This is a genomic window from Pedobacter gandavensis (genome assembly GCF_032678745.1).
In the GTDB taxonomy this organism is placed as follows: Bacteria; Bacteroidota; Bacteroidia; order Sphingobacteriales; family Sphingobacteriaceae; genus Pedobacter; species Pedobacter gandavensis_C.
This window is the reverse complement of record NZ_JAVTST010000003.1, coordinates 230685-346027: the sequence shown is the minus strand read 5'-3', so window position 1 is coordinate 346027 and position 115343 is coordinate 230685. Positions and strand designations below refer to the sequence as shown.

The following is a 115343-nucleotide window of genomic DNA, read 5'->3' as shown; positions in this document are numbered from 1 at the left end:
CGGGTAAAAAAAATGGGAAATGTGGTTGAATAAAATTCATTCGTCCTCAGATAGAGGATATACCCTTATGTTTTCGCAGCCGAATGGGATTATCGGGCAGACACAAAAATGCCTATGCCATTTTGAAATCAATCAAAAGCAATAAAGCAGAAATACCAGTAAAATGATTAATGGATTTGCGTCCGCCAGAATCAGGCAGCTTGCGAAAGGGGCGATATGTTGAAATGTTCAGTCATGATTCCTTGGTTTTAAAACTGTGAATGATAAGGAATTATAACAAAGGTATTGTTCCTGTTTCAGAAAAGAAACATTTTTTTTAAAATAAAGACAGATTGAATTATAATTCAATCTGTCTTCTGATGCTTTCTTCCAATGAAATCAGTGTTTCTGTACGTTGAATCCCTTCTACGGCCTGTATTTCCTCGTTCAATACATGTCTCAAATGATTGGTGTCTCTACAGATGATTTTAGCGAACATACTATAAGCACCTGTTGTATAATGTAATTCTACCACTTCTTTGATTTTACTCAGCTGCGCAACCGCATCTTTGTACTGTATCCCTTTTTCAAGGTAGATGCCAAGGAAGGCACAGATATCATAACCTGCCTTTTGCGGATCAATCATCAAATGAGAACCTTTTATAATCCCCATTTCCTGTAGTTTTTTCATCCTTACATGGATGGTTCCCCCAGAAACGATCAGATCTTTAGCGATTTCCGTATATGGTTTCGTCGCATCCTGCATTAACTGTTTTAAAATGTCAATATCCAGGTTATCAATTTCTAAATTTTGGCTTTCTTTTTTAAGCATGATTTTGATATTTGTTAACGATATTCAAATATAATTATTAATATGGTAATAATAAAATAAAATGATTAAAATATTTGCAACATATTAGGGTTGTTGTTACATTTGTATCAAGCAAGTAACAAAAAATAATCGTTCTTTTAACATTTGCTTATACTCTGTAGGGTGGTGAAACTGGCAGACGCACCTCCTTGTCTCGGTGGTGGAGAATATGGAAAACCCGTAAGGGCTAACTACTCCTTGAAGGTTCGACTCCTTCCCCTACAGCCATGAGTTTTTGAGTGGTAAGTTTTTCAGTTCTAATATAAGGTGCATTTGGAAATTTACGACTTAACGCTTAAAACTCAGAAGTTTGTACATTAAAATAATGTTGGGTGGTGAAATTGGCAGACACGCCTCCTTGTCTCGGTGGTGGGGAATAATGGGATAAACGTAGTTTATGGGTTGACCACAATTGATTTTGAACTATAGCTAACTACCCCTTGAAGGTTCGACTCCTTCCCCAACAGCCAGTTTTTTTATGAATAATAAGTTAGTTAAAAAAAAGTGACCTTGGATGAGGTCACTTTCTTTTTAACGTCCTTTCATGGAAAAAATATTCCCAGGTATTGCCCTCAATTTCTTTCTCTTATTGTGACCGCTATTGCGATCCTAAAAAACTCATTCTTCCTGTTTTTGCCCGATTAATGGGAATAGTTTGCCCTGTTTTTATGATTTCAATGCATCAATTACTGTGCTAGTCCAAGTTGGAGCAGCAGGAGGGAGCCTCTTGTAAAAAAAAATGCTGAATGGAGCTTGGTCGTGTTCGGGAACTGTGGCAGGTTCGGTTAGGGTTCGGAAAGGCTTGGCTTAGGGTTCGGTTAGGGTTGGTATAGGGTTTAGGTAACTGAACCCCTTCTGAACCCTAAGCCAAGCCTAACCGAAACCAGATGTCTTTTCGAACAGCGACCTGCTTTTTCCTGTTTTTCATTCCTGGCAATCCTCGTTTTCTGAACAAAAAAAAACGGCTGTTTCTTACAAAACAGCCGTCCAATAAAAAAAATAAAAATATTAAGGTTTTGCCTGATACTTCGCACTGAATTTTTTGTCCAGTTGCTTGTGCAGGTTATCCAGATTGATGTCTCTTCCCTGAATAAAAGCCTGTTCCACATGATTACTCTTCATGTCTAATGCATCTCCGGAGGAGATAAAAAACGTAGCGTCTTTGCCCATTTCTAAACTTCCGGTAGTTTTGTCGATACCCAGAACTTTTGCTGTATTTAAAGTAATCGTTTGAAGCGCTTTTTCAGGGTCTAATCCCCATGCTGCAACGGTCCCAGCCATAAAAGGTAGGTTGCGTTGTTGCCAGTAGCCATCGATACTTACCACCACATTTACACCTGCATTAGCCAATGCAGCGGCATTTTTATAGGGCATATTCACATCGTCGTCTACAGAATTTGGTAATGCATGAGGTTGTTTTACCACCACCGAAATATTGTTTTGTTTTAAGAAGTCCGTGATTAAGTAAGCTTCATCAGCACCAACAATAACTGGTGTAATCTGATATTTCTTCGCAAAATTTACTGCTGCAATGATGTCTTTCTCCTGATCTACATTGATAAATAATCGCTGACTCCCATTAAATAGATTTTTCATAGCTGCTAAACGTGCATTGCTTACTGCAGGTTTTGTGCCTTCAGCATAAGCTTTAGACTCTGCAAAAAGCTGATCCAGCTCATTGATTGAATTCTGTGCGCGTTCTTTTAACACGTCCTGTGTAGTCACCGGGCCACGGAAGCCAAAGCCGCCTCTGCCTTTAGGAACTACCGGCCAGTTGATGTGCATGGCATCATCCGTTTTAATTGCTGCATCTTCCCAATTCCATGCATCTAACTGCACTACAGAAGAACTTCCGGACACTGTTCCGCCTTGTGGCGTAACCTGTGCCATTAAAACACCATTGCTTCTTAGTGTTGCAGGAACCTTAGAATCAGTGTTGTAAGCAATGATAGAGCGGATATGTGGGTTGATGTTACCAAGCTCTGCAAAATCCAGTGAGGCCTTTACCGATTCAAATTCTGCCAGACCCAGATTGGTAACCGGCGCTATAAATCCAGGATATACATGTTTGCCATTTGCCTGAATCAGGTTTCCCTTGCTCATATCCAGGCGTACTACCGTTGCATCTCCAATACCGGTGATCTTTCCTTTATCAAAAATCAGGTATCCATTTTCAATCACCTGGCCATTGCCAAGGTGTAATTTGGCGCCTAACACATAAGTAAGCTTGCTTTGTGCCGGTGCCGGGGAAATATTCGCCTGTGCGAAAGCGGAAACCGTTGCCGCTGCGGTAAGGAATACGGTTAAGATATATTTATTCATGAGCATGTGTCCTTTCTGATTCATTTATTTCCATAGCATAGTCTTCTACGGTTTCGCAATGGTACATACGTGGGCTTTCAGCCGTTGGACGCTGTGTTTTTCCACCTTTCCCTTTACTCTCCTGCATTTTTTTTATGATTCTTGCGCGTTCAGTCTGTTGATCTTTTCTCAGTTGTTCATCACGCTCAATGTCCCAATAAGAGACACCATCCACAAAAGTTTTTTCCGCTTTTGCATAAATTGAGAGTGGGTTTGCCGACCAGATCACCACATCTGCATCTTTACCTGCTTTGAGACTGCCCACTTTATTGTCGATGTGGAGCATTTTTGCAGGATTTAAAGTCACAAATTTCAAGGCATCTTCTTCGGATACACCACCGTACAATACCGCTTTACCAGCCTCCTGGTTTAATCTGCGCGCCATTTCAGCGTCATCAGAATTGAAAGCTGTAGTAATGCCTACATTGTGCATGATTTTTCCATTATAAGGAATGGCTTCTGCAACCTCCATTTTATAGGCCCACCAATCTGAGAAAGTAGAGGCACTAATGCCACGCGCTTTCATCTTATCAGCTACTTTATAACCTTCGAGAATATGGGTAAAGGTGTTGATTTTAAAGCCAAGGCTATCGGCAACATTCATCAGCATATTGATCTCAGATTGTACATAAGAGTGACAAGTAATGAACCGTTTATTGTCCAGAATTTCTACAATGGCATCCAGTTCTAAATCTTTACGTACGTTGTTTCCTTTTATGGCCAATGCAGTTTTATACTCTTTTGCACGGGTAAACTGATCCACAAAAGATTGCTCTACACCCATCCTTGTTACCGGGAAACGGGCACCAGTACCAAAATTACTTTGCTTCACATTTTCACCAAGAGCAAATTTGATAAAGCCATCAGCACCTGCAAATTTCAATTCCTCAGGAAGCTTTCCCCAACGAAGTTTAATCAATTGCGCTTGTCCGCCTACCGGGTTTGCAGAACCATGAAGGATGTGCGAGGTGGTTACACCACCTGCCAGCTGACGGTAAATATTGACATCTTCAGAATTGATGATGTCTGCAATACGCACTTCAGCAGAGGAAGCCTGCGCACCTTCATTGATCCCACCAGTACCAGCGATATGAGAATGTTCATCGATCATTCCCGGAGTGATGTGTTTTCCGGTCGCATCAATTACTTTCGCATTGCCTGCGCTCAGGTTTTTTCCTACAGCCTTAATCTTGCCGTTTTCCAACAGTACGTCCGCATTTTGAAGGATTCCCTCTTTTTCATTCGTCCATACCGTTGCATTTTTCAACAATACACTTTCTTGTTTTAATGGATTTGTAGCACCAAAAGCAGTGAATGGATAGATCAGTGTACCTGCATTTAAAACCGGTTTCTCCAGATCTCTTTTAACCGGAGTTTTCGCTACCGTATCTTTATCATCTTTTTTATTGGTGATAAATCTTTTTCCTTGTACCCAGTTTTCCAATACAATATTGCTCTTTTTAAAGAGACTATCGGAAGTGATAATGAAATTGGCCAGTTTACCTTTTTCCAGGCTACCCACTTTGTCGGAAACACCAATCATGGCTGCAGGAATCTCTGTAATCGATAAAAGAGCTTGTTTTTGGGTTAGGCCATTGTCTATCGCTGTGCGGATATTGGTCCAGAAATCGCCTGCTTTATCCAGTCCATAGGCTGTTAAAGAGAATCTGATCCCCGCTTTCTCCAGAATTCCCGGATTTGAAGGCGCCATTTCCCAGCCTTTCATCTGAGCCAGGGTTACGTTTCTTGCGTCTGCAGGGTCTTCCACATCGTATGCTTTTACAAAGTTGATAGGAATAATCAAGCTGGCGCCCGTTGCTTTAACCGCTTCAACGCGTTGATATTCATCGCCGTTCGACTTCATGATGTACTGCTTGCCGAACTCTTTTCCGATTTTATCAGCGCGCAAAATGTTTTGCCAGCCATCAGCTTCAAAAATTTGCGGGATTTGCTGTTGCTTATTAAAGGCTTCCAAAGAAATATTGTATTCTTCTTTTTGTTTGCCATACCAGTTTGCGTCGTAATAGGTTTGGCGCAAAAGGGCAATAGCACCCATTAATGAGGTTGGGTAATCATTTTGTGAAGTTCCTTTGTTGAAAGAGTAGTTTGCGGAAGCTTCCGGTTTCAGCATAGTACTATTCTCTCTTTCGTCGCTTAAAGTGACTACAGATGAGGTTCCGCGTGAAATACCGTCTCTGTTGATCACGTTCACGCTACCGAATCCTGCTTTACGCAATTCGTCAGCTTTTTTAGTGTCAATTGCGAAAATACCATTCACTTGTGTTTCCGGGCGGATGGCTTCATTCCAGCCGTACGCGCCTTTTTTAGTAGAGGTAAAAATGGATTGGCGGGTACCTCCTGCAGTGGTTCTGCCAGATTCTGCAATGCCATAAGCAGAGAATGCATCCACCAAAGAAGGGTAAATGAATTTTCCTTTCAGGTCAATCACCACATAGCCTTTCGGTACTGCAGTGCCAGTACCCACCGATTGGATGGTTTGGCCTTTAATCAATAGGGTTCCGTTGGGAATGGTCTGGTTGGCATTTACCACGATATTTGCATTGGTAAATGCGTAATTCCCCGGTCTGATGTCGTAAGACCCGTTTACTGGGTAGGTCTGCTGCGCAAATACCAGGGTACCAGAAAATACCAACGCAAGCGAGAGTACAATTTTCTTCATAAAAAATTTAGTTTTAGTAGCTAAATCTAACCTAAATAAACGGGCGACTTAGTTTATAACTTATTTTTTACCAAGTGCTAAACACGGGGATTGTCAACAATTGTGTACAGATCGAACATAAATGTGAATAGTACTCGAATTTGCAAGGTGGCATGGGCTGTCCGATTGTTATTTAATTTATAATGATTTTAAATAAGGATTACTAATTTTCCTTTTTTTTAAACTGTTTTTTATTAACTAAGTTTGAAAGAAAAACACGATATGAATATCTATCCGATTTTGAGAAGCGCACATTCAGGATGGCGTTACCTGGTTTTAATTTTATTGGTATTGGCAGTCATTCAGGCATTGGCCGGATGGTTAGGAAAAAAACCATATACCGAAGGAAATAGAAAGTTAAATGTTTTCACATTGATCTTTGTACATGTCCAAATTTTATTTGGATTGATCCTATATTTCATCAGTCCACTGGTAGAAGCAGGGATTAGATATTGGAAAATGGAACACATCGGAATGATGATTTTAGCGGCCATTTTAGTGACTGTTGGTAATGCCAGATCGAAACGTATCGAGGATGGAACGGCCAAACACCGCACTATTGCCCTTTATTTCGGCCTTGCCTTAATTGTTATTGTTGCTGCGATCATCGCAATGGTGAAAGCTGACCCTGCAAGAACATTCTGGGGAGTGTCATAAAATTTCACAATTTAATTTGGTGTTGTAAGATTTATTTATATTTTTGTTGCACATGATTAACAATATACATACTTGGCAATGGCGCAGTAATTCTGAAAAGAGTTTCGTCGTAGCTTCGTGTACATTATAGTTTATCAACCTAAACCAAACCACACTTATAAACCCGACGTAACCACACGTCGGGTTTTTTGTTATAAAATTTTTTTTACGACGAGGATGAAATACAATTGCATACTGAAGAAAACTAAGATTTAAGATGAAGAATTATATCATTAACACCACTTACAAGAAGCGTCTTGCGGATACCACTACTCCGGTAAGTATTTACCTGAGGTTGAGGGATGTATTTCCGAATACCATTTTGTTGGAAAGTTCCGATTACCACAGTCGCGAGAACTCTGTGAGTTACGTGTGTGCCCAGCCTGTGGCAGGGATCGTATTGAAAAACGGCATCTTATCTACCTACTTTCCTGATGGGAAAAAAGTAGAAAAAGAGAACTTTGTACTCACCGAAGAAATTGATGCTTTTAAGCAGCAATTCGAGCCAGGTGTAGTCAGAGATAGCCGCTATATCTCTAATGGTTTATTCGGTTATTTCACCTGGAATGCTATTCAGCATTTTGAAGACATCTCTTTTCAGGCGACTTCCCCTGAAGGAGAGGAAATCCCATTGATGCAATATCATATCTACCGGTATATCATTGCCATCGATCACTTTAAGAATGAAGTGACCCTGTTTAAAAATACTTTTAACGGGGATGAAGACGATGATCTGGAGAAAATGGAGTACCTGGTGCAGAATAAAAACTTCCCGGAATATAGTTTCAAAACGATTGGTGATGAAAGTTCAAATCTGACCGATCAGGGCTTTATGGATATTGTCGACAAAATGAAGAAACACATTTTAAGGGGTGATGTTTTTCAAATTGTACCTTCAAGAGCATTTAAACAAGGATTTTTGGGTGATGAGTTTAACGTATACCGTTGCTTGCGCTCGATCAACCCTTCTCCATATCTTTTCTATTTCGATTACGGTAATTTCAAATTATTTGGTTCTTCGCCAGAAGCGCAAATTACCATTAAAGACAATGTAGCCAATATCTTCCCAATTGCAGGTACCTTTAAGCGCACCGGAAATGATGAAGAAGATGCAGAACTGGCCAGGAAATTAGAGCAGGATCCAAAAGAAAGTGCAGAACACGTGATGCTAGTGGATCTGGCTAGAAATGACCTGAGCAGACATTGCAGTGGGGTAGAGGTGAAGTCTTTCAAAGAAGTACAATATTATTCTCATTTGATCCACCTGGTATCGAAAGTAAGCGGCAACCTTCAAAAAGATGTTTCTTCTTTTAAAGTTGTGGCGGATACTTACCCTGCAGGAACATTGAGCGGTGCCCCAAAATACCGCGCAATGCAACTGATTGATGAGTATGAAGGCTTAGGACGTAACTTTTATGCAGGTGCAATTGGTTATATGGGCTTTAACGATACGTTTAATCATGCCATTATGATCCGTACTTTTATGAGTAAAAACAATGAATTGCATTATAGGGCAGGAGCGGGTATTGTGGCCGATTCTATTCCGGAAAATGAAATGCAGGAAGTAAATAATAAAATTGCAGCACTCCGCAGGGCTGTAGAAATGGCCACAGGTATATAACATGACAAACGATAAAGAGATGCAAAAGAAAGTATTGGTAATTGACAATTACGATTCCTTCACCTATAATTTAGTCCACCTGGTTAATGAGTTAGGTAGAGAAGTGGAAGTTTGGAGGAATGATAAGTTCGAATTGTCTGCGGTAGCACAATATGATAAAATTATCCTTTCGCCAGGCCCTGGAATTCCAGAAGAAGCCGGTTTGTTATTGGACGTAATTAAAGAATATGCAGCCACGAAGAGTATATTTGGGGTGTGTTTAGGGCAACAAGCTATTGCGCAGGCATTTGGTGGTACTTTATTGAATCTAGGCCGACCAATGCATGGCATTGCCACGCCAATACAGGTGCTGGACAAAGAAGAAGTGCTTTTCAAAAATTGTCCGGAAGTTATCAATGTGGGTCGTTACCACTCCTGGGTGGTCAACAATGAAGGTTTGCCTGACTGCTTAACCATCACTGCCACAGATAAAGACCAGGAAATTATGGCCTTAAGACATAAAGAATACGATGTGAGAGGTGTTCAGTTTCACCCGGAAAGTGTGCTGACAGATTACGGTAAGGAAATGATGAAAAATTGGTTAGAAGCTTAAAAGATGAATATTTTAGATAAAATTGTACTTCGCAAGCGCGAAGAAGTGGCGCTGGCCAAAGAATTGGTTTCTGTAAAAATGTTGGAATCGGCAATACACTTTAACCGTAAACCGTATTCATTTGAAGAGTTTCTGCTGGATGAAAAACGCTCGGGTATTATTGCGGAATTTAAACGCCGCTCTCCTTCAAAAGGCATCATTAATGACAAAGTGACTGTAGAAGAGGTGACTACTGCCTATGCTGCAGCAGGTGCTTCCGCACTTTCTGTGTTAACGGATGTAGATTTCTTTGGCGGACATACCAACGATTTATTGGCTGCAAGAGCAGCGAATAATATCCCTATCCTGAGAAAAGATTTCATGATCGATGAGTATCAGATCCTGGAAGCTAAAGCTTTGGGCGCAGATATTATTTTGCTGATTGCCGCAATTTTAACGCCTGATGAGATCGAAGATATGGCCGTATTCGCTAAAAGCCTTGGATTGAATGTGTTATTGGAAGTTCATAATCTGGATGAGTTGCAAAGAAGCGTGATTCCTGAACTGGATGCCATCGGCGTAAACAACCGTAACCTTGCTGATTTCTCTGTAAATATCCAGACTTCTTTTGAGCTGGTAGATGAGATTCCTGATGACTTTTTGAAAATCTCTGAAAGTGCCATCTCTGATCCGATTACGATCAATGAATTGAGAGCGGCAGGATTTGATGGTTTTCTGATTGGAGAAAACTTTATGAAAACTCAAAATCCAGGAGCTTCAATGGCCGACTTTGTCAGTCAGCTGATCTCGGTATAACTTTTGTATCTTTGTACTTTACATGGGAAAGCAAAAATATTTTGATACCGCGCTTAAACCAGAACGTGCTGTTCTTGTTGGCGTAATAAGACAAGGTGAAAAACCGGAAGAAACCAAAGAGTATTTGGACGAGCTGGCATTTCTGGTAGATACTGCCGGAGGTGTGGTGGCACACATTTTTACTCAGAAAATGGAGAAACCGGATCGTAGCACTTTTGTAGGTACAGGGAAATTAGAAGAAATACAGGCTTATGTGAAGTCTGAAGAAATAGATTTAGTAGTGTTTGATGATGAATTGTCACCTTCACAACTGAGAAATATTGAGCGTGAACTGCAGGTAAAAGTGCTGGATAGGAGTAACCTGATCCTGGATATTTTTGCAGGTAGGGCACAAACTGCACAGGCGAAAACGCAGGTGGAGCTGGCTCAGCTGCAATACTTATTGCCACGATTAACCCGTTTATGGACCCACTTGGAGCGCCAAAAAGGGGGTATCGGGATGAGAGGTCCTGGTGAGACTCAGATTGAAAGTGATAGAAGGATGATTCTGGAGAAGATTTCTCTTTTGAAAGAACGCCTGAAACTCATTGACAAACAAAATGAGACACAAAGAAAAAACCGTACAGAACTGATTCGTGTGGCTTTGGTGGGTTATACCAACGTTGGTAAATCAACCATCATGAACATGCTGTCGAAATCGGAAGTGTTCGCGGAAAATAAATTGTTCGCCACCTTAGATACCACCGTGCGTAAAGTGGTGATCGAAAACGTCCCTTTCCTTTTATCGGATACAGTAGGATTTATCCGTAAACTGCCTCACCATTTGATCGAATGTTTCAAATCAACATTAGATGAAGTGCGCGAAGCAAACGTTTTGATCCATGTGGTAGATATTTCTCACCCTAATTTTGAAGATCAGATCAATGTGGTCAATGAAACTTTAAAAGACCTGGGCGCAAGAGACAAGCCGACAATCGTACTATTCAATAAAATTGATGCCTATGTGAGTCCGGAAGTAGATTTGGAAAATGGAGAGAAATCAACATTGACAATTGAAGACTTTGAGCGCAGTTGGATGGCCACTAATAATGCCCCTGCGATGTTTATCTCGGCCTTGCACAAAGAGAATTTAGAAGAATTTAAGCAACTATTGTACGATAAAGTGAAGGCTTTACATACAGAGCGATATCCTTACGATAAGCTGTTATATTAATATTAAGATTGGAATAATTATGGAAAGTAAACGTCAGCAGAAATTTGCCGGAGTCCTGCAAGAGGAATTAGCTAGTATATTTCAACGTGAAGGAGCAGCATATTTACCAAATACCCTGGTTACCATTACAAAAGTCCGCGTTTCTCCGGATTTAGCGGTAGCAAAGGTTTATTTAAGCTTTTTAAATACCAACAATACCACTTTATCAGTGGCAGAAGTGAACTCTCATTCTAGCGAGATCAGGTATAAATTGGGTGCAAGGATTCGCCACCAGGCAAGAGTTGTGCCTACCTTAACCTTCTTCTTGGACGATACCAATGAGTACGTACAGCATATGGATAAGATCTTTGATAAGATTGCAAAAGAGCCTAGACAAGCAGATACAGAAGAATCAGCGGATTAATTTCGCTAAAAATAAGCTATGGAGGAAACAGCAACCGTAAAGCATCCGTTAAATCTGGAAGGGGTAGAAATTGGGAAAGTGGTAGACTTTGATCCGGCTACGGATCAATTGTATCCTTTTAATTTAACCGCAAGCAATACGGAGCTGAGTCCGGAAGTATTGGCCGATACGGCTGTTTTTAGCGACTGGATTAGCGGCCATCTGGCCAAAGCCAATGCCCGTTACGGGATTGGTGGATATGATGAACACCGGACAATCTATGCCCGGAGTCATCATTTTGATAGCGGAGAAGAGCCTCGCAGGTTACACCTGGGGGTAGATATCTGGGGTCCAGCAGGCACAGTAGTTTATAACTTTTACGATGCGATAGTCCACAGTTTTAAATTTAATGATCATTATGGGGATTATGGGGCAACTATTATCCTTAAATATGAAATCAATGGTCAGGTATTTCATGCCTTATATGGACACCTGAGCCTAAATTCTCTAGCCGGTTTAAAGCAAGGCCAAAAGATTCCTAAAGGCAGTGCCTTCGCTACTTTTGGCATCCCTGAAGAGAATGGCCACTGGCCAGCACACCTTCATTTTCAATTGATATTTAACTTGTACACCGCCAAAGGAGATTATCCCGGCGTTTGTCAGTTTTCTAAAAAAGCAGGATTTCTCCTGAATTCTCCTGATCCTTCCGCAATTTTAAAACACACATTTAAAGCCGCATTGATTTAAAATTCGTAAATTAGGATATGCGTAGGTTTCTTCTTTTATGCCTGGTATTGATGGGATTTTCTGTACAGTCGCAACCTAGATTAAAAGGTGGCCTGGAAAGTTTTGTCCTGGAAAATAAGGTGTATCCACCTTATTCCCTACAAAATTGTATTCAAGGACTGGTCAATATTGAGTTCAAACTGAATGATAAAGGAGAGGTTTTCTATTCCGCAATTCGTTCGGGTGTAGGCACTGATTTAGACCAGGAGGCATTAAGGTTGATCCGCCTGAGCAGTGGAAAATGGGAAGTTCCAAAAACACATGATACCTCAGTGGTCATTATCGCACCAATGGTTTTTGAGCTGAATGGCTATGGTTGCGAAAGGAAAAGTAAATTAGAAATCGATCAGGCAATCGCCAATTATAAATCCAATGAAGGACTTACTGCAGTGATCCTTAATTTCTATAAAAATAAAGACAAAATGCCTTTTACCCCTGATGATGAAGCCAGGTTCTCGAGACTAAAAGAAGAATTGGGCTATAATGAAAGGTATTTCCAGGAGAGAGTCGATGATGGGAAACGCAAGCTGAAACAGAAGGATCTTCAAGGAGCCTGTGAAGACTTTCTATTTGTTAAAAATATGGGTTCCAACCTGGCCAATGCACTCATCAGTCAATATTGCCACTAACAGATCTGCCCTTAAGGGGGGAATATTCCCGGTTTTTATTCGGGTATGATAATGGTAATGGCCGCTGGAAGAATTTTCGCTTCTACCAGATTTACTTTCCCCTGATACTCTCCATCTACCTGAAAATGGACTTTATGCCTCGTTTTTATCCTCAGGTCTTTTGTATGGAAAAGTTCGATCTTTTCTGGATTAAAAGGTAGCTCTGTAAACTTCACTTTCAATATTTCTAACACGGTATATTTCTTAACCAGGATCACCTCAAAAAGATCATCACTGAGGTCGCCTTTCGGGTTTATTTTTACGCCTGTGCCATAACTGGTGGCATTTGCAATGACTACCATCGCTGCCTCAGTGCAGATCTGCTGACCTTTAATTTCTATTTCTACCTCCATTTTATGGTGGCTCCAAAGCGCTTGCCAGGCCGCTTTTGCATAACCCAACATCCCGCGCTGCGGCAAATGGTCAAAACGTTTGATGATATAAGCGTTAAATCCGATATCGGCAAGGTGGATACAGAGTTCTCCATTTACTTTTATGGCATGGATTTTCCTGGGTTTTCCCTTTGATGCTACTTCCAGTGCAGCTTCCAGTTCTAATGGAATCCCGAGCTCTTTGGCCATTCCATTGGCAGAGCCGGCAGGAATCATTCCAATAGGGATATCCTGTCCTTGCAAGCATTCGGCAACGAGCTTTAAGGTGCCATCACCACCTACGGCAATTACACGATCAGCTTTCGATTGCAAGATGACATCCTTTATTTTTTCTAAACTACAGTTTTTAGGGAGTTCAAAAATCTCAATTTTCTGGCTTGCTGTTTTAAAATGGAGGCCAATGGCCTCTGAATAGTTAATTTCCTGATTTCCGGAACCGGGGTTAACGATAAAAAGTAATTTTGCGCTCGAATTGCCTGCTCCCATTGATATTGTTTAATACCACAAACAACTTCTGGCTAACTCTGTTTTAATTAACAATGAATAAATCCTGCAATGTAAAAGTATATCATGGCTATGGACATACACACGACCTGGTGATTTATGGTCATGTATTCCGTTTTAAAGCAAAAACAAAACAAATTTACAGCAATAATTTCTTTGTAAATATTGCCCATCTTTTGAAGCTTTTTATTGTGAAACCAGCTCCTTTTACCCGGGTACAGCTTAATTTTAATGGGCAGCTAGTAGAGCAAAAGACAGCTTATGATGGGTTTTTTAAGTTCGAATGGGAGGCTTTGGAAAATGTAGCTGCAGGTTGGCATGGCGTAAAAGTAAAAGCCATTGCCAAAGATGGAACTACACTAGGGGAGTCCTTAGGTAAGGTTTATGTGCCGCACATCACGCAATATGCGATCATCTCTGATGTGGATGATACCGTGATGGTTTCTCATTCAGCCACAATCGGCCGTAGGCTAAGGGAGTTGTTCATTAAAAATCCAAGAACGCGAAAAACCTTTCCTGGTATCGCTGAGTTTTACAGACAACTTGCTTTATCGCATACTACCGCCGATCAACCCAACCCGTTTTTCTATGTGTCCAGTACGGAATGGAACCTTTATGATTATCTGGTGGAAACTTTCCGGTTTAACAGATTACCGGAAGGTGCTTTTTTGCTGAATCAATTGAAACGCTGGACCAGCTTAATAAAAACCGGTAAAACAGGACATGAAGGGAAATTGATTCGTTTGAGGAGGATAATGTCGGTTTTTCCCAATCAGAAGTTTGTCTTTTTTGGGGACAATTCCCAGAAAGACCCGAGTATTTATGCAACAATAGCTGAGAAATTCCCACAAAATGTGGCCGCGGTATACATTAGGAATGTCCGTAGGGAAAAAGAAGTAGAAACGGGGCGGTTCTTGAGCAAAATGGAAGCAAAAGGGATCAGTACCTGCTTGTTTAAAGATAGTCAGGAGGCTTTTATACATGCACAGAAAATTGGTTTGATCGAAATCAACTAAGGCTCAGGGATAGGTCCAGGGCTTTTACCTCAATTTTAGCTGATGGATTTTCCGAAAGGCGTAAAGGCCAGGTTCATTAATTTGAAATGTTGTCTGCCGAAAGGAATTCCTACTATCGTAATGCAGAAGAGCAGTCCGAAAATCAGGTGCGTTAAGGCGATCCAGAAACCACCACAGCATAACCAGATGATGTTCATGATGGTAGATAAACAACCGGTATTGGAGGAGGTATCTGTGATTTTTACCCCAAATGGCGCCAATCCTACGAATGCACATTTGAAACACTGCAAGCCAAATGGAATACCTATAATGGTTAGACATAAGATTAGCCCTCCGATGATGTACTCGATAAAGATAAAAATCCCTCCAAAAATGATCCAGATGATATTGCCTAATAAATTCATGCTTTGTTTTTCATTTAAGATACGATAAGGATGGGTTCGTTACATTAAATTATTGTTTTTATTATTGTAACATGGTTTTTAGACTCGATGAAAAGGAGATTAGCTTTCCAGACCCGGCATTGGCCGATCCGGATGGATTATTAGCAGTAGGAGGAGATTTAAGTGTCAACAGACTGCTTTTAGCCTATCATCACGGGATTTTCCCATGGTTTAGTGAAGATGACCCCATTTGTTGGTATTCGCCTCATGAGCGTTGCGTAATTTACCCGGATCAGGTAAAGATTAGCAAAAGCATGGCAAAAATTTTAAAAGACGGGGTTTTCAAAATCACCTATAATGAAGCTTTCCCTGAAGTGATCCGCAATTGTGCAAAAGTTGGCCGAAAAGACCAGCCGGGAACCTGGATTACAGAAGAAATGCAGGAAGCGTATATTGCCTTAAACCATCACGAATTTGCAAAAAGTGTAGAGGTCTGGAAGGATGGGGAATTGTGTGGGGGATTATACGGACTCGAAATCGGCAATGTATTTTGCGGAGAAAGTATGTTTAGCCTGGTCAGTAATGCTTCCAAAGCTGCTTTGATCTGGTTATGCCAGACCAAAGGCTTCGAATTGATAGATTGTCAACTCCCAAATGATCATTTGATGAGCCTTGGCGCTGTCATGATCAGTCGGGAGGAATATTATAATTTGCTACAAGGATAGCTACGAACTAGTTCAGGATTTCCGCAATGTCTTCCTTGCTCAGTGATTTGAAGAAACTCTCCTCAGTAGTAATCAATGAACTTGCCAATCGCTTTTTGCGGTTTTGTAAGGCAAGGATTTTCTCCTCTACAGTATCTTTTGCGATAAACTTATAAATGAAGACCTTCTTTTCCTGTCCGATTCGGTGGGTACGGTCAATCGCCTGTTGCTCTACAGCTGGATTCCACCATGGGTCAAGGATAAACACATAATCTGCCTGGGTAAGGTTTAAACCTACACCACCAGCTTTTATGGAGATCAGGAATACTTTTAATTCTGTGTTTTCCTGAAACTCTGCCACGATTTCTCCCCTGTTTTTTGTTGCCCCATCCAGATAAGAGAAGGAGATCTCTTCTTTCTCAAAATACTGTTTGAAAATGTTCAGGTGCTTCACAAATTGAGAGAAAATCAAGACTTTATGACCGCCTTTTAATACATTATCCAGGGTATGGATTACGTTCTCAAACTTCCCGGAATCGGAGGCATAAGTGTCATCAATCATAACTGGGTGATTTGCCAGCTGCCTCAATGCAGTCAACCCTTGTAATAACTGTACTTGTTTTTTTGCATAAGTACCATCGTCCATGCTGCTCAACAGGTCGTTCCTATAAGCCGATTTTGTTTTCTCATAATAGGCGGCCTGATCCTCAGACATGTCACAATAGATAACTTGTTCTGTTTTTGCAGGAAGTTCTGAAGCCACCTGTTCTTTGGTTCTTCGAAGCACAAATGGCTTGATGATGGCCTGTAATTTTCTGGCCTTTTCTTCATCTTTACGCTTCTCAATTGCCTGTACATATTCTTCATTGAAGAAGGACTGAGTGCCTAATAAACCGGGATTTAAAAAAGTTAGTTGCGTCCATAGGTCACTCACCGAATTTTCTACAGGCGTGCCGCTCAGGATCAATTTATGTCTGGACTTAAGGGCTTTTACTGCTTTAAAGGATTTAGAAGAAGGGTTTTTAATGTTCTGACTCTCATCCAGAATGATGTAGTTGAAATAATAATCCTTCAGTAAATCGATGTCTACGCGGGTAATTCCGTAGGTGGTAATGATAATGTCGTACTTCGCAAACTGACTGATGTCTTTGTTTCTGGAGCTACCGGTATGTGCATGGATCTTTAATTTAGGGGTGAATTTCTTCGCCTCATTCAACCAGTTATAGATAAGAGAGGTTGGCATAATGATCAACGACGTGCTTTTTGTTTGTTGCTCTTCATCTTCTTCTTTGATCTTTTGCAACATTGCTAGCGTCTGAATGGTTTTACCCAAACCCATGTCATCCGCCAGGCAGCCACCAAAATTATACTCTCTTAAAAAGCTGAACCAGTTATAACCTGCTTTCTGATAGCTGCGGAGGTCCCCCTTAAAATGCACAGGCATTTTAGTATCTGCAATGTTTTCAAAATCGTTCAATCTCTGCAGCTTACGACTCAGCGTTACATTGGCAATGCCATCTTCTGCCAGCTCATTGATCAGCCCGATGTGGTGTTTCTTGAGTTTCAACTCCTTTCCACCGTCGGAAAGGCTAAACAGACTTCCATATTGACTGAACCATTTTTCAGGAATAATCGCAATAGAGCCATCTGGCAGGGTAAATTCCCTCTTTTTATGAAGGATATGTTGTTTTAACGCGATAAATGGAATGGGATGCGAGCCGAAATAAACGATCGCATTGATGTCAAACCAGTCGTTGTCTTCTTTGATTTCAAAATCAATCTTATTACTGGCGAACTGGAACTTTTTAGCGCCCTGATCTTGTTCAATCTCAAAGCCTTCGGCCTTCAATTGTTCAATATGTTCATTTACCCAATTCAATACTGCATAGCTCTGGTCTTCATCGCGTTCTGCAGGTAATTCCAGGTTATGGTGTAAAGGACTTACTTTTTTAAGTCCGAGGGCAGTTAGAAAATTGAATTTCTGCTTCTCCCATGTCGCATCTCTTTTGATGCGGGTGAAAATATAATTGTCCTCTTCTTTTTCTATATGTACCGTTACTTTTTTCTCATTTCCCATAGCAAAAGCATGCGTATCGTATTTAAAGTACAATTGCAGTTGAGAAATGCCGGCATCTACATAAATGACTTTAATAACCGCTGTTGGCTCATGTTTTTCCGTTTTGATGTCAAATCCTTCTGCATAAACATGGTATTTCTCAATTAGTGGGGCCACAAACTTTTCAAAGTATGCACCTTCTGTAGATTTGGGTATGGTGATGTAACGTTTGTTTAAAAATGGCAATAGTTTTTTCCCTTCAATGTCCTGCTCAAAGAAGTATAAGACATCATTTAATAGGAGCCATGCCGGTTGATTGCTTACCACCTGTGCTTCTTTAAACATGAAGTCGATGCGCATTCCCTGGTATTTGATGGTTGGAAAATATCGCGTTTCCATCGCATTGCGTCTAAAATGAAACAATACGGTAGCAGGTTCGGCGGCAAGTTCAATTTTTCGCTCTGCAGGCCAGCCATCACTGTCCATCAGATATAATGCCCCATCCTTTTTGATCAGCTCTAAGGCTTCTGCCAGCTTTTTTTCAATTTTAGGACGCACACCCTCTAGAAACTTATCATTGAAAAACTTGCTGAAAAACTCTACGGGGCGAATCGGCTTCTTATGGTATTTCTTGATGATGAAATCCTGCTCGGTTTCATCCAAAATTTTAATCAGCTTGAAGTCTTTTTCCTTCAGGTGCGCAGCGAATTCGGAGGCGGTATGTGAAAATATACGCTGATAGGTCAAAGAAAAGTCTCCCTGAGGGTTCAGCTGGACAATATGAGGCTCTATCAGATAACCGAAAAACTCGTGTTTACATAAAGAATAAACAATTTTACAGGGTTTAGAACTATCTACTCGTAACATTAGCTAAAGGTTAAAACAAAGGGAGGGTAAGCATTTAAAAATCTTTAAACATACAGCAAATTGAACTTCTTTCAAATAAAATAGCGGATTTACCTATTTTTTTTCTGCCCGTTCGTCGAAAAATATAGACCATTGGTCGGTGATTCTTTCTTAATGGTCTAAAACGTGAAAAGTTGCTGAAACGTTTCTGAAATGAAGGCGTCTTATCTACAAAACCTTAAGAAATCATTTAAAATCAAAATATTATGAAAACTGCAGTAAAATCACTAATCGCCCTAACGCTAACCGCAATTGTTTTATCTACCTCTGCGTTGACCAACGCATCGATGGCAGCAACAACACCAATGTCTATCAGTCCTGAACGACCTTTCAATAAAATTGAAGTGAGTGGGAATGTGAAGCTGACGCTGGTTCAGGCAAAAAGAGAGAAAGTAGAATTAAGAAATGAACTGGAAGGAAAAGAGGTTGTTTTTCAACAGAGAGGTTATACTCTAGTAATCAACTCTACCGCAAAAGAAATGTTAGAGGTAGTGGTTTATGTGAAAGACTTGCAAAGAATTGAAGCTTCAAATGGTGCAAAAGTAAACACTGCAGGGACATTTAACCTGGATGTATTACAAGTGTACCTGAACGATGACGCTAAAGCAACATTGAAAGGAAATATCAAAAGCTTGTACACTGTAACCAATGGCAGTTCCGATTTGAAATTGCGTGGAACAGCTAACGAGCATATTCTAGTAAAAAACAAGATGTCTGTATTGAATACAACGGATTTTGCAGCCTTAAAAACAGAAAGCACTTTCCTTGAAAATGGAATTGCTGCAAGCACGAAAACGACTTTGGTGAAATAGAAAGAAAGATTTGCAGTACTATAAAAAAAGCGGCGGGAACTTCCCGTCGCTTTTTTCGTATAAGGGTTTATAAGTCGAACTTAATGCCCTGTGCCAATGGTAAATTGTTGGCGTAATTGATAGTATTCGTTTGACGACGCATATATGCTTTCCAGGCGTCAGAGCCACTTTCTCTGCCACCACCGGTTTCTTTTTCTCCACCAAAAGCACCCCCAATTTCTGCACCAGAGGTGCCAATATTTACGTTTGCAATGCCACAATCAGAGCCTGAAGCCGATAAAAACTGCTCAGCTTCTCTCAGGTTTAACGTCATGATGGCGGAAGATAGTCCCTGAGGAACTCCGTTCTGTAGGGCAATTGCCTCCTCCAATGTTTTATATTTGATCAGGTAGAGGATCGGGGCAAAAGTTTCTTCCTGCACAATTTCATAATGGTTTTCCACAGCTGCAACGCATGGTTTTACATAACAACCTGAACTATAGTTTTCGCCGGTAAGGACAGCCCCTTCAACTACAAATTGCGCGCCTTCTTTTTTCCCTTTTTCGATAGCTTCGCGGTACATATCTACTGCTGCGGTGTCAATAAGCGGACCTACGTGGTTGTGTTGGTCTAATGGATCACCAATTCTCAATTGTCCGTAAGCTTTGACCAATCTGTTTTTGAAATCTTCGTAAACGTCTTCGTGAATAATAAGCCTGCGGGTAGAAGTACAACGTTGTCCGGCAGTACCTACCGCGCCAAATACCGCTCCGATGATCGACATTTCCAGGTCCGCATCTTTGGAAATAATGATGGCATTGTTGCCGCCCAGCTCCAGAATACTTCTGCCAAATCTCCCAGCTACTGCGGTAGAAACGGTACGGCCAATGCGGGTAGATCCGGTAAAAGAAACCAATGGAATGCGCTTGTCGTTGTTGATCATATCGCCTACGGCATTGCCAATAAGTAAATTACTGATTCCTTCCGGCATGTCGTTGTCTTTCAGTACTTTTGCAATGATATGCTGACAAGCGATGGCACATAAAGGTGTTTTTGATGATGGTTTCCAGACGCAAACATTGCCACATACCCAGGCTAGTGCAGTGTTCCAACTCCATACAGCCACCGGGAAATTGAAGGCCGAAATGATACCTACGGTGCCCATCGGGTGCCATTGTTCATACATTCTATGGTTTGGCCTTTCTGAATGCATGGTTAAACCATACAGCTGACGAGAAAGTCCGACGGCAAAATCACAGATGTCAATCATTTCCTGCACCTCTCCAAAGCCTTCCTGTAAGCTTTTCCCCATTTCATACGAAACCAGAGTGCCTAAATCTTCTTTTGCCGCTCTTAAGGCATCGCCAAACTGGCGGACAATGTCGCCACGTTTTGGAGCAGGTAAGTTACGCCAGAATTGAAAAGCAGTTTCTGCGGTTTTCATGACACTTTCATAATCTTCTGCACTGGCCAGCTGGATGCTGGCAATTTTTTGGCCATCTACCGGCGAAAAGCTATCAATGGTTTTTGCATTAGCGGCTCCAGACCAGTGTTGTCCGGTGCTGTAGGCTGGGTTGACTTCCTGGATGCCCAGGTTTTTTAAAACAGTACTGATGTTTTTTTTCATTCGGCTTAGAGTTTATGAACGGTGATGCGAATCATCCTTAAAGGGATATATAGCTTTTACAACCGCTTTTTTAATATTTGGTTTCTTTTCTGACCTGAATTTTACAGGTTTTCATTTAAAGTTATGTTATTTTGTAGGATAATTCAGATCATTATCTCTATTGAAAAAGCATTCAACTCATTTCCCCCGAGGCTTTTGCTAAAAATAATACGAATAGTCTTGTAGGTTTCGGGTGTGTGGATGTTGAAAATTAATTAGTTTATGCAAATATTTAATTTGTAAACTTATATTGTGTTTTAAAAAATTGGTTCTGTTCTTTAATTATTAGCGACATGGAAGAGGAGTTTTTATTTGAGTTTAGTGATGATGCGCAACGTTCCGTAGAACGTTATGAGGAGATGATACGTAATGAGGATCAGTACTTTTTTGATGCGCATGCCTTTGAAAATATTATTGATTATTACATAGAGAAAAGTGACCCTGTTAAGGCACTTCAAGTAACCGATTATGCGGTAAATCAACACCCATATGCTGCCGTTTTTCTAGTGAAACAAGCACAGTTGTTTTTTGTAACAGACCAGATCGAAAGGGCTTTTCTTGCGCTGCAAAAAGCAGAAATGCTGGAAGCTTCGGAAGCAGAAATCTATATTTTAAGAGGGAATATTTACAATAGTCTGGAACGTTATCCTGAAGCTTTGGATAATTTTCAGATTGCTTTGGCTTTTGCCGAAACTACGGATGAGATCCTATTGCAAATTGCCTATGTATACCAGAATATGTTGGATTATGAACAAGCAATTGTTTACATCAAACGTAGCCTGGAACAGGATATGGAAAACAAGGACGGTTTATATGAATTGGCATTTTGTTACGATATTCTGGATAAACAGGAAGAAAGCATTAAGTTTTATCAGGAATATATTGATAATGATCCCTATTCTTATGCGGCATGGTATAACCTCGCCAATTCCTACCATAAATTAGACCTTTTTGAAAAGGCCATAGATGCCTATGATTATGCCATTTTAATTAAGGATAATTTTGCTTCTGCCTATTATAACAAAGGAAATGCACTGGTTCAATTAGACCGTTTTGCGGAAGCTATTGAAGTGTACAAACATACTTTTGAATACGAACCGCCTAATGCAGACACGTATTGCGCCATTGGGGAATGCTATGAAAAGCTGGATTTGATGGATGAAGCCCGCTCTTATTATAAGAAATCAGTGAAAATGGACGCCAAAATGGCCGATGCCTGGTTCGGAATCGGGGTAACCCTCAATTTCGAGGAACGCTATTTTGAATCGCTTCACTTTTACCGTAAAGCCTTAGAATTGGATGGCGAAAACCCAGACTTCTGGTTCGCTATGGCGGATGCTTTTTATAAACTCGGTCAAATCGAAGAATCCATCGAAGCTTACTATAAGGTATTAGAATTTAATCCGGTGGATATTGAAGCCTGGTTGGACTTCTCTACCGTGCTTTATGAGCAGGGAAGGCTGTTGGAAGCTGCAGAAACCATTTTAGACGGGATTAAGAATAATCCCGATGCAGCAGAGTTGTACTATAGAATGGTCGCCTATCTGTTCGCCCTTGGAGAGAAAAATGAAGCCCTTGCTTATTTGGAAACTGCATTGGTAACCGACCCGGATAAACATTATATTTTGTTCGAATATTTGCCGCAATTGCAAGATAATGGCTCAATAATCGAAGTCATTAACCGTTATGTTAAATAATGTTACCGTTTTTTATTAGATATACCTGATAAAAACTGTCCATTTTTTTTTCACCTTTGTGAGCAATATGAACTACCCATTAAATAATATACCCGAAAGATCAGTAAAGCCGCGCAATAAAGGAATTACAATGGTCATGGATAAAGGACTAAGCTTAAGGCAAACTGAAGATTTCATCGAAGTTGCCGGAGTACATACTGATATCGTAAAATTAGGCTGGGCAACTTCGTTTGTGACTCCTAATCTAAAAGAAAAGCTGGCCATTTACAGAGATGCAGGAATTCCTACCTATTTTGGAGGGACATTATTCGAAGCTTTTGCAATCCGTAATCAGTTTGATGACTATTGCAGAGTGCTGGATAAATATCAGATGGAATATGCTGAAGTATCTGATGGCTCAATTACCATTGAACACGACCTTAAATGTGAATTCATTAGGAAATTATCAAAACAGGTAACTGTGATTTCTGAAGTTGGATCTAAAGATGCTGCAAAGATTTTTGCTCCATACAAATGGATTAAACTGATGAATGCAGAACTGGAAGCCGGTTCCTGGAAAGTAATTGCTGAAGCCAGAGAAGGTGGAAATGTAGGCATCTATAGAGGTTCTGGTGAAGTAAGAGAAGGATTAGTTGATGAAATCCTGACTCAGATTCCTGAAGAAACCATCATCTGGGAAGCACCACAAAAAGAACAACAAGTTTGGTTTATTAAGTTGTTAGGTGCCAATGTAAATCTTGGAAATATTGCTCCTGCGGAAACTATTCCTTTGGAAACCATTCGTTTAGGATTAAGAGGTGATACTTTTGATCATTTTCTGAACATGGATAAATTGTAATCCTACATTTATACAAATGAAGAAATTTGGCCTTATCGGGTATCCTTTATCACATTCCTTTTCGAAAAAGCACTTTACCGAGAAATTTGTACAAGAGCAAATCGCAGATTGTGAGTATGAACTCTATCCAATTGAAAATATCAGTTCTTTTCCGGAACTGATCATTGCTGATGAAGAAATTTCTGGAATTAATGTAACCATCCCCCATAAACTGGGTGTGATGGCTTACCTGGATCAACTGGATGAAGCGGCAGCAGAGATTGGAGCAGTCAATTGTGTTGACATTCGCAGGGAGAACGGTAAGGCTGTCCTTAAAGGATACAATACTGATGCCTACGGATTTGAAGCTTCTTTACTTCCTTTTCTAAAAGAACACCATACTAAAGCCTTGGTTTTTGGTGATGGTGGTGCCGCAAAAGCGGTAAAATATGTGCTGAACAAATTGGGGATTTCTTTCTTAGTAGTGACAAGAAAACCAGCAGAAGGCACGATTTTATACGAGGCTGTGGATGAGAAAATGATGGAAGAATATACATTGTTGATCAATACGACACCTTTGGGAATGTCGCCCAACGTAGACAGCTGCCCAGAAATCCCTTATGAATCAATTACGGAAAAGCACCTGGCCTACGATCTGGTTTACAATCCTGAACTGACTAAATTTTTAGAGCAGAGTGCTGCGTCTGGTGCCGCCATTAAAAATGGGTTGGAAATGTTGTACCTTCAAGCCGAACGCTCCTGGTTCATTTGGAACTCCTGATATGAAAAGATTTTTCCCGGTCGGCCTTTTTGCGCTTTTACTCGCCTTTACCGCTTGTAACCAGGAAAAGGTATATGCACCAAAACCTAGAGGTTATTTTCATATCGATTTTCCTAAAAAAGCATACCAGACTTTTAATAGTGATTGTGCCTATTCTTTTGAATATCCGGTATACGCAAAAATGATTCCTGATAGCGGAAGAGATACACAGCCTTGCTGGTATAACCTGTCCTTTCCACAATTTAACGGTCGATTACACCTCACTTATTATGATGTATCTTCCAAAAAGGAGTATGAAGGACTGGTAGAAGATGCCAGAACCTTCGCTTTTAAACATACGGTGAAGGCCAATGCTATAGATCAAAAACTGATCAATTACCCGGAAAAGAAAGTTTATGGAGTATATTATGCAATAGAAGGGAATACGGCCTCTTCGGTACAGTTCTTTTTAACTGACAGTGCAAAACATTATTTCCGTGGCGCGTTATACTTTAATGAACGCCCGCAATACGATTCTATCCAACCCGTAGTGAATTTTATAAAGAAGGATATTGATCAAATGATCAGTACTTTCAAATGGAAAAATTAACATCTATTTTAAATCATATGATTAGTATCCAGCAGTTTGCTTTTAATCCATATCGTGAAAATACTTACGTTTTATTTGATGAGACTTTAGCCTGTGTGATCATTGATCCCGGAATGTCTGACGCAAATGAACAAAATCAACTGGTTCAGTTCATTAAAGAAAATAAGCTGAAACCGGTATTATTGTTAAATACGCATTGCCATATTGACCATGTATTGGGTAATAAGTTTGTGTATGACAACTGGAGTTTGAAACCTCAATTTCATGCTGGAGAGCTACCAATCTTACAGGCCATCCCTGGATATGCACCTCAAATGGGCTTCGATTATGAACTTTCTCCGGAGCCGGAAGTGTTTTTGGGAGAAACAGGAACTGTTAAGTTTGGAAATAGTCAGCTGGAACTGATTTTTGCACCAGGGCACTCGCCAGCACATTTATGTTTTTATGCTGCTGCTGATAACTTTTTGATTGGTGGTGATGTCTTGTTTTATACAAGTATTGGCCGTACCGATCTTCCTGGTGGAAACCATGCTCAATTAATCAATAGCATAAAGAATAACTTGTTTATATTGCCAAACGATTGCAGGGTTTACCCTGGCCACGGTCAGTTTACTACCATTGGCTTCGAGAAACAACACAATCCATTTTTACAGTCGTAACCAAATAAACAGTTGAATACAGCCTTTTACATAGCCCGCAGGTACCTTTTTGCTAAAAAATCGACCAATGCGATCAACATCATCTCTGCGATATCTGTGGTAGGTGTGTTCGTGGGAAGTGCTGCATTGATTATTATTTTATCAGCTTTTAATGGCCTTGGAGAAATGGTGTTGAAAATGTTCAATACCATGACGCCCCAGTTGGTGATTGTCCCTGCTAAAGGGAAAACATTTGAGCCAAATACGGCTTATTTCAGCCAATTGAAAAAGGCAGATGGGATTTATTCCTATGTAGAGGTGTTGTCGGAAAATGCTTTGCTGAAATACAACGATAAACAAAGTGTAGGCCTGATTAAGGGAGTAAGCCCTGATTATCTCAAGAATAAAAGCCTGGATAGTACCATTATCGATGGACATTTCATGCTCGACAATGCGAGTGGCCATTATGCGGTAATTGGTTCTGCAATTCAGAATTTTCTGGTAGTCAATACCACTGATCCATTTAATCCTTTACAAGTATATTCTCCTAAAAAAGGAAAAAGAGTCAGCTCTATCAATCCCGGGGATAATTTTACAGTATTGACTATTCCCGTATCCGGGGTTTTCGAAGTTCAGCAGGATTTTGATAATGTAGCCATCGTGCCATTGGATTTTGCCCGTCAGCTTTTGGCTGAACCCAGCAAAATTTCTTCCATAGAACTACTTTTAAATCCTGGCGTAGATGCCGAAGAATTTAAGGAAGGAATAGAAAAAGAAATAGGCACGCAATTCATTGTAAAAGATCGTATTGAGCAGAATTCTGCGCTGCATAGCATCCTTGGGAGTGAAAAATGGGCGGTATATATCATCCTTACTTTTATCTTAATAATCGCTATCTTTAATATAATTGGGTCATTAACAATGTTGGTGATAGACAAATTGAAGGATATTTCCGTTCTAAGTAGTCTGGGGGCAGGAAAAAAACTGATCAAGCGGATCTTCTTGCTAGAAGGAATGATGATCACCATGACCGGCTGTATTTTAGGCTTGTTGGTAGGATTGATCTTCTGTCTTGTACAGCAGAAATTTGGCCTGATTAAGATGTCGCAAGATAATCCGATGATCTCCAATGCCTATCCGATTGGCCTGAAATGGACGGATTTTTTATTAGTATTTTTAACAGTGACGGTGTTCTCTTTTATGGCATCAGCTTTGTCGTCTAATCTGAGTGTCAAGAAAATTGACCATTTAAATCAAGATCTTTAACATCATGAATATATCTATCAAATCATTACCCTTATTACTGCTCTTATCAGTTGTTGTTCTGGCCTGTAATACCAAACCAGCGTCTGTTGAAAAGAATAATATCAGGGTGATTAAAGGCTTGTATAGCTATGGTCCGGAGATCAAATCTTTTACGGATTGTGAAGAGGGGAATGAGTATTGGGTAGCAGATAGTGCGAAAACACTGGAGTTAGCCTACAGTAATTTCAACTTCGAAAAACCATATGAACCGGTATACATTGAAGTAGAATGCCATATGATCAAATCTGACAGCTTAATCATTGCAGCAGACTTTGATTCTACGATGGTGGTGACTAAGTTATTAAAGATTACAAAGGAAATTCCTGACGGGCCTTGTAACTAAGGCCCGATCATTAGGATAACTTAAGGAATAAGATAAAGGTCTTTTTTGATAGGTTCGATCAAGCCTTTTTCCTGTGCCATCTGAAATAAAACATCAATTGCCTTACGGCCTTCTGTACCTAAATCAATGGAGTATTTGTTGACATAGAGGTCTATGTGCTTGTACATCACCTCTTCGCTCATTTCCTGAGCATACTGTTTGATGAATGCTATGCCGGATTTAGGATTCGCAAAAGCAAACTCTACAGACTTACGTAAAACTCTGTTTACTTTTTCTTTGGTTTCCTGATCCAGGTTTCTATTGATCACAATTCCTCCTAATGGGATGGCACAGCCAGTTTGCTGCTCCCAGTAATTCCCAAGATCCATCACTTTGTGTAAGCCCTTGTCCATATAGGTGAATCTGTTTTCATGGATAATCAATCCAAGATCAATCTGATCTGTTAAAAGAGAATTTTCTATCGCTGAGAAAACCATTTCCTGTTTTTGTACCAGATGGGGAAAAGCGATGCCCAACAGGAAGTTAGCGGTAGTATATTTTCCTGGGATACCTACACGAAGGTCTGCGCCAATGTGATCCGGATGATTGGCCAGGTATTCATTTTTAGCGATCAGCAAGGGTCCAACGCCAAAACCTAAAGCACTTCCTGCATCTAATAGCGCATATTGCTCATAGACATAGGCAAAAGCATGAAAGCTCAGTTTAGTGATGTCCAATTCTCCTTTCATCGCCTTTTGATTCAGGGTTTCCACATCATCAAATGACACTTTGAAATCCAATCCTTCCGTATCAATTTTATGATGAATTAGGGCGTCAAAGATAAATGTGTCATTCGGGCAAGGGGAAAATCCAAGGCTTAAGGTCATTGCAGTATAATTTTTTCGGTTTGAAATGAATCGAGATGATTAGATATCGACCTTTCAAAGGTAATTAACTCTATAAAGGGAATGGTTAGCTGTTTGTCAAAAATCCAATCGCCCATTCATTCAGCTGCTTGATCGCAAGGCCGATTTTCCAGCTTTCGCGGTTTCTGGGTTCTACATAATTGGAGATGCTTCTGATCTGCAGACAAGGGATGCCTGCCTGTTCACAGCTATAGAGTACAGCAGCTCCCTCCATGCTTTCGGTAATGGGATGTAAACGGTTTTTAACCGCTTTAATGCTTTCTGCACTGCCATGAACGGTGTTTACGGTAATGCCTTTAACCTTCCTAAGCTCAGATAGAGAAGGGTGAAGCAGGTTATTATAAGCCCGGTAACTGCTTTTTCCGAAGCCCAGGTCATCGATAGTAAGAAATTGCTCCTGATCTTCCGCGCCAAGCTCGGAAAAATCATCCGACACTACATTCAATACCGTTCCTAAGGCGATTTCTGGATTAAAAGAGCCGGCAATTCCGAGGTTGAGTACCAAATGATATCGATCAGATAACTGCTTCCCTAGTGCAAAGGCGGTAGCCGTCATTCCTACACCGGTGATCAGCACATCAAACTTTTCTGTTTTCATCAATGCGTCCCCGGATAACCGGAAGTGTTCGGTCAATAAAGAGATTTCCGCATTTGTTGCCGCTACTAAAAGAATCTTCATAAAGTCTAAGTTAGAGATTAAACCTTTCTACTTTAAGCTTTCTGCGTATATTTGTCAACAATATAACAGAGAATGATATACATAACCAGAAAAGCATCATTTAACGCTGCGCATAAATTGTCGAGACCGGATTGGTCTGAAGATAAAAACACAGAAGTTTACGGAAAATGTGCCAATCCAAATTGGCATGGACACAACTATCAGTTGTATGTGACTGTTAAAGGGGAAATAAACCCAGAAACGGGGTTTCTTGTAGATCTGAAATGGTTGAAAGACATCACCAACACTCAGGTAGTTGATAAAATCGACCACAGAAACCTGAATCTTGATGTAGATTTCATGAAAGGCAAGCTGGCTTCAACAGAAAACCTGGCGATCGCCATTTGGGAAGAACTGTTACCTTTTATTAAAGAATCTGGAGCAGAACTTCACTGCATCAAAATTTACGAAACTGAAAACAACTTTGTCGAGTACTTCGGCTAATCCATCAGATATGAACAATCACACAGATCATTTAGATGAAACTGAAGACGGTTACATCAAAATAGACCGTTATAACGAAGATAAAATTTCGGCAGTAGCGAATCATTATACAGATATTTTAGCCCAATTGGGCGAAGACCCAAGTCGTGAGGGACTAGTGAAAACGCCTGAGCGTGTAGCAAAAGCCTTACAATACCTGACTCATGGTTACGACCTGGATCCGGCTTCGATCCTTAAAGGCGCAATGTTCAAAGAAGACTATAGCCAGATGGTGGTAGTGAAAGATATTGAAGTATTTTCAATGTGTGAACACCACATGCTTCCTTTCTTTGGAAAAGCTCATGTGGCCTATATTCCGAACGGTCATATTGTTGGATTGAGTAAAATCCCAAGAATTGTTGATGCATTTGCACGTCGCCTACAAGTACAGGAGCGTTTAACAAATGAAATCAGAGACTGTATTCAGGAAACGTTAAACCCACTGGGCGTAGCAGTTGTGATTGAATGCAAGCATTTATGTATGGCAATGAGGGGAATTCAGAAGCAAAATTCTGTAACTACTACCTCTGCTTTTACAGGAGAATTTGCAAAAGATACAACAAGGGCAGAGTTTTTGAGGTTAATCACTGCCAACTTACACTAAACATAGCATACTAAGCATAAAAATGAAAGCATATATATTTCCAGGACAAGGCGCTCAGTTTTCGGGCATGGGTAAAGAATTGTACGAAAATGAAATCGCTAAAGAACTGTTTGAAAAGGCAAACGAAATTATCGGTTTCCGCATTAGCGACATCATGTTCTCCGGAACGGATGAAGAATTAAAGGAAACAAAAGTAACTCAGCCAGCTATTTTTCTTCACTCTGTGATTTTGGCAAAAACATTAGGCGCAGATTTCAAACCTGATATGGTTGCAGGACACTCTTTAGGAGAGTTCTCCGCATTGGTAGCAGCTAACGCACTTTCTTTTGAAGATGGACTAAGATTGGTGATTGCAAGAGCAAATGCGATGCAGAAAGCCTGTGAATTACAACCATCTACAATGGCAGCAATTTTAGGCCTTGCGGATGAAGTTGTAGAGAAAATCTGTGAAGAGATTGATGAGGTAGTCGTAGCAGCAAATTATAACTGCCCAGGACAAATCGTGATCTCTGGTAGCATTGAAGGAGTGGATATCGCGTGTCAGAAGTTAACTGAAGCAGGTGCTAAACGTGCTTTAAAGCTAAATGTAGGTGGTGCTTTCCACTCTCCATTAATGGAGCCAGCAAGGGTAGAACTACAGGAAGCAATTGAAAATGTAACCGTACTTTCTCCGGTATGTCCGATTTATCAAAATGTGGACCCGGTTCCAAATACTGATCCTGCAAAGATCAAAGCAAACTTAATTACGCAGTTAACTGGTGCAGTAAAATGGACGCAAACGCTTGAGCGCATGATCGCCGATGGCGCCAGTGAATTTATAGAAGTGGGTCCCGGCAATGTATTACAAGGCCTGGTTAAAAAAGTGAATAGAGCCTTCCCAACAAGCTCTGCAACTACCACAGCTAAGGTTTAACGTGAGCATCGCGGGTAAAATCAGATTTTTATTGTTGATACTTGGGGCCTGCTGTATCGGTACGGCCCTATCTTTAAAAAATACGATCAGCAAGAAAGATCTGCTTACCCATGAGGCGGCAGAACTTCAGGAAAATCTGAGTGATAAAGAGAGTATTGTTTATGATTTTCTCTCCGATCCAACAAGGCTTGAGCAGGCGAAGCAATTCGACCTCAATGAAAAGTATGCCTTAGATTTCATTAATCTCTACCCTAAGCAGGGGATCAACCTGTTGGTTTATGAAAAAACCGATTTAAAATTCTGGAGTTCCTTCAGTGCCTTTCCCTCCAGTCTGGAAGCAATAAGTGAGGGTTCATCCTTTGTTCAGTTACCAAATGGCTGGTATGAAGTGGTTCGGAAAACGACGGGAAATTATGCCCTGGTCTTCCTCATCGAAGTGATCGACCAATATAATATTCAAAACCAATACCTGCGAAACGACCTTTCGCCCTATCTCTTACCTTCTAATTCATTGTCGCTGGCCTCCTTTACGGATACAGACGTTTATGGCATCAATAATTTTGATGGTAAACTGCTGTTTGAAGTAAAGCTTAAGCCCGGATATACCAAGAGCATTTATTCGAAAATAGAGGTTTGGCTCTGGGCAATTGGCCTGTTTAGCATCTGCCTTTTCTTCAACTCCTTCTGTGTATGGATTGCGAAAAAAGGCCGACTGCTCTCTGCAACTTTACTTTTAACCTTATTTTTTGCAGTTTTAAGGATCACCGATCTGGAGTATGGCTGGTTCAATCAACAGTTTGAGCTCTTGATCTTTAGTCCAACAATTTACGCAGAGAGTTTCTTTTTGCCTTCTTTGGGGGATTTTCTACTCAATGTATTCGCCATTACATGGGTCGTTTATTTTATCTATAAACACAGGAATGAATACCGTCTGCCTACTTCGCTAAACCAGAGTAAAGTGGCTGGATGGGTGTTTTATTTGGTTTTATTGGTATTCTTTGGGTTCATGGCCCTGATCAGTGATCAGGTTTTCTTTGGGCTGATCATTAACTCAAAGATCAATTTCGATATAACTAATATTATCAATCTGGGCTGGGTAAGTTGGGTCAGTATTGTTATTTTATGTTTGGTATGGTTCAATATTTACCTGGTCATTACCATATTGTTAGAATTAAGTAAAACCTTAAATGTGACAAATAAGGAGCGTTTAATCTTGTTTTTACTTGCTTTTTCGGGCTATCTGGGGTATCGGCTTAGTACTGATTTTAGTATCTTCTTTGTGGTATATGCCTTGTTTATCCTCATCGTAGGTTGGAATGTCTTTCTTAAAGACAATAAGTTCTCTATAGGTATATTTACGGCGATATTTTTCTGTCTGGCATTCATGTCTTCGATTAAATACTTGAAATTTATCGACATCAAAGAGCGGAATAAAAGACTCACGATTGCCCAGAAATTGGAATCCACAGACGATCCGAAAATAATTAGTGCCATCGAGAGTCTGGAAGTAGGGATTTACACCGATAGCTTTGTTGCGGATTATTTTAAACAGCCTAGTTCAAGAAGATCGGATCTTTTACAAAGACACATTAACAAACAATTTCTAGGAGGATATCTCTCCAAGTTTGAGTACAATATTTACGAATACAATAGCCAGGATTCATCCTTAAATGAGCAAGGTGTTCCTTTGAGTTATTATAAGAAACTGGTTCAAGCCGGTTCTATAAAAGCCTCGGAATCGAATTTCTTTTATCGATTGAACGATACTTTCGGGTATCAGAATTATTTCGGAATCATCCCTATTTTTCAGGACAATCATATTTTGGGCACACTCGTGATTGAATTGAAATCTCAGCAATACAATTACAACAGTCAGTTGCCGGATATCCTGATCGATCGTAAAAATAAGAGTGAGGATGATTATAGTAATTATTCTTTTGCCTTTTATAGCTATGGTAAATTGGTCAACCAATCTGGCCCATATACTTACAAGCTCTCTGGTTTGGATTTTAAAGCAGAGCCTAGAAAGCCTCAGACGATCAGAGACAGCCTCGGATATACTCATGTAGTGTATATGCCCATCGCATCTAAAATGATCGTTGTGAGCAAGGAAAAGGTGTCTTATGTAGCGCGTCTGGCTACCTTGTCTTTCTTCTTTTTAGTATTTATTATTTTTTCAGTTACGCTATACGCCCTAATCTGGGTATTAAGAAATATTGATGAAAGCTGGGGAGGCTGGTTTAATATCAACAGATCTTTGATGATCAATGCAAATAAGATCCTCTATAAAACCAGAATTCAGTTTTCTATTGTACTTTCTGTGGTGGCCACATTGGTGATTGTTGGTTGGACTACCTATTTCTATATCAGAGATGAGTACCGCAGACAGCAGGAAGATTACATACAGGATAAAATAAGAAAAGTTCAGCTCTCTTATGAGAAGCGTATATTTTCTACTGGACTGCCTGCAACGAATGAAGAATCTATCCGTTTTTTCAATGAGTTTGCTGATGTGAACGGAGCTTATCTGAATCTATTTGATGCGAATGGTAACCTACTGTTTACTTCCTTGTCCAGGATTTATGATTTCGGAATCATAGGACGGAAGATGGGGGCGAAGGCTTACGTTTACCTCAATCAAATGCAACGGTCGGAATATATTAATCCGGATGAGCGTATAGGTGATTTTAGTTATTCTTCAGCTTATGCGCCGATTCGCAATTCGATGAACGAAACGGTGGCTTACATCGGACTACCTTATTATGCGAATGAAGCCGATTATCAACGAAAAATCGGACTTTATATCAATACTTTGATTAATATTTATGCACTGGTATTTGTCGCCATCGGTATCCTGGCGGTGTTTCTTGCCAATCAGATTACAAGTCCGCTGACTTTTATTCAGGAAAGCATTCGAAAAACCAAACTTGGTCAGAAAAATCAGCCGATTCAATGGTCGAGGCATGATGAGATTGGCTCCCTAATTCGGGAATACAATAAAATGATTGCCGCATTGGAAGAAAGCGCCGCTAAACTTGCACGTTCCGAAAGGGAGATTGCCTGGCGGGAGATGGCCAAGCAGGTGGCTCATGAGATTAAAAATCCGCTAACTCCATTAAAATTAGGAGTGCAATTGCTGGAAAAATCATGGAAAGAGAAGGATCCTAATTTTGAAAAGAAGTTTGAAAGGTTTAACAAATCGTTTATAGAACAAATAGATAGCTTGGCTTCGATCGCTTCGGAGTTCTCGAATTTCGCGAAAATGCCAGACACCAAATTGGAGAAATTGCGTTTACTGCCTATTATTCAACAGGCTAGAGATGTGTTTACAAATACACAAAATGTAGAAATCTATATATTTAACCATACTACTGTGGAAGTCATGATTCTTGGCGATAAGGATCAACTGTTGCGTACTTTTAACAACCTGCTCAAAAATGCTATTGAAGCTGCCAGCCCGGATGCGAGATGCGTTATTAAAGTGAATGTGATGAATGACGAAGAGAATGTGTTTGTAGAGGTAGAAGACAATGGTAAGGGGATCGACCAGGATCAGCAGGATAAGATCTTTGTACCGAACTTTACGACCAAATCATCCGGAACAGGTCTAGGGCTGGCCTTTGTAAAACAAGCAGTAGAAAACGCTGGTGGAACGGTTTCCTTTAAGTCCTTTTCAGATGTAGGAACTACATTTTACCTGAGTTTCCCACTCTCGTAATTCCATTATATTAAGTTGACTATTGGCTATCTTAAATCAATTGCTGCTTTGCCCATTGTAAAGCCATCAGCATATAGAATCACAGAATAGGTGCCCTTAATGAAGGGGTTGGGATTAATCCAATCCATTTTATAAACGGTATTGTCGTCGTTGTAAGAGATGGAAGTCGAAGAGGTGTATTGCATTTGTTCACCGTCTGCTTCAAACAGGTTCTCGCCATTGGCAATCAGATTTCCTGCTGGATCAAACACCCGTAAATATATTTTATGGTAATCTTTTAGCGCCAGAGGGTTAGGGGCTATGTTGAAACTGATGCTTAATTTTTTAGCAGAACTCGCTTTGGTAACTTCAATGTTTTTACCGCTGTTTTTAACCTTATAGGCCACAATAGACACATTTCCGGCTTTTAAAGCTGCACCGGTTTTTACTTTTGCTTTTAGTTCAGTGTTCTTCCTTTCCAGATCCTCGGCTTTTTGAGTGGCGCTATACGCAAACTCCTTTAAGCTATCTCGTTGTGTTCGTAAATATGCGTTCTCTTTTTCCAGGCGAATGATTTCATCGCTATAGTTTTTAACAAATTCACGTAGCTCTTTGACCTCTTTTTGGGCAGTATTGAGGTCACCTTGGGTCAGTTTTCCATTTTGAAGGGCCAGTTTTAATTCCGCAATTTTTGCTCTGGCGAGTTTTTGCTCTTCCTGTAACTTATCAGTTAAAGTAACATTGAGTGCGTTTACTTTATCCAGTTCCGCTTCGATCTTCTCTACTTCAAGCTTTAGTCTGTCTTTTTCTGTATTTACGGTTACAAAGCGTTGGCTTTGATGTCGGTCTTTTAAGTATAGGTAAGCATTGGTGCCTAGAAGGGCTAAAATGACCACAATCAGAAAATAGATCTTATTGCGGTCTCCTTTATTTACCATCTCATTTTGGTCTGACATTTCTTGAATTCTTCTCTAAATGTGTTTAAAACGCGAACATAATATAAAAATATAGGAAATAGTAAAAAAAACAGGCTATTTGTATGAGACTTTAAAAAAAATCGTTTACTTGCTAAGATCTCGGGTTGGTAGCGTCTACCAGAGTACACAAAGGAAACTAATTTATTCAGTACAAATTATATAAAATGTTTAAAAATACTATCTATGCGCTATTGTTTCTAATAGCGGTAACTCCATTTCTATCTCTCGCACAAAGCACATCAAAAATTGCTCCAAAAAGAGAGTTTCGGGGGGTATGGGTGGCTACCGTAGCAAATATTGACTGGCCATCTAAGCCGGGTTTAAGTATGGATCAGCAGAAGCAGGAATTAATCGGACTTTTGGAGATGCACAAGGCAAATGGGATGAATGCGATTATGTTACAGGTAAGACCTGCGGCGGATGCATTTTATGCCAAATCAAGGGAACCCTGGAGCCAATGGTTAACTGGCAAACAAGGGCTTTCTCCAGGACCTAATTATGACCCATTAGCTTTTGCGATTAAAGAAGCGCACCAACGCGGAATGGAGCTGCATGCCTGGTTCAATCCATACCGTGCGACAACTAGTCCGAGCACGATAGTGAGTGAGGATCATATGACTAAAAAGCGCCCGGAATGGTTTTTTACTTACGGTGGCAAGAAGCAATTTGATCCTGGAATCCCAGCAGTAAGGGATTATATCATTCAGGTGATTCTGGATGTGGTGAAAGGATATGATGTTGACGGAATCCATTTTGACGATTACTTTTATCCCTATAAAATAGCCGGCCAAAAGATCAATGACGAGGCTACATTTGGGAAATATCCAAATGGATTTACCAATATCAATGATTGGAGAAGGAACAATGTTGACTTACTGATTGAGCAATTGGACGATAGCATCCATTACCATAAGAAGTATGTTAAGTTTGGCGTAAGTCCTTTTGGAATCTGGAAAAATGACAATGAAGATGTACTGGGATCTGCTACCCGAGGATTGTCTAATTTTCATGAACTATTTGCCGACTCCAGAAGATGGGTAAAAGAAGGATGGGTGGATTATATCAATCCGCAGATCTATTTCAGTTTTACGCGTAAAGTGGCCCCTTTTGCTACTTTGGTGGATTGGTGGAGCAATAATACTTACGGCAGGCACCTTTATATTGGTCAGGGAGCTTATCTGGTCAATCAAAAGATGGAAGCCGCATGGAGATTACCTGCGCAGGTACCAGATCAAATCAGGTATCTACGCCAAAACAATCGCGTTCAGGGGAGTGTGTTTTTTAGCTCAAAATCGTTTTCTACGGTAGCACGTGCCGTTGGGGATTCCTTAAGAAACGACTTGTATAAGTATCCTGCATTGCCTCCTCAGATGCCATGGCTGGATGATGTAGTGCCTAATACACCACAGGAACTTAGCGCCGAAGCGAAACATGACGGGGTACACCTGAGATGGGAGAAACCTACGCTGGCCAGTGATGGAGAAACTGCATCGGGATATGTGATTTACCGTTTCAATGAAGGAGCAAAGGTGGATGTATTAGATGCCAGGAATATCCTTAGAATTAGTTTCGAGAATTACACTTCCTTTATTGATACGACTGTAGAGAAAGGGAAAAGATATACTTATCTGGTTACTGCATTAGACCGGTTAAAAAATGAGAGCGAAGCTAGTAACCCTGTCGGTATTGAAACGGTTGCATTGGTTAAACTTGATAATTAGTACGTTATCTGATAAATAAAAATGGCCTGATGTGTAAAAACATCAGGCCATTTTTGTGTCCGGGCTAACGGCTTATTTTTGTGGAAGCAGCACGAAACGCAGGTAATTGTTTTCGTTCAGGTATTTGTTTGCCGCAGCTTTTGTGCTTTCAACAGTTACTTGTTCCAATAATTTAGGCTGACGTAATACTAAATCAAGTGGCTCTCCATTTTTAATGCAGCTGGCCAGGTAACTTACCCAGAAACCATTGTTTCTAAGACTAAGTTCCATCTGACGTTGTTCTTCCGATTTAAATTTCGCTAGATCATCTGTCGATGCACCACTTTGTTTGATCTTATTTACTTCATCTAATGACGCAGCAATCAGCTTCTCAACATTTGCAGGAGCGCAGCTAAATGAAATGGTGAAATAATAGTGTGGATTAGGGTCTTTGCTCATGCTAAGGCTTACATTCGGACTATATACACCACTTTCTTTCTCTCTCAAACGTTCCAGAATTTTGATTTTTAAAGCTTCGTTTAAGGCATCTAGCTGAACGTTGTTTTCTTGTGAGAAATCGTAATCTCCATGTAAATACAACTGTACTGCTGCTTTATCCTCTAATCCTTTATAAACAGTCTTGCTAACTTTCCCTACCGGAGGTTTAACACCATTGTCAGCGAAGTTTTGTTTTTTACCTGTAGTAGGTAGACTTGCAATGTAAGTTTCAATAAAAGGCTTAATGGTATTTAAATCAAAGGCACCAACAATCACAAAAGTTTGTTCTCCAAGATCTGCAAAGCGGTCTTTGTAGAAAGCATAAGCTTTATCCAAAGAAATTTTATCTAGATCTGATAAGTTCATTGGCATTCCACGCTCGTGGTAAGAAGACAACACTGCTTGAACAGTATCTGCGAATACGCTACTAGGACTTGCATTTTTATTCCCTAGAATCACTTTATAATCGCTGATGTTTTTCTTGAAAATCTCCTCATCTTTTCTAGGTTTGGTCGCATAAGCGTATACCAATTGGAAGGCTGTTTCTAAATCTTTAGGAGAAGCGCTACCATTAAAACCTTGATAAAGGTCGCTCACATAGGCATTTGCCGAACCGGTATTCCCTGCAAGCAATTTATCCAGGTTAGAAGGATTAAATTCTCCAACACCACTTTCTGGAATTAAACTTACCATCTCTGCTGAACGGAAGTCTTGATTACTGGCTAAAGAAGTTCCTCCTTTGGAGAATGAACTGAAAACAATTTGATCATTTTTGAAGTCTGTAGGCTTCAATAACACTTTTATTCCATTGCTCAGCGTCAATTCAGTAACGCCTACGGCATCAATTTTCTTTTCTGCAACGATCTTCCCTGCTACTGGTTTTTTATCCAACAGCGGCTTGTTGATTGATTTGTCTACGTAAGGAGTAACTCCATTTCCTGCATTTTTTAACGTGGCCAATAATTGCGCTTCTGTAGGCAATGTGGCTTTGTCTTTTTCTGGTGCCTGTACCAGGATAATCTGATTATCTTTCGTGATCAGGGTTTTTGCAAGGGCATTCAGCTCAGCAAGATTGATCTCTTCCAGTGTCTTTTTGGTAAGGTCATAAGCATATTCTGTAGAAGCAATACTACTTCCTTCCAGGAAGTTGTTTAGGTATTTTTGAACAAAACTGGCCGAAGCAGTTTTATCTTTTTCTTTCAGGCGTTTCTCATTGCCGGCACTAATGTTTTTCTTGGCAATTTCTAACTCTGAAGGAAGAAATCCGAATTTGCTCATTCTTTCATTTTCTGCTAATCCTGCGGTAAGGGCTTTTTCCAGCGCAGCTCCGGAGCTGGCTACCACTACTGTTTGGAAGGCATTGATGTTAGGTACTAATCCACCTTGGAATGGCCCAAAACCTGATTGTGCAAACAAAAATGGGGCATTACCTTTTTGTGTAATCTCCTGTAAACGGGCAGTTAACATGCTATTGATCATGGAGTACATCAAACTCTTTTTAAAGTCTGCGGTAGTTTTTACTACACCACCACGTTGTTTATACATGATTTGTGCAACATTATAAGGCTGCTCAGGATCTGTGATTACTTTTACCAATGGAGCTGCATTGTCAGGCAGGTCATAAGCCAAACGTGGTCTTGGATTGGTTGGATTCGTTAGATCTGAGAAATTCTGTTTAATCAGTTGTTCTACTTCATTCACATCAAAATCACCTACTGCGATGACTGCCTGTAAGTTTGGTCTGTACCAATCTTTATAGAAATTGCGGATTTTATCGTGTGTAAAAGTTTGCAGTAAATCTACTTTACCAATTGGCAGGCGGTTTTCGTAGCGAGATCCTTTCAGGATGATTGGTAACATCTGCTTTTGCATCCTTTCTTGTGCATTTTTTCCGCGCTGGCGATCCTCTTCGACGATGACCCCACGTTCTTTATCAATTTCTTCGCCATCCATGCTGATTTTTCCTGCCCAGTTTGCCAGAATTTTAAAGCCTGACTTGAATACTGCAGCACTATCCGTAGGAATTGGCAATTGATATACTGTTTGGTTGAAACTGGTATAGGCGTTTAAGTCGGCACCAAAACGAACACCTGCTTTTTGCAGGTAATTGATCATATCATTTTTAGGGAAATCTTTGGATCCGTTAAAGGCCATGTGTTCCGTAAAATGGGCTAATCCTTGTTGGTCATCGTTCTCCATTAGGGATCCGATTCTCGTGGCCAGATATAATTCTGCCCTGTTTTTAGGCTCTGTATTTTTTCTTATATAATAGGTTAGTCCGTTTGGAAGCTTACCTATTTTAACGTTTGGATCATTTGGAATGAGTTGACCGTTCGTTTTTTTTGCTGCAGTTGAGCTACTGACTTTTGTACTATTTGTCTTTTTCTGCGCATATCCGGGGCTATATATCACCAATTGGGTGACAAGTCCTATCGCAAGAATATAAATGTTTTTCTTCATGTAGTTTGTTAATAAGTTAGACTAAATTATAGTTTTATAATGAATTTATGTTAAATGTCAGCAAAGAATTTCCAATCAGAATAAAGCGTAGATGATAGCTTATATCATTGTCCAACTGATTTAGAGCAAAAAAATGTGTTTGTAGTGCATTTGAATTGCTAGAACATAAAAAAACCGCTAAGCAATAAAGCTTAGCGGTTTCTAAATTATTTATAAAACGGACTAGAAGTGGTAACGAACAAATGCTTCCATTGCTTCGTATTCTGCTAATCCAAGGTTGTCATAAGCTTCAGCAGTTTCTCTGTTTCTGTCTTCAGCTCTAACCCAGAATTCTCTTGAGTCATCACCAGGGAAAACCGCGCGATCTTTTTGCGATTGGTGTTTGAAAATAGCGAATTTCTTTTTCTCTACTTCTTGTGGACTCAATGGCACAGCCATTTCGATCTCATAAGTATCAAACTCTAACCATGCCCCACGGTATAACCATAACCAGCAGTCTTTAACCCAGCTTTCAGTTTTTGCTAGTCTTTGTAATGCTGATAAAATGATATTGAAACATACGATGTGTGTACCATGTGGATCTTCAAAATCTCCTGCAGCAAATACTTGCTCTGGTTTGATTTTTTGTAAAAGCTCCATCGTCAATTCGATATCTCTTTCAGTAACGGGATTCTTTTTAGTTTTTCCACTTTCGTAGAAAGGAAGTGCCATGAAATGGATATGGTCATCATCTAAACCACAGAACCTTGCACCGGCAATTGCTTCTCCTTTTCTAATCAATCCTTTAACAGACTGTAGTTCTGGAGTATCTACCTGATTAGGTTGTTTGGTTTCTATAAAGCTGCGGATATCCTGATAGATATCTTTCATACCTTGTTGAGGCATTCCCATTTTTTCTGAGAAGTCGATATTAAATTCTACGAAACGTAGCGCATCATCATCCCAAACAGCAGTATTACCTGAAGTTTGGTAAGCCACATGCACATCATGTTTCTGGTCAACCAAACGAATGAAAGTACCACCCATAGAGATAACATCGTCATCAGGGTGTGGAGAGAAAATTACCACACGTTTGTTAGCTGGTTCCGCACGCTCTGGTCTTTGAGAATCATCTGCGTTTGGTTTACCACCTGGCCATCCAGTGATGGTGTGTTGTAATTTGTTGAAAATATGAATATTGATATTATATACCGGACCTTGTTCCACTGCAAGCTGAGCCATGCCGTGGTTGTTATAGTCGTCTTCAGTCAGTTTTAAAATTGGCTTACTTAGTGTATTTGACAACCAGATTACTGCTTTTCTGGTCATTACTTCATCCCAGATGCAATCTTTTACCAACCAAGGTGTATCAAAACGTGTCAATAAAGAAGCTGCATCCTGATCAAGAATAAATTCTACATGTTCAGATAATTGCAGGTAAGTAGCAGGAACTTCACTTGAAATTTCACCTTCTACTGCTTTTTTAATGATGGAAGCTTTCTTTTTATTCCAGGCCATAAGAATGATCTCACGGGCTTTGAAAATGGTACCGATACCCATGGTAATCGCTTTTGTAGGAACAAAAGATTTACCACCGAAATCACGGGCTGCATCTCTTCTGGTCAAATCATCTAGCGTTACTAAACGGGTTCCTGAGTTTGGCGCAGAACCAGGCTCATTGAAACCAATGTGACCTGTACGACCGATACCCAGAATCTGGATGTCTAAACCACCAACTTCAGTGATTTTTTTCTCGTAGGCTAGACAGAAAGCAGGAATTTCTTCCAGTTTTAATGTCCCGTCAGGAATGTTTACGTTTTCTTTTTCAATGTCAATATGATCAAATAAATGATCATTCATGAAGGATACATAGCTCTGTGCAGCATCAGGCTGCATAGGATAGTACTCGTCAAGGTTGAATGTGATTACATTTTTAAAGCTCAAACCTTCTTCCTTATGCATTCTAACTAATTCCGCGTACACCGCAATTGGTGTAGCTCCGGTAGCTAGGCCTAAGACAGCCTTGGAATTGTTCTTTTGTTTTTCTTTAATAAGGTCCCCGATGCGGTGAGCAACACTTAAAGATGCTGCTGTAGGATTTTCAAAGACAGAAACGGGCAGTTTTTCAAAACGCGTTTCTTCCAGAAGATTTAATCTTGCCATTTAATTGTTCTTAAATTTTGTACGGAGCAGTAAATATAGGGACTCTGTCGACTTAATCCAAATTTTTAACTCTGCTCTGGTTTTTGTTTTAAAATGGCAATCAAAATGAATGTTTTTTGCAAAATTGTTAGTTATTTCCGCCATTTCGGCTGATTTTTTATGAAATCCCTTGGAACAATTGATTTTAGCTTATTTTAGTGTCCAAGAAAAAAGCTTTATGAATTCAAACTGGAAACAACTCTTCGAAATACTGCATAAACCGGAGCGCCTGATTATCGGATTGATGTCCGGAACATCTTTAGATGGCTTGGATATCGCACTTTGCGCGGTAAATGGAAGTGGCCCAGCGACAAAGCTAAAAGTCTTAGAGTTTACGACGGTTCCTTATAGCATAGAATTTAAGCGGGAAGTCAAGGCGATTTTTTCCAGAAGGGATGCTGATTTGCAAATGGTGTGTTTGATGAATGAAAAAATTGCCTTGCAGCATGCTGAGCTGATTCTGGATACCTTGGAAACCTGGGGAAGAATACCCGCAGAAATTGATGTAATCGCAAGTCATGGGCAAACGATTTTCCATGCTCCATTAGCATTGCATGGCATACCGGATTATCCAAATGCTACGCTTCAAATTGGTGATGGCGACCATATTGCTGTAAAAACAGGCATTATTACCATTGCTGATTTCCGTCAGAAGCACCTCGCCGCAGGAGGGGAGGGTGCGCCATTAGCAGTTTATGGAGATTACCTGCTCTTTTCAAAACAAGGAGAAGATCGCATCATGCTCAACATCGGTGGGATTGCAAATTTTACATATTTACCCGCAGATCAGGATGCGTCAAAAGTCTTTTCTACGGATGTAGGTCCTGGAAATACGATGATGGACCAATATATTCAACAACATTACCCTGGTTTATACTTTGATGAGCATGCGGCGATAGCAAGTACGGGAACCGTAAATGAAGCCTTATTAACAGCATTATTAACAAATGAGTTTCTAAACGCAGATTTTCCGAAAACTACGGGCCCTGAACTTTTCAATTTGGGCTATTTATCCAGAGCGCAAGAGCTATCCGGCACCTTAGCGCTAAATAAAGAGGATGTCCTGGCCACTTTATGTGCCTGCTCGGCAAAAGTAATCCTGACTGCAGTGCAGAAGTGTTTTGGAGTAACAGCAACACCTCATATATATATGAGCGGGGGTGGAATGCACAATCCTTTATTAGTAAATATGTTGAAATCGGGCTTGCCAAAGGCGAAATTTAGGACTACAGCGGATTTGGGGATTAATCCTGATGCCAAAGAAGCCGTACTTTTTGCACTCCTTGCTAATGAGACGCTGGTAGGCGAAAAAACGGATTTCGGGAAAAGGGAAGGTGTTCCATCTATACGTATGGGGAAAATCTGTTTGCCAGATTAAAAGTAGAATCTGTAATACATGTGTTCCTCTCATAAATTTTCCTATTTTTGCAGCCAAACTACAATACATTATGGCAAGTTTTACACTTACTCCTGAGACCTGGACAAAGGTTAAAATTAAGTTTCTTAGAAAATACCGTGACTTAGCGAAAGAGAACCTGAGTTTTGTTCCCGGACAAGAAGACCAATTGGTAGAGCAATTGATGGGCTTAGTGAAAAGAAACCGCGAGTATGTAGAATTTACCATCAAGAAAGCCCTGGCTGATCCTGATGGCAACAGGCTATAATTCCCAATAGCCTATTGAGTTCCAAGCCTTTTTTGTAAATTTACCCTTCAACAGATGGGTAAAATGAAAAAATTCAGACTTGTAGCCGGCTTTTCACTAATCGCTTTTGCTTCCTTAACCTGGTCTTTTAAGGAAGATCTTTTTCAGGTTTCCAAAAACCTGGATATTTTCGCGTCGTTATATAAAGAGATTAACATCAATTATGTAGACGAAACCAATCCATCCGACCTGATGCGCCACAGCATTGATGCAATGCTCGATGGATTAGACCCATATACAGAATACATTCCTGAGTCTGAAGTAGAAGACTATAAACTAAAATATGTAAGCACCCAATACGGAGGCATTGGCGCAAGTACGCTTTTTATCGAAGGTAAGTTATTTGTAAATGAAGTCTCAGAAGGTTACCCTGCCGATAAGCAAGACTTGAAACCTGGAGATCAGATCGTAAAGATTAATGATGTAGCGGTAAAAGGGAAAGAGCGTGCGCAGGTGAGTCAGTTGCTACGCGGTCCACGTGGTTCTGCAGTAACCTTATTGCTGATCAGGAATGGTACGGTCTTGACTAAAAACCTCAATCGAGATGAAATCAAGCAGCCAAATGTTCCTTATTCTGGGATGACCAATGACCATATTGCCTATATCAGACTAGATAAATTTCTGGAAAATGCAGCACAGGAAGTGAAAGATGCGGCGATTAACCTGAACAAACAACAACCTAAAGGAATGATTCTGGACCTGCGTTATAATGGCGGAGGAATCTTACAGGAGGCCGTTAAAATTGTGAATCTGTTTGTGAATAAAGATATTTTAGTGGTGACACAGAAAGGCAGAAATCCACAGAAAACTATTACCTATAAAACCTTAGCTGATCCATTACTTCCTCAGATTCCATTGGTGATTTTGGTGGGGGGCTCTTCGGCTTCGGCTTCAGAGATCGTAGCTGGCGCTTTACAAGACCTGGATAGGGCTATTATCGTAGGACAGCGCAGTTATGGCAAAGGGCTCGTTCAACAAACCTTCCCATTGCCTTATAACAGTCTCGTGAAAGTAACAGTGGCCAAGTATTTCACGCCTTCGGGCAGGTGTATTCAGGCGCTGGACTATGCCCACAAAGACGTTAATGGAAAGACATCTAAGGTCGCAGATTCACTGATGAATAAGTTCAACACTCGTACGGGTAGAAATGTATATGATGGTAATGGTATTTACCCGGATATCGTTGTGGAAAGCCCTAAATTAAGCCCAATCACCATCTCTCTCCTGAATAAGAGTTTGTTTTTTGATTATGCCAATGCCTATAAAAAGGAGAATAAAACCATTGCTCCAGCGGAAAATTTTCAATTGACAGATCAGGACTATGCAGCTTTTCTTACTTCTTTGGAAGGAAAGGATTATGCCTATGTGTCCAGGACGGAGCGTTTATTAACTGATCTACGTACGGAGGCCGAAAAGGAAAATAAATTGCCAGCGGTAAAAGCGGATTTGGAGGATCTTAAAGTTAAAATGTTAGGGGCTAAGAAAACGGATCTGACCACCTTTAAGCCCGAGATCAAAAGGGTATTGGAAACGCAGATTGTGAGCAGGTATTATTATGAAAAAGGAAAGGTGATTCAGGCTTTTCAATATGATAAAGAGCTGAACGCAGCAAAAGCAGTGTTGGGTAATGCTTCAAAAATGATGGCAATATTGAAAGGGGAGGGCGAATATAAAACTATAGGCAGCCCAATCAAGACAATTGCGGCTGCTCCTATAGAAAATTAGTTTTTATTTAGTGTAGTTTAACTACCAGCCCGTCCATAGCAGGACTCAACTGTAGCTGACAAGCTAACCTGGAATTAGGAAGTAAATCTGGTAAGGTATCCAGCATGGCATATTCGTCATCGGTCATCTCATTCAGTTTTTCTTCACCTTCCAGCACGTCTACGCAACAAGTTGCGCAAAGTGCCATACCACCACAGGTGGCAAGAATGTCGTATTCACAGGCTTTCAGATATTCCATCAAGCTCAGGCCCATATCTACAGGGGCTTCTAATGTTGTTCTGCTGCCGTCCGGATTTTGGACATGCAGGGTAATGTTATTTTCTTCCATCCTTAGAATTCGGATACCCCGTTTACGGTAGTGTATTTCATGGTATATTTAACGCCTGGGTTCATGTACTGATAAGCACTATGACTCATTAATGCTGCTTCGTGGAAACCGCAAAGGATTAATTTTAATTTATTCGTGTAAGTATTGATGTCGCCAATTGCGTAGATACCTGGAATATTCGTAGAATAATCATCTGTATTAACTTCAATCGCACTTTTGTTGATGTTTAAGTTCCATTGTTCGATTGGGCCTAATTTAGGGCTCAATCCGAAAAGAGGAATTAAGTGATCTGCATTAATCGAAGTTTTCTCCAGACTGCGGTTGTGTACCAGTTCTACTGTTTCCAGTTTCCCATTTCCATGAACAGAGCTTAGGTTGCTGTTTAATACCAGGTTGATTTTTCCGCTTTCTGCTAGAGCCATCACTTTGTTTACTGAATCTGGTGCGCCACGGAAACTTTCGCTACGGTGTACCAATGTCAATTCGTCTACGATGTCTGCAAGGAAAATCGTCCAGTCTAAAGCAGAGTCACCACCACCGGCGATTACCATTTTCTGACCACGGTATTTCTCAGGATCAAGGATCATATAATTTACCCCTTTACCATTTTCAAACTGCTCTAATCCTTCTACTGCTGGTTTACGAGGCTCAAAACAGCCTAATCCACCTGCAATTACCACTACTTTAGCTTCGATAATCGTACCCATATTAGTGGTCAACACAAAATCTCCTTCTCCACGTTTCTCCAGACCTTCGATACGTTCTCCTAAAGTGAAACCAGGATGGAAAGGTTTCCCTTGCTCCATTAGGTTGTCAATCAATTCCTGAGCAAGTACTGTTGGATAGCCAGGAATGTCATAAATAGGTTTCTTAGGATATATTTCAGACAACTGACCACCTACCTGAGGTAAGTAATCGATCAAATGACAACGCATTTTAAGGAGTCCTGCTTCAAAAATTGCAAATAAACCAACGGGTCCGGCGCCAATAATGGCTATATCTGTAGAAATCATGTGTTTAAATTTTGTGCGAATTTACGAACTTTTGTTTTAATAATCGTGGTTGTTTAGATATATTCTAGATAATTGGTAGAACTTATGACAAAGTTGCGATATTATTTTTACTTATCTTTGTTCATACTGATGACAAAAAACATATATTTTGCTTCTGATTTCCATCTGGGTTCTCCCAATCATCAGGAAAGTAGAAAGCGCGAAGATCGGATTATTCGCTGGTTAAATGCAATAGAAAGCAGTTGCAGCGAGCTTTTTTTGATGGGCGATATTTTTGACTTCTGGTTTGAATATCATGAAGTTGTGCCAAAAGGCTTTGTTCGCCTGCAGGGAAAATTGGCTTCCATGACAGACGCAGGAATTAAGATTTATTTTTTCAAGGGCAACCATGATATGTGGGTGAAAGATTATTTTACCACGGAGATGGGGATTGAAGTGATTAGTGATGAGCTGATCATGGAGCGTAATGGCAAAAGTTTTTACCTGCACCATGGTGATGGATTGGGGCCTGGCGATGAAAAATATAAGTTGTTAAGAAAAGTATTTAGAAACCCCATTTGCCAATGGTTATTCTCGATAGTACCGCCGCGTATTGGACTGGGTATTGCGAATTGGTGGTCTGGAAGTAGTAGGGTAGCCAATAAAAAAGAGGAAGCATTTCATGGAGAAGCATTCGAATGGCTGGCGATTTATGCAAAAGAACAATTGGAAAAGAGACACTACGACTATTTTGTATTTGGACACCGCCATTTGCCTTTAGAGATCGATCTGAATGGTAAAAGTAAGTATGTGAACCTCGGGGAATGGATTAATTTTAATTCTTATGCGGTATTTGACGGCAAAGAATTAACACTGAACTATTTCGAAAAGTAATCAATAGGGATAGAAGAATCCGGCAAGCAATAAATTTTTAGTGTCAATTAACTGAAAAAGCCGTATTTTTGCCTTCCAAAATAAATCAATTGCCAGGCCAGGGTCCGCAGGACGGATCAAAATGGAGAAGGCAACAAGTTTTAATTTTCTGAAAAAAGAATATGTTAGAGAAATTAGAAGCAATTAAACTACGTTGGGAAGATGTAGAAGAACAGTTGAGTAATCCTGATACGATGCAGGATATGAAACGTTTTGCGGCTTTAAATAAAGAGTATAAAGATTTAGGCAAGATTGTAGATCAGTATAAAATCTATAAGAATGTAATGAGCAATATCGAAGCAAATAAGGAAATCTTATCTACGGAGAAAGATGCCGAGATGCGCGAAATGGCTAAAGAAGAGTTGGATCTGTTGTTAAAGCAACAGGAAGAGCTGGAAGAAAAAGTACGTTTGATGCTGATTCCTGTTGATCCTGAAGATGCTAAAAACGCAGTATTCGAGATTCGTGGTGGTACTGGTGGTGATGAAGCAGCTTTATTTGCTGGTGATTTATACCGTATGTACAGCCGTTTCTTTGAGCAAAAAGGCTGGAAGGTAGAAACTGTTGATGTAACTGAAGGTACTGCTGGTGGTTATAAAGAGGTAATCCTGAAAGTAAGCGGAGAAGATGTTTACGGACAATTGAAATATGAATCGGGTGTGCACCGTGTACAACGTGTACCAGATACGGAAACTCAAGGTCGTGTGCATACTTCAGCAGCTTCTGTTGCGGTATTACCGGAAGCAGAGGAGATCGATCTATACCTCAACCCTGCAGATATTGACTTACAAACTTCCCGTTCAGGTGGAGCCGGTGGTCAGAATGTGAACAAGGTAGAGACGAAAGTGCAATTGACCCACAGACCTTCAGGACTGGTAGTGGTTTGTCAGCAGGAACGTTCTCAGCTTGGAAACAGAGTGATTGCAATGGAGATGCTACGTAGTAAGTTATATGATATCGAATTGCAGAAGAAAAATGGAGACATTGCTGCGAGACGTAAGACTATGGTATCTACCGGTGACCGCTCTGCGAAGATCAGAACTTACAACTATCCTCAGGGAAGAGTAACAGATCACCGCATCGGATTGACACTTTATAACCTAAATCATGTAATGGATGGTGGTGTTCAGGAGTTGATCGACGCGTTACAGTTTGCAGAGAACGCTGAAAAGATGAAAGAAGGCTCTGTGGCTTAACCAGTTGCGATTATTTCAAAAAATAGTTTGTAAATATAAATAAAGACTCTATATTTGCAATCCCGAAAGGGAACAACGGACCGGTAGTTCAGCTGGTTAGAATGCCGCCCTGTCACGGCGGAGGTCGCGGGTTCGAGTCCCGTCCGGTCCGCAAAAGTTACTCAGATGAGAACTTTAAGTTGTTAAGTAGAGGATCTACTATAAAATCCACCCGTAAGGGAAACACGGACCGGTAGTTCAGCTGGTTAGAATGCCGCCCTGTCACGGCGGAGGTCGCGGGTTCGAGTCCCGTCCGGTCCGCAAAAAGCCACTCCAACGAGTGGCTTTTTTGATTTACAGGAATTTGGCCACCGGCCATAATCTAGATCAACTAACACCCTATCTATTCTTTTGATCTTTAGTATCCATTCGGGATGCTGCCGTACTGCACTCAAGTTTGCTCAATGGTTACAAGATGGTTGCATAATGGTTGGATGATCCCTGGTAGGTCTAATAGACCCTCCAACGATGTTTTAAGGATCCTGTAAAGGTTAACAAATCAGGAGTTCATCCCGAATGCATATCGAAGGGATCCCGAGCCTCGGGGAAATCTTTAGGTCCTTCTCTCAGAATTATATAAAAGATTCGCATAATCCTGTAATACTTATCCTAAACGTGGGAGCCATCTTTGTGGCTCACAATGAAAAAACTGTTTAGCCTGTTTCTTTGCCTTTTGTTCCTGATCGTATCCACCGGATTTACGACCAGTGCGCATATTTGCAAGGGCGTAAAACAGGAAATCCGTTTGTTTTCTAAAGAGCATCAGGATCAGGTATGTCCGGTTTGCGCTGCAAAGAACAAGCAGTTGACCAAGAAAGACAATTGCTGCAAGCATGAAAAAGACCAGGTAAAGCTGGCGGATAAAGTGCAGAAGATCGCACAGCAGGAAAGCCTTTTGAAATTCTCAGGAGAGGCTGTTTTATACCTTCACCCTGCTAATATTAACATTTGGGATGATCAATTGACAACCGTTAAAACGGATGGCTTTTACTTCTCTACCCCATTAAAGGGGCCTCCATTCTACATTTTACATTGCGTTTATCGGATATAGGATTGATTCATTTTGAAATCCGGAGTATGGCAACATCCTCCTACATCATGATGGTTTAATTTCTAAATACAGATAAACAATGAATATCAGATTCATTGCGTTAGCGCTGCTGTGTGGCTTATCGACTTTGTCGTATGCCCAGACTTTGCAGCTGCCCGACGCATTACAACGTTCTATTCAGAACTACGAAAAAATTAAAGCAAAGGAAGCTTTGGTAAGGGCTGCTCAGGAAAGCACCAATTATCAAAAAAGCCAATACTTACCCGATTTTACGCTGCTGGCACAACAGAGCTATGGAACGATCAATGCGCAGAATGGTCCTATGTATGGCTATGGTGGATTGGGATCGGCAGCTACTTCGATGCCATTGGCAGAACAAAACTGGAATGCTGCTTTTGGATCGCTTTACCTGGCCAATATCAACTGGAACCTCTTTACTTTCGGCCGGATTAAAAATCAGGTGCAACTGTCCAGAGTAGAAGAACAGCAAGCCGCCAGGGACCTTGAGCAGGAGAAATTCCAGCATCAGGTAAAAGTGGGAGCCGCTTATTTCAATTTGTTCGCCAGTCAGCGGATAAAATATGTACAGGAGAAAAACCTGGAACGCGCTCAAGTGTTCATGACTACTACGCTGAGCCGTGTGGCCAGCGGATTGATTCCGGGTGTCGATGCGTCCTTAGCTAAAGCAGAGGTCTCTAACGCGCAGTCTGCGCGGATTAAAGCCTATGATATGGAGCTGGAATACTCCAAAACGCTTGCCGTCTTGCTTGGGGAAGAATACCAAAGTTTCATTTTGGATTCTGTTTTTACCGCTAAAACACCTCAATTAACAGGAAGTCAGGGTTTTAATCTGCTGGATAGCGCAGGTAAGCCAGCAAACCAGTCTATTAACCTGATCAACCATCCTTTGTTGCTATGGCAAAAAAGTAAAGTCGCCGGGAGTGTGCAGACAGAAAAGATCCAGCGATCGCAAACCTTACCATCTTTATCTGCTTTCGGTGTGGTACAGGGGCGGGGTTCAGGCTTTGCATCCAATTATGTGCAGGACAATAGCGCTTATTCAAAATCTTATCAAAAAGGGGTAGGGATAGACCGTGGAAATTACCTTGCAGGATTTACCATGAGTTGGAATCTGACCAATCTTTACCGTTTTGGCGCTAAAGTAAAACAGCAAAAACACCTTACAAAATCCCTTCAAAACGAGTACCATCTGATCCATGAGGAGTTATCGGCACAGGCACAACTCGCCAATGCGAAACTAAAAAACGCATCAGACAACTTTGAGGAAACAAAAATCCAGGTGAAGGCGGCTTCCGATGCTTATCGGCAGAACACCACCTTATACCGGAATGGCTTAACCACGATTGTGGATTTAACCCAATCACTTTATGCCTTAAACCGTGCGGAGATTGATTTTGAGATTGCGAGGAACAACATCTGGCAAGCCTTATTATTGAAATCTGCTGCGGCAGGAGAGCTGTCTGTTTTACTAAATGCCATCCCATAACCCCGAAAACCAATGAATTTATTACGTGTAGCCTTGCGCAAGCCCATCTCCATTATGGTGATGGTATTGGGGCTTTTGTTCTTCGGGATCAAAGCCTCCAAGGATATCAAGATTGATATTCTTCCGGAAATGAACCTTCCTGTGGTGTATATCGCCCATTCTTTTAATGGCTATACCCCGCAACAGATGGAAGGTTATTTCACCAAAATGTATGTGAATATGATGCTATTTACCAATGGCATCAAGAGTATAGAGACTAAAAATACGCAGGGATTAACCCTGATGAAGCTCAATTTTTATGAGGGCATAGACATGGGGCAGGCCATTGCAGAGATCAGTGCCCTATCTAACCGCTCGCAGGTTTTCTTACCTCCTGGGGCACCACCACCCTTTATCATCCGTTTCGACGCCTCTTCACAGCCCGTTGGTCAGTTGGTGTTTCGGAGTGAAACGAAAACGAATAACCAGTTGCAGGACATTGCCAACTTTACGGCACGTCCCTTCCTGATTGCCATTCCGGGATTAACCACAGCGCCTCCTTTTGGCGGTAGTCCGAGGACCGTAGAGATCAATATTGACCCGAATAAATTGCGTAGTCACCAGTTGTCGCCGGATCAGATTGTGGAAGCAATCAGTCGCAACAACATTACAGCGCCTTCAGGAAACGTGTACATCAACGACATCAACTACCTGACCCCAACAAATAATACAATTAAAGCGGTAGAAGATTTCGGCAACATTCCTATTTTCAAAGGAAAAGCCGACAACCTATACATCCGCGACATTGCCACAGTAAAAGACGGTGCAGACATCACTACTGGTTACGCCCTGATCAATGGCAAGCGTTCCGTATACATCAATATTGCAAAATCCGGTAATGCCTCCACCTGGGATGTAGTGAGTAACCTGAAAAAGGCGATCCCTAATATTCAAAATAACCTCCCTGACGACATCAAGATTTCTTATGAATTTGATCAGTCTGTTTATGTGATCAATGCGGTTAAAAGTTTAATGGTAGAAGGTGTTTTAGGGGCTTTGCTAACCGGATTAATGGTTTTACTGTTTCTGGGGGATAAGCGGAGTGCGATTATCGTGATCCTGACCATTCCTATTTCTATCATTTCAGGTGTGTTTTTCTTAAAGCTATTCGGGCAAACGATCAACATTATGTCCTTATCCGGGCTTGCACTGGCCATTGGAATTCTGGTGGATGAGAGTACCGTTACCATAGAGAATATCCACCAGCATCTGGCAATGGGCAAGCAAAAATCACAAGCCATTTGGGATGCCTGTAAGGAAATCGCCTTTCCAAAGCTCCTGATCCTGCTGTGTATCCTTGCCGTTTTTGCGCCTGCATTTATGATGACCGGTATTCCCGGTGCATTATTTATGCCTTTAGCATTGGCAATCGGCTTCTCGATGATCGTTTCATTTTTACTGTCCCAAACCTTTGTACCCATCCTTTGTAACTGGATGATGAAACCACATTCGGCAGAAGAACTGGCTAAAGAAACCCGTTTTGATCGTTTCAGAAACCGCTTTATTGCCTTCCTGGAAAGCCTGCTTCCTAAAAAGAAACCGGTCATCATTTTTAGTTTCCTGGCCATTGCTGGATTGATTTACCTGATGTTCAGCATCACGGGAACGGATGTTTTACCGGCTGTAAATTCGAGTCAGTTTCAATTGAGGATTAAAGCGCCAGAAGGCACCAGAATTGAGAAAACAGAGCAAAAGATCAAGCAGGTGCTGCGGGAACTGGAAACGGTGATTGGCAAAGACCATATCGCTATATCTTCCGTGTTTATCGGTCAGCACCCATCTTCTTTCGCTGTAAGTCCGATTTACCTGTACAACGCTGGCCCGCATGAAGCCCTGATGCAAGTGGCACTAAAAGATTACGCTGGTAATACCAACGCCTTAAAAGATGAAATCCGTAAGCATTTGAAAAATAAAATGCCGGAGTTACAGCTTTCTTTTGAGCCGATAGAGCTGACGGAGAAAATCCTGAGTCAGGGAACGAATACACCTATTGAAGTTCGTTTCTCGGGCATGATGAAAAAGAGAAACGTGATGTATGCGAATAAACTATTGGCAAAACTGAAGGAGATCGATTACCTGAGGGACCAGCAAATTCCTCAATCGTTGAATTATCCTGCAATGGCGATTAATATCGACCGTGTCCGGGCGGCTCAATTGGGAATTGATGCACAGGATATTGCCAAATCACTGGTGGCTTCGACTGCTTCTTCCCGTTATACCAGCAAAAATATGTGGGTAGAAGGGATGATGGGAATCGCTTATGATGTGCAGGTGCAAACCCCTCAAAACGTGCTGAACAGCAAAGACGAGCTGGCCAATATCCCCTTGTCTAAAAATTCTGCACGTCCGGTGTTGGGTGATGTGGCCACGATTATGCCGACCACCACACTTGGAGAAAGTTACAATCTGGGCACGATGGCTTATACCACGGTGACTGCTAATTTGCACAATAAGGACCTTGGAAAGGCACAAAAAGATGTGAATGCGGCAATTGCTTCCTTAGGAGAGATTCCTAAAGGGCTGAACATTTCTGTAGCGGGGATGGCACCGGTACTGGATGAGACGATGGATAGTCTGGTAAATGGCTTACTGGTTGCCGTATTGGTGATCTTCCTGATGCTAACGGCAAATTTCCAATCCTTCAAAGTATCCTTTGTGGTGTTAACCACTGTTCCTTTTGTGGTGTTGGGTGCATTGGTACTCCTTAAAATTACCGGATCTACGCTGAATCTTCAATCTTACATGGGCATCATTATGTCTGTTGGGGTTTCGATTGCGAATGCGGTACTGCTGATCAGTAATGCAGAAACATTAAGGCTGCAAAACGGCGATGCATTTGCTTCGGCAATGAAGGCTGCTGCCTTAAGGATGCGCCCGATTATTATGACATCAATGGCAATGATTGCGGGTATGTTGCCTATGGCCATCGGTCATGGGGAGGGAGGAGACCAGGTTTCGCCACTAGGGCGTGCTGTGATCGGCGGATTGTTCGCTTCCACCTTCTCCGTACTAATTTTATTGCCATTGGTATTTGCCTGGGTACAGGGAAAAGCCGGTACGAATTCCCCATCATTAGATCCGGAGGATGAAAATAGCCTCCATTTTGTTAAACCAAACGCTTAAAAAAAATGAAAAGATTCACCTATATACTTGCCGGACTGACGCTTACTTTCGCGGCCTGCAATAATGAAGAAAAAGTAACCGAAAAAGCTGCGGCAATGCCGATGATGATGCAAAGTTTCGAAACAATATCCATCCAGAAAACGAACCCTAAAGTTTCTTTAAAGCTGGCTGGAGAGTTATTGGCCGATCAGGAAACGGCATTGTATGCGAAGGTAAACAGCTATGTACTGCAGCTTAAAGTAGACATTGGATCAAAGGTGACTGCCGGTCAGGTGCTGGTGGTATTGGATGCGCCGGAGATTCAGGCTCAGCTGGCTACTGCAAAGTCAAAGTTAAAGGCTCAAGAGGCCATATATATCGCTACCAAGGCCAATTATGACCGGATGTTTGATGCAGATAAAACCGAAGGGGCGATTGCCAAGGATGCTTTAGATCAGATTACCGCTAAAAAATTAGCCGATGAGGCGCAGGTAAATGCAGCGAAATCCGTATACAATGAGCTAAAAGCGATGAACAACTATCTGGTGATCCGTGCGCCTTTTAGTGGTACAGTGACGGATAGGAATGTAGATCTGGGTGCTTATGTAGGACCGATGGGCAAAGCTGCCGATTTACCATTATTGGTGATTCAGAGCAACCAGAAATTGCGCTTGTCATTATCGGTACCGGAAGCCAATACTCCTTACCTGAATATTGGGGATACCATCCGCTTTAAAGTGAAATCAATTCCTCAGAAGATGTATATGGCCAGAATTTCCAGAAAATCTGGTGCATTGGATGAAAAGTTGCGTTCGGAAAAGATAGAGGCCGATCTGATGAATGTGAATCAGGATTTAAAACCAATGATGGTGGCAGAAACCAATATTCCATTACAAGCCGGGGAAGCCAGTTTCTTTGTACCAAAAACAGCGGTTGTAGATGCCAATTTGGGGATCTACGTGATTCGTATTGAACAGGGGAAGACCAAGAACATCCCGGTTGTAAAAGGACGAATGATGCCTGATAAAGTTGAGATATTCGGTGAGTTGAATGAGGGGGATCAGCTCCTGATGAAAGCCAGCGAAGAAATCGAAGAAGGGACAACGATCAAGAAATAACAGTTGTTGATCACCTTTCAAATCTGCTTTTTAAAAGCCAACTTCGGTTGGCTTTTTTTTACGAGCGGAAAGGTCTTTGTGGTCGAGAAGACTCCTAGGTTCAGTAGGGCTTAGGATAGGATTGAGAAGGGGTTTCTTTAGGTAATGCCTATACCAACCCTAACTGAACCCTTACCGAACCCCTTCTCAACCCTATCCGAACCTGCCAGAGTTCCCGGGTACAACCAAGTGCCATCCCCGGTTTTCAGTTTTACATTTAAGGATCAAAATCCCGTGCTTTTATTCGTTTGAAATATAATATTTAGCGCTCGTTTACAGCAAGCGAAGCGGCGGCTTTTCCTGGGATTTTTGGTCCTGTTGATGAAAGATTTAAAAAAAAATGCAACAACTTGTTTTGACTGGGCTAAAACTGATTTGGCAATTTGAGTCAGTTTATGCGCTTAAAACCCTGGTTTTTACTATTGGTTTTGCCAAATAAGATCCATTATGTGCCAAAAAAAGTGTGGGAACGCAATTTTTTGCGAATTATCAGCTAGCGCAAACGTTTGTGTGAAGAAGAAATTACAATGATTCTAATCGAAAATAGGGGGGTAAGTATTATTTAAGACTTAAATAGAGTTACTATCTCATTGCTTTTAAGTAATTTGAATAGGTGTTTTTTGTTTGTAACTAATTGGTAATGAGAGTTTATTTGGTTTTTTTGTGCTTTTATTGATTTCAATATTCTGAGCAATTTATCAGCGGATGGTTGTTATTGATAATTTTATGGAAATAATCACCTGGTTGATACTTTTTTATCAATTGCTTTTTAAAACTTCAGACAGCTTTTTATTTTAAATAAAATTAAATAGTGATTACTTATTTGAAATAAAATTGTTTTTAGCCTCCTTATGTGCCATTTTGAGCGATAATCAAGGTTTAGACAAACGTTTGCGCTGTCATTTTGGAGAAAGGCACAATTTAAAAGTTATAAATTGCTGTCATTAAGTAATACATAATCCTGCACAGTTGACCTACCACCAGAATAATTTGTTCTGCAACCCCAGGATCACCAAATGAATGCGAACGAAAAAGACTTTTAATAAAATATGTTATAAAACTAATAAAGCAACCTAAACCAAACCTAACCAAACAAACTATGATTACAACTTTTACTCAACTTCAGCAGTTACCTCTTAATTGCTTGATCAGGATCTAGGAATCCATTCTTATTCAATATCAATCAGGTGATTCAATTATCAATTTTAGCAAAAGTGTTTAAGCGCAACACAAGGTTTTTAAAAGCTTAGCACGGATACTCCAATTTTTTAATTCAATCAGTCCAGCGGCCACTACGATATAGTAGTCGCAATGGGATTGTTATGTCCCAAATTCAAAAATATTTTGCTCTGCCATCACCGTAGGGCAACAAGAATTAAACCGTCCAATAATTAATTAATACGAATGAAAATGGTCCGAATTATTGCGAGTATGTCCTACACGGCATTGCTTTCTGTGCTTTGCTTGTCAAATGCAGCGGCAAAAGCAGGTAAGGCTACTCCTTTGAATTACAATGCGAATTTGAGACAAGACACGATTCCTGGTGTTAAGAAAAAGGCAATCGACACAGCCTCATGGGTAAATAACGTAGCCCGTACGCGCGGTGGAGGAGATTCATTGAATGTCCGCCTCAATGCTTTAAGTCCATATCTGTCCCTTCAACAAATGCTGAAAGGCAATGTTGCGGGTTTATATGTGAAGGAGACGAGTGGAGAACCAGGTACAGAGCAAATGATGCTGGTACGTGGATTATCGGCTCCTATCTTTAGGAATAAGGATGTTAACAATATCCAACCAATTGTTTACCTGAATGGCATTCCTCTGATTCAGAATAACAATTACATTTATGATATTCAAAAATACGATTTCAACCCAATCGGGCCTGCTACAAACCTTTTAGCGGGAATCGACATCAACACCATCCAATCTGTTGAGGTCATCAAAGACCCGGTAGAACTGGCAAAACTAGGGCCATTGGCTGCCAATGGTGCCATCTGGATCACTACTAAACAAGCAAAAAGCGGAATCAGACAAATTAGTGTAAACAGTTATTTTGGAATGGCTAAATCTGATCATGCCAGCCCGATCAATGCAGAATACGTGAACAGGTTCCGTAAGCCTTTTTACCAGAAATATGCGACAGCTTCAGATGTGATCAATTATCCTGGTTATTTAAGAGATTCTACTAATCTGGATTACTATGGTCCGGCAAAATGGGGAGATCTTTACTACAAGACTGCACCGATCCATTCTGTAGATTTAAGTATCTCTGGTGGATCTGAGCGTGCAAATTTCAGGTTCTTTGCGGGAAATACTAAAAGCGCTGGTGGTGCAGACAATACCAGTTTAGACAGGTATAACACTTCCTTCCAGATCAACATGTCGCCATACGAATGGGTAACCGTTTCCAGTATGGTGAATGCAACGCGTATGGACAGGAATAGAAACCGCGGTATCCGTGACCGTTTCGCAGAAACAAGGTACATTCCTGATTTGAGCAATCCTTTGCCACCTAGTAAAGAAATCTACCAATCGTTTTTAGACGAATATGAAAAGGTAATTGACGAAAATAGAAATTCTGGTGTTCAGGGATATTTCGCGATGAACTTTAAAGTGAGCAAGTTTAGTTTGTTGACCAAGCTAAATTTCGATTACAATGAAGGCATCAGGGATGTTTTTTACCCAACCACTTTAATGGAAAACAACAATTATGTTTCCAATTATTTTGGTTATAACCAACGTTTTGGGGTAACCAATATCCTTACATTCGATCAAAAAATTGGAACAGATCATAAGTTTGATTTTGAAATCGGACAATCTTTCCAGAGTGACCTGAACAAGTATAATTATGCGAATGCATATAATGGTCCGAACGACTTTATCAAAATCAACGTCGTAGATGGTGATCCTAACAAACCACTTTACCTGACCCCAATTAACTTTATGGTTTACCGTTATACAGACCGCGAACAACGTCGCTTGTTCTCTGTTTACGGATCCGTAAAATACAAATACAAAGACCTGTTTAGTATTTCAGGACTCATCAGAGATGATGGTTCTTCTACTTCACAGCCAGGTAGCAGGTGGTTGGTAACTCCAGCAGCAAGCGCTCAATGGAACCTTAAAAACCAGTTCTTAAAAGGAAACACGTTCATCGATCAATTGACAGCAGAAGTATCCTGGTCTAGAATCGGTAAGTTATTTAATGATGACCGCTTTGGTTCAGGTCCGCAATATCGTGTAGAAAACGGTTGGGGAGCAGAGCCAACGATTCCTGGTTATAACGGATTGGCAACTATCACCAGACCTTATGCTTCGGGATGGGTAGGTTACGACTTAAGATGGCCATATACAGATCAGTTGAATGTAGGTATGAACATCGGTTTGTTGAACAACAGACTAAATGCTTCTCTAACTTTCTATCAAAAAGACGACAAACGTATGTTGATCAATACGCCGGTTCCTACGGAAACAGGGTATGCCAGCATGTTCAGCAGTGGTCTTAGCGTAAGAAACACAGGTATTGACCTGGGCTTAAAAGGATCTATCCTTAGAAAAGCAGCGGGATTAAACTGGGAAACTGGATTAAACCTGAATGTGAACCGCAATAAATTAACTGAATTGCCAGATGGATTGAAAGAATTGGCAATTGGGAATAGAAAGCTAATTGTTGGTCAGGCAATCGATAAATTCTGGGTATATGAAAATACCGGCATCTACAATACAGATGGAGAGGTGCCAAACAATCCTGCAAATCAGGAGAAATTGAATTTTGAAGGAACAACGCTGAAAGCCGGAGATCCTAAATGGAAAGATCAGAATGGTGATTTTATCATCAATGATGAAGATAAAGTGTTGAAAGGAAATTCAATGCCGAAGCTGAGTGGTGGTTGGTACAATGAGTTCAACTATGGTAATTTCAGTTTCAACTTCAACGTGATTTTTGCCCTGGGTCAAAAAGCATTGAACGAACAGGCGGCCAATAATTTTGATTTTATCAATAAAGAATCTGGAAATGACATCGGCTCTATTAAGGAGATCAACTCATGGCAAGCCTATGGTGGTGATTTGGGTAAATACCCGATCTACAACCCATGGAGCAGCGTAGTTGCTTACCGTTTAGATCAGGACCTATTCCTTGAAAACGCGAGCTACTTAAAATTGAGATCGGTAAGCGTTGGCTATGACCTTTCAAAATTGCCATGGTTGTCTAATTCTAAAGTCGGTTTTAAAAGAGCGCTTCTTTATGTAACCGCCAACAACTTGTTCACCATTACTTCATTTAGCGGATCTGATCCGGAACTAATTGACTATACCGGTTTGTATAGCGGTTATGGAATGGCGATTCCAAAGACCTTCACATTGGGGATAAAATTTGATTTATAAGTTAAATAGATAAAGAAAAGAATATGATATCTTTTATAAATAAAAGCAGTCGGTTAACAAAGGTTGTTGCGTTTTTATTGCTGAGCAGCCTGGTATCTGTTAACCTTTCCTGTAAAAAGATGCTGGATGTAGAATCCACCAGACTGGCCACGGAAGAGGCACAGTGGAAGAACCTGCAGGATACCCGTTCCGGATTAATGGGCATTTATAACCTGATGAGAACTGCGCTAGGTAACAACAACGCACATTGGCTATGGGGAGAAATGAGAGAAGGTGATTTTACTGCTTCCAGCAAATCAGACCTTAAAGCAATTATCAGAAGTGATTTAAATGCTTCTTATCCTTTGATCCAGAACATTACCAACTGGAGAAGTTTCTATGCGGTAATTAACAGCGCAAGTCTGTTCATTGAACGTTCCGGAGAAGTGGTGGCCAAAGATCCACGTTATTCAAAACTGAACAATAAAGTAGATATCGCACAAGCCAGAGCTTTACGTGCTTTCGCTTATTTCTATATGGTAAGGATCTGGGGCGATGTACCTTTGATTACGGCTTCGCATGATGGTACTTTTGAAGGGAAACCACGTACCGACCAGGCTAAAGTATTGGGTTATGCAGAATCAGAATTGATTGCTGCGGCAAAAGACCTGCCTTACAGATATGGTGTTGATGGTGATGCTGAACTACCTGGATTGTATTACGGCTACAACTATGGCCGTTGGGCAGGAGCATTATTTACCAAAATTTCTGCTTATGCGATCATGTCGCACATTGCTGCATGGCAGTCGCACTACCTGGATGCTGCGGTATATAGCCAGTTCGTCATGGAAAACTACAAAAGCTCTAATCTAGAGTATGTAACTACTGCGCAGCTGACAGCTTCCGATGGGATTTTTAATGGACAGGATGCGAGAATTCCAGTGGGATTCACATTTTCCGATACCTATGGAGAATCAACTTCGGGCGGTCATATTGAACAGCTGGTACTTGCAGAGCCATTGATTGCCAAGCAAATTCCTGATTTGTATGTGTCTAAAGATACGATCAACAAAGCTTTTACGGAGACTAAAGACGGGCGTTTCGGTATTGATACCCTTTCTGGTTTAACCCGTACCAATTACTTCCTGAACTATAGCGGTCAGATTCCAGTGTTCAGCAAGATCAAAGTTTTAAGAGGAGGAACCACCTCAGGCTCATTTGTGATTTTCAGTTCTTCTATTGCCTTTACCCGTCTTGAGGAATTGGCATTATTAAGAGCAGAAGCACTTGCGGTATTAGGACAACGCCAACCGGCCATCGACTTACTAAATATCATAAAGAAAAACAGAGGAACGAAGTCTTTCAACGATCTGGAAGGATTAGACCTGATAAACGAAATTTTTGCGGAAAGAAGAAGAGAGTTAATGGGAGAGGGATGGAGATGGTATGACCGTATTCGTCTGGCAAAAATCAAGGGTGATGATGCGAAGTTCAATAAGCTGATTGCTGAGAAAGGAATCTACTGGCCGATTGCAAAAGATGTATTGAAAGCTAATGGACAACTGGTTCAAAATAGTTATTGGAAATAATGAAAATCAACCCATTCAATTTATCATTTAAATATATGCAGATGAGAAATAAAAGTAATTTTTTCTTCCCTATTCTGATGACTGCGGTCCTGGTTTCATGCTTATTTGCCTGCAAAAAGAGTGATTCTGAGTACTACAATTACGAGAATAAAATTCAACAGTTTGATGGTACTGCACTGGATTATTTAAACTCTCAAAAAGGGGTTTTTGATTCTTTGCTAGTCGTATTAAATCGTTTACCAGCCTTAAAAGATTCTTTGGCAAAAGAGAAACTAACCGTTTTTGCAGTGACCAATAAGAGTTTTGAAATCTCTGTTGGCAATTTAAACGACATCCGTAAACGAAACAATAAAGCGCCGATTTATCTGGCCACAATGGACATTGCTCAGCTGGATACGATGACCAGCAGGTACCTGGTTCGTGGTCAATATGAAAGCAAGAACCTGAGCAATTTTGTAGATGGTTTAATGGTGACGAGCATTGCTCACGATTATCCAATGCATGTGCTGTATAGAAAACTAGATGCTTCCGGATTTAATGGCGGAGGCCCACAGGTACTGACTTTCAGTGATCCTAAGGGTTCTATTTTCGTGAGGTACTGGCAACGTACACCTACGAATGCAGTAAATATCAAGACCAATAATGCCATTGTGAATATCGTTTCGCCAGGGCATGACTTCGGCTTTGGTGATTTCATAACAAGAATAAATAATTAAGGCTTATAATATGAACAATAAATACTCATTAGCACCCGCTATTTTATTTTTAGGACTAGCCGTGTTAGTAGTCCTGGGTTGTAAAAAGAATTTCCCCGATGTCAGGGAAGCTTTAGGGAACGACTCTCGTTTTACAAATATCACATATGAACCTATACTGGGAAGAAACACGCTTTTTACAGACAACTTTTTTGCCGGAAGCTCTTCTCAGCCTTTAAATTTTAAAATCATCAACATGCGCAAAAGAGATGGTTCTGCTGCGCCTGAACTGACCGAAAATGTGCCGGTATATGTTTGGAAACAACCTTACCTGGGTGATGAGAAATCCCTGGCAGAAATAGATGCCAAACGTGCCGTAGAATACCATCCTGCATTTGAAGTACGTGAGCATTCTGGGCAATTTTTAATGTGGGCGAGTAACTCAACCGCTATTAAAACACAACCGGATTCAGGTTATGTCTTTGATATAGAAATGTCTAATAAAGGTGGCCGTCGTTATTTCCGTGATTTTAAACTGAAACCATTAAAAGCCAGACCTTTTGAGCCTTCAAATTTAGACCCTTTAACCGGAATGGAAAGAGAGAAGTTTGTAAGACCTACTGCTGCATTTAATATGGTTGGGGATAAAACTGGTTCTTTCTTATTCAGTTCGGATATAGAAGTTTACTTCAAAAAGGACAACCTGCTATCTACTGAAAAACAGAAAAATCAGGTAACGATTAAGCTGGTAGACTCACTTTATAAGCCGATTAACCCAGATAAGTTCAGGTTAACAGATTGGAAGAATCTGATTCATGGTTTTAACATGAATAAAACGGATTCAACGGTAACTTATGATGTCGCTTATCCGATCCCATTGATTACTTACCAGACTAAATATACTTCTCCTGACGGGGGAAAATCACGTCTGTATTTTTCTTATGACCGTCTGGGTTTTGGGGGTACAAGGGAAGTCGCTGCTTTATTTCTGGATTTCAACATTTTTGAACCGGGATCCTGGAATATCATCATTCGTTTCAGTGCTGAAACGCCCAAGTTTACTAATGATTAATTAATATTTAGTTTATCTAATTTATAATATAGCTCATATGAGGCATCTCTTTATAATATTTTCATTGTTAACGCTGCTTTGCTTTAACACGGAAATATCAGCTCAGCAGAAAAAGGTCCTGATGCAAGGAACGGTGATCGATAAGCAGGATAAAGTTACCATTCCTGGGGTTACCGTCCTGTCTGGAACGCCATTGGTTCCAATTGGCATGACCGATGGTAACGGTGCATTTTCCGTAACGGTAAATGAAGGCGCTACACTTGTTTTTAAATACCTGGGATACAATACGGTAACCCATAAGTACGATGGGAAACTGAAATTCAATATCACCATGAGTATGTCTACCAACTCCTTAAAGGAAGCGGTGGTGATTGGTTACCAGAAGAAAACCAGAGAGGTTTCTACGGGATCCAGTGTGGTGATTACCGGTAAAGAAATCCAGGATGTTCCAGTAGGAAACATTATGGAGTTGATCCAGGGTAAGGTACCAGGGGTAAATATCCAGAATAACAATGGTTCGCCAGGTATGCGTGGTTCCATCAATGTTCGTGGTTTATCGAATACCAATGTAACGGGTAGCGGTAGTACAGCGTTCTTGACGCCAACTTCTCCATTATTTGTTATTGACGGGGTTCCGGTAGATGACAACTCCAATTACTCTTATGGTTTTGATCAGTCAGGACCTGGGATTAGCCCACTGTCCCTGATTCCTCAGGAAGATATCGCAAGAATCGAAATCCTGAAAGATGCACAGGCAACCTCTCTTTATGGTTCAAAAGGAGCCTATGGTGTATTCTTAATTACCACAAAAAGAGGAAACTCGAAAGTGCCGATCATCCAGTATACGTCTAATTATTTCATGAATACCCCGCCACGTCTAAGAGATGTAATCGGTGGAAGAGAGGAACGGATGTCGCGTATTAACCAGATTAAAGCAACAGATACCAGTTTTTATCATGCGCTTAATCTGATCAACATGACGGCTTTCCTTTCGGATAGTTTGAATGCTTATTACAACAACTCTACAGATTGGCAGAGTAAGTTCTACAGACGAACGTTCAACCAGACACAGAATATGAACATTTCCGGTGGGGATCAGACCTTCAATTATAAGGTAAACACTGGTTATTATAATGAAAAGGGGATTATTGAAAATACTGGTTTTACCAGGTATTCCATGAATATGAACATGCAGTATGAGCCTTCTACTAAGTTTAAGCTCTTTGCTTCCGTAAACAATTCGATGGGTAAAAATAGTAAAGGTAGTGGTAGTGGTTTACTCCAAACCGGGATTGCTAAAGGAGGAAGTGCTTCTTCTTTATTACCTGCACCCTCCCTATTCTCAGCTTCTAATAATCTGTTGAGTGCATTGACCACCAAAGATGACAACAAAACCATTAGTGTAACCACCAACGTAGAGTTACAATATGAATTCTTAACCGGTCTTCGTGCCAGTAGTACTTTTAACTATGCCTATGTAACGGCAACCACGGATACCTTTCTACCTGGATATCTGAATAATGGATTTAATGAGGTAACGGCTTATAGCGATAGAAAAAATACTGGCTATAACAGGAACTTACTTTCTTATAACAAGTCCATTAATGAACTACACAATTTCAGTGCATATGTCTTTAACGAGGTTGATATGACGAATTACCGTGCGGATTTGATGAAACAAAAAAGAACACCAAGTGATCAGGTACAGGGACCATTAGGTGCCGACTACTTCAACTCTCAGGGTGGTACTTTGAATAACATCACCGATTTCCGCTCTGTGGCTTTTGCAGGTGCCTTCTCTTATAATTACGATACTAAATACGTGTTGGACTTAACTTACCGTATTGATGGTAGCTCCACGAATGGACCGGATGCGGGTTATTCAAAAAACCCTTCCATCGGTTTAAAATGGAATTTCAACAGAGAGAAATGGTTGGCTAAAAGAGAATGGCTGGACTATGGTTCCCTTCGTTTAACTGCGGGTAAGAATATTGTACCAACAGGAACGATTTTCGACGTATTTGGAAGTTATACCGCAAATGGTTCTTACAACCAGAATCCAACCGTTGGTTTGGATCTGAAACTAGTGCCGAATACCGGATTGATTCCTACCACCACTACACAGTACAATGCAGGTTTAGACCTTGGCTTTTTAAAAGGGAAAATCGGATTGGTTTTCGATACTTACTACAAACAGGTAGATAACCTTTTGAGAGAGAAAGTACTTGCCAATCACAATGCTTTTGAAAAGGTGAAAACCAACGAAAGTAGTTTGGTGAATTACGGTTATGAGCTGGCCTTGAATTTCCGTCCATTATCTGATAATAGTAAACTGAGCTGGACATTTGGAATCAATGGTGCCATCAATAAAGATGTATTGACCGCATTGCCTGATGGTGTAAGAGAACTTGCTGAAGATGGTGGAGATACTGATCAGCAGATCTTTCGTCGTCTGGGAATGAATAGTCTTTCCAATTATTTGTTAAATAATACTGGCGTGTATGCGACTAACGGACATGTCCCGGTAGATCCACTAACAGGATTAAGGTACCGTACAGGTGGTAATGCAGCACAGCAGACTTATTTCCAGGCAGGTGATCCGATTTGGACAGACATAAATGGGGATTATATCCTGGATAATAATGATTATGTAGTGGTGGGTAACTCTCAACCAAGATTTACAGGAGGTTTTAACTCTTACCTGGCTTATAAAGGCTTCTCGTTGAACATGAACTTCTCTATGACCATAGGCAGAGATATCATGAACAATGCTTTGGCTTCGGATTTCCAACGTTATGCAGATCCTGCAAAGACTGGCCCTGGAGATTTTAACGGACTTGTTCCTCTAGATCGATATGATGTATGGGCTCATCCTGGTGATATCGCCGTTTATCCTTTCCCATTGGATTTTACAAGATATTCTAGATACAGACCTTTCCGTTTCGATCAGACCTTGTTTATGGAAGATGGTACATACCTGAAATTCAATAACGCAACTTTTGCTTACAACATCGACCGTAAAATAACGAGAAAATGGGGAATGACTTCAGTGAGGTTATATGTATCTGCAAATAATATTTATACCTGGAGTAATTACTCTGGTCCGGATCCGGAATTAGTGAATGGACTGGGTAGAGATAACTCTGGAGGTTATCCAAACCGTAGAGCGTATAACTTTGGTATTAACGTTCAATTTTAATCTTAAAGAAGGATGAATCATATGAAAAAATCTATATATATATTCCTGGTGCTTTTTGCCGGGTCATCAGTTCTTTCAGGCTGTAAAAAGTTCCTGAATGTTACTCCGGTTGATAATTTATCAGGAAACAACTACTGGCAGAATAAAAAGGATGTAGAAGCCTTTACAGGTGGGATTTATAACAAATTCCGTATTGCAACTACTAGTTCTGCCTATTTCCCTGCAGTGGGAGATATGCGCTGTAGCCCGCTGATACAGACCTCAGGAAATGGACGTAGTTATATTTCAGACCTTGCAGGAAATAACATGCGTGGCCTGATGAAAAACGGCTGGTGGACAGGTAGTTATTTTAATTTTGTGAATTTCACCAAATGGAACGTTTGGTATGAGATGATCCAGTCTGCCAATATTCTTTTTGTACAGGTGGATAAAGTTCCTGATCCAGCATTCTCTGCTGCTGATAAAGCAAAATATCGCGCAGAAGCCGTTTTCTTGCGCAACCTGGCCTATCTTTTCCTGGTTCGCCAGTTTGGTGATGTCCCTTACTATACCAATGCCTATAATGAGAAACCATTACCTAGAATGGACATGGTAGAGGTCTTGAACCGTGGTCTTGAAGATATGGGGAAATACAAAAATGACTTGCCATGGACTTATGAAGATCCTTCTATCGTAGCCATTCGTGCCATGCGTGGTGGGGCAATCGATTTGATGATGCACATGCACATGTGGGCTGCAGGTTTTGATCCGGCAAATAAGACCGCGCATTATACGGCAGTAAATGCTTTGGGCGACGAGCTGATGAATCAAAATAACAACAGCTATGAGCTATTGCCTTTAGAGCGTACCAAAGAGATCTTTAAAGGAAGAACAAGAGAAGGTCTTTTTGAAGTGCTGCAAAGTTTAAACTATGGCGAGCGTTTCGATATTACCGCTGCTTTTTCAGATATGGTATTGAGGTACCCAAATAAGCAACCGGCATCAAACAGTAAAAGCTATACCTATTATCAGAGCAAGTACCTGGATATTTTATATCCTGCAGGTAAACCTGATAAAAGAAAAGACTATTGGTTCGACGAATTTATGTATGCTACTGATGGGAAATTCCAGTTGCTGAAGTTCGTTAACATTTTTGCTCAGGAAGGGGAAGATGTGAATCCAGATGATAACATGATTGTATTCCGTTTGGCAGATGCCATCCTGTTACGTGCAGAAGCGCAGGCAGAATTAGGCTTGAATGCTGATGCCAGAACTACGGTAAATATCATCCGTCAGAGAGCAGGTGCTGATCCGATCACGGAAAGTGATGAGGACTTAAAGGATGCGATCTTCTATGAGCGAAATAGAGAATTAATGGGAGAAGGACATGCGTATTTTGACCTTGTTCGTACCAAAAGGGTACTGAGAGACAAGTATTGTTTTCACCCGATTGGGGTAGAAGACTTTAACAATGGTGCCTGGACCTGGCCTATTGACCAAAGCGCAATGAATCGCAATCCATATATGACTTTAAATGATTTCTGGAGATAACAATTCCTATCACAAACCATAATTCTGATTTTTATGTTGAAACTAATTAAAATAATAGTACCCGTACTTTTACTGGCAACCAGCTTCTTTGCAGGTTGTAAGAAAGAACCCTTTTTTAAGGATACCGGTGTTCATGATGCAAAATTCAATGGTACAGTTTTGCAATACCTGAATTCTAAACCTGTTCATTTTGACTCGCTGAGCCGCATCATCAAGATTGCCGGGATGGAAGAGATCTTTGACAAAGAAAACATCACATTTTTTGCACCTACCAGTGCAACGGTACACCAATCTGTGCATGCTTTAAACAATTATTTGGCCCGATCTGGAAGAGATACAGTGACCCGTTTGGATCAATTGAAGCCGGCTTTCTGGCGTAAAATGCTGGGCATGTATGTTTTTAAAGGAAACTATGGCCTAAAAGATTACCCTCAAATTGATACTGCTGCAATGCAGGCTTACCCGGGTCAGGGCTACAACTCTTTATCGGTAAATAATGAGCCTGGAAGAACCATGAATATTGGGGTAGTTTATAATGATGCCGGTGGTGTTAAATATGCGGGCTACAGACAATTGATGATTTCTTATATCGGTGATTATTCCAATCCAACCAAGAGTTTAATACTCAATAGAGTGGCCTCCTCAGATATTGCACCTAGTAATGGTAGAGTGCATGTATTGCAAAATCTGTATATCGGGACGGTGTACTTAATCGATATTGATGGAACACTTACACCTATAAAGATAACCCTGCCTCAATATTTTGGATTTGATGTGAGTAATTTCATCATCACTGCCTTGTCGATGGGCATCGATCCTTAATCGGATTGAACTGGAATAATTGTATAACTATATTTTAATAAAGAATTATGATTTTAATCTATATAAAGCAAGTGAAGATAAAAAGATTGATGCTGCTGTTAATGGTTATGGCCACTGTCACTTTTTCTTGTAAGAAAAAAGATGGTATCGGCGAAGATCCATATGGTGGTGGTAAAATGCCTTTAGGGGTAAGTTTTGCCGATTCGGGAGAAAGCGCAGGATCCGGTATTCCGGGTGATCAGGCGACCATTAAAGTGAGAGGCCTTTTGGCTTATCAAGGGAAATTTGAGTTTTTCATCAATGAGATCAAAACTGAAGTAACCAGCTTAACAGACAGTACACTAAATATAGTGGTTCCGCCAAACGCAAGTAGCGGAGGTACGACCATCGTTTTAGACGGACAAACATTTTTTGGTCCGAAATTTACGATCGAAGGAAAGGTGTCTTTAGATCCAACATTTAAAGCAAAAAATGGATCAAATGGTACCATTGCAGATATTCTATTGTTGCAGGATGGCAGCTATTTATTGATGGGTTCTTTTACGAATTACCAGGAGAAAGCTGCGGCAGCTCCTGTTAACGGAATTGTAAAAATCACCAAGGATGGAGAGTTTGCTGCTGGCCTTAAAGCTGGTAAAGGAACTGACGGAGTATTATATACTGCCATACCTCTACAGTCGGGTAAATTTATGGTTGGAGGAAGCATGAATTCTTTTAACGGAAGATTAGGTGCATCTGGAATTACCCGTTTGAATGGTGATGGTTCATTGGACACCATGGTAGTTGACTTGATCAACTTAACGCCATTATTTCCGAAAAATGGATTGGATACTGTGCCTGCCTTTAATGGTGGAGTATTGGGTACGGTAAACAGGATCTATGCTGTAGATAATAAAATTATCACTGTGGGGCGTTTTGTTGGCTATAGAAGTACCTTTTATGAGCGTTCTACCAGACTTAGTAAGATTGTAGATTTTACCCCGATGAATGCTTTTGCCAGAATGAAGCTGAACGGTACACTAGACTCTACTTATAACTTTGATAAAGCTAATAAAAAAGGTTACCCAGGTGTAAACGGGATGATTTACGAGTCTCATATGCAGCCAGACCATAAAATCATTGCAGTTGGTGCATTTACTAATTATAATGGCAGTCCGGCTAAAAATATTGTTCGTGTGGATACACTGGGCGCTTTCGATCCTACTTTTAGATCTGGTTCCGGTGCCGATGGCGATATCCTTTCTATGGTAGTGAATAAGGTGACTGGCAGTATCATGATTTCCGGCCTGTTTAAAAATTACAATGGCGTACCAGCAGATGGTGTGGCCATGTTGAAATCTGACGGAAGCATCGATCCAGCCTTCAAGTTTGGCGCATTGACAGGCGGTTTTGCTACTCATGCCATCCAATTGAATAGTGGGAAAATCCTCGTTTCAGGAACTTTCAAGACTTATAATGGAATCGTGAGACAAGGCTTCATGGTGTTAAACGGTGATGGTAGTCTGGCCGCGAATTATAACAATACAGGAGTTTTTGAAGGCTCGGTGTTTAAAGTGATCGAAACGACTTCTGCATTGGGAAACCCTGCTGTAATTATGGTTGGTAATATTTACAAGTTCGATAGCCAAAGAGTAGGGAATATCGTGCGTATCGAATTGAAGTAATAATTTTTCAGGATTAAGAGCAATAAGATGAACAAAATAAAAACATATACACATAAAGGATTGGTAACTGGCCTTTTGGGTTCGGCAGCCATGGTCCTGCTAATGATGTTGGGTTCCTGTAATAAAGATTTTCCAAATAAATTAAAGGAGAATATAAAGAATGATACAGCGGGTGTAAATTCTAAAACGCGTAAGGTGTTGTACATTATCGTGGATGGGCTTAGAGGGCGCGCATTGAAAGAAATTAATGCCCCGAATATCTCTCAGGTGATCAAAAAATCTATTTACGCTTATGATGGTTTAACAGATGTGGATGGTACGGGAGTAAGCAATGCCGGTGCCTGGACCAATATGTTGACCGGTGTAAAACGTGGCCAGCATGGGGTAGTTTCAGAAGATTTCGCAGGAAATAAACTGAGTCAGTTCCCATCAGTGATTACCAGACTGAAGCAAAATCTGCCAGGGCTAAGAACGGCTTCATTTGGTGCATCAGCGACATTTGGTAGCCACCTTGCTATAGATGCTACGGAGAATAAAAGTTTTGAAGGAGATGACCTGGCTGTAAAAAATGCAGTTAAAGCAGAGCTGGGTCGTGGTGATGCCGGTTTTGTACTGGCGCAATTTCATAGCGTAGAACTTGCTGGTAAAGCTTCGGGTTATGAAAGCACTACTGCCGATTACGCCAATGCAGTCCTTAAAATGGATACCTATATCGGTGAGCTGATCAATGCTTTGTCTCAAAGAAAAACGTTTGTGACGGAGAACTGGTTGGTAGTGATTGCCTCTAATAAAGGAGGGCTAATCGCTCCGGATCCTAATAGTACAGATATTACTCCATATGCTGACCCGGTTAGAAATAACTTTGTGATTTTTTACAACCCAAGATTCAATAGTTTATTTGTCCCTAAACCAGATTCTGAGAAGATTCCTTATAGTGGTTCAAGTATTCGCTATGATTTTACGGAAGCCACCAGGCCTATAGCAACGGTAAACAGTACCACTGCCTATAATTTCGGAGTTTATGGAAATTATACGATAGAGATCCTGTTGAAAAGCAATACAACCAGTGAGATCTATCCTACCTTTTTGTCTAAACGGGAAAAAGGATTTACAGGACCAGGCTGGAATATGTTTTTAGAAGGAGGCGCATGGACGCTGAATACGAATGTATCCGGACAGATGAAAGGAAGAGCAATTAATGATGGAAAATGGCATAAGCTGACCATTGTATTTGATGGTACCAATAAAAAGGTAAGAGGATATACTGATGGTAAATTTGACAATGAGCTGGACATGAACAGCAGTACACTGGACAATCCTGCAGCTTTAAGGTTAGGTTACCTGCCTACAGATGGAAATCAGAATGCCTCAGTGCTAATGACGGAGTTAAAAATCTTCAAGGCTGCTTTAACGGCTACGGAAATTTCCGCTTATGGTTGTAAACCGGACATTAAATCAGACCACCCTAAATACAGTACCCTGATTGGTTACTGGCCAATGCAGGATGGTCTTGGAAACGTCCTAAAAGAAAAAACTGGAAAAGGATTGGACTTCAGGTTAGGTGGTACCGTACCATGGGAAACATTTAGTGTGGTGAGCCCGGCATTGTGCCCTGACATCAACGCTAAATTCTATACTATGGTTCCTAACAGTGTAGACATTCCTATTGAAATCTATCATTGGATGGGTGTTTCAGTACCTACTTCGTGGGGACTAGATGGAAAATCATGGGACCCAACTTATTCAGACATTAAACCTTAATTGTGATATGAAAAACGCTAATTTTTTAAGCAAACTGCTTATGCTGCTTGTGTTGATGGGCTTCATCTCCTGCAAGAAATATGGTTATAAATTTGAAGATGGTTTTAATGCATCAGGTGAGGTAGTTCCAGGCGGATTACCACTAGATACGATGATGATGCAGATAGACCGGACCATGTATTCCAGAGCAAGGATTTTCCCTGGAATGGTGGAGCCATCTGAACCACGCGTAGTGAATGCAAAAGTGGTTTTAGACCTGAATTTTTCTGCCTCCAATGGTAAACTTTTAAGGATCAATGTGGCACCAGAGCCACAATTTAGTATCGGTTATTATGCTCCGGCAGGGGAATTGATCAAAATCATTGTTCCTGCAGGAATTAATGGTTTAAGTGTTCAGGTGGGTGGTCATACCGACAACCTTACCGGAAAGGAGCCTTTGCAGAGAGATGCAGTAATCACCAATACGAAACAATTGTTTCCTGGGGTAAATTATGTTCGTAACCTGTATGGTGGAACACTTTATATCCGTGCAGATATTGCTTTTGAGAAACCGGTAGAGTTAACCATTACCGGTGCGGTAGTGTCTCCAGACTTTGTGTTAGGGGTATCAAATGATGCACAATGGATTGCTCAGGTGAAAGCCTCGACTGTACCATGGTTGGAATTGAGGTCTTCAAGGGTGATCTTCCTGATCCCAAGAGATTTCCTGATTCGGAATTTTAACTCCTCAAAACCATTGGTTAATCCAACGGCATTGATGAAAGAATGGAATGCAAAATTTGAACTGGACTATAATGGTTGGATGGGTTTATCTGATAATAGTGCGGATCTTAGAGACCGTAGCCCACAGTCTGCATGGCGTGAGGTATTAGACATTCAGCCTTCTGTAGGTTATGGTCACAATGGGTTCCCTGTTGTAGCCACCATGGACAGCGAATGGTTCAATAGTGTGATTAGCCTGGAACAATTGCAAAGTGGTGCAAACTGGGGTACTTACCACGAGTTTGGTCACAATTGTCAGCAGCCTTCTATCTGGAGCTGGGAAGTGTTAGGAGAAACGACAAACAACCTTTTCAATTATAAAGTAGCCAATAGAAATGGGGCTAATTTCTCGATTCAGCATGGCGACGAATGGGTAGCTCCTGCTCTGGCTTATGCTGCCGGACCTACTGGTGCGAAGAAGTTTGATACAGATGCTGGTATGGATGATGCTTTTAAAAGAATGATTCCATTCTTACAGATCTTTGAAAAATATGGTTATGGTGCGATGACACATTTGTATACAGAAGCCAGACACGCAACAAGACTTGCCAATACCACTCAAGACAAAAAGGATTTTGTGTATGAACGTTTCTCTGAATTTGCAAATGTGAATTTGTTACCATTCTTTAATGCATGGGGTATTGAAGTGAGTAGCGTTTCAACCGCAAAGATTTCCAAAAAATACCCATTGTTAAGGAAAAAAATCTGGACTTATAACCCGATGACCAAACTGGGAGGTAATGAAGTGTACAACCCTTATGTAATCACAGCTACTTCTGAAGAGCTGAGTGGAGAGGGCGCAGTGAATGGAAGAGCAAATGCCATGATTGATGGGGATAACAATACTTTCTGGCATTCGCAATGGAGCGGTGCAACCGGTCAGATGCCGCATACGATTGTGCTGGATGTGGCTACTTCAACCACTGTTAAGGGACTTTATTTTATCACCAGAAATAGTGCGGATCAGCTGCCTAAGGATATAGAGGTATACGTGAGTGAGGATAAAACGAACTGGACGAAAGTAGGCTCTAAACAATTGGCAAGATTGCAAGGTCAGAAAATTGAATATCTTTTCCCAGCAGAGAAAACGGGTAGGTACTTTAAGGTTGTGATTTTAAATAACCATAGTAATTCTCCATATGCTGCATTAGCGGAGCTAAATATCATTAAGCCATAAAGAATTTAAATCATTGAAAATCATGATGAATTATAAAAATAAAACTGCAATGCTAATGACGGGTGCAGCATTGGCATTGTTTGCTACCCTATTTAATGCCTGTAAAAAGTACGACAATCCGCCCCCTGTATTCGAAGAATATGGGCGGGCTGCCGATAGCTATGGAGAAAGAAAGGTCTTGATCATTACTGTTGATGGAGCCGTAGGTGCGGAAGTGAAAAAGCTGAATCCGATAAATATTGCGGAAATGCTGAAAACAAGTAAGTATAGTTTTGATGCAGTAAGTGATGCTAAGACCAATACTGGAACAACCTGGGCTAGTTTAATTACTGGGGTAACTTCAAGCAAACACCGTGTATTGGATGAAGAGTTCAATTTAGAAGGTCTGGGTGATGAAGACCATAATGAGGTGCCTAAATATCCAACGGCACTTGCCCGTATGCTGGATGTAAGACCAGAATTTAAAACTTTAGCGGCAACTTCAAATAAGGCTTTAAACAATTACCTGATCCATGCGGATCGCCGTGTTTTAGCGAGCAATGACCAACAAGTGAAAGACTCTGTTGTGAAGGCTTTACAAACCGAAAACCAACGTGTGCTGATTGCTGATTTACGTGGTGTAGTAACTGCGGGAACTACTTTCGGTTTCTCAGCAGATGTTCCGGAATATAAGGATGCGATTGTAAAGGCTGATGTTTATATCGGTGAAATGTTGGACGCTTTGAAGAAACGTAAAGACTATGCTAAAGAAGACTGGTTAGTGATCGTTTCCTCTAGTCATGGGGGAGTAGGTAAAACTTACGGTGGAGCGTCCATTCAGGAAAGAAACATCTTCAGTATCTTTTATAACCCAAACTTTAAGCCATTCGAGATGAAGGCCAATCCTTATTATTCTGTAAGGTACTGGGGTAAAGGAAATGATGCTGTGGAAGTGGCGGCAGGAAGAGTGGTGAGGGCTACGGCAAATGATCCTACGGGCTTGTACAATCCTGGTAATGGCTCAATGACCATTATGGCTAAAATTCTGATTAATAAGAATGCAGACGGTAAATACAATTATATATATCCTCCTTTCCTGAGTAAGATTACAGCCCGTACGGGTGCTACTCCAGGATGGTCCTTTTTTAGAAATGATAATGGAGTAACCTTCTTTGTAAGTAACGGTACTACTGCAATACAGCCAAAGGCTGAAAACGTGGGAACGGATGGAAAATGGCATACCATTACGGGGACAATTGGCAAGGTTGGTGCAGACTTTAAAGTCAATATGTATGTAGATGGTGTGAAGTCTTTCGATGAAGTGAGCTTACCAGGTACTTCGCAGGTGACTTCAACTGCTCCATTAGTGATGGGATATCAGCCTGAAGTATTCTCCGGAGGTTATATCAACTTGTACATGTCAGATTTGAAGATTTGGAACAAAGTATTGTCTGAATCCGCAATTAAAGCGGCTGTGACCCAAACCGACGTACCAACTACAGACCCTGATTACCCTAATCTGGTCAGCTATTGGCCAGGAAATGATGGTGGTACCAATACGATTAAGAATAAAGTGGCCAATCGCCCGAATTTTACGATTACCGGAAAGTATTCATGGGATCTTTTAGCCGCGACTCCAGCCACAGGTTATGGTCCTGCAGATCCGAAAATGATCTTGCTTCAGAATGTTGATGTGACTACACAAATGTTCTATTGGTTAAGAGTGCCAACTAAATCAGCATGGAACCTTGACGGAACGGTATGGTTGGATGACTATGAAACGGAATTCATTAAACGTTAATTTTTTAGGCTTAGATATTTAATAAAAACAGAAAACAATGAAAAGAAAATGTCTGTACCTATTTATGGTTTTTGCTGTTGCAGCAATCTCTTGTAAGAAAAGTTCCGTAGCTCCTGTTATTGAAGTGATCCCGGTTCCGGTAGAAGTGACGGAAGATCCCACTTATATTAATGTGGCCAATTCGATTTCTGTGTCTCCGGCAATGGATGGTGCTAAATTTGAATGGAGCAATAGCTCAAAGAAAGCAGTAGATATTTTGGTAAAGTACAATCAGGATGGTCTGAGAAAAGAACATGCTGTTAAGAACAATCAAGAAGCAAGCGGGACTTTTACGCTCCCAATTTCTGAAATGACCAATTTTACGATTCTGGTGAATAATACTGCAGGGAAACTGGCAGAAACCAGGTTGATTGGTATCGTACCAATTTTGAAACCAGAGGTTAAATTGACAAAGATCGGTTGGACGGCTAGCGCTTCCAGCGAAGTCAATGACGCTGATAATGAGTTTAATGGTGCAGAGAATATTGTGGATGATGTGAACAGAATCAGTCTTTCTTCTCCGGGAGTACCTTCATTCTGGCAGTCGGATTACAATGCAGAACCGATGTATATTTATCCTCATTGGTTAATTGTGGATATGAAAACAGCGAGCAGGCTGACAAAAGTTGGCTTAAATGCCCATGTTGATCCTAATCAGGGTTTCACGAATTTCATTCTGGAAGGTAGTGTAGACGGCGTTAAGTATACCGAAATCGGTGCCGGATCACTGGCTTTTAATCCAGCAATAAAAACGGAACAGATTTATCCGGTGGTTACTACGGAAGCGATTCGTTATGTAAAGATAACTTTAAGGGTAGGATCACCATATCCATGTCTGGCTAATTTTGAAGCCTATTCAAGGAAATAATTTTATTAATCCTATTATTGTGGGGCTCTGAATACCTTCAGAGCCCCATTTTTATGTTAGATCCCCTATAGTTAAGAAAGAAACAAAAGAATATGATGCTAAATTTTAAAAGACGACTGATCCCCATTTTTTTATGTGTACTCACCAAGGTGTCTATAGCCCAGGAAGTTCCCCCGGCTGTTTATCCTAAACCTCATCAATTGCAGGTAGAGCAAGGCGCTATCCCTAGGGGAGAGGCTTTTTATGTTAAACCAGGCTCGGTAAACCCGGAATTACAAGAACTTTTAGCTACAGTGCTAAAGCTGGATGGTACTAAAAAGGCTTTGCCTTTAAAGGTTCTAAAAGGTAAATCAGCGGATCGCCGTTCCGGCGCTTATCAGTTGATCATTAATAAAGAAGGGATAAAGATCATTGCTGCGGATGACAGGGCAGTTTTTTATGCAGCACAGACCTTAATTCAATTGGTAAAAGGGAAAAGTACTTTGCCAGTTGTCAGCGTAACTGATTATCCTGATGTTCCTTTCCGCGGTACTGTAGAGGGCTTTTACGGCGATCCATGGACACAAGAGGATCGCATCGCGCAATTGCGTTTTTATGGTCAGCTGAAGTTAAATACTTATATCTATGGGCCTAAAGACGATCCGTACCATTCTTCTCCAAACTGGAGGTTACATTACCCGGAAAAAGAAGAAGCAGAAATTAAACAACTGGTGCAGGAAGCCAAAAAGAACTATGTAGATTTTGTATGGGCAATCCATCCTGGAAAAGATATTAAATGGAACCTTGAAGATAGTACGGCTGTGCTTAAGAAGTTCGAGATGATGTACGGACTTGGGGTTCGCTCTTTTGCGGTATTCTTTGACGACATCTCCGGTGTAGGTACCGATGCGGCTAAACAAGCGGGATTATTGAATTACATTCAATACGAGTTTGTGAATAAGAAAAAAGATGTGACGCCTTTAATCATGTGCCCTACGGAATACAATAAGGGTTGGTCTAACCCTAAACCGGGAACCTATCTGGATATATTGGGCGAAAAGCTAGACCCAGCAATTCACATCATGTGGACCGGAAATACGGTGGTGGCTGATATTACTAAGGAGGGTTTGGAATGGGTAAATAAACGCATCCGCCGACCAGCATTTGTATGGTGGAACTTTCCGGTAAGTGATTATGTGCGTGACCATTTATTAATGGGTCCATCTTATGGGATTGATACAGATGCTCAAAAGGAAATGTCGGGTTTTGTTTCTAATCCAATGGATAAAGCGGAGCCTTCTAAGACTGCGATTTTTGGAGTGGCATTGTATACCTGGAATATGAAAAGCTATCAGCCAGAGGAGGCATGGGTAGCTTCTCACCGTTATATTATGCCGGAAGCCGCTGAAGCTTTTCAATTGTTTAATGCGCATAATAGTGATCCGGGACCAAATGGCCACCGATATAGAAGAACGGAATCTGTGGAGATGCAACCTTATACGTTAGCTTTTCTGAAATCCTTAAATGAAGGGGCTTATTCGATTGCGGATGCGGGACGTTTGAAAGCTGAATTTCAAGGGATGATTGCTGCGGCGACGGAAATCCCTTTGAAAAGCCAGAACAAACGATTGGTAGAACAGATTAAGCCATGGTTGATACAGTTTTACCAACTTGGAAAAGCAGGTGTTGCAGTGATGGAATTGGCAGAAAACTGGAACAAAAAATCATATACCTCGGCATGGGCTCAATATCTCATCACAGAAGGTTACCTGGAAAAGATGGCGGAGCTGGATCAGAAAATGAACCTCAACCCTTATCAGCCGGGTGTGAAAACTGGTTCGTTGGTGATGACGCCTTTTGTTAAGGCGGTATTGCTCGCTATTGGTCAACAGATGGCCGCTGGAAATGGAGCTGCAGTTGCAGGAGGAACGCTGACCGGGGATAAAGATCAAACGACACTTTTTACCAATAATGCCAAGCTGAAAAGTCAGCCTTTGCAGATTGGCAATCAAAGTGTAGCAATTTCTCCAGCGCTGGAGACGATTGCTTTGCAGCCTGGTGATTACTTCGGACTTCGTCTGCATTCTAACTTGAAGGCTAATTCCTTATCGTTTAATCTGGAATCTCCAACATTAGCGAACTGGGGCAGTTTTGAAAGTTCTGCCGATGCTGTAAACTGGAAGCCGCTTGCTGTGGAAGAGAAAAAAGGAAAAGGGATGGCCAGTCAATTAGAGGGGAATCATGATGCTTATATTCGTTTCAGAAACAAGTCTGATCAAACACAACACTTTTACCTTAGATCATTTAAAATGGAGGTGAAGACAAAAAATGAAACAGATAATGGCGTTTTTGTACTAGATGGTAATCTGGCCACCTATAGCACATTTTCTATAAATGAGCCTGGATTGGTACACTTGCCTAAAGATTTTCAACAAACTGATTTAAGGTTATTGCTGCGCTTAAAGGGCGAAACAGTGACTGTTTTCTCAAAAGATAAGAAAGGAAAAGAAGTTATTTTATATGAAGGTGCTGCGGATGATATTAAAATTGAAAAGTCTGCGTTGAAGAAGATAGATACGCTGTATTTTAAAACGAATGCGATTGAACAACTACGAATATATGAAATAGCTAAGTATTAGCGGGATAAAAGGTTTCTAGTGTGCAAAGAACCTGGTGCGAAGGAATTTTATTACTTATTAAAACGATAAATATATGCAACTCTATGAATGGGCAATATTGGTTTTAGCGATTATTGATGGGATAATCGTATTGTGGATAAGTGTAATGGATAAAAAGGTATAAATGAATAAGGCCCATCGCAATTGATGGGCCTTATGTTTATTCCTGTTTTTCTAACTAAAAAGTTCTTGAAGGTCGCGGTCTGCGGTAGGAATTTTCTTCAAAAAGTCATCAAATCCAGCGCCTTCCTGAGAGCTGTACATGCCATAAGCATCCAGAATATATCCAATCTGACCGTCTTTATCTTCTAAGATATAGAGTACCGAGTTATCACCTGGATCAGAATCACCTTCAAAACGATAGGTTTTTATAATGGTTAAATCTTCCGGATTGTAAATCTTATTGAGGCCAACGCCTTGCATTTTACCATGATCTGTCATCTTTATTTCATTGTCCAGTCCTTTAAGTCTTAATTTATCCAGGATCTGGCTAAGGGTATTCATTTCTACTGGCTGTTCCATATCGATTACTGTTTGTTTGCATTAATTAACATTTTTCAGGGGAAATGGTTTTTTGTTTATGCAGTGTTCAGTGAAAAGTCTGGGGCTATAGCCTAAAGCATGGATACAAAAAAAGCGCTATCCTGATCGGATAGCGCCTTTTTTTATTTGATGATTTTTTATCGTTCTACAAAGAGAAAGCAGCTTTCACCTGATCTACGAAATCTAGTTTCTCCCAGGTAAACAATTCTACTGTTACTGTTTTTTCTTCTCCATAAGGAGTTTTGAAAGTTTTAGTAACAGTTTCATTTTTACGACCCATATGGCCATAAGCAGCAGTTTCGCTATAGATAGGGTTTCTTAGCTTCAAGCGTTGCTCGATGAAGTAAGGACGCATATCGAATAAGCCTTCTACAATAGCAGCAATCTCACCGTCAGTTTTATTTACTTTGCTAGTACCATAAGTGTTGATGTAAATTCCCATCGGTTTTGCTACACCAATGGCATAACTTACCTGTACAAGGATTTCTTCTGCAACACCTGCAGCTACCAGGTTTTTAGCGATATGACGTGTAGCATATGCCGCACTTCTATCTACTTTACTTGGATCTTTTCCAGAGAAAGCACCACCACCATGAGCACCTTTACCACCGTAAGTATCAACAATGATTTTACGGCCAGTAAGACCTGTATCACCATGTGGACCACCGATTACAAATTTACCAGTTGGGTTGATATGGTATTCAATCGCATCATTAAATAAATGTGCGTATTGAGGATATTTAGCAATGATTCTTGGAATTAAGATAGACACCAAGTCAGACTTGATTTTTGCCAGCATACTTGCTTCTTCGTCGAAATCGTCATGTTGTGTCGAAATTACGATGGCATCAATACGAACTGGTTTGTTGTTGTCATTATATTCAAGGGTTACTTGTGACTTCGCATCCGGGCGTAAATAAGTGATTTCTTTATTTTCGCGTCTTAGCTCAGCAAGTTCCTGTAATAGTTTATGAGAAAGGTCCAGCGCTAAAGGCATATAGTCTTCAGTTTCGTTGGTGGCATAACCGAACATCATACCTTGATCACCTGCACCTTGTTCTTCTTTGCTGCTTCTATCTACACCTTGGTTGATGTCTTGTGATTGTTCGTGAATTGCAGAAAGAATCCCGCAAGAGTTAGCTTCAAACATGTACTCACTTTTGGTATAACCAATTTTTTTGATGACGTCGCGCGCAATCTGCTGAACATCAAGATAAGTTTTGGATTTTACCTCACCAGCAAGGATGACCTGACCAGTAGTAACTAGGGTTTCGCATGCAACCTTTGAATCTGCGTCAAAAGCCAGGAAATTATCGATTAGTGCGTCGGAGATTTGATCTGCGATTTTATCAGGATGACCTTCGGAGACAGATTCTGATGTAAATAAATATGACATCTTAAATAATTAATTTTTTTAATAAACAATTATATAAAATGGCCTCTGATCCTGCAATACAGGCAGTAAATTGAAGTGTATGATAGGTTAGCACTTTTTTTTACGTGGTTGCAATCCCGCTATTTTTGATGATAGCATCGCAAATCAGTCCACTTTAATGATGCGAAATTACTATATATATTCAAATAGTCAAAAAATATCAATTATTTTGTACCGTATTTAAACCACTGTTTTGTCAAAATCTAATATTTTATTTATTATCAACCCGATTTCGGGGGGGAAGGACAAGCTGAAAATTCCAGCTTTGATCGATGCCCATTTGGACCGTTCGAAGTTTAACGCGAATTACAGCTTTACGGAATATGTTGGCCACGCTTCAGAAATTGCTGAGGAAGCGGCCAGCAAGAATTTCGATGTAATTGTAGCCGTTGGTGGCGATGGAACGATTAATGAGATCGGGACTAAGGTGATGCAGCAAAATAAGATCCTGGGAATTCTTCCTTTCGGATCCGGAAATGGGCTATCAAGGTTTCTGAAAATCCCAATGAAAACGGTACAAGCCATTAAGGTGATCAATGATTTCAAGGTGAGGGTGATTGATACAGGCAGGTTTAATGACAAATGCTTTTTTAATATGGCGGGTATGGGCTTCGATGCACATATCAGTTCGGTATTTGCGGGGAATAAGTCGAGGGGCTTATCAGGATACCTGAAACTCGGTCTGAAGGAAATGTTAAACTATAAACCTCAGACTTACCATATATATATAGATGGTAAGGAATATGTGCGTACTGCTTTTGTGGTGAGTGTTGCGAATTCTTCTCAATATGGTAACAATGCACACATTGCTCCAAATGCTTCGATCACGGATGGCTTACTGGATGTGTGTATCATTAAGAAATTCCCATTGATTAAGATTCCGGTACTGGCTTATCATATGTTGAACGGTTCGGCAGATCATACTTCAATGGTGGAAATCATTCAGGGAAAGGATATCCGGATTGTTCGAGCGGCAAACGATGCCATTCACATCGATGGTGAACCCTATTTCATGGGTAAGGAGCTTAACATTTCATTGGTTCCTTTATCTTTAAATATCATTACACCGGATTATGAAGCTGCGTTGCTTCCCAATTCCTAAATTAAACAGAGATGAAAGCTAAAAAGAAAATATTGAATGACTTTGGGGGGATTATGTTTTCTACAGACCCTTCCTTTGTATATGAGCAGGACAAGGAGCTGGAAGAGGCGCCATTAGCGGCGAATCAGCAAGATCTTAGGGTACTATTGGATCGGAAAAATCGTGGCGGTAAGGGTGTGACGCTGGTTACAGGCTTTATCGGAAGCACGGAAGCGCTGGAAACACTGGCTAAGATGCTGAAGTCTAAATGTGGTGTTGGTGGTGCGGCAAAAGACGGGGAGATCCTGATCCAGGGTGATTTTAGGGATAAGGTTTTGCTGCTGTTGCAAAAAGAAGGCTATAAAGTTAAAAAATCAGGAGGCTAACAAATGCCCTTGTTAATTTGTAATTAACTGATTTTTAGTGCATTTGTTGTTAGTGTATCAACAACAATAAGTAAATTTTTTCCAACAAAAGCACTGGTAATCCCTTTTTATCTGTATAACTTTGTCTCACTAACTTATTTATTTATGAGCAAAGCACTTAGGCTTAAGCAGGATTTGGGGCATTTGAATTTAAATTCAGATCAGGCCCTATATCAGCTTAATGTATCACAATTGGTTGAAGAGGCCTTAAAAAATGGAGAAGGAACACTTGCCGATACCGGAGCATTGGCAATTGACACAGGTAAATTTACCGGTCGTTCTCCAAAAGACAGATTTATTGTTTGCGATGAGTTGACAGAAGACTCAGTGTGGTGGGGAGATATTAACATTAAATTTAGCCCTGAACACTTTGATTCGCTTCTAAAAAAGGTTACTGACCACCTGAATCAGCAGAAATTCTATGTAAGGGATGCTTATGCCTGCGCTGATGAGAGTTATAAAACAACGATCAGGGTGGTGACAGAAAATGCCTATCAGAACTTATTTGCCCATAATATGTTCTTAAGATTCGGCGAAGAAGGATTGCCTGAAACTCCTGAATGGACGATTATCGCTGCACCAAGCTTTTTAGCAGATCCAGCAGTAGATGGCACCCGTCAGGGAAACTTCTCTCTTTTGAACTTTACTAAAAAAATGATTCTTATTGGTGGTTCCGGATATACGGGTGAAATCAAAAAAGGAATCTTTTCCGTTTTAAACTTCATTTTACCACAACAGAGAAATACGCTTTCTATGCATTGTTCGGCGAATGTGGGTAAAGATGGGGATACGGCAATTTTCTTTGGCTTATCAGGAACGGGTAAAACTACGCTTTCTGCTGATCCGGAAAGAGGTTTGATCGGCGACGATGAACACGGCTGGGGTAAAGAGACCATCTTTAATTTTGAAGGCGGTTGCTATGCTAAATGTGTGGACTTAACAGAAGAAAAAGAACCGCAGATTTTTAAAGCGATCAAATTTGGATCTCTTCTGGAAAACATCAACTATTTCCCGGGAACTCGTGAAGTGGATTACAGTAATGTAGAGAAAACTGAAAATACAAGGGTTGCTTATCCAATTCATTATATAGATAATGCTATTCTGCCTTCTATCGCAGGAGTGCCTAAAAACATATTCTTCCTGACTGCAGATGCATTCGGAGTATTGCCACCGATTTCTAAATTGACTCCGGGCCAGGCGATGTTCCATTTTATTTCGGGATATACGGCTAAGGTTGCAGGAACAGAAGCAGGAGTTACAGAACCTCAGGTTACTTTCTCTGCTTGTTTTGGAAAAGCTTTTTTACCATTGCATCCTACTAAATACGCGGAGTTGCTTGGCGAAAAGATGCGCAAGCACAATGTGAATGTCTGGTTGGTGAATACCGGATGGAGTGGGGGAGCTTATGGTGTCGGTAAACGAATGAAATTATCGTATACCAGAGCAATGATTACCGCGGCTTTGAAAGGAGAATTGGAAAAAGAGCGTTACAACACCGATCCTGTATTTGGTTTGGCCATTCCAGCGTCTTGTCCAGGCGTCCCATCAGAAATATTACAACCAAAAAATACCTGGGAAGACCAGAAGAAATATGATCAAAAAGCGAATGAGCTCTCACAGGAGTTTATTACCAACTTTAAGCAGTTTGAAGCTTTTGCGAGTGCTGAAATCCTTGCATCCTTCCCTAAAGTTGTGGAAAACGCCCCATAAAGCTTTTTTTTTGCTCAAAAATTTGCATATCAATTTTTTTTTAGTTTTAATTGTGAAAGATTGTCTCCGCTAGGGGACAATCTTTTTTAATATACGCCGATGCGGACAGGGGGGAGACTTAGTTCAAGGGAAGAAACTAACGATTATTTAATTTGGAATTAAAATCAAAGTTATAAATTTGTTCTTGCAACAATTGTTTGTAATGATCGTTGTGTGTATTACAGAATAATAATCTAAATTTAAAAAAAACACGAGTACTAAAAACTAAAAAACTAAAAAACAATGGCAAACGCACCAAAACCAACAACAGTTCAAAAAGAAAGCTCATCATCTGCTTCAAATTTATTTGCAACATTAGTAATTCCTATCTGTATCATTATCGGTATTTGTATTTTCAAGTTTGTCTTGGGTAGTAGAGATAACTTTATTGACGGAGCAGATCCAGATTTGCATGAGACAATGCCAAAAGTAGGTAACTATGCAGGTATGGCTTACAAAGGTGGTTTCATCGTACCAATCTTAATGGGTATGTTCTTAATGGTTATCGTTTTCTCAATTGAGCGTATGATCGTAATCGGTAAAGCAACTGGTAAAGGTAGCTTAGACGCTTTCGTTAAAAAAGTACAATCACTATTAAACTCAAACAACATCGAAGGTGCTATGGCTGAGTGTGATAGACAACAAGGTTCGGTTGCTAACGTAATCAAATCTGGTTTGAAAAAATACAGAGAAATGGAAGTTGAGCCAAACATGGATACAGATCAAAAATGTTTAGCGATCCAAAAAGATATCGAAGAAGCAACTACATTAGAGATGCCAATGTTAGAGCAAAACTTAACTGTAATAGCAACATTAGTATCAGTAGGTACATTAACAGGTCTATTAGGAACAGTAACAGGTATGATCAAGGCCTTCGGTGGTTTAGCTAACTCTGGTGCTCCGGATCAAGCGGCATTAGCAACTGGTATTTCTGAGGCTTTGATTAACACAGCTACAGGTATTGGTACTTCTACTTTCGCGATTATCATGTACAACATCTTAACTTCGAAAATCGATAAATTGACTTACGCTATTGATGAAGCCGGTTTCAGCATCATCCAAACTTACGCTTCTACGCATAAATAAAAAATAATGTATTTTTTTTACCGGCTTTTATGGAAAACCGGAAGAATAAACATCATTAGTTAAATACATAAGTAATTTTTAAAATTATGCCAAGAGCAAAGGTTCAAAGAAAGAGTACTTCGATAGATATGACCGCCATGTGCGACGTATCTTTCCTATTGCTTACTTTCTTTATTTTAACAGCAACAGCACGTCAGCCTGATCCTTTGGATGTTACTATCCCTTCATCGACATATAAACTTAAAGTTCCAGATTTGGACATGGGTATATTGTCAATTGGAAAAGGCAAAGTGTTTTATGAAATCGTAGGGAACGACATTAAAATGGCTACCCTTGATAAAATGGGCGAGAAGTACGGAATTAAATTCACTCCAGAAGAAAGAAAGCGTTTTGGTGTGGTTGGTGCTTTCGGTGTACCAGTTCAGAGTTTAAAGCAGTACATCAATATGAATGGCGATGAACGCACTAAATCGGGTATTGAAACAGGTATTCCAACGGATTCTACAAACAATCAATTGGCGGAATGGGTGATGCAGTCACGTACGGCCGTAGCAGAATTACACGCAGCGCCAATGCGTATCAGTATCAAAGGTGACGCTAAGGAAGAATATCCAGCGGTGAAGAAAGTGATCGATATTCTGCAGAAGCAAAAAATTAACAAGTTTAGTTTAATCACATCTGCCGAAGGCGATGCTCAATAGATAAATATTATGGCTGAATTAGATACCTCCGGCGGGGGGAAAAAAGGCAAAAAAGTAAGGAGTAAGAAAGCGAATACCAAAGTCGATTTAACGGCGATGGTAGATTTAGCCTTCTTGCTAATCACCTTCTTTATGTTGACCACTTCCCTGTCGAAACCAATTGCAATGGATATTGCAAAGCCTGATAAAGAAGACAAATCGGTAGAAAGGAATGAGCTACGTGCTTCTGAGACCATGACTATATTATTGGGTAAAGACAATAAAGTAGCCTGGTACATGGGAGAAGCTGGTAAATCAAAACCTAATGTTGAAAGTTTTTCTGATATCAGAAAATCAATATTAGATAATAAAAAGAAAGTAGCTGAAACTACTGGTGGCAGACAGATCATTATGGTGATTAAGCCTACATCAGGAGCGAATTACAAGAACTTCGTTGATATTATGGATGAGTTGGCGATCACTAAGATCAAAACAGCTCCTGCAATCGATGATGAGAACATTACTGATGCTGAAAAAGATTTCATGAAAAGTGCTGGAATTTTATAATAAAAGAATTAACAATATTAAATAGTAAGCTATGTTAGGTTCTAAAATAGATTTATTGAAACGGGAATGGCTTGACGTCGTCTTCGCGGGTAAAAACAAGAACTACGGGGCATATCAGCTTCGCAGTACAAGTGCCGCAAATACCACAAAAGCGTTATTAATTGCTTCTACTCTTTTCGTAGTAGCATTTATGACCCCAAAAGTGATCAACATGATCAAAGGAAGTCTTCCTGAAGACGAGATTGTGAAACAAATAGAGGTTACGGTTCAACCACCTCCACCGGTGAATCCGGATACACCTCCACCTCCACCGGTAGAGCCACCGCCACCGAAACAGGATCAGATTAAATTCCCTCCTCCGATTGTAAAACCGGATAATGAGGTAATCGATAAGGAACCTGTTCAGATCGAAGATTTGAAAAAGGCGGATCCAGGTCAGAAAACCATTGAGGGTGATCCTACTGCTGATATTGTAATTGCTGGTCCGGTTGGAGATGGCCCTAAACAAGCAGCGGTTGTAGAAGATACAAAGGTTTATGATTTCGTGAGTATCGAAACACAACCAAGTTTCCCAGGTGGTATGGATAAATTTTATGGCTATTTGAAAAAAGCGGTAAGATATCCTGCAATGGCTCAGGAAAATAACATTCAAGGTAAAGTATTCCTTTCTTTCGTAGTAGAGAAAAACGGAGACTTAACTGACATCAAAGTAGAAAGAAAACTTGGTGGTGGTACTGATGAAGAAGCAATCAGAGTATTGAAAGCTAGTCCACGTTGGACTCCTGGTATCCAGAACGGAAAACCGGTTCGTGTGAAGTTCAATATTCCAATCAGCTTTACCTTATCTCAATAGTATTATAGAATGTTAAATTTAAGAACATTTAAGCAGAAATCGCCTCAACAGCGATTTCTGTTCATTTTAGGCCTGGTGATGTTTACGTTTTACTTCGTATTGGGCCTATTATTGATCTTCTGGGCTGATATTCCCTTTGAAATCCAAAAAACTTATCGCATCTTGTTTGGGGCATTGCTAATCGTTTATGCAGCCATTAGATTTGCCCGCTTAATTAATCCAAAAGACGATTAGATTCGAATTATCCTAAGTTAAAGCAATTAAATAGCTTAGAATAATGGAATCAACTTGCAAAACATTGTTCAAATGAAACACTTAAGTCTGATATTGCTGTTGTTCGTATTCGTGGCTTGTAAGCAAAAGCCTAAGCCTGATGATTCGGTAGAACAAAGCCGTACGACTGGTAGCGTTAAGATCCTCGCTGATGCCTCTTTCGCAAGGGTGCTTGCAGATCAGATTGATGTTTTTAAGACAGATTATCCGAAGGCGGAATTTGCAGTGATTGAAGGGAATGAGAATGAAATTCTTCCTACCTTTTTGAACGATAGCGTTAGGGTGATGATTTCCTCTAGAATGCTGACACCGGAAGAGGACAAAATTTATAGAAATAGAAGTATTGTTCCTAAAACTTCCAGATTTGCCATTGATGGGATTGCGCTAATTACTAATGCAACTAATGCAGACAGTACCATTACAGTGCAGGAAGTGATTGATATTTTACAAGGAAAATCGACAACAGGTAAACAATTGGTTTTTGACAATGCCTATTCCAGCACCTTACGTTATTTTAAGGAACTAGCCGGAGTTAAAGAGTTGCCAAAAAAAGGAGTTTATACTTTAAAGGACAATAATGACGTTATAAAGTACGTTGCGAACAATAAAGGTTTTATTGGTGTGGTTGGTGTAAACTGGTTAATTTCAAACCAGAAAGACATGGCCGATCCAATATCGAAGGTGAAAATGCTGGGGGTGAGGAATTTACCAGGAAAAAAAGGGGATGACGCGTTTTATACGCCTATTCAACAGAATTTAATTAATGGGATATATCCTTTTTTAAGAAATATCTACATCATTAATGCGGAGGGCCGCGAAGGTTTAGGCACAGGTTTTGCAAACTGGTTAGTAAGTCAGCGCGGACAATTGATTGTACTTAAATCTGGATTAGGTCCGCATAAAATGATGCCGAGAGAATTTAATTTAAAGAATACAAACTAAATTTTATATTTGAACTATGAAGCTTATCTTATGAGCTTCATTACAATTAAAACAATAGTGAACCATGAAAATGACAAAGAAAGCAATAACCTTAAGTTTAGGTTTAGTAGTGATGGGTTCTGCCTCTTTTGCTCAAAGCTTAAATGATGCAAAAAAGGCTGTAGATGCCGAACAGTACCAGAAAGCGACAACCATGCTGAAAGCATTGGTAAAATCACAAGCGAATAAAGGAGAAAATTACTTTAATTTAGGTGATGTTTATCTAAGATTGGATTATGTCGATTCAGCTAGGGCAACTTTTGCTCAAGGTGTAACCGCTGATCCTAAAAACCCTTTAAACTATATTGGTTTAGGTGAAGCAGATTTATTCGATAAAAATCCTACTTCAGCAAAAACGAATTTTGATAAAGCTGTAGAGGTATCTTCTAAAAAAGATTATATCCCTCAGTTATATATCGGTAAAGCTTATATCGCTTCAGATAACAAAGACTTTACTGCTGCATTACCTTACTTGCAAAAAGCAGATGAGTTAGATGCAAATGATAAAGATCCTGAAACTTTCTTGGCTTTAGGTGATTATTATGCTGCTCAGAAAAAGAATTCTGAAGCTTTAGGTAATTACTTGAGAGCGTTGAACATGAATGCGAATCTTTTAAGAGCAACAGTTCAGATTGGTAGAATGTATACAGAATCAAGAGCATTCCCTGAAGCAGAAGAACGTTTCAAAGAAGCTATTACTGCTGATCCAAACTACGGTCCGGCTTATGGAGAACTAGCTGAATTGTATATGCAATGGGCAAATCAGGTTGCTGTTGAGCAAGTGGCTAAATCTGCTTTAGCATTAACTAACTATAAAAAGTACCTAGATTTAACGGATAATTCTTACGATTCTAAATTGCGTTATGCGCAGTTCTTGTTCTATGCGAAGGATTTCCAGGGATTAGAGCAAGTAACTTCTGAGTTGGCAACTATGAGTCCTAACAATGAGAAAGCACTTGTAGTATCAAGATTACGTGGTTATTCTGCTTATGAGAATAAAAACTACCCTAAGAGTTTAGAATACATGAATGACTTCTTTGGGAAAGTAAAAGATCCATCACGTATCATTGCTGACGATTACTTGTACCTGGGTAGATCCCAAATGCAAAATGGTAATGATAGCCTTGCTTTGGTAAATATTATAAAAGCCGTTGAGAAAGACTCTACTAAAGCAGATGCCTTAGAAGAAATTGCATTAGCACTTTTCAAAGGTAAAAAATATGAAAAAGCTGGTGATGTATATGCTATCGCTATTAAAATGAACCCTAATGGTCCAAATAGCCTAACTAACAATTACTATTTAGGTACAGCGAAGTATTATGATTACGCTTTTAAAGATAGAGACGGTAAACATCCTGATAAGAAAATCCTAACAGATGCAGATGCTGCTTTTGAAAATATCATTAAAGCTAAAAATGATTTTGTTTTAGCCTATGCTTTCAGAGCGCGTATTGCGAAATATTTAGATGATGCTAATAACCCAAAATGGTTAGGAGTTCCTTTCTATGAGCAATTGATTCAGTTGGTGACGGTAACTAAGCCAGAACTTGCTACAGCTCAGCCAAAAGAATTGGTAGAAGCTTACGTTTATGTTGGTTCTTACTATGCACAAACTGATAAAGAAAAAGCTAAAGAATATCTGAATAAAGCTTTAGCTATTGATCCTGCAAATTCAGGAGCACAAGAGCGTTTGAAGCAATTAGTAGCTCCGGCAGCTAAAACTCCAGTAAAGAAAAAGTAATATTTTCCAATAAAAGAAAAAGGCAGGGTTGTTATCCTGCCTTTTTCTTTTAATTTTGTCCCAAATTTAATACCATGGAAACCCAAAGTGTACCTGTAGATTTTTTACCTATTGTATTTCAGATTATTGTTGCTCTAGGATTTGTTGTTGTGACTTTGATTGCCACACACTTTTTAGGCCCGAAAAGAAAGACAGCTGATAAACTGGCGACTTTTGAAGCTGGTGTGAAGGTAGTAGGTAATGCACGTCAACCTTTTTCTATTAAATACTTCCTAGTGGCGATCCTGTTTGTATTGTTCGATATTGAGGTCATCTTTATGTACCCTTGGGCAGTTAACTTCAGGGAGCTTGGAATGGCTGGTATGGTCGAAATGTTTATCTTTATGGGAACCTTATTATTAGGTTTTATCTACATTTTGAAAAAGAAAGCTTTAGACTGGAATTAACCTATTTAGATTGTTTCTAAATGATCAAGGTTTAGGTCAATTCCTTTCAAAATATTGTAAATTTGTGGTTCATTCTTTGTAGGAATGAACCTTTTTTCGTTTTGTATCATGAGTAACATCAATATAGTAGACGCGCCTCCAGGCATAGAAGGATCTGGTTTTTTTGCCACCTCTTTAGACAAAGTAATTGGTTTGGCACGTTCCCATTCATTATGGCCCCTGCCATTCGCAACTTCTTGTTGCGGTATCGAATTTATGGCTACAATGGGTTCTCACTATGACTTTGGTCGTTTTGGATCTGAACGCTTAAGTTTTTCTCCTCGTCAGGCGGATTTATTAATGGTGATGGGTACCATCGCTAAGAAAATGAGTCCGGTATTAAAACAAGTATATTTACAGATGGCTGAACCTCGTTGGGTGATTGCTGTAGGTGCCTGTGCTTCCAGTGGTGGTATCTTTGACACGTATTCAGTACTTCAGGGGATCGATGAGATCATTCCTGTTGATGTGTACGTTCCAGGTTGCCCACCTAGACCAGAAGCGATCTTAGATGGCTTTGGAAAGATTCAAGAGCTGGTTAAAAACGAATCTTTGAGAAGAAGAGATTCAGATCAATACAAAGAAATGTTGGCTTCATACGGAATTTTATAATGGCAGAGGTGACAAACAATGAAATCTTAGATGCACTGAATGCAAAGTTTGGTGCTAAAATTACGGATGTAAATGAGCCTTATGGCTTACTTACTTTCGAAACCACAAAAGATGTCATCATCGATGTGTTGAGGTTCTTAAAAGAAAGCGACACTAACTTTAACTTCCTTACTGATATTACAGCAGTTCATTACCCGGAGAAAAAACATGGGATTGCAGTGGTTTACCACTTGCACAGCATGGTTAAAAAAGTAAGGGTAAGAGTAAAGGTGTTTATTGATGAACATCATCCTACAATTCCTACTGCTACCGTTCTGTGGAATGCAGCGAACTGGATGGAAAGAGAAACTTATGACTTCTTCGGAGTGAAATTTGAAGGTCATCCGGATCTAAGAAGAATATTGAACATGGACGACTTAGGTGTTCATCCGATGTTGAAACAGTATCCTTTGGAAGATCCAAACAGAGTAGATAAAAAAGACGAATACTTTGGTAGATAAGAACATGAATCACAATCAACCGGTATATACAGATAATGATCCTCAGAGTGAGTTGGTAACCCTGAATTTAGGGCCTACTCACCCGGCAACACATGGTGTTTTTCAGAATGTAATTCAATTAGACGGCGAACGTATTGTAAGTGGTATTTCTACCATTGGCTATATCCACCGCGCTTTTGAAAAAATCGCAGAACATCGCCCATTCTATCAAATCACACCGCTGACAGATAGATTGAACTATTGCTCATCGCCAATCAACAACATGGGATGGCACATGACAGTAGAGAAATTGCTGAACATTAAAATGCCTAAAAGGGTAGATTACCTTAGGGTAATTGTAATGGAGTTGTCCAGGATCGCCGATCACATCATTTGTAACACCATTATTGCTCAAGATACTGGTGCAACCACTACTTTCCTTTACCTGTTCCAGTTCAGAGAGCATATCTATGAGATCTTCGAGGAGATTTGTGGTGCGCGTTTGACAACTAACATTGGTAGAATTGGTGGTTTTGAAAGGGATTTCAATGAAATTGCCTTTGCAAAAATCAATAAATTCTTAAAAACTTTCCCAGTAGCGTTAAAAGAATTCGAAAGCTTGCTAGATCGTAACAGGATCTTTATTGATCGTACTTCAGGTGTGGCTGCAGTTACTGCAGAAATGGCTTTGGATTACGGTTGGACTGGTCCATTATTGCGTTCTGCAGGAGTAGATTATGATGTTCGTGTAAGCGAGCCTTATTCTTCTTATGAAGATTTTGATTTTCAGGTTCCTGTAGGTACCAGCGGTGATATTTATGACCGTTATTTGGTGCGTAATGCAGAAATGTGGGAAAGTGTGAGCATCATTGAGCAAGCTTTAGAGAAGCTGAAGAATGAACCTGCAGGGATTTTCCATGCGGATGTTCCAGAATTCTATTTGCCAGCCAAAGAAGAAGTTTACAACAATATGGAAGCTTTGATCTATCACTTCAAAATTGTGATGGGAGAGATTGATGCACCAAAAGCAGAAGTTTACCATGCAGTAGAAGGTGGTAACGGAGAATTGGGTTTCTATTTGATCAACGATGGTGGTAGAACACCTTACCGTCTGCACTTCAGAAGACCAAGCTTTATAAATTATCAAATGTTTGCGCCCATGAGTGTTGGTATGTTGTTATCAGATGCCATCATCAACATGAGTAGTATGAATATTATTGCAGGAGAATTAGATGCTTAAAGTAGAAGAAACACAACCTGTACAGTTCTCCTCAGCTTTAGTTGAAAAGTTTGAAGAGATCGTTAAAAGGTATCCAGAAGGAAAGCAAAAATCCGCTTTATTGCCAATTTTGCATGAAGTACAAGCAGAACTGGGCTGGTTAAGTCCAAATGCTATGGATCAAGTTGCGGAATATCTGCGCATTGAGCCGATTGAAGTATATGAAGTAGCTTCGTTCTACAGTATGTACTTTTTGAAGCCTCAGGGGAAATACGTTTTGGAAGTTTGCAGAACGGGACCTTGCTGTTTAGTGGGTGCAGAGAAACTGATGGGCCATATTGAAAAGAGCCTTGGCGTTAAAGAGAATGAGGTGACTCCTGACGGCTTATTTAGCTGGAGAGGCGTAGAGTGTTTGGCTGCTTGCGGCTATGGTCCGGTTTTACAAATTGGTCCTGAATACACTTTCTATGAGAACCTTGACGAGAAAAAGGTAGACGATTTGATACAAGACTTACGCAAGAAATAATGAGTCGTAAACTATTATTAGAACATATAAACGTACCAGGCATCCATACATTGGATGTTTATCGCCAGAAAGGCGGGTACCGTGCTGTGGAAAAGGCGCTGAAAACTCTGACTCCTGATGAAGTAGTGGAAGAGGTAAAGAAGTCTGGATTACGCGGTCGCGGGGGTGCAGGATTTCCTACGGGAATGAAATGGAGCTTTTTAGCTAAACCTGAGGGAGTAGCACGTTACTTGGTTTGTAATGCCGATGAATCGGAGCCAGGAACATTTAAAGACCGTTATCTGATGACTCACATTCCTCACGCACTAATTGAAGGTATGATTGTATCCAGCTTTGCTTTGGGTGCAAAAACTTCTTTCATCTATGTACGTGGTGAAATGATGCCTCAAATTCGTATTCTGGAAAAAGCAATCGCTGAAGCTAAGAATGCTGGATTTTTAGGTAAAAATATTTTAGGTTCAGGTTACGACCTGGAACTATACGTTCAGCCGGGTGGTGGTGCTTATATCTGCGGAGAAGAAACTGCATTGTTAGAATCATTAGAAGGAAAACGTGGTAATCCTAGGATCAAACCTCCATTTCCTGCAATTGCAGGATTGTACGGCTGTCCAACAGTAGTAAACAATGTAGAATCTATTGCTGCTGTAGTACCTATCATTAATGATGGTGGCGACGAGTATGCAAAAGTAGGTATTGGACGTAGTACAGGTACAAAACTGATCTCTGCCTCTGGAAACCTGGTAAGACCGGGTGTTTATGAGATTGAATTGGGCTTACCTGTAGAAGAATTTATCTATTCTGATGAATGGTGTGGTGGTATCGCCAATGGCAAAAGATTAAAGGCAACTGTTGCTGGTGGATCTTCTGTTCCGGTGCTTCCTGCTAACCTTTCCTTAAAACTTGCGAACGGGGAACCTCGTTTGATGAGTTATGAATCTTTATCTGAAGGAGGTTTCGCTACTGGTACTATGATGGGTTCTGGTGGTTTTATTGCTTTTGATGAGGATCAGTGTATGGTTAGAAATACCTGGAATTTCTCCCGTTTTTATCACCATGAGAGTTGCGGACAATGTTCGCCTTGTCGTGAGGGTACTGGATGGATGGAAAAAGTACTTCACCGCATAGAATATGGCCATGGTAAAATGAGCGATATTGATTTATTGGTGGATGTAGCTAAGAAAATTGAAGGAAACACAATTTGCCCTCTAGGTGATGCAGCAGCATGGCCAGTAGCAAGTGCCATCAGACATTTCAGAGATGAGTTCGAATGGCATGTGAAAAACCCTCAGTTATCCCTGGATACAAATTATGGATTGGCAAATTATGCTGAACCAATAGCTAAAGCAGTTAGTACAGAAAATTAACAATCAAACCGATGCTTGGAGAGCTTAAAATCTGGAAAAGCAAAGCGATGATAAAGAATATCTTTAACAATGAGTGATAAAGTTAAGGTAACCATAGACGGAATAACCGTAGAAGTAGCACCTGGGACGACCATCCTAAATGCTGCGCGCCAAATCGGTGGGGATATTGTTCCTCCGGCGATGTGTTATTATTCCAAATTAGAAGGTAGCGGTGGAAAATGTAGAACCTGCATCGTAAAGGTGAGTAAAGGTTCTGAAAAAGATCCGCGCCCAATGCCGAAATTAGTAGCTTCATGCCGTACCACTGTAATGGATGGAATGGAAGTGATGAATATTACTTCTCCAGAAGTGATCGAAGCAAGAAGTGGTGTAGTGGAAATGTTGTTGATCAACCACCCATTAGACTGCCCGGTGTGTGATCAGGCTGGTGAATGTGACCTTCAAAACTTAGGTTATGAGCATGGTTTGCAGAAAACAAGGTATGAGTTTGAAAGAAGAACTTTCGAGCGCATTGATATCGGTGATAAAATTCAGTTACATATGAACAGGTGTATCCTGTGTTACCGTTGCGTATTTACGGCCGACCAGATTACCAATAAACGTGTTCATGGTATCTTAAATCGTGGAGATCATTCAGAAATCTCTACTTATATCCAAACGGCTGTCGACAATGATTTCTCTGGAAACGTGATCGATGTTTGTCCGGTTGGTGCATTAACAGACAAAACTTTCCGATTCAAAAATAGAGTTTGGTTTACTAAACCGATTGATGCACATAGAGATTGCCCTACTTGTAGCGGTAAAGTAACACTATGGTATAAAGGAGCAGATGTTTTGCGTGTAACTGCAAGAAAAGATGTTTATGGTGAAGTGGAAGAGTTTATTTGCAATACTTGTCGTTTTGACAAGAAAAAGACGGCAGATTGGACGATCGAACATCCTACACACATTCCAGATACTTCGGTAATTGCCTCTAATCACTATGAGACTTTAATACCTTTACCGGTAATTCAGGAAGATGAGAGATTGAAGGAAGCAAATAGGGTTGAACTAGAAAAAACCACTAAATTCTAATGGATATATCTTTTGTAATAGAAAAATTTGTACTGGTAGCGATTATTTTCGGTATAAGTTTATTGATAGCCATGTATTCCACTTATGCAGAAAGGAAAGTGGCTGCATTTCTACAGGATAGGTTAGGACCAGATAGAGCAGGTCCATTTGGAATTCTTCAACCTTTGGCTGATGGGGTGAAAATGTTCATGAAAGAAGAGATCATTCCTACGAACGCCAGTAAATGGTTGTTTATGGTAGGTCCTGGTCTTGCCATGTTAACCGCTTGTATTGGAACGGCAGTGATTCCATGGGGAAGTCCAATCATTATTGGTGATCGTGTGATTCCTCTACAGGTAACCGAGATCAACGTCGGTGTTCTATATATTTTTGGTGTAGTTTCTTTGGGTGTATACGGGGTAATGATCGGTGGTTGGGCCTCTAACAACAAGTATTCTTTATTAAGTGCAATTCGTGCGGCATCACAAAATATCAGTTATGAGATTGCAATGGGTTTATCCATTATTGCGCTATTATTGGTGACTAACTCAATGAGTGTGGGCGAGATTGTTGCCAATCAGCACGGATGGCGCTGGAATGTATTGTATCAACCACTAGGATTTTTATTGTTCATGATCTGCTCATTTGCAGAGACGAACAGAGCACCCTTCGATTTACCGGAATGTGAGACTGAGCTGATCGGTGGTTACCATACAGAATATTCGTCTATGAAACTAGGCTTTTACCTGTTCGCAGAATACATCAATATGTTTGTCTCTGCAGCAGTAATGGCTAGTTTATACTTTGGTGGTTATAACTACCCTGGAATGGACTGGGTATTGACACAAACAGGAACAGTGATTGCTCCGCTGATTGGAACGGCTGTTTTCTTCCTTAAAATCTTTGCTTTCATCTTCTTCTTCATGTGGGTACGCTGGACGATTCCTCGTTTCCGTTATGATCAACTGATGCACTTAGGTTGGAAGGTATTAATTCCTTTAGCCATTGCGAATATCATTATCACAAGTATTGTGATTGCTATAATTGAAAAGTTTTAACTGTCCGCATTTAGCGGTATAATTAGGAGGTTTAATGGAACCATTAACCAGTAAAAAGAAAGTATTAGAGAAAAAGCCCCTTACGTTTGCAGAACGCATGTATTTGCCTGCCATCACTAAAGGCTTAGCTATTACCATCAGCCACTTCTTTAAAAAGGAAGCGACCATCAGATATCCGGAAGAGCAAAGAGAGTTTTCTACGAACTTCAGAGGAATGCATTCGTTGAAAAGGGATGAGGAAGGTAAAGAGCGTTGCACGGCCTGTGGCCTTTGTGCATTATCTTGCCCGGCTGAAGCAATCACCATGATTGCATCAGAACGTAAACCGGAGGAGAAAGACCTTTACCGTGAGGAGAAATATGCCTCAGTATATGAGATCAATATGTTACGTTGTATCTTCTGCGGATTGTGCGAAGAAGCCTGTCCGAAAGAAGCGATCTACTTAGACGGTCCAATTGTCCCTTCAGATTACCTGCGTAAAGATTTTATCTACGGCAAGGATAAACTGGTAGAGGCACCATTAGAGAAGAAATAATAAGCATAGGTAGCCCTTTGGGTTATTAATATAAACAGTTTAAATTATATAATAAATGGGTACATCGGTATTCTATTTTGTAGCAACATTAAGCGTCATCTTTTCACTGATGGTTATCTTTTCTAAGAACCCGGTGCATAGCGTGCTTTACTTAATTGTTACTTTCTTTACATTAACGGTTCATTACATTCTATTGAATGCACAGTTTCTGGCAGTCGTGAATTTTATCGTTTACATGGGGGCCATTATGGTACTCTTCCTCTTCGTGCTGATGTTGCTCAATCTCAATAAGGACAATGAGCCATTGAAATCGACCTTAGTTAAGGTAGTAGGCGTGATTGCAGGATGTTGTTTAGTCGTTACCATCATTGGTTCTTTAAAAGCAACAGCGATTTCTGATCCGGTATTATTAAAGAATCCTAATCTGGGATTGGTGAAGAATTTAGGTAAGGAATTATTTGGTCCTTATATGTTGCCTTTTGAGCTGTCTTCTATTCTATTGCTAACGGCAATGGTGGGTGCAGTATTGTTAACTAAAAAAGAAAAAGCATAGTATTGAGTTTGCATCATTTGATGTAAAGCTCATTGCTATAAAATAAGTATAAACTGAATGGAAAACATAACTCAGGGATTGCAGGGAGTACCACTTAACCACTACATCTGGTTAAGTGCGATTATTTTCACCATTGGTGTGATTGGGGTATTGACCCGTAGAAACGCCATCGTCATTTTTATGTCGGTAGAATTGATGCTGAATGCAGTAAATTTACTGCTTACCGCATTTTCGGTACATAACAATGATCCGTCAGGACAGGTATTCGTATTTTTCATTATGGTACTCGCCGCTGCTGAAGTTGCAGTTGGACTAAGTATTATTGTAATGGTGTACAGAAATACACAATCTATAGATATAAATGTGTTGAATCGCCTTAAGTGGTAATTAATAAGAATAAAGTAATAACATGATAAATTTAGTTTGGCTGGTTCCCTTAATTCCTCTTTTAGGCTTTGTTATCAATGGCCTGGGAAGAAATACGCTTTCTAAAAACCTGATCGGTTTCATCGGAAGCAGCGTGATATTCATTTCCTTTGCCATCAGTGTAGGTATCTTCTTCGAATTGGGAGCTGATGCGAATAAGTCTCACGAGATCTTCTTGTTCGACTGGATTAGTGCTGGTAAGCTGAACATTCCACTTTCCTTCCTGGTAGATCCTCTTAGCTCAATTATGCTATTGATCATAACCGGTGTAGGTTTCTTAATCCATATTTACTCTATTGGCTATATGCACGCTGATGAGGCTTTCGGTAAGTTTTTTAGTTACCTAAACCTGTTTATCTTCTTCATGTTGCTATTGGTCCTAGGATCTAACTACATCGTGATGTTTATCGGATGGGAAGGAGTAGGACTTTGTTCTTATCTGTTGATCGGATTCTGGTATACGAACAGTAGTTATGCTTCTGCAGCTAAGAAAGCTTTTATCATGAACCGTATTGGTGACCTTGGTTTCCTATTAGGTGTGTTCTTTATCTTTACCACTTTCGGTACAGTAGAGTTCTCTAAAATCTTTCCTCAGGCAGCGAATATGCTTCCTGGAAATGGCAGCATTGCATTAATTGCTTTATTGTTGTTTATCGGTGCTTGTGGTAAATCGGCTCAGTTGCCATTGTTTACCTGGTTACCGGACGCGATGGCTGGCCCAACGCCGGTTTCTGCTTTGATTCACGCAGCGACCATGGTAACTGCGGGTGTATATATGATCGCAAGATCAAATGTGCTCTTCGACCTGGCTCCAATGATTCAGCACATCATCGCTATTGTTGGTTTAGCTACAGCAGTTCTGGGTGCAATTATCGCCTTGACACAAACTGATATTAAAAAGGTACTGGCTTATTCTACGGTATCTCAATTGGGATATATGTTCCTTGGTTTAGGAGTTGGTGCTTACAACGGCGCTTTCTTCCACGTGATCACACACGCTTTCTTTAAAGCCTTACTATTCTTATGTGCAGGTTCTGTGATTCATGCTTTACACCATGAGCAGGATATGAGACATATGGGTGGCTTACGTAAAAAATTACCGGTTACTTTTATGACCATGTTAATTGGTACTATTGCAATTGCAGGTTTACCTCCATTTTCAGGGTTCTTCTCTAAGGATGAGATTCTGGCGCATGTTTATGCACATGATAAAACCATGTGGGCGATTGGTGTATTCACCGCTTTCCTTACGGCTTTCTATATGTTCAGAATGTTGTTCCTTACTTTCTCAGGAAAGTATCGTGGAACGCACCATGCCGAAGAGAAAATTCATGAATCTCCGAAGTCAATGACAATCCCTTTGATCGTATTGGCAGTTCTATCTGCTATCGGTGGAATGATTGGTGTTCCGGAAGCACTGGGTGGAAGTCATTGGTTATCTCATTGGTTGGCTCCAGTGATTAAACATACTGCAGAAGCTCCTGATCATGCAACGGAATATATGTTAATGGCAGTCTCTGTAATTGGCGTGCTAGTTGCGATCGGCTTTGCCTATGTGAAATATGTTAAACAAAATCATATCCCAGTTCCTGATGAAGGAAAAAGATCTGCTTTGGCTAACTTGTCTTACCATAAATTCTATATTGATGAGATTTATGATTTGATCATCAGAAGACCTTTGGATGCATTCTCAACTTTCTTCTATAAAATTATTGACAATAAGATTGTTGATGGTATAGTGAACGGTTTAGGCTGGGGCACCTCGGAAGCCAGTAAAGGTTTACGTTTGGTTCAGTCTGGAAACGTTGGTTTCTATCTGTTAATGATGGTGGTAGGAATCATCTCATTGTTATTGTATACTTATTTATCTCTGTAAAAGATCGTTCAAGAAAACATAATGGAACAACTTTTAATACTTCTTATCTTTCTACCATTGGTTGGCGCCGTGGTTACTGCATTCACAGGTAATGCAGCGAAACATGTGGCTCTGGGCTCAGCAATCCTTTCATTAGGCCTGACTCTTATCACGGTATGTAATTTTACACCGGATGCCAGTACGCAATTTGCAGTAAACTATCCCTGGATTCAGGATTTGGGAATCAATTTCCATGCAGGAATCGATGGGATCAGCATGATCACCGTTTTACTGACCAATGTATTGGTTCCGATCATTATTCTATCTGCTTATCAGCATGACTATAAAAAGGCCAGTTCATTTTTTGCATTGATCTTATTTATGCAGTTTGGTTTATTATTGGTGTTTACAGCTTTGGACGCTTTCTTATTCTACATCGGATGGGAAGCCGCGTTAATTCCAATCTACTTTATCTGCGCCGTTTGGGGTGGTAAAGATAGGATCAGAGTAAATATGAAGTTCTTCGTATATACCATTGCTGGATCTCTATTTATGTTAATGGGTATCATTTACCTATACTTACAAAATCCTGCTCACAATTTCGAGATTCAGGCTTTCTATAATTTAAATCTTGATGCAGCACAGCAGGGATGGATTTTCTGGGCCTTCTTTATCGCATTTGCGATTAAAATGCCAATATTCCCATTCCATACCTGGCAGCCAGATACGTATGTGGAAGCTCCAACTCCGGGTACGATGTTATTATCAGGGATTATGTTGAAAATGGGTATCTATGGACTGATCAGATGGTTATTGCCAATAGCACCTGAGGGTGTTCAACAGTGGGGTAACTTAGCTATGATCCTTTCTATTATCGGTGTAGTTTACGCTTCCCTGATTGCTTTTACACAGAAGGATGCTAAAAGACTAGTAGCTTATTCTTCTATCGCCCACGTTGGCTTAATTGCTGCTGGTATTTTTGCTTTAAATACACAAGGTATGCAGGGTGCAATGGTGCAGATGTTAAGTCACGGTATCAACGTAGTCGGCTTATTCTTTGTACTGGACATTATCGCCAGTCGTATGAAAACTAATAAGATTGCAGAATTGGGTGGAATTGCTAAAAAGGCACCTCAGCTGGCCATCGCATTTTTGATCATTGTATTGGGAACGGTAGCACTTCCGGGAACTAATGGTTTCATTGGAGAGTTTTTATTGCTAATCGGAATTTATCAGTATCAGGTATGGGCAGGCGTTTTCGCTGGATTGTCTATCATCTTCGGTGCGGTTTATATGTTCAGAATGTATCAAAACATTATGCTGGGCAAAACCAATGACTTAACCATCGGATTTACAGATATTAAAGGATCTGAAAAAGTCGTATTGTATGTCATTTGTGCCATGATCATTGCTTTAGGAGTATATCCTAAGCCAATTCTTCACTTATCTGAAGCATCGGTACAACAATTAATAGAACAGGTAACACAAAAATTAACATCGGTAAACTAAGCAAATGAATATCATCATAACAATTATTGTTACAGCTTTAGTGGTGCTTTATGCAGGTTTGTTTAAAGCTAAAAAAGCGTTATTACCCCTTACCTTAATTGGGTTGCTTACCTCACTGGCTTTTGTCGTTACTTCCTGGAATACGAACCAGACTTATTACGGAATGATGCAAATGGATAACTTTGCATTAGCTTTCGCAGGTCTTGCTATTATAGGAACGCTATTTATCTTCCTGCTGACGCAGAATTATTTTGCTGCGAATAGTGAAAATATTGCAGAATACTTCACCCTGATGCTTTTTGCCCTATCGGGAATTGTACTCATGGTTTCTTACAAGAACATGGCGATGTTATTTATCGGTGTGGAGATTATGTCTGTTGCCCTATATATTCTTGCGGGGATTAGAAAGAACAATTTCGCTTCCAATGAGGCGGCCTTAAAGTACTTCCTAATGGGGGCTTTCTCTACAGGCTTCTTACTATTCGGTATTACCTTGATCTATGGTGCTACGGCTTCTTTTGACCTGGATACGATCAATAAATACCTGGTTGAAAACCCGCAGTCGATTTCTCCTTTATTTTATCCTGGAGTGATCTTATTATTGATAGGTCTGTGCTTTAAGATTGGTGCTGCTCCTTTCCACTTCTGGACACCTGATGTATATGAAGGTGCGCCAACATGGGTTACGACTTTTATGTCTACTGTAGTGAAAACGGCAGGTTTCGCAGCGATTCTACGTTTATTCGGTGATACTTTTGCTCCGTTACATGATTTCTGGTTACCTCCATTGATGGTAATCGTATGTCTGACTTTATTCATCGGTAACGTAACGGCTTTATTCCAAAAGAACTTCAAAAGAATGCTGGCTTATTCGAGTATCTCTCATGCTGGTTATTTATTATTTTCTTTAGTGTCTCTTACAGCGAGTTCTATGAACAATGTATTGGTTTACGCCGCAGCTTATACTTTTGCAAGTATTATTGCTTTTGGTGTACTGATTCTAGTGAAGCAGAAAACGGGTAACGATAACTTTGAAAACTTCAATGGTTTGGGAAAACGTAATCCTTTTGCGGCTTTCGCCCTAACTGTAGCGATGTTGTCTTTAGCAGGTATCCCTCTAACAGCTGGTTTCATTGGTAAATACCTGATGTTCCTAAATGTGATGCATGATTATCATTTCTATTTGGTTGCTTTTGCAATTTTGAATGCTTTGGTAGGATTTTACTATTATTTCAAAGTAATTGTAGCAATGTATTTCAAAGATGGTGCTGAAGTAGAACTGGAAACGCCTGTGCAGTATAAGGTTGTCCTGGTATTATCGTTAATCATTACGGTTTTCCTTGGGATTTATCCAGCTATAATTTTAAATCTGATATAGTCAATATCTGTAGATAATTATATGTAGTTTTACGAATAATTGAACTATGCAAGATTTCTGGAACTCATTACAGCAATTTATTGATCCTGAAAAACTACTTAAAGAAGGTGGTTTTTATGTCGTAATGTTTGTGATCTTCGCCGAGACAGGTTTGTTTTTTGGTTTCTTCTTGCCAGGAGACTACCTGTTGTTTCTTGCGGGCATGTTCGTCGCTACAGGCAAATTAGACGTTAACCTATATGTGTTAATCATTGGGCTAATTATCGCAGCCGTATTAGGTAATTTTACTGGCTACTGGTTTGGTCGAAAGACGGGCCCCGTACTGTATGATAGAAAGGACTCCTTCTTCTTTAAAAAACGTTATTTAAAGGCTGCCGAAGATTATTATAATAAACAGGGGGCCTTTGCACTTATAATGGGGCGCTTTGTTCCAATTGTAAGAACTTTTGCACCGATTTTTGCTGGTGTAGTAAAATTAGACTTTAGAAGATTTGCATTATATAACTTTGCGGGTGCGATTATTTGGATTGCTTCCTTAACTTTGCTGGGTTATTTTCTTGGCAAAAGATTTGAAAAAGAAATTAACGATTATTTATTATACATTATTATAGGTTTTATTGTCATCACTACCATTCCGCTGGTTTACACTTTTGTAAAAAAGAAAGTGGTGAAAGAAGACAATGACGATATATCAAACACTGAACATTAAAAATGATTAAAGACGAGCGTCATCCGTGGCATTTTGTTTCTCCAGGTGAAAACTTACCTGAAACAGTAAATGCAATTATTGAAATTCCTAAAGGATCTAAAGCAAAATACGAAATCGATAAAGATTCCCACCTGATTAAATTAGATAGGGTACTTTTCTCTTCTGTAATGTACCCTGCTAACTATGGCTTTATCCCACAAACTTATTGTGATGATAATGACCCTCTGGATATCCTTGTACTTTGTTCGGTTGACGTTTATCCGATGTCAATCGTTGAAGCAAAAGTTATTGGTGTAATGCATATGGTGGATAATGGTGAACAAGACGATAAAATTATTGCAGTAGCAAAAAATGACATGTCTGTAAACTACATCAATGATTTAGCTGAATTGCCACCTCATACGATGAAAGAAATTGTGAAATTCTTCCAGGATTATAAAGCCTTAGAAGAAAAGCAAGTTACTATTGAACACCTTTTAGGCGTTCGATATGCGCATAAAGTGATACAGGAAAGTATCCTCCTTTATGACCAGAAGTTTAGAAATCAAACATCTTAATGGAAGGATTCAAGATATTTTTAACATTCTTCTTAGTAGCACTGAACGGATTTTTCGTTGCAGCAGAGTTTGCAATCGTAAAAGTTCGGGCATCACAAATTGAAATTAAAGCAAAATCAGGTAATCGGGTAGCAAATATTGCAAAATATATTACCCAGCATCTGGACGGATACCTGGCTGCCACGCAGCTAGGTATTACTTTAGCCTCCCTGGGCTTAGGTTGGGTGGGTGAATCTGTAATGCACAGCCTGATCCACGATATGTTAGTCGGCTTTAATTTCTCTGAGGTATACATCTCTTCCATCTCTACCGCAATCGCCTTCTTATTTATTACCGTAATGCACATCGTATTTGGTGAGCTGGCGCCTAAATCGGTTGCAATACAACGCCCGGTAGCGACAACACTGTTTATCGCAGTACCTTTACAAGCGTTTTATCTGATCTTCAGACCCTTCATCTGGGTGCTGAACGGATTTGCAAACATGATCCTTAAAATCTTTGGAATCTCAACTGTAGGAGGACATGAGTCTGTACACAGTACTGAAGAACTTCATTATTTATTGGATCAGGGTAAGGAAAGTGGAGCCTTGGATACCAATGAGCATGAATTGATTAAAAATGTCTTTGACTTCAACGAAAGAGTTGTAAAAAATATTATGGTTCCAAGAACCAAAATATCAGGTATAGAATTGTCTACTCCTCCCTCAGTGGTGATTGATAAAATCATCGGAGACGGATATTCCAGATTACCGGTATATGATGGTATTATTGATAAGATCATCGGTATTATTCATGCCAAAGATATCTTACCACTCCTGGCTTCTAAAAAAGACTGGGTATTACAAGACATTATCAGAAAACCATATTTCGTTCCTGAAACGAAGAAAATCAATGACCTGTTGAGCGAACTTCAGCAGAAGCGCATTCAGATCGCGATCGTGATCGACGAGTTTGGCGGTACCGCAGGTATGGTCACACTGGAAGATATCGTAGAAGAGATCGTTGGAGAAATCCAGGATGAGTATGATGAAGAAAAGCCAACAGTAGAAAAAATCTCTGATACTGAATTCATTATTAATGCTTATGCTACTGTTTACGATGTGAATGAGCATTTACCTCATGACCTTCCTGAGGATGAGGACTTTGATACGGTAGGCGGATTGGTGTCTCATGCTTTTGGTAAAATACCAGAAGTTGGTGATAGCGAAGAATGCTATGGTTATCTATTTACCATCCTAAAGAAAACAGAGCAAAATATTGAAACCATAAAGCTTGAACTTGTGATTGATAAAAGCGATATGGTGGACAACCACTAAACCTTTTACACAATGCACGTTTTTTATACCCCTGATATTGAGGCCAACGAGTATTCTTTAAATGAAGAAGAAAGTAAACATTGTCTGAAGGTCCTGAGATTAGGATTTGGCGATGTGGTGAACCTGATTGATGGAAAAGGAGGCTTTTATGAAGCGGAAATCATCGGAGAAGGAAAGAAAAATGTCCAGCTTCGTGTGATTAAATCCGTTCAGGAATATCAAAAACGAAATCACCACTTGCATATCGTGGTGGCGCCTACAAAGAACATCGATCGATTGGAATGGTTCCTTGAAAAAGCAACCGAAATAGGGATAGATGAAATTACTCCGATCATCTGTGAGCGTTCTGAAAGGAAAATCATTAAAGAAGATCGGCTTAATAAAGTGATTACATCGGCGGTAAAGCAGTCTTTACAGGCTTACCACCCGCTTCTAAATCCACAAGTCTCATTCACAGATTTCCTGAAAATTGAAAATAACTCCATTAAAATGATCGCGCACTGCATCGATGGAGAACCTCGTCTGTACATCAGCCAGGTGGCTGAACCGCATCAAAGTTACACCGTTTTAATTGGGCCTGAAGGTGATTTCAGTCCTAAAGAAATCGAACTCGCTTTGCAGAATGGCTTTAAACCCTTAACTTTAGGTAATACACGTCTGAGAACAGAGACTGCAGCATTAGCAGCCTGCTTTGAGGTGAATTATTTAAACAGATGAAATTAAGAACAGGCCTAGTCGTTGGATTGATGTTTTTGTTGTGTGGCTTTAAGCCGCCAACTTATAAGATGGCTAAGCTGAAATATAATGGAGGAGGCGATTGGTATGCCAATAGAACCGCACTTCCCAATCTCATTGAATTCTGTAATAAGAATCTAAATACAAATTTCGCTCCCCAGGATGCAACGGTTGAGGTGGGTAGTGCAGAACTGTTCAACTACCCTTTTGTTTACCTTACTGGTCATGGAAATGTGGTGTTCAGCGATGCTGAAGCTCAAAATTTACGAAAATATCTTAGTGGTGGAGGTTTTCTTCATATTGATGATAATTATGGACTGGATAAGTTTATCCGTAAAGAAATGAAGAAAGTATTTCCTGAACTTTCTTTTGTAGAACTTCCAGCCAATCATCCACTCTATCAGCAAAAATTTAAGTTTCCAAATGGTTTACCGAAAATCCATGAACATGATGGTAAAGCTCCTCAGGGCCTGGCTTTGATTCTGGATGGTAGGGTGATCTGTTATTATACATTTGAATGCGATCTGGGCAATGGTTGGGAGGATTTCGGCACTTATCCCGATGATACGCAAGATAAACGCTTGAACGCGCTAAAAATGGGCGCTAATTTGGTTCAGTATGCACTAACACAATAACTATGAAGGTAAAAGTAAATGAGCAATACAAATTTGATGTAGCTGTTTCAGACAAAACAATTTTGGTAGACGGACAGCCACTAGGCATTGATGTCAAAGAAGTATCGACTAATATCCAACATATTATTTACCAGCATAAATCCTATACTGTAGAAGTTGTAGATCGTGAAGAAGGAGGGAAGCAGACTACGGTTAAGGTAAACGGGAATCTATACCAGGTGGAGTTGGAAGATCAATACGATCAATTGTTGAAGCAATTGGGTATGGATATCGGTGCCACACAAAAAGTCCAGGAAATTAAAGCACCTATGCCAGGGCTGGTCTTGCAGTTAATGGTTGTTGAGGGGCAAGAAGTTAACAAAGGAGACAGCTTATTGGTGTTGGAAGCAATGAAGATGGAGAATATTATTAAATCTCCTGCCGCGGGTATTGTAAAGCGTATTTTGGTGCAAAAAGGGGATAAAGTAGAAAAGAACGGTATTTTGATTCAATTTGCCTAGTAAGGATTAGATTCTAACAAACAATAGATATAAAAAAAGGGAGCTGATTAGCTCCCTTTTTTTATATCTATTGTTTCGATTAGCGTGATTTGAAAGGTTTTGCAGTTTTCGGTTTAAATTGTGGTTTTCCGATAGACCTGATTTCAGAAGCCCCTAACATGGTCATGGCACAACGGAAGCCAATATCAGCCGTAGATTCATCCTGTTGCAAGAATCGTCTGGTTGCTGGGTTTAACCATAAAGCTTGGTCATCCCATGATCCGCCTTTGTAAACTCGGGATTTATCTGTTACCAGGGTAATTTCACCATATAGTTCATTCGCTTTATCACGGTAACCTCTTTGATCCGCATAAGTATTTGTAGTAGGCTGTGCAGGAGCTGCTGCTTGTTTCTCTGCCCAGGTTTGTTTTTTATAGGATTTAGCGTCGGTTAAAACTGGTCTGTTATATTTATCAATTTCAATTTTTCCGCTGATTGGGTCAGCTACTTTTTTGTCCTGATAATAATTACCTCTATAAGGATTAAAGGCATCAGCTGCTTCAAATGTTTTTGCACGATAAACGTCGGCAACCCATTCATTTACATTTCCTGCCATATTATACAAGCCAAAGTCATTCGGCGTATAGGACCTAACCGAAACGGTTAAACCACCTTTATCATTCAGTGATCCACCAACACCCATATAATCTCCTTTAGTTCTTTTAAAGTTGGCTAGGATCAAACCTCGCGTACTTCTTTTAGGGGAGCTTAATCCGAGACCATTCCAAGGATATATTTTATTGGCATTGATATTTTCATATTGGGTATTGCCAATTAATCCAAGCGCAGCATATTCCCATTCAGCTTCTGTTGGCAATCGATAAGGCTGTTTGATGATTCCATCTTCCAATCGTACATTTCTGGTGGCGCCGCCTCTACCACTTGCATTGGCTCCTCCGGCAGTATTGCCTGCATTTGATGGATTAAGGTCTTTCATTGCCTTTTTCCCTTTGTCGTCGTACTGTCCGCTTAGGTAAATATCGGTGTTGAATGCTCCTTTTGCTTGATTGGTTGCCGCCGCCGCAGTGTTAGCATTTCCACCGTTAAGGTCTTTGAAACTGGTCATATAACCTTTTTCACGAAGTAACAGCTCATTTACACGGTCTGTTCTCCAAGCGCAATATCTGTCTGCCTGTTCCCAGGTTACACCTACAACTGGATAGTCCTGGTAAGCAGGATGCCTTAAATAGTTGTCTACATAAGGTTCGTTGTAGGATAAGGGTCTGCGCCACACTAAAGTGTCAGGGAGCTCGTTATAATAGTATTCGTGATCTGTAGGATAGTTGGTGCGAATCCAGTTTAGGTATTCCAGCCAGTTGGTGTTTGAAACTTCAGTTTCATCCATATAGAAGGAAGATACGGTGGTTTCTCTTTTGTGGTTGTAATTGCTAAGCTCTTCACCGGCAACATTAATTGCGCTTCCGCTCATCACAAAAACACCGCCTTCAATTTCCACTAATCCGGGGCCAGGGCCACGTTTAAATTTTTTGTTTACTTCAAAGCCACCAAACTCGCGCTTGTTATACGCCATTCCTGTCTTCTCTGAAGTTCCTGATTTTGACTTGCAGGAAGAGAGAGAAGCTACGATTGCAATAGATGCAATCGAATAATATAAGTATGATTTTTTCATATTGAGGGATCTCATAGTGCTTTAACTGTTAAAATTACATAAAAAAAGAGTTATTGAGCAACAAAAAAGACGAGTTAATTAAAAAATAATCTTTTGTAAAATATGATTTGCGCATATCTGAGGCGGGTTTTGCAATAATTTGTCCCATTGAGCAGGAATTTTTCGAGTTGATATTATGCGGCAATAGTCAGCTTAATGAATCATGTGTTCAACACGGAATTGCATGATTTGTTGTGTATTGACCAAAAAATCTATTCGTAAGGCCTTAAGGTTAGCTTTATTGTTTAATTTCGGGGAGATCTGAGGAGTGATGATCAGGTTTGAGAATAACCTGAATGTAAATAGAGAATACGTATAAACTAATAGATATAAAAATGAAGATTAAGGTAGGATTTGGATTTGATGTACACCAGCTTAAGGATGGACATCCTTTCATTGTGGGAGGAGTAAATTTAGAACACCATAAGGGTGCTTTTGGTCATTCAGATGCAGATGTATTACTTCATGCAATCTGTGATGCATTACTTGGTGCAGCAAATCTGCGCGATATTGGTTACCATTTTAAAAATACTGATCCTCGTTGGAAAGGAATTAGCAGCCTGATTCTATTGCAGGAAAGTGTGAAGCTGGTAAAAGAAAAAGGGTTTGAAATCGGGAATATCGATGCGATGCTCTGTTTAGAAGCGCCAAAAATCAACCCACATATTCCGGCGATGCAACAGCATATTGCAAGGGCAATGGGAATGGATATTGAAGACATTTCAATTAAGGCAACCACAAATGAGCAAATGGGTTTTATTGGGAGAGAAGAAGGCGTAGTGGCCTATGCAGTTTGTCTAATTCAGAAATTGTAAAGTTTATAAAAAAAAGCCGGTAATTAGATCTTGCAATGCCCCTGACATTTAGATAAATGATGGGATACCGCAAGATGGACTGCCGGCTTTTTAAAGAAAATAAGAGAAGACTATTCTTCTAAATAACCAAATTTTCCTTGGTTATAATCTGCAATAGCCTCTTGAATTTCCTCAGGTCTGTTCATTAAAAATGGCCCGTACTGTGCGATAGGCTCATTTATAGGTGCTCCGCTTAAAACAAGAACTACGCTATTCTGAAGACCTTCCACAATAATTGTTGTTCCTTCATTTTTGAAATGAACCAATTGATCTGCTTTAGCTATGTCGGTATTATTTACTTTAATCTCTCCTTCAATTACCATAAAGGCCGTGTTGAAATCGACAGGGAAATTGAAATTTGCTTTTCCATCTTTATTCAGGCGAAGGTTATATACATGAATAGGTGTAAATGTACTCGCTGTACCTTTTGTTCCCTGGTATTCGCCGGCAATCACCTCTAGCAGCCCGGCATCATCTGGCAATTGATGTTTCGCAATTGCGGCATGACTAATCGCCTGATATTTTGGCTTAGTCATTTTATCTTTCGCAGGTAAATTGACCCAAAGCTGTACCATCTGGAAGGCACCTCCCTTTTTACTGAAAGCTTCTTCATGATATTCTTTATGTAAAATACCACTTGCAGCAGTCATCCATTGAACATCTCCAGGGTAGATCACTCCGCTATTACCTGCGCTGTCATGATGCGCAACGGCTCCATGATAAGCAATCGTGACTGTTTCAAATCCACGATGTGGGTGTACTCCAACGCCCCTAGGTTCGTTACGTGCGGAAAACTGGATTTTAGAATTATAATCCAGCAGGAAAAAGGGACTCATTTTGAGTTTATATCCATTTGGAAAAAAATTATGAACCCTGAATCCATCTCCAACCATATGAGGTGCCGGCGGGTTTAGAACTGCCGACACCTGTTTTGTATTTTCATTCATTACGTCTCCATTCTAAATTAAGATGGACGTGTTGTTTTTAAGCTTGTTTTACAAACTGTAATTCGCCTAATATTCTAACGTCCTCACTCACCATTACTCCGCCAGTTTCCAATGCTGCGTTCCAGGTTAAACCAAAGTCTGTTCTGTTGATTTTACCACTTACGGTAAATCCAGCTTTAGTATTTCCCCATGGATCTGTAGCAATACCACCAAATTCCACATTTAATTTGATAGGTTTCGTTGTTCCTTTAAGGGTTAAATCACCTTTTAAAATGTAATCACCGCCATCTTTTTCAAATGAACTGGAAGTAAAAGCCATGTGAGGGAATTGTTCTGCATCAAAGAAATCACCACTTTTTAAGTGATTGTCTCTATCTGTATTTCCAGTATCAATTGAATTTATATCTGCTTCAAAAGTAACTTTAGCATTTTCAAAATCTTCGGTCTCAGAAGTTAAAGATCCTGTTAATGTGTTCAAGCTACCAGTTACTGTAGTGATCATTAAGTGTTTTACTTTAAACTGTAGTTCACTGTGAGTTGGGTCTAATGACCATTGAGTAGTTGCCATAATATTGTTGTTTTTAAATGTTCTTTATTTACAATACAAAATTACGGCCACAAAGCCTGGCATACATTGATGTATGATAAGAAAACGCTAAACTTTAAAATGCTTGTGTGCGAGGTCTTTACGGACTCTGCTGAGCGACTCTGGAGTGATGCCCAAATAGGATGCAATCATCCATTGTGGTACCCTTAAGGTTAGGTTGGGGTAAAGTTGAATGAAGTTCAGGTACCTTTCTTCTGCAGTGGCACTGAGTAACATATTGATCCTTTTATGCATAAAACGAATAGAATTGTTCAGCATGGTGTTATTCAGGTCATACATGCAGGGAACATGTTTTGCTGCATCATCAATAAAGCCTTTAGGCATTAAAACGGCTTGAGTAGGCTCGATGGCATCAATAAAAAACTCAGAGGCTTCATTAAACATCCCATTTCTATCGGACAGCCACCACTGTTCAGGAGCAAACTGGATGATATGGGTTTTGCCTTTGGCATCTATAGAATAACTGCGTAATAATCCGCTAAGCACAAAATAACCATGAGAAGATACTTCTCCTTTCATGAGGATCATTTCATTTTTATCAAAGCTCTTTACCTTAAGCCGATCAGAAATTAAGTCAAATTGCTCATCGGTAATGGCGACTTTCTTCTGTAAATAGAGTTTGAACTGCTCAAGCATATGTGATATAGATGAAATCTATTTTTTACTAGGTTCGATATTGGAAAAATCGACACCGCATTTGCAGTTCGATGCACAGCCTCCTTTTTTCGGAGATACGGATCTAAAAATCATGCGGCCTATATAAAATATGGCAGCAATGAAAAGAATGACAACTAATATGGTTTGAGTATCCATAGGTACAAAACTAGGTAAAGCCTGCTTCAGGCAGGTCTGTTGAATGTAAATTTACTTTTCCATCAAGCCAACGGTTCCGCCAACCCAGTCAAAGTCTTTATTATATCGGACACCGATCATTTTCCCGCGACTTAATCGCGCAAGGCTGATACAAAGGATGGGTTCTTTTCCTTCAGGCCATAAATACATTAGCCTTATTTCTACTTTTATCCCGCCATCTGGTGCTTGAACAACAGGTTCATAGTTTACTTTTTTCTGTAAGATCCAATTTTCCGGGTCAGAAATGTTTTCAATGTCTTTCTTTTCAACATCAATGATGACACCCATTCCTGCAAAAGAAAACAACGGTTTCAATACATAGTTTTCTAAATCTTCAGGTAATACCTTCAAATCTTTCAGGAAATGTGTCTGGGGGACAAAGTCGCTCTTTAAAAAGGGCATGGTGTATTTGCTGATTCGGTAAAACCAATTTGGGTGCGTCAGCCATTCTATGTCTAGTGCTTCCCTAGGGTCAAAACTATCTTTGAAAATACTGGTGTTGTGACCAATTTCATCAAAAATCAAACGATTATAAATCCTTTTTAGATGGATTTTGTTGCCGTTTTCATGATAATATAGACGATTTCCTTCCTTTTTAATATCGGATAGACTCAATACTTTGATGCCTAAATATTTTGCTGTGATCATAAAATCAATAGCTGTTTTTTGATTTGGGGCATCAATATCCATCAAAGCAACTTCATGAGGTTTGTGATTGCCGATGATCACTTCTTTCAGTAAGTCAAGATAGCTTTGTTCGTTTAGTCCATTGAAATAAGGGGTCAATTCTGTTGGTAAATCATAAACGCTTTGATAAGTTTTTGCCAGATGTGCCTGAAAGCCATAAAGAGAAGGAAAACCCTGCATCTCAATTAATTTTGGAATCAGTCTTCCTGATTGATCTTTACAAATTCCAAAGTCAAACGTAAGAAAATGGGGATGTTGATTTTCATTTGGAACATTCCATTGTGTTGGAATTGAGTCTTCGCTAAGCTTTTTAAAGTTTTCATCTTTAATCAACGCTATAATTTCTGCACCAGCCGCTATCAATTGATCTTTTAATGATGAAGGCAGAAACACAGGTGTTTCTGCTACTCTAAAGGGGATTTCAATCCATCCTTTTTCCAGCTCCTTCAAAAACAAGTCGTATTGTTTTTTAGAGAATTGTGCATTAAAGGAATCTCTATAGCTATTGATCATGTGTTATGCTTCTTGTAAGGCGTTCAAAGCTTCATTTAAAAAGTTTGGTAAAATCAGGCTTTGCGTTAAGGTAATTCTATCTGGATCATCTACGCTAT

General features: G+C 40.2%; 99 protein-coding genes and 4 tRNA genes (1 of these 103 only partly in view). 80 read left to right on the top strand and 23 right to left on the bottom strand.

Annotation, left to right across the window (positions count from 1 at the left end):
- Positions 1-337: 337 nt before the first annotated feature.
- Positions 338-811, bottom strand: coding sequence for an Lrp/AsnC ligand binding domain-containing protein (locus tag R2S10_RS12870; RefSeq protein WP_182959096.1), 474 nt, complete (start codon positions 809-811; stop codon positions 338-340).
- Between the two features lie 156 nt (positions 812-967).
- Here R2S10_RS12870 and R2S10_RS12865 point away from each other — a divergent pair.
- Positions 968-1078: transfer RNA gene (locus tag R2S10_RS12865), tRNA-Asp, on the top strand.
- Positions 1079-1176: 98 nt separating this feature from the next.
- Positions 1177-1320, top strand: a tRNA-Asp gene (locus R2S10_RS12860).
- A 538-nt stretch (positions 1321-1858) separates the two neighbouring features.
- On the opposite strand, the gene R2S10_RS12855 is transcribed toward R2S10_RS12860, so the two are convergent.
- Complete coding sequence (locus tag R2S10_RS12855; protein WP_316840836.1) at positions 1859-3172, bottom strand: amidohydrolase family protein; 1314 nt, start codon at positions 3170-3172, stop codon at positions 1859-1861.
- Positions 3165-5891 (bottom strand): amidohydrolase family protein, encoded by a 2727-nt coding sequence (locus tag R2S10_RS12850; RefSeq protein WP_316840835.1) that lies wholly within the window; start codon positions 5889-5891, stop codon positions 3165-3167. The genes R2S10_RS12855 and R2S10_RS12850 overlap by 8 nt, the downstream gene beginning before the upstream one ends.
- Before the next feature lie 243 nt (positions 5892-6134).
- Between R2S10_RS12850 and R2S10_RS12845 the strand changes: the two genes are divergently transcribed.
- From R2S10_RS12845 to R2S10_RS12810, 8 genes are all read left to right on the top strand, one after another.
- Positions 6135-6587, top strand: a complete 453-nt coding sequence (locus R2S10_RS12845; RefSeq protein WP_316840834.1) for a cytochrome B — start codon at positions 6135-6137, stop codon at positions 6585-6587.
- 256 nt (positions 6588-6843) lie between these two features.
- Positions 6844-8247, top strand: a complete 1404-nt coding sequence (locus tag R2S10_RS12840) for an anthranilate synthase component I family protein (protein ID WP_316840833.1) — start codon at positions 6844-6846, stop codon at positions 8245-8247.
- Positions 8248-8266: 19 nt separating this feature from the next.
- On the top strand, positions 8267-8839 hold the full coding sequence (locus R2S10_RS12835; protein WP_316841100.1) for an aminodeoxychorismate/anthranilate synthase component II: 573 nt from the start codon (positions 8267-8269) through the stop codon (positions 8837-8839).
- 3 nt (positions 8840-8842) lie between these two features.
- Complete coding sequence (gene trpC, locus R2S10_RS12830; protein WP_316840832.1) at positions 8843-9634, top strand: indole-3-glycerol phosphate synthase TrpC; 792 nt, start codon at positions 8843-8845, stop codon at positions 9632-9634.
- Between the two features lie 22 nt (positions 9635-9656).
- Positions 9657-10847, top strand: coding sequence for a GTPase HflX (gene hflX, locus R2S10_RS12825; protein ID WP_316840831.1), 1191 nt, complete (start codon positions 9657-9659; stop codon positions 10845-10847).
- A gap of 19 nt (positions 10848-10866) precedes the next feature.
- Positions 10867-11250 (top strand): 30S ribosome-binding factor RbfA, encoded by a 384-nt coding sequence (rbfA, locus tag R2S10_RS12820; protein WP_316840830.1) that lies wholly within the window; start codon positions 10867-10869, stop codon positions 11248-11250.
- 18 nt (positions 11251-11268) lie between these two features.
- Positions 11269-11976 (top strand): peptidoglycan DD-metalloendopeptidase family protein, encoded by a 708-nt coding sequence (locus R2S10_RS12815; protein WP_316840829.1) that lies wholly within the window; start codon positions 11269-11271, stop codon positions 11974-11976.
- Positions 11977-11993: 17 nt separating this feature from the next.
- Positions 11994-12644 carry an energy transducer TonB gene (locus R2S10_RS12810; RefSeq protein WP_316840828.1) on the top strand — a complete coding sequence of 217 codons (651 nt, stop codon included), beginning with the start codon at positions 11994-11996 and terminating at the stop codon, positions 12642-12644.
- 35 nt (positions 12645-12679) lie between these two features.
- On the opposite strand, the gene R2S10_RS12805 is transcribed toward R2S10_RS12810, so the two are convergent.
- A complete protein-coding gene (locus R2S10_RS12805; protein ID WP_316840827.1) occupies positions 12680-13561 on the bottom strand; it encodes a diacylglycerol/lipid kinase family protein in 882 nt (293 codons plus the stop codon).
- Positions 13562-13614: 53 nt separating this feature from the next.
- Between R2S10_RS12805 and R2S10_RS12800 the strand changes: the two genes are divergently transcribed.
- Positions 13615-14595 (top strand): App1 family protein, encoded by a 981-nt coding sequence (locus tag R2S10_RS12800; protein WP_316840826.1) that lies wholly within the window; start codon positions 13615-13617, stop codon positions 14593-14595.
- Positions 14596-14630: 35 nt separating this feature from the next.
- Here the strand turns inward: R2S10_RS12800 and R2S10_RS12795 are convergent, their stop codons facing one another.
- A complete protein-coding gene (locus tag R2S10_RS12795) occupies positions 14631-14999 on the bottom strand; it encodes a YccF domain-containing protein (RefSeq protein WP_316840825.1) in 369 nt (122 codons plus the stop codon).
- Positions 15000-15070: 71 nt separating this feature from the next.
- On the opposite strand from R2S10_RS12795, the gene aat reads away from it, so the two are divergent.
- Complete coding sequence (gene aat, locus R2S10_RS12790; protein WP_316840824.1) at positions 15071-15703, top strand: leucyl/phenylalanyl-tRNA--protein transferase; 633 nt, start codon at positions 15071-15073, stop codon at positions 15701-15703.
- A gap of 7 nt (positions 15704-15710) precedes the next feature.
- Here the strand turns inward: aat and R2S10_RS12785 are convergent, their stop codons facing one another.
- The gene (locus tag R2S10_RS12785) at positions 15711-18605 is read right to left on the bottom strand and encodes a DEAD/DEAH box helicase (RefSeq protein WP_316840823.1); all 2895 of its coding nucleotides are present in this window, start codon (positions 18603-18605) and stop codon (positions 15711-15713) included.
- Between the two features lie 245 nt (positions 18606-18850).
- Here R2S10_RS12785 and R2S10_RS12780 point away from each other — a divergent pair, with 245 nt between their 5' ends.
- On the top strand, positions 18851-19456 hold the full coding sequence (locus R2S10_RS12780; protein ID WP_316840822.1) for a GIN domain-containing protein: 606 nt from the start codon (positions 18851-18853) through the stop codon (positions 19454-19456).
- Between the two features lie 67 nt (positions 19457-19523).
- Here R2S10_RS12780 and R2S10_RS12775 read toward each other — a convergent pair whose 3' ends face one another.
- Positions 19524-21062 (bottom strand): aldehyde dehydrogenase family protein, encoded by a 1539-nt coding sequence (locus R2S10_RS12775; protein WP_316840821.1) that lies wholly within the window; start codon positions 21060-21062, stop codon positions 19524-19526.
- 332 nt (positions 21063-21394) lie between these two features.
- On the opposite strand from R2S10_RS12775, the gene R2S10_RS12770 reads away from it, so the two are divergent.
- The 7 genes from R2S10_RS12770 (at position 21395) to R2S10_RS12740 (ending at position 27271) form a co-directional block, all read left to right on the top strand.
- On the top strand, positions 21395-22798 hold the full coding sequence (locus R2S10_RS12770; RefSeq protein ID WP_316840820.1) for a tetratricopeptide repeat protein: 1404 nt from the start codon (positions 21395-21397) through the stop codon (positions 22796-22798).
- A gap of 67 nt (positions 22799-22865) precedes the next feature.
- Entirely contained in the window at positions 22866-23636 is a 771-nt protein-coding gene (locus R2S10_RS12765; RefSeq protein ID WP_316840819.1) for a phosphosulfolactate synthase, read from the top strand.
- 16 nt (positions 23637-23652) lie between these two features.
- Positions 23653-24396: a shikimate dehydrogenase gene (aroE, locus tag R2S10_RS12760; protein ID WP_316840818.1), complete on the top strand. Its 744-nt coding sequence runs from the start codon at positions 23653-23655 to the stop codon at positions 24394-24396.
- Position 24397: 1 nt separating this feature from the next.
- On the top strand, positions 24398-24985 hold the full coding sequence (gene gldD / locus R2S10_RS12755; RefSeq protein ID WP_316840817.1) for a gliding motility lipoprotein GldD: 588 nt from the start codon (positions 24398-24400) through the stop codon (positions 24983-24985).
- A 17-nt stretch (positions 24986-25002) separates the two neighbouring features.
- Positions 25003-25644, top strand: a complete 642-nt coding sequence (locus R2S10_RS12750) for an MBL fold metallo-hydrolase (RefSeq protein ID WP_316840816.1) — start codon at positions 25003-25005, stop codon at positions 25642-25644.
- Positions 25645-25656: 12 nt separating this feature from the next.
- Positions 25657-26889, top strand: a complete 1233-nt coding sequence (locus R2S10_RS12745) for an ABC transporter permease (RefSeq protein ID WP_316840815.1) — start codon at positions 25657-25659, stop codon at positions 26887-26889.
- Positions 26890-26893: 4 nt separating this feature from the next.
- On the top strand, positions 26894-27271 hold the full coding sequence (locus tag R2S10_RS12740) for a hypothetical protein (protein WP_316840814.1): 378 nt from the start codon (positions 26894-26896) through the stop codon (positions 27269-27271).
- Between the two features lie 20 nt (positions 27272-27291).
- Here the strand turns inward: R2S10_RS12740 and R2S10_RS12735 are convergent, their stop codons facing one another.
- The gene (locus R2S10_RS12735) at positions 27292-28137 is read right to left on the bottom strand and encodes a 1,4-dihydroxy-6-naphthoate synthase (RefSeq protein ID WP_316840813.1); all 846 of its coding nucleotides are present in this window, start codon (positions 28135-28137) and stop codon (positions 27292-27294) included.
- Between the two features lie 85 nt (positions 28138-28222).
- On the bottom strand, positions 28223-28855 hold the full coding sequence (gene mqnB / locus R2S10_RS12730; RefSeq protein WP_316840812.1) for a futalosine hydrolase: 633 nt from the start codon (positions 28853-28855) through the stop codon (positions 28223-28225).
- A gap of 72 nt (positions 28856-28927) precedes the next feature.
- Here mqnB and R2S10_RS12725 point away from each other — a divergent pair, with 72 nt between their 5' ends.
- Genes R2S10_RS12725 through R2S10_RS12710 form a run of 4 tightly spaced genes read left to right on the top strand, consistent with a single transcriptional unit; the run spans position 28928 to position 34612 of the window.
- Positions 28928-29338 carry a 6-pyruvoyl trahydropterin synthase family protein gene (locus tag R2S10_RS12725; protein ID WP_182959172.1) on the top strand — a complete coding sequence of 137 codons (411 nt, stop codon included), beginning with the start codon at positions 28928-28930 and terminating at the stop codon, positions 29336-29338.
- A gap of 10 nt (positions 29339-29348) precedes the next feature.
- Positions 29349-29981: a GTP cyclohydrolase I FolE gene (gene folE, locus R2S10_RS12720; RefSeq protein ID WP_316840811.1), complete on the top strand. Its 633-nt coding sequence runs from the start codon at positions 29349-29351 to the stop codon at positions 29979-29981.
- A 22-nt stretch (positions 29982-30003) separates the two neighbouring features.
- The gene (gene fabD / locus R2S10_RS12715; protein WP_316840810.1) at positions 30004-30894 is read left to right on the top strand and encodes an ACP S-malonyltransferase; all 891 of its coding nucleotides are present in this window, start codon (positions 30004-30006) and stop codon (positions 30892-30894) included.
- A 31-nt stretch (positions 30895-30925) separates the two neighbouring features.
- On the top strand, positions 30926-34612 hold the full coding sequence (locus R2S10_RS12710) for a HAMP domain-containing sensor histidine kinase (protein ID WP_316840809.1): 3687 nt from the start codon (positions 30926-30928) through the stop codon (positions 34610-34612).
- A 26-nt stretch (positions 34613-34638) separates the two neighbouring features.
- Here the strand turns inward: R2S10_RS12710 and R2S10_RS12705 are convergent, their stop codons facing one another.
- On the bottom strand, positions 34639-35547 hold the full coding sequence (locus R2S10_RS12705) for a hypothetical protein (protein WP_316840808.1): 909 nt from the start codon (positions 35545-35547) through the stop codon (positions 34639-34641).
- A 185-nt stretch (positions 35548-35732) separates the two neighbouring features.
- Between R2S10_RS12705 and R2S10_RS12700 the strand changes: the two genes are divergently transcribed.
- Complete coding sequence (locus R2S10_RS12700; RefSeq protein ID WP_316840807.1) at positions 35733-37289, top strand: glycoside hydrolase family 10 protein; 1557 nt, start codon at positions 35733-35735, stop codon at positions 37287-37289.
- A gap of 72 nt (positions 37290-37361) precedes the next feature.
- On the opposite strand, the gene R2S10_RS12695 is transcribed toward R2S10_RS12700, so the two are convergent.
- Together R2S10_RS12695 and nagB are read right to left on the bottom strand one after the other, a co-directional pair.
- Positions 37362-40226: a M16 family metallopeptidase gene (locus R2S10_RS12695; RefSeq protein ID WP_316840806.1), complete on the bottom strand. Its 2865-nt coding sequence runs from the start codon at positions 40224-40226 to the stop codon at positions 37362-37364.
- A 222-nt stretch (positions 40227-40448) separates the two neighbouring features.
- Positions 40449-42368, bottom strand: a complete 1920-nt coding sequence (gene nagB / locus R2S10_RS12690) for a glucosamine-6-phosphate deaminase (RefSeq protein WP_316840805.1) — start codon at positions 42366-42368, stop codon at positions 40449-40451.
- A 217-nt stretch (positions 42369-42585) separates the two neighbouring features.
- On the opposite strand from nagB, the gene R2S10_RS12685 reads away from it, so the two are divergent.
- The 3 genes from R2S10_RS12685 to R2S10_RS12675 all read left to right on the top strand — a co-directional run bounded on the left by R2S10_RS12685 (position 42586) and on the right by R2S10_RS12675 (position 45835).
- Entirely contained in the window at positions 42586-43785 is a 1200-nt protein-coding gene (locus R2S10_RS12685; protein ID WP_316840804.1) for an anhydro-N-acetylmuramic acid kinase, read from the top strand.
- 70 nt (positions 43786-43855) lie between these two features.
- Entirely contained in the window at positions 43856-44071 is a 216-nt protein-coding gene (locus R2S10_RS12680) for a hypothetical protein (protein WP_187667261.1), read from the top strand.
- 63 nt (positions 44072-44134) lie between these two features.
- Positions 44135-45835, top strand: coding sequence for a S41 family peptidase (locus tag R2S10_RS12675; protein ID WP_316840803.1), 1701 nt, complete (start codon positions 44135-44137; stop codon positions 45833-45835).
- A gap of 7 nt (positions 45836-45842) precedes the next feature.
- On the opposite strand, the gene R2S10_RS12670 is transcribed toward R2S10_RS12675, so the two are convergent.
- Both R2S10_RS12670 and R2S10_RS12665 read right to left on the bottom strand, forming a co-directional pair.
- Complete coding sequence (locus tag R2S10_RS12670) at positions 45843-46163, bottom strand: 2Fe-2S iron-sulfur cluster-binding protein (protein WP_062546508.1); 321 nt, start codon at positions 46161-46163, stop codon at positions 45843-45845.
- 2 nt (positions 46164-46165) lie between these two features.
- Positions 46166-47176 carry an NAD(P)/FAD-dependent oxidoreductase gene (locus R2S10_RS12665; RefSeq protein WP_316840802.1) on the bottom strand — a complete coding sequence of 337 codons (1011 nt, stop codon included), beginning with the start codon at positions 47174-47176 and terminating at the stop codon, positions 46166-46168.
- Between the two features lie 129 nt (positions 47177-47305).
- Here R2S10_RS12665 and R2S10_RS12660 point away from each other — a divergent pair, with 129 nt between their 5' ends.
- The 21 genes from R2S10_RS12660 (at position 47306) to R2S10_RS12560 (ending at position 80120) form a co-directional block, all read left to right on the top strand.
- On the top strand, positions 47306-48049 hold the full coding sequence (locus R2S10_RS12660) for a UDP-2,3-diacylglucosamine diphosphatase (protein WP_316840801.1): 744 nt from the start codon (positions 47306-47308) through the stop codon (positions 48047-48049).
- Between the two features lie 161 nt (positions 48050-48210).
- Positions 48211-49284: a peptide chain release factor 1 gene (gene prfA, locus R2S10_RS12655; RefSeq protein WP_316840800.1), complete on the top strand. Its 1074-nt coding sequence runs from the start codon at positions 48211-48213 to the stop codon at positions 49282-49284.
- A gap of 77 nt (positions 49285-49361) precedes the next feature.
- Positions 49362-49435 (top strand) — tRNA-Asp (locus R2S10_RS12650).
- Between the two features lie 75 nt (positions 49436-49510).
- Positions 49511-49584: transfer RNA gene (locus R2S10_RS12645), tRNA-Asp, on the top strand.
- 379 nt (positions 49585-49963) lie between these two features.
- Positions 49964-50374 carry an HYC_CC_PP family protein gene (locus tag R2S10_RS12640; protein WP_316840799.1) on the top strand — a complete coding sequence of 137 codons (411 nt, stop codon included), beginning with the start codon at positions 49964-49966 and terminating at the stop codon, positions 50372-50374.
- 79 nt (positions 50375-50453) lie between these two features.
- A complete protein-coding gene (locus tag R2S10_RS12635) occupies positions 50454-51881 on the top strand; it encodes a TolC family protein (RefSeq protein WP_316840798.1) in 1428 nt (475 codons plus the stop codon).
- Between the two features lie 12 nt (positions 51882-51893).
- On the top strand, positions 51894-55043 hold the full coding sequence (locus tag R2S10_RS12630; RefSeq protein ID WP_316840797.1) for an efflux RND transporter permease subunit: 3150 nt from the start codon (positions 51894-51896) through the stop codon (positions 55041-55043).
- Positions 55044-55048: 5 nt separating this feature from the next.
- Complete coding sequence (locus R2S10_RS12625; RefSeq protein ID WP_316840796.1) at positions 55049-56140, top strand: efflux RND transporter periplasmic adaptor subunit; 1092 nt, start codon at positions 55049-55051, stop codon at positions 56138-56140.
- A gap of 1443 nt (positions 56141-57583) precedes the next feature.
- A complete protein-coding gene (locus tag R2S10_RS12620) occupies positions 57584-60565 on the top strand; it encodes a SusC/RagA family TonB-linked outer membrane protein (RefSeq protein ID WP_316840795.1) in 2982 nt (993 codons plus the stop codon).
- A 23-nt stretch (positions 60566-60588) separates the two neighbouring features.
- A complete protein-coding gene (locus tag R2S10_RS12615; RefSeq protein ID WP_316840794.1) occupies positions 60589-62133 on the top strand; it encodes a RagB/SusD family nutrient uptake outer membrane protein in 1545 nt (514 codons plus the stop codon).
- Positions 62134-62174: 41 nt separating this feature from the next.
- Positions 62175-62849: a hypothetical protein gene (locus R2S10_RS12610; protein WP_316840793.1), complete on the top strand. Its 675-nt coding sequence runs from the start codon at positions 62175-62177 to the stop codon at positions 62847-62849.
- A gap of 10 nt (positions 62850-62859) precedes the next feature.
- Positions 62860-63900 carry a DUF5007 domain-containing protein gene (locus tag R2S10_RS12605; protein ID WP_316840792.1) on the top strand — a complete coding sequence of 347 codons (1041 nt, stop codon included), beginning with the start codon at positions 62860-62862 and terminating at the stop codon, positions 63898-63900.
- Between the two features lie 37 nt (positions 63901-63937).
- A complete protein-coding gene (locus tag R2S10_RS12600; protein WP_316840791.1) occupies positions 63938-67099 on the top strand; it encodes a SusC/RagA family TonB-linked outer membrane protein in 3162 nt (1053 codons plus the stop codon).
- A 21-nt stretch (positions 67100-67120) separates the two neighbouring features.
- Entirely contained in the window at positions 67121-68629 is a 1509-nt protein-coding gene (locus R2S10_RS12595; protein ID WP_316840790.1) for a RagB/SusD family nutrient uptake outer membrane protein, read from the top strand.
- Positions 68630-68662: 33 nt separating this feature from the next.
- Positions 68663-69451: a hypothetical protein gene (locus R2S10_RS12590; protein WP_316840789.1), complete on the top strand. Its 789-nt coding sequence runs from the start codon at positions 68663-68665 to the stop codon at positions 69449-69451.
- A gap of 47 nt (positions 69452-69498) precedes the next feature.
- Positions 69499-71115 carry a DUF5008 domain-containing protein gene (locus R2S10_RS12585; RefSeq protein ID WP_316840788.1) on the top strand — a complete coding sequence of 539 codons (1617 nt, stop codon included), beginning with the start codon at positions 69499-69501 and terminating at the stop codon, positions 71113-71115.
- Between the two features lie 27 nt (positions 71116-71142).
- On the top strand, positions 71143-72876 hold the full coding sequence (locus R2S10_RS12580) for a LamG-like jellyroll fold domain-containing protein (RefSeq protein ID WP_316840787.1): 1734 nt from the start codon (positions 71143-71145) through the stop codon (positions 72874-72876).
- Between the two features lie 7 nt (positions 72877-72883).
- A complete protein-coding gene (locus R2S10_RS12575; protein ID WP_316840786.1) occupies positions 72884-74815 on the top strand; it encodes a M60 family metallopeptidase in 1932 nt (643 codons plus the stop codon).
- 22 nt (positions 74816-74837) lie between these two features.
- A complete protein-coding gene (locus tag R2S10_RS12570; RefSeq protein ID WP_316840785.1) occupies positions 74838-76595 on the top strand; it encodes a LamG-like jellyroll fold domain-containing protein in 1758 nt (585 codons plus the stop codon).
- Between the two features lie 37 nt (positions 76596-76632).
- Positions 76633-77502 (top strand): discoidin domain-containing protein, encoded by an 870-nt coding sequence (locus tag R2S10_RS12565; protein WP_316840784.1) that lies wholly within the window; start codon positions 76633-76635, stop codon positions 77500-77502.
- Positions 77503-77594: 92 nt separating this feature from the next.
- Positions 77595-80120, top strand: coding sequence for a beta-N-acetylglucosaminidase domain-containing protein (locus R2S10_RS12560; protein ID WP_316840783.1), 2526 nt, complete (start codon positions 77595-77597; stop codon positions 80118-80120).
- Between the two features lie 213 nt (positions 80121-80333).
- On the opposite strand, the gene R2S10_RS12555 is transcribed toward R2S10_RS12560, so the two are convergent.
- Both R2S10_RS12555 and metK read right to left on the bottom strand, forming a co-directional pair.
- The gene (locus R2S10_RS12555; protein WP_316840782.1) at positions 80334-80681 is read right to left on the bottom strand and encodes a hypothetical protein; all 348 of its coding nucleotides are present in this window, start codon (positions 80679-80681) and stop codon (positions 80334-80336) included.
- Between the two features lie 166 nt (positions 80682-80847).
- Positions 80848-82098, bottom strand: coding sequence for a methionine adenosyltransferase (gene metK, locus R2S10_RS12550; protein ID WP_316840781.1), 1251 nt, complete (start codon positions 82096-82098; stop codon positions 80848-80850).
- A 232-nt stretch (positions 82099-82330) separates the two neighbouring features.
- Between metK and R2S10_RS12545 the strand changes: the two genes are divergently transcribed.
- The 30 genes from R2S10_RS12545 to R2S10_RS12400 all read left to right on the top strand — a co-directional run bounded on the left by R2S10_RS12545 (position 82331) and on the right by R2S10_RS12400 (position 109077).
- A complete protein-coding gene (locus tag R2S10_RS12545) occupies positions 82331-83239 on the top strand; it encodes a diacylglycerol kinase family lipid kinase (protein WP_316840780.1) in 909 nt (302 codons plus the stop codon).
- An 11-nt stretch (positions 83240-83250) separates the two neighbouring features.
- On the top strand, positions 83251-83604 hold the full coding sequence (locus R2S10_RS12540; protein ID WP_316840779.1) for a translation initiation factor: 354 nt from the start codon (positions 83251-83253) through the stop codon (positions 83602-83604).
- Between the two features lie 144 nt (positions 83605-83748).
- Positions 83749-85353: a phosphoenolpyruvate carboxykinase (ATP) gene (gene pckA / locus R2S10_RS12535; protein WP_316840778.1), complete on the top strand. Its 1605-nt coding sequence runs from the start codon at positions 83749-83751 to the stop codon at positions 85351-85353.
- A gap of 282 nt (positions 85354-85635) precedes the next feature.
- Complete coding sequence (locus R2S10_RS12530) at positions 85636-86478, top strand: MotA/TolQ/ExbB proton channel family protein (protein WP_316840777.1); 843 nt, start codon at positions 85636-85638, stop codon at positions 86476-86478.
- Between the two features lie 86 nt (positions 86479-86564).
- Positions 86565-87179: an ExbD/TolR family protein gene (locus R2S10_RS12525; protein ID WP_316840776.1), complete on the top strand. Its 615-nt coding sequence runs from the start codon at positions 86565-86567 to the stop codon at positions 87177-87179.
- A 9-nt stretch (positions 87180-87188) separates the two neighbouring features.
- Complete coding sequence (locus tag R2S10_RS12520; RefSeq protein WP_316840775.1) at positions 87189-87725, top strand: biopolymer transporter ExbD; 537 nt, start codon at positions 87189-87191, stop codon at positions 87723-87725.
- A 31-nt stretch (positions 87726-87756) separates the two neighbouring features.
- Positions 87757-88578, top strand: a complete 822-nt coding sequence (locus tag R2S10_RS12515) for a TonB family protein (RefSeq protein WP_316840774.1) — start codon at positions 87757-87759, stop codon at positions 88576-88578.
- A 9-nt stretch (positions 88579-88587) separates the two neighbouring features.
- Positions 88588-88812 (top strand): hypothetical protein, encoded by a 225-nt coding sequence (locus R2S10_RS12510; protein ID WP_316840773.1) that lies wholly within the window; start codon positions 88588-88590, stop codon positions 88810-88812.
- Positions 88813-88884: 72 nt separating this feature from the next.
- Complete coding sequence (locus R2S10_RS12505) at positions 88885-89793, top strand: substrate-binding domain-containing protein (protein WP_316840772.1); 909 nt, start codon at positions 88885-88887, stop codon at positions 89791-89793.
- A 64-nt stretch (positions 89794-89857) separates the two neighbouring features.
- Complete coding sequence (locus R2S10_RS12500; protein ID WP_316840771.1) at positions 89858-91573, top strand: tetratricopeptide repeat protein; 1716 nt, start codon at positions 89858-89860, stop codon at positions 91571-91573.
- A gap of 74 nt (positions 91574-91647) precedes the next feature.
- Positions 91648-92019: an NADH-quinone oxidoreductase subunit A gene (locus tag R2S10_RS12495; protein WP_316840770.1), complete on the top strand. Its 372-nt coding sequence runs from the start codon at positions 91648-91650 to the stop codon at positions 92017-92019.
- Positions 92020-92127: 108 nt separating this feature from the next.
- Positions 92128-92670, top strand: coding sequence for an NADH-quinone oxidoreductase subunit B (locus R2S10_RS12490; protein WP_062546543.1), 543 nt, complete (start codon positions 92128-92130; stop codon positions 92668-92670).
- Positions 92670-93170: an NADH-quinone oxidoreductase subunit C gene (locus R2S10_RS12485; RefSeq protein WP_316840769.1), complete on the top strand. Its 501-nt coding sequence runs from the start codon at positions 92670-92672 to the stop codon at positions 93168-93170. Before R2S10_RS12490 ends, R2S10_RS12485 begins: the two co-directional genes overlap by 1 nt.
- Before the next feature lie 4 nt (positions 93171-93174).
- A complete protein-coding gene (locus R2S10_RS12480; protein ID WP_316840768.1) occupies positions 93175-94389 on the top strand; it encodes an NADH-quinone oxidoreductase subunit D in 1215 nt (404 codons plus the stop codon).
- Positions 94382-94894 carry an NAD(P)H-dependent oxidoreductase subunit E gene (locus R2S10_RS12475; protein ID WP_316840767.1) on the top strand — a complete coding sequence of 171 codons (513 nt, stop codon included), beginning with the start codon at positions 94382-94384 and terminating at the stop codon, positions 94892-94894. The genes R2S10_RS12480 and R2S10_RS12475 overlap by 8 nt, the downstream gene beginning before the upstream one ends.
- Positions 94894-96258 (top strand): NADH-quinone oxidoreductase subunit NuoF, encoded by a 1365-nt coding sequence (nuoF, locus tag R2S10_RS12470; RefSeq protein WP_316840766.1) that lies wholly within the window; start codon positions 94894-94896, stop codon positions 96256-96258. The genes R2S10_RS12475 and nuoF overlap by 1 nt, the downstream gene beginning before the upstream one ends.
- 69 nt (positions 96259-96327) lie before the next feature.
- Positions 96328-97332, top strand: a complete 1005-nt coding sequence (locus R2S10_RS12465; RefSeq protein ID WP_265842721.1) for a 2Fe-2S iron-sulfur cluster-binding protein — start codon at positions 96328-96330, stop codon at positions 97330-97332.
- On the top strand, positions 97332-98369 hold the full coding sequence (gene nuoH / locus R2S10_RS12460) for an NADH-quinone oxidoreductase subunit NuoH (RefSeq protein WP_316840765.1): 1038 nt from the start codon (positions 97332-97334) through the stop codon (positions 98367-98369). The genes R2S10_RS12465 and nuoH overlap by 1 nt, the downstream gene beginning before the upstream one ends.
- 34 nt (positions 98370-98403) lie before the next feature.
- A complete protein-coding gene (locus tag R2S10_RS12455) occupies positions 98404-98904 on the top strand; it encodes a NuoI/complex I 23 kDa subunit family protein (protein WP_187666289.1) in 501 nt (166 codons plus the stop codon).
- 55 nt (positions 98905-98959) lie between these two features.
- The gene (locus tag R2S10_RS12450) at positions 98960-99457 is read left to right on the top strand and encodes an NADH-quinone oxidoreductase subunit J (RefSeq protein WP_187666288.1); all 498 of its coding nucleotides are present in this window, start codon (positions 98960-98962) and stop codon (positions 99455-99457) included.
- A gap of 57 nt (positions 99458-99514) precedes the next feature.
- The gene (nuoK, locus tag R2S10_RS12445; protein ID WP_062546552.1) at positions 99515-99844 is read left to right on the top strand and encodes an NADH-quinone oxidoreductase subunit NuoK; all 330 of its coding nucleotides are present in this window, start codon (positions 99515-99517) and stop codon (positions 99842-99844) included.
- Between the two features lie 22 nt (positions 99845-99866).
- Positions 99867-101759, top strand: a complete 1893-nt coding sequence (nuoL, locus tag R2S10_RS12440; protein ID WP_316840764.1) for an NADH-quinone oxidoreductase subunit L — start codon at positions 99867-99869, stop codon at positions 101757-101759.
- 21 nt (positions 101760-101780) lie between these two features.
- A complete protein-coding gene (locus R2S10_RS12435) occupies positions 101781-103247 on the top strand; it encodes an NADH-quinone oxidoreductase subunit M (protein ID WP_316840763.1) in 1467 nt (488 codons plus the stop codon).
- Between the two features lie 4 nt (positions 103248-103251).
- On the top strand, positions 103252-104625 hold the full coding sequence (locus tag R2S10_RS12430; RefSeq protein ID WP_316840762.1) for an NADH-quinone oxidoreductase subunit N: 1374 nt from the start codon (positions 103252-103254) through the stop codon (positions 104623-104625).
- A 46-nt stretch (positions 104626-104671) separates the two neighbouring features.
- Positions 104672-105334: a DedA family protein gene (locus tag R2S10_RS12425; RefSeq protein ID WP_316840761.1), complete on the top strand. Its 663-nt coding sequence runs from the start codon at positions 104672-104674 to the stop codon at positions 105332-105334.
- A 2-nt stretch (positions 105335-105336) separates the two neighbouring features.
- Entirely contained in the window at positions 105337-105891 is a 555-nt protein-coding gene (locus R2S10_RS12420) for an inorganic diphosphatase (RefSeq protein ID WP_062546557.1), read from the top strand.
- Entirely contained in the window at positions 105891-107207 is a 1317-nt protein-coding gene (locus R2S10_RS12415; protein WP_316840760.1) for a hemolysin family protein, read from the top strand. The genes R2S10_RS12420 and R2S10_RS12415 overlap by 1 nt, the downstream gene beginning before the upstream one ends.
- 12 nt (positions 107208-107219) lie before the next feature.
- Positions 107220-107924, top strand: coding sequence for a 16S rRNA (uracil(1498)-N(3))-methyltransferase (locus R2S10_RS12410; protein WP_316840759.1), 705 nt, complete (start codon positions 107220-107222; stop codon positions 107922-107924).
- The gene (locus R2S10_RS12405; RefSeq protein WP_316840758.1) at positions 107921-108577 is read left to right on the top strand and encodes a DUF4159 domain-containing protein; all 657 of its coding nucleotides are present in this window, start codon (positions 107921-107923) and stop codon (positions 108575-108577) included. The genes R2S10_RS12410 and R2S10_RS12405 overlap by 4 nt, the downstream gene beginning before the upstream one ends.
- 2 nt (positions 108578-108579) lie before the next feature.
- Positions 108580-109077 (top strand): acetyl-CoA carboxylase biotin carboxyl carrier protein subunit, encoded by a 498-nt coding sequence (locus R2S10_RS12400; RefSeq protein WP_316840757.1) that lies wholly within the window; start codon positions 108580-108582, stop codon positions 109075-109077.
- 79 nt (positions 109078-109156) lie between these two features.
- On the opposite strand, the gene R2S10_RS12395 is transcribed toward R2S10_RS12400, so the two are convergent.
- The gene (locus tag R2S10_RS12395) at positions 109157-110746 is read right to left on the bottom strand and encodes an SUMF1/EgtB/PvdO family nonheme iron enzyme (RefSeq protein ID WP_316840756.1); all 1590 of its coding nucleotides are present in this window, start codon (positions 110744-110746) and stop codon (positions 109157-109159) included.
- Positions 110747-111120: 374 nt separating this feature from the next.
- Between R2S10_RS12395 and ispF the strand changes: the two genes are divergently transcribed.
- Positions 111121-111600 carry a 2-C-methyl-D-erythritol 2,4-cyclodiphosphate synthase gene (gene ispF / locus R2S10_RS12390; RefSeq protein ID WP_316840755.1) on the top strand — a complete coding sequence of 160 codons (480 nt, stop codon included), beginning with the start codon at positions 111121-111123 and terminating at the stop codon, positions 111598-111600.
- A gap of 110 nt (positions 111601-111710) precedes the next feature.
- Here the strand turns inward: ispF and R2S10_RS12385 are convergent, their stop codons facing one another.
- The 6 genes from R2S10_RS12385 to R2S10_RS12360 form a co-directional block, all read right to left on the bottom strand.
- Positions 111711-112586: a pirin family protein gene (locus tag R2S10_RS12385; protein ID WP_316840754.1), complete on the bottom strand. Its 876-nt coding sequence runs from the start codon at positions 112584-112586 to the stop codon at positions 111711-111713.
- A 37-nt stretch (positions 112587-112623) separates the two neighbouring features.
- The gene (locus R2S10_RS12380; RefSeq protein WP_316840753.1) at positions 112624-113154 is read right to left on the bottom strand and encodes a YceI family protein; all 531 of its coding nucleotides are present in this window, start codon (positions 113152-113154) and stop codon (positions 112624-112626) included.
- Positions 113155-113241: 87 nt separating this feature from the next.
- A complete protein-coding gene (locus R2S10_RS12375; RefSeq protein ID WP_316840752.1) occupies positions 113242-113829 on the bottom strand; it encodes a Crp/Fnr family transcriptional regulator in 588 nt (195 codons plus the stop codon).
- Between the two features lie 18 nt (positions 113830-113847).
- Positions 113848-114006, bottom strand: coding sequence for a FeoB-associated Cys-rich membrane protein (locus tag R2S10_RS12370; protein WP_316840751.1), 159 nt, complete (start codon positions 114004-114006; stop codon positions 113848-113850).
- Between the two features lie 51 nt (positions 114007-114057).
- Positions 114058-115245 carry a hypothetical protein gene (locus tag R2S10_RS12365; protein WP_316840750.1) on the bottom strand — a complete coding sequence of 396 codons (1188 nt, stop codon included), beginning with the start codon at positions 115243-115245 and terminating at the stop codon, positions 114058-114060.
- A gap of 3 nt (positions 115246-115248) precedes the next feature.
- Positions 115249-115343 carry the final stretch of a glutamine amidotransferase-related protein gene (locus tag R2S10_RS12360; protein ID WP_316840749.1) on the bottom strand. Its footprint extends 739 nt past the window's final position, so the window shows 95 of its 834 coding nt (coding positions 740-834); its start codon lies off the right edge, out of view; its stop codon occupies positions 115249-115251.

Bases quoted from the DNA above. Each gene is read 5' to 3' on its own strand.
- R2S10_RS12870 (WP_182959096.1), bottom strand. From the start codon at position 811: ATGCTTAAAAAAGAAAGCCAAAATTTAGAAATTGATAACCTGGATATT.
- R2S10_RS12855 (WP_316840836.1), bottom strand. From the start codon at position 3,172: ATGAATAAATATATCTTAACCGTATTCCTTACCGCAGCGGCAACGGTT.
- R2S10_RS12850 (WP_316840835.1), bottom strand. From the start codon at position 5,891: ATGAAGAAAATTGTACTCTCGCTTGCGTTGGTATTTTCTGGTACCCTG.
- R2S10_RS12840 (WP_316840833.1), top strand. From the start codon at position 6,844: ATGAAGAATTATATCATTAACACCACTTACAAGAAGCGTCTTGCGGAT.
- R2S10_RS12835 (WP_316841100.1), top strand. From the start codon at position 8,267: ATGCAAAAGAAAGTATTGGTAATTGACAATTACGATTCCTTCACCTAT.
- trpC (WP_316840832.1), top strand. From the start codon at position 8,843: ATGAATATTTTAGATAAAATTGTACTTCGCAAGCGCGAAGAAGTGGCG.
- hflX (WP_316840831.1), top strand. From the start codon at position 9,657: ATGGGAAAGCAAAAATATTTTGATACCGCGCTTAAACCAGAACGTGCT.
- rbfA (WP_316840830.1), top strand. From the start codon at position 10,867: ATGGAAAGTAAACGTCAGCAGAAATTTGCCGGAGTCCTGCAAGAGGAA.
- R2S10_RS12815 (WP_316840829.1), top strand. From the start codon at position 11,269: ATGGAGGAAACAGCAACCGTAAAGCATCCGTTAAATCTGGAAGGGGTA.
- R2S10_RS12810 (WP_316840828.1), top strand. From the start codon at position 11,994: ATGCGTAGGTTTCTTCTTTTATGCCTGGTATTGATGGGATTTTCTGTA.
- R2S10_RS12805 (WP_316840827.1), bottom strand. From the start codon at position 13,561: ATGGGAGCAGGCAATTCGAGCGCAAAATTACTTTTTATCGTTAACCCC.
- R2S10_RS12800 (WP_316840826.1), top strand. From the start codon at position 13,615: ATGAATAAATCCTGCAATGTAAAAGTATATCATGGCTATGGACATACA.
- R2S10_RS12795 (WP_316840825.1), bottom strand. From the start codon at position 14,999: ATGAATTTATTAGGCAATATCATCTGGATCATTTTTGGAGGGATTTTT.
- aat (WP_316840824.1), top strand. From the start codon at position 15,071: ATGGTTTTTAGACTCGATGAAAAGGAGATTAGCTTTCCAGACCCGGCA.
- R2S10_RS12785 (WP_316840823.1), bottom strand. From the start codon at position 18,605: ATGTTACGAGTAGATAGTTCTAAACCCTGTAAAATTGTTTATTCTTTA.
- R2S10_RS12780 (WP_316840822.1), top strand. From the start codon at position 18,851: ATGAAAACTGCAGTAAAATCACTAATCGCCCTAACGCTAACCGCAATT.
- R2S10_RS12775 (WP_316840821.1), bottom strand. From the start codon at position 21,062: ATGAAAAAAAACATCAGTACTGTTTTAAAAAACCTGGGCATCCAGGAA.
- R2S10_RS12770 (WP_316840820.1), top strand. From the start codon at position 21,395: ATGGAAGAGGAGTTTTTATTTGAGTTTAGTGATGATGCGCAACGTTCC.
- R2S10_RS12765 (WP_316840819.1), top strand. From the start codon at position 22,866: ATGAACTACCCATTAAATAATATACCCGAAAGATCAGTAAAGCCGCGC.
- aroE (WP_316840818.1), top strand. From the start codon at position 23,653: ATGAAGAAATTTGGCCTTATCGGGTATCCTTTATCACATTCCTTTTCG.
- gldD (WP_316840817.1), top strand. From the start codon at position 24,398: ATGAAAAGATTTTTCCCGGTCGGCCTTTTTGCGCTTTTACTCGCCTTT.
- R2S10_RS12750 (WP_316840816.1), top strand. From the start codon at position 25,003: ATGATTAGTATCCAGCAGTTTGCTTTTAATCCATATCGTGAAAATACT.
- R2S10_RS12740 (WP_316840814.1), top strand. From the start codon at position 26,894: ATGAATATATCTATCAAATCATTACCCTTATTACTGCTCTTATCAGTT.
- R2S10_RS12735 (WP_316840813.1), bottom strand. From the start codon at position 28,137: ATGACCTTAAGCCTTGGATTTTCCCCTTGCCCGAATGACACATTTATC.
- mqnB (WP_316840812.1), bottom strand. From the start codon at position 28,855: ATGAAGATTCTTTTAGTAGCGGCAACAAATGCGGAAATCTCTTTATTG.
- R2S10_RS12725 (WP_182959172.1), top strand. From the start codon at position 28,928: ATGATATACATAACCAGAAAAGCATCATTTAACGCTGCGCATAAATTG.
- folE (WP_316840811.1), top strand. From the start codon at position 29,349: ATGAACAATCACACAGATCATTTAGATGAAACTGAAGACGGTTACATC.
- fabD (WP_316840810.1), top strand. From the start codon at position 30,004: ATGAAAGCATATATATTTCCAGGACAAGGCGCTCAGTTTTCGGGCATG.
- R2S10_RS12705 (WP_316840808.1), bottom strand. From the start codon at position 35,547: ATGTCAGACCAAAATGAGATGGTAAATAAAGGAGACCGCAATAAGATC.
- R2S10_RS12700 (WP_316840807.1), top strand. From the start codon at position 35,733: ATGTTTAAAAATACTATCTATGCGCTATTGTTTCTAATAGCGGTAACT.
- R2S10_RS12695 (WP_316840806.1), bottom strand. From the start codon at position 40,226: ATGAAGAAAAACATTTATATTCTTGCGATAGGACTTGTCACCCAATTG.
- nagB (WP_316840805.1), bottom strand. From the start codon at position 42,368: ATGGCAAGATTAAATCTTCTGGAAGAAACGCGTTTTGAAAAACTGCCC.
- R2S10_RS12685 (WP_316840804.1), top strand. From the start codon at position 42,586: ATGAATTCAAACTGGAAACAACTCTTCGAAATACTGCATAAACCGGAG.
- R2S10_RS12680 (WP_187667261.1), top strand. From the start codon at position 43,856: ATGGCAAGTTTTACACTTACTCCTGAGACCTGGACAAAGGTTAAAATT.
- R2S10_RS12675 (WP_316840803.1), top strand. From the start codon at position 44,135: ATGAAAAAATTCAGACTTGTAGCCGGCTTTTCACTAATCGCTTTTGCT.
- R2S10_RS12670 (WP_062546508.1), bottom strand. From the start codon at position 46,163: ATGGAAGAAAATAACATTACCCTGCATGTCCAAAATCCGGACGGCAGC.
- R2S10_RS12665 (WP_316840802.1), bottom strand. From the start codon at position 47,176: ATGATTTCTACAGATATAGCCATTATTGGCGCCGGACCCGTTGGTTTA.
- R2S10_RS12660 (WP_316840801.1), top strand. From the start codon at position 47,306: ATGACAAAAAACATATATTTTGCTTCTGATTTCCATCTGGGTTCTCCC.
- prfA (WP_316840800.1), top strand. From the start codon at position 48,211: ATGTTAGAGAAATTAGAAGCAATTAAACTACGTTGGGAAGATGTAGAA.
- R2S10_RS12640 (WP_316840799.1), top strand. From the start codon at position 49,964: ATGAAAAAACTGTTTAGCCTGTTTCTTTGCCTTTTGTTCCTGATCGTA.
- R2S10_RS12635 (WP_316840798.1), top strand. From the start codon at position 50,454: ATGAATATCAGATTCATTGCGTTAGCGCTGCTGTGTGGCTTATCGACT.
- R2S10_RS12630 (WP_316840797.1), top strand. From the start codon at position 51,894: ATGAATTTATTACGTGTAGCCTTGCGCAAGCCCATCTCCATTATGGTG.
- R2S10_RS12625 (WP_316840796.1), top strand. From the start codon at position 55,049: ATGAAAAGATTCACCTATATACTTGCCGGACTGACGCTTACTTTCGCG.
- R2S10_RS12620 (WP_316840795.1), top strand. From the start codon at position 57,584: ATGAAAATGGTCCGAATTATTGCGAGTATGTCCTACACGGCATTGCTT.
- R2S10_RS12615 (WP_316840794.1), top strand. From the start codon at position 60,589: ATGATATCTTTTATAAATAAAAGCAGTCGGTTAACAAAGGTTGTTGCG.
- R2S10_RS12610 (WP_316840793.1), top strand. From the start codon at position 62,175: ATGAGAAATAAAAGTAATTTTTTCTTCCCTATTCTGATGACTGCGGTC.
- R2S10_RS12605 (WP_316840792.1), top strand. From the start codon at position 62,860: ATGAACAATAAATACTCATTAGCACCCGCTATTTTATTTTTAGGACTA.
- R2S10_RS12600 (WP_316840791.1), top strand. From the start codon at position 63,938: ATGAGGCATCTCTTTATAATATTTTCATTGTTAACGCTGCTTTGCTTT.
- R2S10_RS12595 (WP_316840790.1), top strand. From the start codon at position 67,121: ATGAAAAAATCTATATATATATTCCTGGTGCTTTTTGCCGGGTCATCA.
- R2S10_RS12590 (WP_316840789.1), top strand. From the start codon at position 68,663: ATGTTGAAACTAATTAAAATAATAGTACCCGTACTTTTACTGGCAACC.
- R2S10_RS12585 (WP_316840788.1), top strand. From the start codon at position 69,499: ATGATTTTAATCTATATAAAGCAAGTGAAGATAAAAAGATTGATGCTG.
- R2S10_RS12580 (WP_316840787.1), top strand. From the start codon at position 71,143: ATGAACAAAATAAAAACATATACACATAAAGGATTGGTAACTGGCCTT.
- R2S10_RS12575 (WP_316840786.1), top strand. From the start codon at position 72,884: ATGAAAAACGCTAATTTTTTAAGCAAACTGCTTATGCTGCTTGTGTTG.
- R2S10_RS12570 (WP_316840785.1), top strand. From the start codon at position 74,838: ATGATGAATTATAAAAATAAAACTGCAATGCTAATGACGGGTGCAGCA.
- R2S10_RS12565 (WP_316840784.1), top strand. From the start codon at position 76,633: ATGAAAAGAAAATGTCTGTACCTATTTATGGTTTTTGCTGTTGCAGCA.
- R2S10_RS12560 (WP_316840783.1), top strand. From the start codon at position 77,595: ATGATGCTAAATTTTAAAAGACGACTGATCCCCATTTTTTTATGTGTA.
- R2S10_RS12555 (WP_316840782.1), bottom strand. From the start codon at position 80,681: ATGGAACAGCCAGTAGAAATGAATACCCTTAGCCAGATCCTGGATAAA.
- metK (WP_316840781.1), bottom strand. From the start codon at position 82,098: ATGTCATATTTATTTACATCAGAATCTGTCTCCGAAGGTCATCCTGAT.
- R2S10_RS12540 (WP_316840779.1), top strand. From the start codon at position 83,251: ATGAAAGCTAAAAAGAAAATATTGAATGACTTTGGGGGGATTATGTTT.
- pckA (WP_316840778.1), top strand. From the start codon at position 83,749: ATGAGCAAAGCACTTAGGCTTAAGCAGGATTTGGGGCATTTGAATTTA.
- R2S10_RS12530 (WP_316840777.1), top strand. From the start codon at position 85,636: ATGGCAAACGCACCAAAACCAACAACAGTTCAAAAAGAAAGCTCATCA.
- R2S10_RS12525 (WP_316840776.1), top strand. From the start codon at position 86,565: ATGCCAAGAGCAAAGGTTCAAAGAAAGAGTACTTCGATAGATATGACC.
- R2S10_RS12520 (WP_316840775.1), top strand. From the start codon at position 87,189: ATGGCTGAATTAGATACCTCCGGCGGGGGGAAAAAAGGCAAAAAAGTA.
- R2S10_RS12515 (WP_316840774.1), top strand. From the start codon at position 87,757: ATGTTAGGTTCTAAAATAGATTTATTGAAACGGGAATGGCTTGACGTC.
- R2S10_RS12510 (WP_316840773.1), top strand. From the start codon at position 88,588: ATGTTAAATTTAAGAACATTTAAGCAGAAATCGCCTCAACAGCGATTT.
- R2S10_RS12505 (WP_316840772.1), top strand. From the start codon at position 88,885: ATGAAACACTTAAGTCTGATATTGCTGTTGTTCGTATTCGTGGCTTGT.
- R2S10_RS12500 (WP_316840771.1), top strand. From the start codon at position 89,858: ATGAAAATGACAAAGAAAGCAATAACCTTAAGTTTAGGTTTAGTAGTG.
- R2S10_RS12495 (WP_316840770.1), top strand. From the start codon at position 91,648: ATGGAAACCCAAAGTGTACCTGTAGATTTTTTACCTATTGTATTTCAG.
- R2S10_RS12490 (WP_062546543.1), top strand. From the start codon at position 92,128: ATGAGTAACATCAATATAGTAGACGCGCCTCCAGGCATAGAAGGATCT.
- R2S10_RS12485 (WP_316840769.1), top strand. From the start codon at position 92,670: ATGGCAGAGGTGACAAACAATGAAATCTTAGATGCACTGAATGCAAAG.
- R2S10_RS12480 (WP_316840768.1), top strand. From the start codon at position 93,175: ATGAATCACAATCAACCGGTATATACAGATAATGATCCTCAGAGTGAG.
- R2S10_RS12475 (WP_316840767.1), top strand. From the start codon at position 94,382: ATGCTTAAAGTAGAAGAAACACAACCTGTACAGTTCTCCTCAGCTTTA.
- nuoF (WP_316840766.1), top strand. From the start codon at position 94,894: ATGAGTCGTAAACTATTATTAGAACATATAAACGTACCAGGCATCCAT.
- R2S10_RS12465 (WP_265842721.1), top strand. From the start codon at position 96,328: ATGAGTGATAAAGTTAAGGTAACCATAGACGGAATAACCGTAGAAGTA.
- nuoH (WP_316840765.1), top strand. From the start codon at position 97,332: ATGGATATATCTTTTGTAATAGAAAAATTTGTACTGGTAGCGATTATT.
- R2S10_RS12455 (WP_187666289.1), top strand. From the start codon at position 98,404: ATGGAACCATTAACCAGTAAAAAGAAAGTATTAGAGAAAAAGCCCCTT.
- R2S10_RS12450 (WP_187666288.1), top strand. From the start codon at position 98,960: ATGGGTACATCGGTATTCTATTTTGTAGCAACATTAAGCGTCATCTTT.
- nuoK (WP_062546552.1), top strand. From the start codon at position 99,515: ATGGAAAACATAACTCAGGGATTGCAGGGAGTACCACTTAACCACTAC.
- nuoL (WP_316840764.1), top strand. From the start codon at position 99,867: ATGATAAATTTAGTTTGGCTGGTTCCCTTAATTCCTCTTTTAGGCTTT.
- R2S10_RS12435 (WP_316840763.1), top strand. From the start codon at position 101,781: ATGGAACAACTTTTAATACTTCTTATCTTTCTACCATTGGTTGGCGCC.
- R2S10_RS12430 (WP_316840762.1), top strand. From the start codon at position 103,252: ATGAATATCATCATAACAATTATTGTTACAGCTTTAGTGGTGCTTTAT.
- R2S10_RS12425 (WP_316840761.1), top strand. From the start codon at position 104,672: ATGCAAGATTTCTGGAACTCATTACAGCAATTTATTGATCCTGAAAAA.
- R2S10_RS12420 (WP_062546557.1), top strand. From the start codon at position 105,337: ATGATTAAAGACGAGCGTCATCCGTGGCATTTTGTTTCTCCAGGTGAA.
- R2S10_RS12415 (WP_316840760.1), top strand. From the start codon at position 105,891: ATGGAAGGATTCAAGATATTTTTAACATTCTTCTTAGTAGCACTGAAC.
- R2S10_RS12410 (WP_316840759.1), top strand. From the start codon at position 107,220: ATGCACGTTTTTTATACCCCTGATATTGAGGCCAACGAGTATTCTTTA.
- R2S10_RS12405 (WP_316840758.1), top strand. From the start codon at position 107,921: ATGAAATTAAGAACAGGCCTAGTCGTTGGATTGATGTTTTTGTTGTGT.
- R2S10_RS12400 (WP_316840757.1), top strand. From the start codon at position 108,580: ATGAAGGTAAAAGTAAATGAGCAATACAAATTTGATGTAGCTGTTTCA.
- R2S10_RS12395 (WP_316840756.1), bottom strand. From the start codon at position 110,746: ATGAAAAAATCATACTTATATTATTCGATTGCATCTATTGCAATCGTA.
- ispF (WP_316840755.1), top strand. From the start codon at position 111,121: ATGAAGATTAAGGTAGGATTTGGATTTGATGTACACCAGCTTAAGGAT.
- R2S10_RS12385 (WP_316840754.1), bottom strand. From the start codon at position 112,586: ATGAATGAAAATACAAAACAGGTGTCGGCAGTTCTAAACCCGCCGGCA.
- R2S10_RS12380 (WP_316840753.1), bottom strand. From the start codon at position 113,154: ATGGCAACTACTCAATGGTCATTAGACCCAACTCACAGTGAACTACAG.
- R2S10_RS12375 (WP_316840752.1), bottom strand. From the start codon at position 113,829: ATGCTTGAGCAGTTCAAACTCTATTTACAGAAGAAAGTCGCCATTACC.
- R2S10_RS12370 (WP_316840751.1), bottom strand. From the start codon at position 114,006: ATGGATACTCAAACCATATTAGTTGTCATTCTTTTCATTGCTGCCATA.
- R2S10_RS12365 (WP_316840750.1), bottom strand. From the start codon at position 115,245: ATGATCAATAGCTATAGAGATTCCTTTAATGCACAATTCTCTAAAAAA.